This is a genomic window from Moraxella atlantae NBRC 14588 (genome assembly GCF_001591265.1).
In the GTDB taxonomy this organism is placed as follows: Bacteria; Pseudomonadota; Gammaproteobacteria; order Pseudomonadales; family Moraxellaceae; genus Faucicola; species Faucicola atlantae.
In genome coordinates this window covers 57672-140413 of record NZ_BCUL01000005.1, presented here as the reverse complement: position 1 = coordinate 140413, position 82742 = coordinate 57672, and the positions used below count along the sequence as shown (strand labels likewise).

75 protein-coding genes and 2 pseudogenes (1 of these 77 only partly in view) are annotated in these 82742 nt (G+C 48.9%); 37 read left to right on the top strand and 40 right to left on the bottom strand.

Annotated features, from left to right (window positions below; all coding sequences use genetic code 11):
* Positions 1–127 precede the first annotated feature (127 nt).
* Entirely contained in the window at positions 128–1387 is a 1260-nt protein-coding gene (locus MA2_RS04935) for a multidrug effflux MFS transporter (RefSeq protein WP_067057373.1), read from the top strand.
* A 21-nt stretch (positions 1388–1408) separates the two neighbouring features.
* Here the strand turns inward: MA2_RS04935 and MA2_RS04930 are convergent, their stop codons facing one another.
* The gene (locus MA2_RS04930; RefSeq protein ID WP_079351964.1) at positions 1409–2269 is read right to left on the bottom strand and encodes a DODA-type extradiol aromatic ring-opening family dioxygenase; all 861 of its coding nucleotides are present in this window, start codon (positions 2267–2269) and stop codon (positions 1409–1411) included.
* 66 nt (positions 2270–2335) lie between these two features.
* Positions 2336–2827, bottom strand: a complete 492-nt coding sequence (rlmH, locus tag MA2_RS04925) for a 23S rRNA (pseudouridine(1915)-N(3))-methyltransferase RlmH (RefSeq protein WP_067057369.1) — start codon at positions 2825–2827, stop codon at positions 2336–2338.
* A gap of 104 nt (positions 2828–2931) precedes the next feature.
* On the opposite strand from rlmH, the gene MA2_RS04920 reads away from it, so the two are divergent.
* The gene (locus MA2_RS04920; protein ID WP_067057366.1) at positions 2932–3621 is read left to right on the top strand and encodes a hypothetical protein; all 690 of its coding nucleotides are present in this window, start codon (positions 2932–2934) and stop codon (positions 3619–3621) included.
* 102 nt (positions 3622–3723) lie between these two features.
* Here MA2_RS04920 and clpX read toward each other — a convergent pair whose 3' ends face one another.
* The 8 genes and pseudogenes from clpX to MA2_RS04880 all read right to left on the bottom strand — a co-directional run bounded on the left by clpX (position 3724) and on the right by MA2_RS04880 (position 10897).
* Positions 3724–5007, bottom strand: coding sequence for an ATP-dependent protease ATP-binding subunit ClpX (clpX, locus tag MA2_RS04915; protein WP_067057363.1), 1284 nt, complete (start codon positions 5005–5007; stop codon positions 3724–3726).
* 50 nt (positions 5008–5057) lie between these two features.
* The gene (gene clpP, locus MA2_RS04910) at positions 5058–5747 is read right to left on the bottom strand and encodes an ATP-dependent Clp endopeptidase proteolytic subunit ClpP (RefSeq protein WP_067057439.1); all 690 of its coding nucleotides are present in this window, start codon (positions 5745–5747) and stop codon (positions 5058–5060) included.
* 189 nt (positions 5748–5936) lie between these two features.
* Positions 5937–7265, bottom strand: a complete 1329-nt coding sequence (gene tig, locus MA2_RS04905) for a trigger factor (RefSeq protein WP_067057360.1) — start codon at positions 7263–7265, stop codon at positions 5937–5939.
* A 307-nt stretch (positions 7266–7572) separates the two neighbouring features.
* Entirely contained in the window at positions 7573–8235 is a 663-nt protein-coding gene (gene rdgB, locus MA2_RS04900) for an RdgB/HAM1 family non-canonical purine NTP pyrophosphatase (RefSeq protein WP_067057356.1), read from the bottom strand.
* A gap of 39 nt (positions 8236–8274) precedes the next feature.
* Entirely contained in the window at positions 8275–9267 is a 993-nt protein-coding gene (locus MA2_RS04895; protein WP_067057353.1) for an HpcH/HpaI aldolase/citrate lyase family protein, read from the bottom strand.
* Positions 9268–9296: 29 nt separating this feature from the next.
* The gene (locus MA2_RS04890; RefSeq protein WP_143821780.1) at positions 9297–9554 is read right to left on the bottom strand and encodes a hypothetical protein; all 258 of its coding nucleotides are present in this window, start codon (positions 9552–9554) and stop codon (positions 9297–9299) included.
* Positions 9555–9669: 115 nt separating this feature from the next.
* Positions 9670–10212, bottom strand: a pseudogene (locus MA2_RS11325) (Ohr family peroxiredoxin); the annotation flags it as partial.
* A gap of 346 nt (positions 10213–10558) precedes the next feature.
* Positions 10559–10897: a P-II family nitrogen regulator gene (locus tag MA2_RS04880; RefSeq protein ID WP_067057346.1), complete on the bottom strand. Its 339-nt coding sequence runs from the start codon at positions 10895–10897 to the stop codon at positions 10559–10561.
* A 272-nt stretch (positions 10898–11169) separates the two neighbouring features.
* Between MA2_RS04880 and murD the strand changes: the two genes are divergently transcribed.
* Together murD and ftsW are read left to right on the top strand one after the other, a co-directional pair.
* On the top strand, positions 11170–12633 hold the full coding sequence (murD, locus tag MA2_RS04875) for a UDP-N-acetylmuramoyl-L-alanine--D-glutamate ligase (RefSeq protein ID WP_067057433.1): 1464 nt from the start codon (positions 11170–11172) through the stop codon (positions 12631–12633).
* Positions 12634–12745: 112 nt separating this feature from the next.
* Positions 12746–13906, top strand: coding sequence for a putative lipid II flippase FtsW (gene ftsW, locus MA2_RS04870; protein ID WP_172459208.1), 1161 nt, complete (start codon positions 12746–12748; stop codon positions 13904–13906).
* 27 nt (positions 13907–13933) lie between these two features.
* Here the strand turns inward: ftsW and gluQRS are convergent, their stop codons facing one another.
* The 4 genes from gluQRS to MA2_RS04850 form a co-directional block, all read right to left on the bottom strand.
* Entirely contained in the window at positions 13934–14893 is a 960-nt protein-coding gene (gene gluQRS, locus MA2_RS04865) for a tRNA glutamyl-Q(34) synthetase GluQRS (protein WP_067057343.1), read from the bottom strand.
* Positions 14886–15323 (bottom strand): RNA polymerase-binding protein DksA, encoded by a 438-nt coding sequence (gene dksA / locus MA2_RS04860; protein ID WP_067057340.1) that lies wholly within the window; start codon positions 15321–15323, stop codon positions 14886–14888. Before dksA ends, gluQRS begins: the two co-directional genes overlap by 8 nt.
* Before the next feature lie 350 nt (positions 15324–15673).
* Positions 15674–16516: a metallophosphoesterase gene (locus MA2_RS04855; RefSeq protein ID WP_067057334.1), complete on the bottom strand. Its 843-nt coding sequence runs from the start codon at positions 16514–16516 to the stop codon at positions 15674–15676.
* A 15-nt stretch (positions 16517–16531) separates the two neighbouring features.
* Positions 16532–17089 (bottom strand): transcriptional repressor, encoded by a 558-nt coding sequence (locus MA2_RS04850; protein ID WP_079351949.1) that lies wholly within the window; start codon positions 17087–17089, stop codon positions 16532–16534.
* A gap of 286 nt (positions 17090–17375) precedes the next feature.
* Between MA2_RS04850 and MA2_RS04845 the strand changes: the two genes are divergently transcribed.
* The 14 genes and pseudogenes from MA2_RS04845 to MA2_RS11200 all read left to right on the top strand — a co-directional run bounded on the left by MA2_RS04845 (position 17376) and on the right by MA2_RS11200 (position 30551).
* On the top strand, positions 17376–17816 hold the full coding sequence (locus MA2_RS04845) for an ATP synthase subunit I (protein WP_079351965.1): 441 nt from the start codon (positions 17376–17378) through the stop codon (positions 17814–17816).
* 529 nt (positions 17817–18345) lie between these two features.
* Positions 18346–19227 carry a F0F1 ATP synthase subunit A gene (gene atpB / locus MA2_RS04840; RefSeq protein ID WP_067057327.1) on the top strand — a complete coding sequence of 294 codons (882 nt, stop codon included), beginning with the start codon at positions 18346–18348 and terminating at the stop codon, positions 19225–19227.
* Positions 19228–19259: 32 nt separating this feature from the next.
* A complete protein-coding gene (atpE, locus tag MA2_RS04835; protein ID WP_067057324.1) occupies positions 19260–19505 on the top strand; it encodes a F0F1 ATP synthase subunit C in 246 nt (81 codons plus the stop codon).
* Between the two features lie 94 nt (positions 19506–19599).
* On the top strand, positions 19600–20070 hold the full coding sequence (locus MA2_RS04830; protein ID WP_067057321.1) for a F0F1 ATP synthase subunit B: 471 nt from the start codon (positions 19600–19602) through the stop codon (positions 20068–20070).
* 236 nt (positions 20071–20306) lie between these two features.
* Positions 20307–20954, top strand: a complete 648-nt coding sequence (locus MA2_RS04825; protein ID WP_067057318.1) for a F0F1 ATP synthase subunit delta — start codon at positions 20307–20309, stop codon at positions 20952–20954.
* Positions 20955–21066: 112 nt separating this feature from the next.
* Positions 21067–22611, top strand: coding sequence for a F0F1 ATP synthase subunit alpha (gene atpA, locus MA2_RS04820; protein WP_067057316.1), 1545 nt, complete (start codon positions 21067–21069; stop codon positions 22609–22611).
* Between the two features lie 123 nt (positions 22612–22734).
* Positions 22735–23613, top strand: coding sequence for a F0F1 ATP synthase subunit gamma (gene atpG / locus MA2_RS04815; protein ID WP_067057313.1), 879 nt, complete (start codon positions 22735–22737; stop codon positions 23611–23613).
* A gap of 66 nt (positions 23614–23679) precedes the next feature.
* Positions 23680–25080 (top strand): F0F1 ATP synthase subunit beta, encoded by a 1401-nt coding sequence (atpD, locus tag MA2_RS04810; protein ID WP_067057310.1) that lies wholly within the window; start codon positions 23680–23682, stop codon positions 25078–25080.
* A 70-nt stretch (positions 25081–25150) separates the two neighbouring features.
* Entirely contained in the window at positions 25151–25567 is a 417-nt protein-coding gene (locus MA2_RS04805) for a F0F1 ATP synthase subunit epsilon (protein ID WP_067057307.1), read from the top strand.
* 152 nt (positions 25568–25719) lie between these two features.
* Positions 25720–26131: pseudogene (locus MA2_RS04800) on the top strand (IS607 family transposase).
* Positions 26128–27285, top strand: coding sequence for an RNA-guided endonuclease InsQ/TnpB family protein (locus MA2_RS04795; RefSeq protein ID WP_067057305.1), 1158 nt, complete (start codon positions 26128–26130; stop codon positions 27283–27285). Before MA2_RS04800 ends, MA2_RS04795 begins: the two are co-directional and overlap by 4 nt.
* 402 nt (positions 27286–27687) lie before the next feature.
* Positions 27688–28395: a response regulator gene (locus tag MA2_RS04790; protein ID WP_067057302.1), complete on the top strand. Its 708-nt coding sequence runs from the start codon at positions 27688–27690 to the stop codon at positions 28393–28395.
* A 232-nt stretch (positions 28396–28627) separates the two neighbouring features.
* Positions 28628–30343 (top strand): ATP-binding protein, encoded by a 1716-nt coding sequence (locus MA2_RS04785; RefSeq protein WP_067057298.1) that lies wholly within the window; start codon positions 28628–28630, stop codon positions 30341–30343.
* Between the two features lie 34 nt (positions 30344–30377).
* The gene (locus MA2_RS11200; RefSeq protein ID WP_169795161.1) at positions 30378–30551 is read left to right on the top strand and encodes a hypothetical protein; all 174 of its coding nucleotides are present in this window, start codon (positions 30378–30380) and stop codon (positions 30549–30551) included.
* Positions 30552–30581: 30 nt separating this feature from the next.
* Here MA2_RS11200 and MA2_RS04780 read toward each other — a convergent pair whose 3' ends face one another.
* Both MA2_RS04780 and hisH read right to left on the bottom strand, forming a co-directional pair.
* Positions 30582–32000 carry an ATP-binding protein gene (locus tag MA2_RS04780; protein WP_245945351.1) on the bottom strand — a complete coding sequence of 473 codons (1419 nt, stop codon included), beginning with the start codon at positions 31998–32000 and terminating at the stop codon, positions 30582–30584.
* A 28-nt stretch (positions 32001–32028) separates the two neighbouring features.
* A complete protein-coding gene (hisH, locus tag MA2_RS04775) occupies positions 32029–32646 on the bottom strand; it encodes an imidazole glycerol phosphate synthase subunit HisH (protein WP_067057295.1) in 618 nt (205 codons plus the stop codon).
* A 208-nt stretch (positions 32647–32854) separates the two neighbouring features.
* On the opposite strand from hisH, the gene MA2_RS04770 reads away from it, so the two are divergent.
* The gene (locus MA2_RS04770) at positions 32855–33868 is read left to right on the top strand and encodes a DnaJ C-terminal domain-containing protein (RefSeq protein ID WP_067057292.1); all 1014 of its coding nucleotides are present in this window, start codon (positions 32855–32857) and stop codon (positions 33866–33868) included.
* 59 nt (positions 33869–33927) lie between these two features.
* On the top strand, positions 33928–34317 hold the full coding sequence (locus tag MA2_RS04765; protein WP_067057289.1) for a chaperone modulator CbpM: 390 nt from the start codon (positions 33928–33930) through the stop codon (positions 34315–34317).
* 88 nt (positions 34318–34405) lie between these two features.
* On the opposite strand, the gene MA2_RS04760 is transcribed toward MA2_RS04765, so the two are convergent.
* From MA2_RS04760 to lptF, 4 genes are all read right to left on the bottom strand, one after another.
* Positions 34406–35398 (bottom strand): DUF305 domain-containing protein, encoded by a 993-nt coding sequence (locus MA2_RS04760; RefSeq protein WP_067057286.1) that lies wholly within the window; start codon positions 35396–35398, stop codon positions 34406–34408.
* A 278-nt stretch (positions 35399–35676) separates the two neighbouring features.
* Positions 35677–36399 (bottom strand): DNA glycosylase, encoded by a 723-nt coding sequence (locus MA2_RS04755; RefSeq protein ID WP_067057283.1) that lies wholly within the window; start codon positions 36397–36399, stop codon positions 35677–35679.
* Positions 36400–36408: 9 nt separating this feature from the next.
* Positions 36409–37503, bottom strand: coding sequence for an LPS export ABC transporter permease LptG (lptG, locus tag MA2_RS04750; RefSeq protein ID WP_067057279.1), 1095 nt, complete (start codon positions 37501–37503; stop codon positions 36409–36411).
* Positions 37500–38624 carry an LPS export ABC transporter permease LptF gene (gene lptF, locus MA2_RS04745; RefSeq protein ID WP_067057276.1) on the bottom strand — a complete coding sequence of 375 codons (1125 nt, stop codon included), beginning with the start codon at positions 38622–38624 and terminating at the stop codon, positions 37500–37502. Before lptF ends, lptG begins: the two co-directional genes overlap by 4 nt.
* Before the next feature lie 374 nt (positions 38625–38998).
* Here lptF and MA2_RS04740 point away from each other — a divergent pair, with 374 nt between their 5' ends.
* Both MA2_RS04740 and sstT read left to right on the top strand, forming a co-directional pair.
* Positions 38999–40573 carry a leucyl aminopeptidase gene (locus tag MA2_RS04740; protein ID WP_079351951.1) on the top strand — a complete coding sequence of 525 codons (1575 nt, stop codon included), beginning with the start codon at positions 38999–39001 and terminating at the stop codon, positions 40571–40573.
* Positions 40574–40865: 292 nt separating this feature from the next.
* Positions 40866–42119, top strand: a complete 1254-nt coding sequence (sstT, locus tag MA2_RS04735) for a serine/threonine transporter SstT (RefSeq protein ID WP_067057273.1) — start codon at positions 40866–40868, stop codon at positions 42117–42119.
* An 82-nt stretch (positions 42120–42201) separates the two neighbouring features.
* Here sstT and MA2_RS04730 read toward each other — a convergent pair whose 3' ends face one another.
* The 3 genes from MA2_RS04730 to MA2_RS04720 form a co-directional block, all read right to left on the bottom strand.
* Positions 42202–42465, bottom strand: coding sequence for a hypothetical protein (locus MA2_RS04730; protein ID WP_067057270.1), 264 nt, complete (start codon positions 42463–42465; stop codon positions 42202–42204).
* Between the two features lie 262 nt (positions 42466–42727).
* Positions 42728–43222, bottom strand: coding sequence for a hypothetical protein (locus MA2_RS04725; RefSeq protein ID WP_067057267.1), 495 nt, complete (start codon positions 43220–43222; stop codon positions 42728–42730).
* Between the two features lie 283 nt (positions 43223–43505).
* The gene (locus MA2_RS04720) at positions 43506–44522 is read right to left on the bottom strand and encodes a putative bifunctional lysylphosphatidylglycerol flippase/synthetase (protein WP_067057419.1); all 1017 of its coding nucleotides are present in this window, start codon (positions 44520–44522) and stop codon (positions 43506–43508) included.
* A gap of 336 nt (positions 44523–44858) precedes the next feature.
* On the opposite strand from MA2_RS04720, the gene MA2_RS04715 reads away from it, so the two are divergent.
* From MA2_RS04715 to MA2_RS04700, 4 genes are all read left to right on the top strand, one after another.
* Positions 44859–45497, top strand: a complete 639-nt coding sequence (locus MA2_RS04715) for a YqiA/YcfP family alpha/beta fold hydrolase (RefSeq protein WP_067057265.1) — start codon at positions 44859–44861, stop codon at positions 45495–45497.
* A gap of 66 nt (positions 45498–45563) precedes the next feature.
* Positions 45564–47453: a DNA topoisomerase IV subunit B gene (gene parE, locus MA2_RS04710; RefSeq protein WP_067057262.1), complete on the top strand. Its 1890-nt coding sequence runs from the start codon at positions 45564–45566 to the stop codon at positions 47451–47453.
* Positions 47454–47687: 234 nt separating this feature from the next.
* Positions 47688–48329 carry a lysophospholipid acyltransferase family protein gene (locus MA2_RS04705; RefSeq protein WP_067057416.1) on the top strand — a complete coding sequence of 214 codons (642 nt, stop codon included), beginning with the start codon at positions 47688–47690 and terminating at the stop codon, positions 48327–48329.
* A 198-nt stretch (positions 48330–48527) separates the two neighbouring features.
* Positions 48528–48788 (top strand): type B 50S ribosomal protein L31, encoded by a 261-nt coding sequence (locus MA2_RS04700; RefSeq protein WP_067057259.1) that lies wholly within the window; start codon positions 48528–48530, stop codon positions 48786–48788.
* Positions 48789–49245: 457 nt separating this feature from the next.
* On the opposite strand, the gene minE is transcribed toward MA2_RS04700, so the two are convergent.
* The 4 genes from minE to yihG all read right to left on the bottom strand — a co-directional run bounded on the left by minE (position 49246) and on the right by yihG (position 52528).
* On the bottom strand, positions 49246–49521 hold the full coding sequence (gene minE / locus MA2_RS04695; protein WP_067057256.1) for a cell division topological specificity factor MinE: 276 nt from the start codon (positions 49519–49521) through the stop codon (positions 49246–49248).
* A 3-nt stretch (positions 49522–49524) separates the two neighbouring features.
* Positions 49525–50334: a septum site-determining protein MinD gene (gene minD, locus MA2_RS04690; RefSeq protein WP_067057413.1), complete on the bottom strand. Its 810-nt coding sequence runs from the start codon at positions 50332–50334 to the stop codon at positions 49525–49527.
* Positions 50335–50504: 170 nt separating this feature from the next.
* Entirely contained in the window at positions 50505–51320 is an 816-nt protein-coding gene (gene minC / locus MA2_RS04685; protein ID WP_079351952.1) for a septum site-determining protein MinC, read from the bottom strand.
* 203 nt (positions 51321–51523) lie between these two features.
* Positions 51524–52528 (bottom strand): 1-acylglycerol-3-phosphate O-acyltransferase, YihG family, encoded by a 1005-nt coding sequence (gene yihG / locus MA2_RS04680; protein ID WP_079351953.1) that lies wholly within the window; start codon positions 52526–52528, stop codon positions 51524–51526.
* Positions 52529–52869: 341 nt separating this feature from the next.
* Between yihG and MA2_RS04675 the strand changes: the two genes are divergently transcribed.
* The gene (locus MA2_RS04675; RefSeq protein WP_067057250.1) at positions 52870–53520 is read left to right on the top strand and encodes a YiaD family glycine zipper/OmpA-like lipoprotein; all 651 of its coding nucleotides are present in this window, start codon (positions 52870–52872) and stop codon (positions 53518–53520) included.
* Between the two features lie 61 nt (positions 53521–53581).
* On the opposite strand, the gene MA2_RS04670 is transcribed toward MA2_RS04675, so the two are convergent.
* Positions 53582–54358 (bottom strand): pseudouridine synthase, encoded by a 777-nt coding sequence (locus tag MA2_RS04670; RefSeq protein ID WP_079351954.1) that lies wholly within the window; start codon positions 54356–54358, stop codon positions 53582–53584.
* Between the two features lie 217 nt (positions 54359–54575).
* Between MA2_RS04670 and icd the strand changes: the two genes are divergently transcribed.
* The 4 genes from icd (at position 54576) to glyA (ending at position 59448) form a co-directional block, all read left to right on the top strand.
* Positions 54576–55835 (top strand): NADP-dependent isocitrate dehydrogenase, encoded by a 1260-nt coding sequence (gene icd, locus MA2_RS04665; RefSeq protein ID WP_067057247.1) that lies wholly within the window; start codon positions 54576–54578, stop codon positions 55833–55835.
* 114 nt (positions 55836–55949) lie between these two features.
* Entirely contained in the window at positions 55950–57128 is a 1179-nt protein-coding gene (locus MA2_RS04660) for a GNAT family N-acetyltransferase (RefSeq protein WP_067057244.1), read from the top strand.
* Positions 57129–57644, top strand: coding sequence for a chorismate--pyruvate lyase family protein (locus MA2_RS04655; RefSeq protein WP_067057241.1), 516 nt, complete (start codon positions 57129–57131; stop codon positions 57642–57644). It abuts the gene before it with no gap.
* Between the two features lie 535 nt (positions 57645–58179).
* Positions 58180–59448 carry a serine hydroxymethyltransferase gene (gene glyA / locus MA2_RS04650; RefSeq protein ID WP_067057239.1) on the top strand — a complete coding sequence of 423 codons (1269 nt, stop codon included), beginning with the start codon at positions 58180–58182 and terminating at the stop codon, positions 59446–59448.
* A gap of 116 nt (positions 59449–59564) precedes the next feature.
* On the opposite strand, the gene MA2_RS04645 is transcribed toward glyA, so the two are convergent.
* The 4 genes from MA2_RS04645 to MA2_RS04630 all read right to left on the bottom strand — a co-directional run bounded on the left by MA2_RS04645 (position 59565) and on the right by MA2_RS04630 (position 63105).
* Positions 59565–60005, bottom strand: coding sequence for a roadblock/LC7 domain-containing protein (locus tag MA2_RS04645; RefSeq protein ID WP_067057236.1), 441 nt, complete (start codon positions 60003–60005; stop codon positions 59565–59567).
* 56 nt (positions 60006–60061) lie between these two features.
* Positions 60062–60595 carry a GTP-binding protein gene (locus MA2_RS04640; RefSeq protein WP_067057231.1) on the bottom strand — a complete coding sequence of 178 codons (534 nt, stop codon included), beginning with the start codon at positions 60593–60595 and terminating at the stop codon, positions 60062–60064.
* A gap of 164 nt (positions 60596–60759) precedes the next feature.
* Entirely contained in the window at positions 60760–62163 is a 1404-nt protein-coding gene (locus tag MA2_RS04635; RefSeq protein WP_143821781.1) for a hypothetical protein, read from the bottom strand.
* 243 nt (positions 62164–62406) lie between these two features.
* Positions 62407–63105: a DUF4230 domain-containing protein gene (locus MA2_RS04630; protein ID WP_079351955.1), complete on the bottom strand. Its 699-nt coding sequence runs from the start codon at positions 63103–63105 to the stop codon at positions 62407–62409.
* Positions 63106–63457: 352 nt separating this feature from the next.
* Between MA2_RS04630 and MA2_RS04625 the strand changes: the two genes are divergently transcribed.
* Positions 63458–65230: a proline--tRNA ligase gene (locus MA2_RS04625; RefSeq protein WP_067057225.1), complete on the top strand. Its 1773-nt coding sequence runs from the start codon at positions 63458–63460 to the stop codon at positions 65228–65230.
* A 213-nt stretch (positions 65231–65443) separates the two neighbouring features.
* Positions 65444–67639 carry a carboxy terminal-processing peptidase gene (locus MA2_RS04620; protein WP_067057222.1) on the top strand — a complete coding sequence of 732 codons (2196 nt, stop codon included), beginning with the start codon at positions 65444–65446 and terminating at the stop codon, positions 67637–67639.
* Positions 67640–67946: 307 nt separating this feature from the next.
* Here the strand turns inward: MA2_RS04620 and MA2_RS04615 are convergent, their stop codons facing one another.
* Both MA2_RS04615 and MA2_RS04610 read right to left on the bottom strand, forming a co-directional pair.
* Positions 67947–68435, bottom strand: a complete 489-nt coding sequence (locus MA2_RS04615; RefSeq protein WP_067057219.1) for an FKBP-type peptidyl-prolyl cis-trans isomerase — start codon at positions 68433–68435, stop codon at positions 67947–67949.
* A 224-nt stretch (positions 68436–68659) separates the two neighbouring features.
* Positions 68660–69757: an AI-2E family transporter gene (locus MA2_RS04610; protein ID WP_245945349.1), complete on the bottom strand. Its 1098-nt coding sequence runs from the start codon at positions 69755–69757 to the stop codon at positions 68660–68662.
* Positions 69758–70087: 330 nt separating this feature from the next.
* Between MA2_RS04610 and MA2_RS04600 the strand changes: the two genes are divergently transcribed.
* Positions 70088–71668 carry a peptide chain release factor 3 gene (locus MA2_RS04600; protein WP_067057213.1) on the top strand — a complete coding sequence of 527 codons (1581 nt, stop codon included), beginning with the start codon at positions 70088–70090 and terminating at the stop codon, positions 71666–71668.
* A 95-nt stretch (positions 71669–71763) separates the two neighbouring features.
* On the opposite strand, the gene MA2_RS04595 is transcribed toward MA2_RS04600, so the two are convergent.
* The 3 genes from MA2_RS04595 to MA2_RS04585 form a co-directional block, all read right to left on the bottom strand.
* Positions 71764–72339: a TerD family protein gene (locus MA2_RS04595; protein ID WP_067057209.1), complete on the bottom strand. Its 576-nt coding sequence runs from the start codon at positions 72337–72339 to the stop codon at positions 71764–71766.
* A gap of 134 nt (positions 72340–72473) precedes the next feature.
* On the bottom strand, positions 72474–73688 hold the full coding sequence (locus tag MA2_RS04590; RefSeq protein ID WP_067057207.1) for a TerD family protein: 1215 nt from the start codon (positions 73686–73688) through the stop codon (positions 72474–72476).
* A 161-nt stretch (positions 73689–73849) separates the two neighbouring features.
* Complete coding sequence (locus tag MA2_RS04585) at positions 73850–75622, bottom strand: SulP family inorganic anion transporter (RefSeq protein ID WP_067057204.1); 1773 nt, start codon at positions 75620–75622, stop codon at positions 73850–73852.
* 188 nt (positions 75623–75810) lie between these two features.
* On the opposite strand from MA2_RS04585, the gene MA2_RS04580 reads away from it, so the two are divergent.
* On the top strand, positions 75811–76311 hold the full coding sequence (locus tag MA2_RS04580; RefSeq protein WP_067057400.1) for a pyridoxamine 5'-phosphate oxidase family protein: 501 nt from the start codon (positions 75811–75813) through the stop codon (positions 76309–76311).
* Between the two features lie 74 nt (positions 76312–76385).
* Here MA2_RS04580 and MA2_RS04575 read toward each other — a convergent pair whose 3' ends face one another.
* From MA2_RS04575 to thrS, 3 genes are all read right to left on the bottom strand, one after another.
* Entirely contained in the window at positions 76386–77642 is a 1257-nt protein-coding gene (locus tag MA2_RS04575) for a BaiN/RdsA family NAD(P)/FAD-dependent oxidoreductase (RefSeq protein WP_067057201.1), read from the bottom strand.
* Positions 77643–77819: 177 nt separating this feature from the next.
* A complete protein-coding gene (infC, locus tag MA2_RS04570) occupies positions 77820–78317 on the bottom strand; it encodes a translation initiation factor IF-3 (protein WP_172459207.1) in 498 nt (165 codons plus the stop codon).
* 29 nt (positions 78318–78346) lie between these two features.
* Complete coding sequence (gene thrS, locus MA2_RS04565) at positions 78347–80281, bottom strand: threonine--tRNA ligase (RefSeq protein ID WP_067057195.1); 1935 nt, start codon at positions 80279–80281, stop codon at positions 78347–78349.
* A gap of 316 nt (positions 80282–80597) precedes the next feature.
* Here thrS and MA2_RS04560 point away from each other — a divergent pair, with 316 nt between their 5' ends.
* Both MA2_RS04560 and MA2_RS04550 read left to right on the top strand, forming a co-directional pair.
* The gene (locus MA2_RS04560; RefSeq protein ID WP_079351956.1) at positions 80598–81725 is read left to right on the top strand and encodes a 5'-nucleotidase; all 1128 of its coding nucleotides are present in this window, start codon (positions 80598–80600) and stop codon (positions 81723–81725) included.
* Between the two features lie 411 nt (positions 81726–82136).
* Positions 82137–82742 carry the 5' portion of a 5-(carboxyamino)imidazole ribonucleotide synthase gene (locus tag MA2_RS04550; protein ID WP_079351957.1) on the top strand. Its footprint extends 585 nt past the window's final position, so 606 of the gene's 1191 nt are visible here — the first part of the coding sequence; its start codon is at positions 82137–82139; its stop codon lies off the right edge, out of view.

Below are 82742 nucleotides of genomic sequence, written 5' to 3'. Positions count from 1 at the left end.
TTAATTATATTAAAAAATAACTTGAACTGGCAAAGACGATAAAATACGTTACAATAGCTGCTTTTGGTTTAAGTGTACTTAAAAATATGCCTAGACCAAGTTTTGCCGATTTAGTGACCCATTTGCCATGTCTGTTCAGCCGTCAAACTCAACACCTAGCCAACCAACCGCCACGCCCGATCCCTCTGCGCCGTACCCAACGGTGTGGATTATCTTGCTGGGGCTGATAATTGCCGTCGGCCCACTGTCGATTGATATGTATCTACCTGCCTTGCCAACGATGGCGCAGGATTTTGGCGTGGTAACGCGATGGATTGCCAATTCGGTACCTGCGTATTTTATTGGTTTGGTGGTCGGGCAGTTGTTTTACGGGCCGCTGTCTGACCGCATTGGGCGTATTCGTCCGTTGTATGTCGGTACGGTGGTGTATGTGGTGGCGTGTGTGATTTGCGCGACAACCACCAGTGTGGCGGTGCTGTTTGCGGGGCGTACGCTGCAGGCGTTGGGTGCGTGCGTGGGCTCGGTGGTGGTTCGGGCGATGATTCGTGACTGCCTAAACCCTACACAGATGGCAAAGGCGTTTTCGTTGATGACGCTGGTGATGGGCATTGCGCCGATTCTTGCGCCGTCGCTGGGTAGTTTGCTGTTGCAGATCAGCAGTTGGCGAGCGATTTTTTGGTTTTTGGCAGGTTTTGGTGTGCTGTCGCTTATGCTGATTAAAGTATTTTTGCAAGAAACCCTACCGCCTGATCGCCGTCATGTGTTGCCACTGCGCCAAGTGTTGCGCCAGTATGTCGATTTGCTCAAGGACACGCGCTTTCGCTACCCTGCGCTTGGTGCAGGCTTGCTGATGGGCTCCATGTTTGTCTATATCAGTGCCGCGCCACAGTTGATGATGGAGGAGTACGGCGTTAGTGCGACACATTTTAGCTGGATTTTTGGCATGAATGCGGCAGGGTTTATTGGGCTGACACAGGTCAATCAATGGTTGGTTGGACGCGTTAAACTGGTGCAGTTGTTGCGCATTGGCGCGTTGGTGCAAGTAAGTGCAGCAGGCACGTTGATGACGCTTGGTTTGCTGTTTGGTACGCACGCATGGCTGTGGGCGGTGTTGGCGAGTATTTTTTGTTGTATCGCAGGGCTGGGATTGACGCAGCCGAATGCAGGCGCGATTGCGTTGGCGTTTCAAAAACACCGTGCAGGCATGGCAAGCGCGCTACAAGGTTCGCTCAATTTCATCGTTGGCGTTTTTGGCGGCTTGTTGCTCAATGTGTTCGCGCTTAATTCGGTGGCAAAGCTTGGCATGACGCTGTTTGCCTTGATGGCGGTAGGTACTTGGTTGGTGTGGCAGATTGATCAAGATTTGGATTTGCGCCACATTCGCTAAGATGCGTCAAATTTTTTGCATTCAATCAAACCGATAAATATCCATTGCCAGACTATAATGCGCAAAGCGTTCATGCACCACGCTCATGCGTTGCCCTGCACCTGCAGCAAAAAATAACGGCAACAAATGTTCGGGTGAGGCATGGTTGTACATTGCCAAAGGATGCGCCTGCCAGTCAAGCGCGCGCGGCATATCATAGCGTAGCTGCTCAACCAGCCACTGACGAAACGCCCACGCGTTGGGGTTAATTTGGCTGTCATCAGCAAAACGCACTTGCGACAAATTGTGTGTCACACTGCCCGAGCCAATGAGTAGCACCTGCTCGGCGCGTAGCGGGGCAAACAATGCGCCAAGCTGATAACACGCGTAGCTATCAAAATGTCGCGGCAATGACAGCGTCAACACGGGTATCTCGGCATTGGGATATACATGCACCAACGGCGCCCAAATCCCGTGATCGTATGCGCGTAGGCGATTGAGTGATACCGCTACCTGCCGCGCTTGCAACTGCTCGGCAAGCGCGTACGCTGCTTCAGGATAACCGTGGGCAGGGTAGTCGATAGCCGCCAACGCTTGCCCAAAACCGCTAAAATCGTGCCAAGTCGGTGGTAGCGGATTGGCATTTAGCTCTAACTGGCTGCTTTGCCAATGTGCTGATAGCATGACAATCAGCCGAGGTGTTGGCAAATTTTGCCCGATTTTTGCCAATGCTTGCGTGGTGGCGTTGCGCTCGATGGCAAGGCTTGGCGCACCATGCGACACAAACAGCGCAGGCAGCGTTGCCAATGGCTGCACAGGTTTAGGCAGCACATCGGCTAGCGTCAGCTTGGGCGCGGTTAGTGGGGTCGTGGGTGGTAAATAATCGGTAAATAACGTCGGCATAAGCAAATTGGGTAGCAGCACCTTAAAAAGTTAAAACGTGTTTGTTAGATGATGAATGTTAAAAACTTAAAAATAATCACCGCGATGATATGGATGGTTGTGCAAAATCGTCATCGCGCGGTACAACTGCTCCATGACCAACACCCGCACCAATGCGTGCGGCAAGGTCAAATTCGACAGTGACCAACACGCCTGCGCCTGTGCCAGTACATGCTTGGATAAACCGTCCGCACCGCCGATAACAAACGCCAAATCCTCACCATCTTGCATAGCCGTTTGTACGCGCTCGGCAAGCTGTTCGGTGCTCCAGTTTTTGCCACGTACATCAAGGCAAATCAAGCGTTCACGCGCGCTGTGATGGGCTTGCAAAATCAAACTGCCTTCGGTATTGGCGTATTTTTCGATTTCTGCCGCCGATGGCTGTTTACTGCGTTTTGCCGCCGCGATTTCGACCAATTCTGTCGGCAACATTGGCTGAATGCGCTTGTGATAATCGGCAAATCCTGTTTGTACCCACGCAGGCATTTTTTGCCCCACGGCGATGATTTTGGCTTTCATAAATCTTTGGCTTACCTCAGTCGGCGTGTCATCAAAAAATTGTCACAATGCAGCACAAAGCAATTTGCTACAATATCCTAATTTTATCATAAGCTGAGAACACCATGCGCCGATTGCCTCATTTATTGCACAAGTCTAAAACCAAACCAACCTCTGACGCACAAGACCGCCGCGTTCACTGTCCTTTTCACCACGGTGCACAGCACAACCACGCGCACCACGCAGCAACGCGCAACGATAGAACCAAGCACGACCAGCAACCGTATACCCACACCAAGCACGACCAGCAACCGTATACCCACACCAAGCACGCGGACAAAAAAAGCCACAACAAACCCAAAAAGCAAGCCACCAAGCGTTCGCGCCACCCGATTGCCAAAACCCTACTGGGTTTGACCGCGTTTGGTGTTGGCGCAGGTGTGGCGACCACAGCGGCTATGATTGGCGGTGCGGTGGCAGGTGTGCGCTATATCAAGCGGCAAATGCATGATCGCCGCGTGCCGTTGCGTGATTTTCGCGGCCTTGAGGCGACCAATTTGTACCGCGGACGCGCGCACCGTGACGCGCATAGCTTTACCTTAACCACACCGAGCAAAACCTATGCCCTTGATGATCCGATGGCGATTATTGACCATCTTGCGCGTGAGCAGGGTATTGACACACCGTTTTATGACATTGAGGTTTGCGTGTTTGCGCGCGTCAGTCGCAAAGGTAAATTCGGCTACTTGGGGCATTTGGATTATGAGCTGACGGTAGTTGGGCGACCTAAGGGCGATATCCAGCTAGTACGCTAAGCGGCGACCAACCAACATGGCTAACACGATCCAAACAACAAAGCGCGTCATGGTACGCGCTTTGATTATGCCAAAAAAAGTTACGGCAAACGCTGATCAGCGTTAAGCAATTTGTGGTGCGATGCCCTCATTGATGACCGCTTCATCAACTTGCACGGTTTTGCCAGCAGGTAGCGATGGCAATTCATACATCGTCTCAAGCAGCGCGTTTTCCACAATCGAGCGTAAGCCGCGCGCGCCTGTTTTGCGCTTGAGGGCTTGTTTGGCAATCGCTACCAACGCATCTTGGCTAAATTCAAGTTTAGCGTCTTCCATGGCAAACAGGTATTCATATTGCTTGGTCAAGGCGTTTTTGGGTTCGGTCAAAATCTGAATCAACGCTGCTTCGTCAAGCTCTTCGAGCGTGGCAAGCACAGGTAAACGTCCGATTAATTCGGGAATTAAGCCAAATTTGATCAAGTCCTCTGGCTCAACTTGGCGCAACAATTCGCCAACGTTTTTGCCGCTATCTTTGGTTTTGACATCGGCATTAAAGCCTATGCCTGTTTTTTCGGTACGCTGCTGGATGACGTTGTCTAAGCCTGCAAACGCTCCACCACAAATCACCAAGATATTGCTGGTATCCACCTGAATCATCTCTTGGTTGGGATGCTTACGCCCACCTTGTGGCGGAATGTTAGCAACTGTGCCTTCTATCAGCTTTAATAGGGCTTGTTGCACGCCTTCACCTGAAACGTCACGGGTGATCGATGGGTTTTCGCTTTTGCGGGTAATTTTGTCGATTTCATCGATATAAATAATGCCCGTTTGCGTGCGCTCAACGTCATAGTCTGCTGCTTGTAGCAGTTTTTGCACGATATTTTCAACATCTTCACCGACATAGCCTGCTTCGGTCAAGGTGGTGGCGTCTGCCATCGCAAACGGTACGTCCAATAGCCGCGCTAAGGTTTGTGCCAATAATGTCTTGCCCGAACCTGTTGGACCGATCAGCAAGATATTGCTCTTTGCCAACTCAACCATCGCGTCATCGCTGCCCGTTTTGCTGGCTTGGCTGTCTTGCTCGTGCATCTGCTGGGCAACTTTGAGGCGTTTGTAGTGGTTATAAACCGCTACCGCCAAGGTTTTTTTGGCTTTGTCCTGCCCGATGACATAGTCATCAAGATGGGCGCGGATTTCCTTTGGTGTGGGTAGTTTGCGTGTCAGCCACTCGTTATGACTTGCGTCATCGCTGCTGCCTATCGCTGCGTCTGCATCGCCAATCAAGTCTTGGCATAGATCGATACATTCATTACAGATATTGGCATCTTGCCCTGCGATGAGTTTGTTGACCTCGTCTTTGGATTTACCGCAAAATGAGCACAGCGGCGTGATATCTTTTTTTGCCATTTTAATTAACCTTTTACCCGATCGTATGTGAGAACTGCTAGATGACTGGCTTAAGCGTTGTCATTGCTAGCAGTATCGGGGCGTTTTTCAAGCACCTCATCGACCAAGCCGTAGGCTTTGGCTTCATGCGCGTCTAGCCAATAGTCGCGCTCCATGTCTAGGGCGATTTTCTCAATCGGCTGACCTGTGCGCTCGGCAAGGATTTTGTTTAAACGGGCGCGGATTTTGAGGATTTCACGCGCATTGATTTCGATATCACTGGCTTGACCTTGTGCACCACCCGATGGTTGGTGAATCATTACGCGTGAGTTGGCAAGGGCATAGCGTTTACCTTTGGCACCTGCCGCAAGCAAGAACGAACCCATGCTATACGCACCACCAAGACAGATGGTTGAAACGTCAGGCTGGATAAAGTTCATCGTGTCATACATCGCCATGCCTGCACTGACCGAACCGCCTGGTGAGTTGATATAAAGGCTGATGTCTTTTTCAGGGTTTTCGGCTTCCAAGAACAACAGCTGCGCGACAATCAAGTTTGCCATGTGGTCTTCAACCTGACCTGTCAAGAACACCACACGTTCACGCAACAGACGCGAATAAATATCAAACGAACGCTCACCACGTGAGGATTGCTCAATCACCATCGGCACCAGGGCAGCTTGCGGCTGGTGTAAGCCACGGGTCAGGGTGTTTTGCACTTGCGCGTTGGCAAATGGTGAATCCAAAAATTGCTCTAACATATAGTATCCTTGCGCTATCGCGTCATTTTTAGCCATCAATGAATGCAAAGGCTAAATCTTTAGATGTGATGATCAAAAATAACAAAAAGCCCTTACACGGTTTGCTACTGTATAAGGGCAATTTGGCAAAAAAACAAGCCGTCAATAGTGGTTTAGCCCATCAAAATATCGGCTAAACCGTGTATGGATTTATTGTTGTTGAGCAGCTGCCAACAAGTTTTGGTAGCTAACTTCTTCGTCTGTGACGTTGGCTTGCGCCAAGATAAAGTCAATCAACTGATCTTCTAATACCACCGCTTCGATATTGGCGCGTTCTTGCGCGTTGTTGGTGTAGTAGTCGATGACTTCATTGGGGTCTTCGTAGCTTTGTGCCATCTCATCGATGTAGGCAGTAACGCGTTCTGGGTCTGCCTTCATGTCATTGCTTTCAACAAGGCTTGTTACCATGATGCCAAGCTGTGCGGCACGGCGTGCTTGTTCTTCAAACAACTCGCTGGGCAACATATCTTCGCCAAAAATTTTGGGGTCTGCGCCAAATTGTTGGGCAAAACGCTGCACCATCATGTCACGCTGACGACCGATTTCTTGTTCTAACAAGGCTTGTGGTACTTCGATGTCATTTTTTTCAAGTAGCGCATCAAAGGTTGCTTCTTTGACTTGGTTACGCGCCGCAGCTTTGATTTCGCGCTGCATGTTGTTGCGCACGTCTTCTTTCAGCTTGTCTAGACCGCCTTCGGTCACGCCAAACACAGCAAAAAACTCGTCATTAAGTTCTGGCAACTGTGGGGTTTGCACGCTGGTGACGTGGATGTCAAACTGTGCTGCTTTGCCTGCTAGGTGCTCAGCTTGGTAGTCTTCGGGGAAGGTGACGTCGATGGTTTTGTCTTCGCCTGCTGTCATGCCAACGATGCCATCTTCAAACCCTGGAATCATGCGACCGCTACCCAACACCAAATCGACATCGTTCGCGCTGCCACCGTCAAACGTTTCGCCATCTACACGTCCAACAAAGTTAATTTTAACTTGGTCGCCTTGCTCGGCTGCACCGTCTTTTTCAACAAACGTTTTGCGTTGTTCGCGCAAGTTTTCGATCATCGTGTCGATATCAGCATCGCTGATTTGTGCGTTTTGGCGTGTGACGTTGATTTCATTTAAGCCTTGTACTTCCACACGCGGGAAAATCTCAACGGTGGCTTGATAGACCAAAAAGTCGTTTTCTAGTTTAACGTCATCGATGTTTGGCATACCAACTGCGCGGATGTTTTGCTCACGAATCGCGTCAAACACGGTATCACGGATGACATCGTTGATAACTTCTTGCTGAATACCTGCGCCATATTGAGCGCGGATGTGTGACACAGGCACCTTACCAGGACGAAAGCCGTCGATTTTGGCGGTTTTAGCAACTTGTTGAATACGCTTTTCAACACGGCTTTGGATGGTGCTGACGGGTACTTTGACCGTCATTTGGGTGGTTAAATTGGTTGGGTTGGTGGTGGTGACTTGTAACTCTGACATAACAATTGTCCTGTGAATGAAAGGATAAAACCGATAAAAACACGTGGTTAAAATCATGCTTAGCGCAAGGCGAGCACAATTACGCATACCGTTGGCTTATTTTTTTTAAGCATAAACCTAGACAGCATTGACACAAAAAATTCGTTGGTTAATTTTGATCGCTAAGCCAATCATGTAAACCGCTGGCTGACCGCACGTTAAAATCTAACCAAAAAGGGATATAGTATAAGCAAATCGTAGGCAAAGTGCAAAAAAGAATCAAGCAGCGTTTAACGCTGTTTAACCATGCAACATTTGTCAGTGGGCGTTACGCGTCGTTTTTAAGCTGGCTTAGCAGCTGCTGCAACGCCTGCGCGCGATGACTGACGCGGTTTTTTACAGCGCTGCCAAGTTCTGCCGCGGATTTGGCGTGTTCGGGCGACCAAAACAGTGGGTCATAACCAAAACCGTGCTCACCTTGGGGTGTGGGCAAAACCTGTCCCCGCCACAACCCTTGCGCGATCATCGGCAACGGGTCATCGGCGTGACGCACCAATGCCAACACGCAGACGAACTGGGCACGAATTGGGTTGTCATCACGATACGGCGCCAATTGCGCGAGCAGTTTTTGGTTATTGGCATGGTCTTTATCGGCGCGCGCACTGGCTTGTTGAAACGTTGGTGTGTCAGCGGCAAAACGTGCCGAATAAATACCAGGACTGCCGCCCAGTACATCAACGCACAGCCCAGAATCATCTGCCAAAGCAGGCAAGCCGCTGATGGCACTGGCATGCCGCGCCTTGATGAGCGCGTTTTCAATAAAACTTTTGCCATCTTCAATCGCATCATCAATGCCCAAATCAGCCTGCGCGATGACTTCAATGTCTAGCCCTGCTTGGGCAAACATATGACGCAATTCTGCCAGTTTGCCTGCGTTGTTGCTGGCTAAAACCAGCTGATTTTGTGGAAAAAGAAAAATAGGTAAGGTCATGGTGGGTTTACAAATTTTTAGGGGTTTTAAACGTCAAAATCAATCAATGGTATCATACACGGCGGCGCGTAACAGCACAGTTCGCGCCCATGCGGCATGGGTGGTAGGCTCAAGCATGGCGTTGTCTTGCCTAAACACCGCTTTGGTATTTTGGGTCAAAATCGCATTGGCATCGGCAACCGTACTGGCCTCAACGGCAAATGCGCGCTGCACGGCGGCGATTTGGCTTGGGTGAATCACGGTTTTGCCGACCAATCCAAGCGCGACATCGTGCTGTAATTCTTGTGCAAACAGTTCGGGTGTATCAAGATATTCAAACACAGGCGCCGTCAAATAAAAGCCATACGGCACAAAACAGCCGACCAACTGATCAATGAGTGTGCCAATCGGGGTGGCATAAATCGTGGTTTGGCGCGGACGACGCAGCCGCAAACACGCCAACAAATTATTACCGCCAATCCGCAATGCCAACACGCGCTCGGCAAATGCTTCGATAAATGCTTGCGCCAACTCATGGTTGTGATGGGGATTAAAAATCGGCGCAGTTTCTAGCGTCGGCATGACCAGCGGCGGCGTGTCGTTGCCATCAGCGTGTTGCTGCCAAGCCAGTCGCCAATCAGCAAGGCTCAGCATATCGATCTTGGGCAAGATGAACCCATCGATCAGCGCGATGCCTTGCCAAGTCGCCATCTGTGCCAACATCGTGGCATGACGGGGGCGGATAAATACCAATGGGCGATCAAAAGCCGTTGGCTGTGACACAGCATTGTCTAAATGCGCCGTGACTTGCGTTTGCCAGTCGGTCAGTAGTCGCTGCACATTGGCAAGCGCGTCATCAACATCGTGCTTACTGACCGCATCTGCCAGGCAAATGACAAGGCTTGTCACCTCAGGCAGCTGTTGGCGCGTGATCACCTGCCACAAATCGGCGCGCGTGGCAGACATATACAGGCTTGCGCCCAGTCGATACGGATTGATGGGCGGCTCGCCAAGTGGCAAAATGGCTTGATTGGGTAAGTTGATGAGCGTCATAGTCGTCAATGAAACGTTGAGAATAAAAATTAATCGTGTTTTGCGATGATGGGCACGGTTGGATACGGCGCAATCTGCGCGTCAATATGATAAGCACACCAGCAGGACACGGGGAATATCATTGATGGGTGGCGTGCTGCGGTTGTGATATTGGCGACGCGCTCGGCAGGCACGCTGTCAAGCAACAAAATAGCCTTATCGGGCAAAAAACGACCGCGCAAGGGTGCGTGACGGGTATCAAATGATGGCAGCATGCGGCTTAGGTTGTGATATCGGTGAACAAACATACGCCGCGCTAGTGTAGCAGATTTTTATGACAATTTGCGCAAGCAACGCCTCAGCACAACAAAAAAAACGCCCAACCTTGATTGAGCGTTTTGGGAAGATTTTTAATAAAATCTATTACAAATCAAAACTTTGCACTACATTGACGTGTAGGCGAACATCCACGTTACCGCGTGTGGCGTTAGAGTATGGGCAGACCTCATGCGCTTTTTCGATCAAGCGTTTGGCATCGTCCATGCTCAAGCCTTCAACGGTGATGGTGATGTCAATATCTAGACCAAACGCACCGCCAGCGGTTTGTCCAATACCCACCGCCACGCGGGTGCTTGACTTAGTGGGTTTGAGTCCTAGCGTTGGCGCAACGTGGTTTACCGCGCTGTCAAAACACGCTGCATAGCCCATAGCAAAAAGCTGCTCAGGGTTTGTGCCGACCTTGCCGCTGTCGTTTTGAAAGCCAACCAAATCAAAACCGATCGAGCCGTCATCGATTGCCGCCGCGCCAAGACTATGCGCCATCGTGCCCAAGATGTTTTTTTTGCGCACCATGCCAGCGTAAAACAACGCCAAGCCTGGTACTGTCATCATCAGCACCAACGCGGTAGAAATCAGCACCCACGCCGTATCGCCTGTGTCCAGTCTGAGCGTGCCCTCAGCGTGTGCCAACGACGTAGCGCCCAGCCACGACAATGCCACCAACGCACCGCCTATTTTGTCACGCGCGCGGTTGGCTAGTTGATACCACACAGTGATAACGTGAAAACCGCGCCTTTCTTGTTGCTCGCTTTAAAGTTGCTTCCTGCGCAGTTGCTACCTGCAAGATCGGCGCTAAACCGCTGACTGACTGACTGCTATACCACATCACCACCCCCTAGACTGTCCTTGAATAATTGATAAAATGGGGCAAACGTTATTGGTTAAATTTGTATACCGATGACGCTCCTTATACGGTGCTTAAAACTTGATACTCGGATTTAAAGTCCAATGAAGACAAAATGTGCGGCAAAAACTACAGCGCATCTGCGCCTGTTTCGCCCGTGCGAATACGAATGACTTGTTCTAAATTGGTGACAAAAATCTTACCATCACCGATTTTGCCAGTACTCGCAACGCGCATAATTGCCTCAATCGCCAACTCGACTAACTCATCGGTCACAGCGATTTCAAGCTTGATTTTGGGCAAAAAATCAACGACGTATTCTGCGCCGCGGTACAATTCGGTATGACCCTTTTGCCGCCCAAAACCTTTGACTTCGGTCACCGTCACGCCTTGCACGCCGATGTCGGACAATGCTTCGCGGACATCGTCAAGCTTAAACGGTTTTAAAATCGCGGTAATTAGCTTCATAGCATATTCCTAACTAGACTAATAGGGTTTTTGGTCAGTAGCATGCAAAAATCCTCGGGCAACGTGTGGCAGATTGGTGAATTTAAACAACAAGGTTAAGGTTTTGATGATATCTTAGTTTTTGCAAAAATGCTATGATAAGCACCAATGTCTATCGCTTTTTGTGTGCACTGCTCACCATTGCCAGTAAGGGCAAAACCGCCGATATCATGCTAGGCGATGATCGATATTTTTTTAAAAAATCCATCCAAATACCAAGTCAGTATCCAACCATGTCAAACACCACTGCCAACCCCTCCTATCAAGCTGCCAACTTTGAGCAACCAACTGATCTGCACGTCATCGTCGGCTTGGGCAAATCAGGGCTATCTGCACTCAACTATCTACACCAACGCGGCTATCGCGTTGCCGCCACTGATGGCGGACAGCCAAGCAACGCTCATGCCTTACCACAAGGTGTGATCACGCGGTTTGGTGGACTTGATGACGAATTGTTGGCGCAAGCGGCGCGGATCGTCATTAGCCCTGGTATTGACCCATTTTTGCCCATGTTTGATGTGCCGCGCAAAAATGGCGTGCCGATTGTCAGCGATATTCAGCTATTTCAAGCCGAATGCCAAGCACGGCAAATTCCCATCGTTGCCATCACAGGCTCAAACGGTAAAAGTACGGTCACCACGTTGGTTGGGCAGATGGCGCAAGATGCAGGGCTTGCCGTTGGGGTAGGCGGTAATCTGGGTACGCCAGCGTTGGATTTGTTGGCACAGCCGTTGGAGTTGGCGGTGCTTGAGCTTTCAAGTTTTCAGCTACAAACCGTCAGTGATTTGGGCGCGCAGGTCGCGACGATTTTAAACATCTCCCCCGATCATCTGGATCGCCATGGCGATATGCAGCACTACCAACAAGCCAAACAGCGTATTTTTGACGGTGCGCACGCTGCTGTGGTCAATCGTGATGACCCTGCCAGTATCGCCCTAACGCCCCATGACATCCCCACAATCAGCTTTGGCAGTGATCTGCCCAATCATCAAAGCCAATCTCAAAGCCAACCCGTTCATTATGGCTTGGCGCATGATGACAATGGCGAGATTTGGTTGGTTCGTGGGCAAACGCGTTTGCTGCATGAACGTGATTTGCCCATCAAAGGACAGCAAAATTTGCTCAATGCACTGGCGGCATTGGCGTTGGGCGAATTGGCAGGCTTGCCACTTGCCAGTATGCTAACGACGTTGCGCCAATTTGCAGGCTTGCCGCACCGTTGCCAGTACGTTGGGCAGATGGCAGGACTCAACTGCTACAATGACTCAAAAGGCACCAACATCGGCTCAACGATTGCCGCGGTGGTTGGGCTTGGCAAAGTCTATGCACCCAAAGGTAAAAAACTCGCGGTAATTTTGGGTGGACAGGGTAAAGGGCAGGATTTTGCCACTTTGGCGCAGCCGTTGGCAGATTATGCCAGCGTGGTGTATCTGATTGGTGAGGCAGCGCAACAAATCGGCGATGATTTACAACGTGCAGGGCTAAAAGTTACCACCGATATCAGCCGATCAAATGCGGCAGACGTGTTCATGGTACACAGCGGTACGCTTGCCCAAGCCGTTGCCGATGCCAAGGTTCATGCCGAGCAACTAGCCGAGCTTGGCGTGTTGCTATTGTCGCCTGCGTGCGCAAGTTTTGACCAATTTAGTGGGTATAGTGATCGCGGTGAGCAGTTTATCGCGCTGATCTCAGCCTAAATGGTCAAGCTAAACAGTCAAGCCTTAACATGTTAAACCGTAAAAATTTAACAATCATCAACGTGGTAAAGCAAGTGGGTGTAAGATGTTGGATGTAGGATTGGGCGAGGGCATGGATGCCGTGCGTAACCGAGTGGCACGACGGTGGCTGCCATCGTTGGGCGGGCTTTTGACCACGACGGTGGCGACCATCATGGTGATGAGTTTGTTGATGGTGGCATCGGCATCGATTCCTTTTGCCCACAATAAGCACTTGGGCGATTTTTACTTTTTTTATCATCAGCTGATGTATATGGGCATTGGGCTGGTACTTGGGGTTGGGGCGTATTATATTCCGCTGCGCCAGATGTTTCGCCTTGGTTTTATCATGTCAATACTGGGGCTATGCTTATTGGCGATTTTGTATACGTTGGCGTTTGGTTCGGTGATTAACGGTAGTCGGCGATGGATTGAGTTGGGTGGGGTGAATTTTCAGCCTGCCGAGCTTGCCAAGCTTGCCATGATTATGTTTACCGCAGATTACTTGGTGCGCCGTTCTGATGAGCTGCGCAACGAATGGCGTGGGTTTGTGCGTTTGACGCTGATTGCGGCGTTTTTGGCGTTGTTTATTATATTGCAGCCTGATTTTGGTTCGGTGGTAATTATCGCAGGCTGTACGGCGGCGATGACATTTGTCGGCGGCTTGCCGATCCGTCAGTTTTTTATCGTCATGGGGGCGATGTTTGTTGCGGCGGTGGTAGGTATTGTCAGCGAGGGTTATCGGCTCAAGCGTGCCATGTCGTTTATAGATCCGTTTGATGATTTGGCGGATTCAGATTATCAGCTGGGGCGCAGTATTGTGGCATTTGCGCGCGGTGAATGGTTTGGCGTGGGTTATGGCAATAGCGTACAAAAACTGTCGCACCTACCCGAGGCACATACTGACTTTTTGTTGGCGATTACAGGTGAGGAATTGGGCTTTGTTGGCGTGGCATTTTTGCTAAGCCTTGAGATTTTGCTGATCGTGCTGGTGATGACGGTAAGTTACCAAGCACTCAAACGGCGGCAAAGTCGGCTTAGTTATTTTGCGTTTGGCGTTGGCGTGTTGTTTTTTGGACAGATGTTTGTCAATGCGGGCATGACGATGGGGTTATTGCCTACTAAAGGCTTGACCATGCCGTTTTTTAGCTATGGTGGGTCATCAATGGTGATCAATCTGATCATTGTGGGTATATTGCTGCGTATTATTAAAGACAGCCCGAATATTGAGCGGTCGCAGTGTCGATATTATTGATATTTTAAACTAAAGATGAAATAAAGTTTATATTAAATCCGCTAACGGTGGGCAAGTAAGCGCCTGTTTGCCCGCCAACGGGCGGCTATCCCATTGTGCAACCGCCTGCGCCAGCATATGTTCGGGTTTATCACGCGCAACGGGTGCTTGTTGGAGCAGTTTTAACGCCAAAATCAATAATTGATCGGCAGGATAATGGCTGATCGGTTCTGCCAATGTTTGTTTAGACAGTTTTTGCCCATCGGCATTGACCACCAAGGGCAAATGGTAGTAATCACGCACCAATGGCAGATCAAGGTAGTCGGCAATCGCCAGTTGCGCCAGCGTCAAGGGCAAAATATCCAGTCCGCGTACGATTTGATTGACACCTTGCAGCGCGTCATCGACCACCACCGCCAGCATGTAATTCATCATACCCAAACACTTGGCATGAGGGGCGCGGCGACGCACCACGATGTCGCCATGCTCACGCTGCGGATTACCAACGATCACGCCTTGTAAATGGTCATAAAACACCATGGTGTAATTGGGCAAAATTAGTCGTACGGCGTGTTGGCGTGAACGCTTTGCATGTAGGCAGCAACGCGGATAACGCGTTTCGGGCAGATGGTGCGCGTGCTGAAACTCTCGGATCGATTTGCGGCTACAATCGCAGCCGTAACTTATACTGCGTAGCTTGCCATCTAGCAACGCATGATACGTCTGGGTATGTGCCGATTGGTAACGCACCTCACCATCCCAATGCAGCCCCAGACGCGTCAAATCACGCAAAATTTGCGCGCTGTATTCGTTGTGGCAGCGGTCAGTGTCCAAATCCTCGATGCGCACCAGCCATTGTCCGCCCACTTGTTTTGCTGCACAATAACTGGCAACGGCGGTCAGCAATGAGCCCAAATGCAGCGCACCTGTCGGCGATGGCGCAAAACGCCCAATCACGGGCGTTCGCGCTTTGGGTCTAGCAGGGCTGGTCAATGTAGGCTTAGGCATGTCCCCAAGCTTGTTTTTCCTTGATTTCAGACAAGGTTTTGCAGTCGATGCATTGCGTTGCCGTCGGACGCGCTTCTAATCGGCGCAAACCGATTTCTACCCCACAAGTTTGGCAAAAACCATAATCGCCGCTATTGATCTCTGTCAATGATTTGTCAATTTTACGAATCAGCTTGCGCTCACGGTCGCGCGTGCGCAACGCCAAGGCAAACTCTTCTTCTTGAGTTGCGCGGTCGTTGATATCGGGCATAGCGGTCGATTCGTCTTGGATATAGTTTTTGGTCGATTCAGCCTCTACCATTAGGCTGTTTTTCCATGCCAACAAAATCTTACGAAAATGCGCCAGCTGCGCATCGTTCATGTATTCTTCGCCGTCTTGGGCTTGATACGGTTCAAAAGTTACGTTGTATTCTGTGTTCGGCGTCGTCATGCCAAATTCCTTCATCTATGCGCAACACATGTCGCGCCAATTCCTTGTAAACACCACTTAGTACTTTTTACAAAGCAAGAACCAGTGATGATTTAAAAAATTCGCCTCAACATGGGGGCGATAAAAATAATTTTCAATCAACGCGCAAATTGAGCGGCGCCAGCTGTATCAAATTTGCACAAAATAATTATCTGACTGCCAAATAGCTATCCAACGCGACAGCTACCCATTGTCACAGGGCGGTAGCCTCACCCCAAGCAAAAACTGACAAAAAATGCCGCGCTATAGCCTAAAGTCGATAAGTGACAGCTTGATGACAACTACCGTGCCAATCTGACTAACTGACGTAGCTAGCCGACCACTACTTTTTTGGTGCCCGTTGCCAATGTACCGGTGTTTAATAATTTAATCCAGCGGTACTGTGGTGCGGTGATTTGCACGGCATAGTCAGCGGCAAACGGCGTAAACTGTACACTGGTTGCAGGGCAGCTATACATAGCAATGCCATGCGCTGAAACCTGCTGTGCTTGGTGCACATGGCCGACAAACACGGCACGAATACGCTGGGCAAATGGCGCGACAACTTGCCAAAATTGCTCGGCATTTTGCACACCTTGGCGGTCAATCCACGGCGTGCCCACTGCTAACATCGGATGATGGGCAAAAATCACACACGGGCGCGTGCTTTGTGGCAGTATATCGGCAAGCCATGCCAGCGTAGCATCATCCACAGCACCTGCCGTCTGACCTGCCACTGATGTATCGATAAACAACAAATCCCAATATGCGCTTTGCACCAATCGCCGTGACAGCAGCCGCGTATCTGCACCAATCGGCACACGCCGCCACTGCTCAAATGCCAAATGCGTGTCAAGCTCCAACGTCACATCATGATTGCCTGCAATTGCCGCCCATGGTCGCCCAAGTGTATCAAACTGGGCGAACAGCGCGTCAAAATTTGCCGTGCTGGGCTCTTGCCACAAATCCCCCGTTGCCAACAGCGCGTCATATTCCGTTTGCCCAAGTGCTGCCAGCACCGCCGCCAAGTGTTTGCTAGGATACACACCCGAAAATGCTGCGGTCGGGTCTGTCAATAAATGCAAGTCGCTGATTTGGACAAGGCTAAGATAATCTGCCGCGTGTTGAGGCAGTATGGTATCGGCATAAATTTGGGCAAGGTTAAAATTTGGCATATTTGACCACCAGTTTCAGCGTTGGCAATGAGCGCACAAGCCTGACAACTCAATCACACGCGTTTTAATAGAAAAATCCGCTTGTGCTGCCACTTTGCGCAACAACGTGTCGATCGGCACATCCGTTGAGGCTTCGCTAAATTCTTGCACCGTGCCGCATTGCTGACAAATCAAAAATGCCGCCGTGTGCTCCCCATCGGGCTGGCAGCAAGCAAAAAACGCTTTGGTTGAGCTGAGCTGATGAATCAAACCATGCGCCAACAAAAAATCCAAACTGCGATAAATCGTTGGCGGTGCCACGGGTTTATCGGTAACTGCTTGCAACTGCGCCAGCAGCTCATACGCCCCAATTGGCGCGCGCGTCTGCAAAATCAGCCGATACACCTGCTCACGCAGCGGTGTAAAGCGTACACCTGCCTGCTGACAGACCGTTCGCGCTTGCACCACGCGGGCATCAATTTGGGTGTCAGACAGAGGCGCGGTGCAGCGTTCAGCGCAGGCGGTTGGCGTGCACGCGTCATCATGCGGGTTTTTATCATGCGTCATCAAAACAGGTGAGTGTGGGGTAGGCATCGGTGGTATAAACCAAATATCAATTTCAAATATAGATTCAAAGACAAACTCAATCCAAACAACAAACTACCAAAACTTAAGTGACAAATACAGATATTGCTGTACGCATAACTTGCACCAACTATGCAGCGAACTAGACACCTCGTTACAGGTACATAGTTACAGGCACATAGTTACATCATTGTGCAAAAAAGCTTGACTAAATTGGCTATCATAGCCCAAAATCTGCCCAAATTCATCATTTTACAAAAAACCATTGTGCTGCCCCAAAGGCACTATGCTACCTATGACCCAACCTGCCAAACTCGCCCCAATCATCAACGTTGCTGCCGTCTTGCGCGCGCAGTTGTGGCTGTTATTGGCGCTGATTGTACTGGGTGCATTGGCAGATATGGCGCTTACTGGGTCACTGGTAGCAGAACCGACAAGTCCGTCTAGTTCTAACCAAACATGGCGCTATGCCAAAAACCTATTGGCAGGCGGCGGCGTGGCGTGGCTTGGGCAGTGGATTTTTGCCAAAATTGCGTGGCGACACACAGGCGCGCGCTTTCGCAAGCAAATTGTCCATCGGCTTTATTTGGCGCAAATGGTCAAATGGTTCGTCACCCTGCTTGGGTTTGCTGTGGTGTTTAGCCAACTGCGTCCATTAGCGGCGCTGTGGGTATTTGTTGGGTTTATTGCTTTACAAATCAATTATTTACGCCTAAGTCATCGCAGAACAATATAGCAACGCGGCTACAAACGCAGGCCTCATCAAACTTTTTACCGACCTATTTAGATGCCGACCTGTGGAGCAAGATCAGTTTTTGCCTGTAGGTTGCCACAAAAACGCATGATGACTCATAAGGTCAGCTTAAGGCGAAAAAAACACAAATATCGGTAATTTAAGGCTTTACAAAAAGCTAACAGTTAGCTAATATAGGGCGAATTTTAGATATACGGTTTATACAAATTTGCCCACAATAGCTACACGCAGCCAAAACTGGGGCAGCAGATACCGTAAATCACCCAATTTTGATGGGCATACTTTGGTTCCATCGGTTTTATGCGATAACGCTTGATCAATATTGCCTAATTGCGTACAGCAAGTCTTAGGTCAAGCTATCCCCAACCATTACACCCGATTTTGGTGTCGCGTGGGCGACGGTTGGCGTACGCATAAGCGTTTTTGCCTTTTGCAAGTTTTACCCTGTTGGGGTTAGGGCGGTTGCCCGCAAGATTTAGTCGCATTGGTTTTGGTATAAGAAGTTTACACTATGGCAGCAAGCGAACACGCGCACGAGCTCACCAGCAACGAATATATCCAGCACCATTTAACTAACTGGACGTTTGGGCATCACCCGACAGAAGGTTGGATGGTGGCGCACACCCAGCAGCAAGCCGCTGAGATGGGCTTTAATGCGATCCACTTGGATTCTATGTTGTGGTCGATCGGGCTTGGCGTGTTGTTCTGTGGGCTATTTTATACAGTTGCCAAACGTGCTACTGCTGGTGTACCAGGTAAATTACAAGCCTTTATTGAGATGATCGTTGAGTTTGTCGATAGTAACGTGCGCGATGCGTACCACGGCAAATCAAAATTGGTTGCACCTTTGGCATTGACGATTTTTGTGTGGATTTTTTTGATGAACTTGATGGACTTGATTCCCATCGATTTCATCCCTGTGCTAGCGCAAAAAATTGGCGCTGCCATGGGACACGACCCACACCACGTCTATATGAAAATTGTGCCAAGTACTGATCCAAACGTGACTTTGGGTATGTCATTTTCGGTGTTGGCATTGATCATTTATTTTGCCATCAAAGAAAAAGGTGTTGGCGGCTTTATTGGGGATTTGACTTTACACCCATTTAGTGCAAGCAATCCGGTTGCCAAAGCTTTGCTGATCCCTGTGAATTTTATCCTAGAGTTTGTTACCTTATTGGCTAAGCCAATTTCGTTGGGCTTGCGACTGTTTGGTAACATGTATGCTGGGGAATTGATTTTTGTGTTGATTGCGCTGATGCCGTTTTGGATTCAATGGGCGTTATCAGTACCTTGGGCGATTTTCCATATCTTAGTTATTACCTTGCAAGCGTTCGTGTTCATGATGCTAACCATTGTTTATCTTAGCCTTGCATCACAAACTGAACATTAATTTTCATCGTCATTGTAATTGAGGATCTTTCCATGAATCCAGAAGTAGCTAGTATGACCGTTCTTGCCGTCGCTTTGTTGATCGGTTTGGGTGCATTGAGCACAGGTATTGGATTTGCGATTTTGGGCGGTAAGTTTTTGGAGAGCGTAGCGCGTCAGCCTGAGCTTGGTTCACAGCTACAAACCCGTATGTTCATCGTGGCAGGTCTTTTGGACGCCGTGCCGATGATCGGTGTGGGTATTGCGATGTTGCTATTGTTTGCTAACCCAATCCGCTAAGAAGTTAATGTATCAAAGGCATCGGTAGGCAGATGCCATAGCAATGCTTACCGATACCAACTAATTAACTTCGTTTTTGTGGAGGAAGGGTGACGTGAATATCAATGCAACCTTATTAGGACAAGCGATTGCGTTTGCTTTGTTCGTCATGTTTTGCATGAAGTTCGTGTGGCCGCCTTTGGCAAACGCCATCGCCGAGCGTCAGCGCAAAATCGAAGAAGGCTTGAGTGCCGCTGAGCGAGCTAAGGCAGATCTTGCCTCAGCAGGTCAGACCGCTGAGCAAGAAATTGCCGCGGCTAAAGCTAAAGCTGCACAGCTAATCGACCAAGCCAATCGTAGTGCCAACCAAATGCTTGAGGACGCGCGCGTTCAAGCAGCCGCTGAAGGTGAGCGTATTCGCCAACAAGCCCATGATGCGGTTGATCAAGAAATCAACAAAGCGCGTGAAGACTTGCGTAAGCAAGTAGCAGAGCTTGCCGTGTTGGGCGCGCAAAAGATTTTGCAGCAACAGGTTGATCCTGCGGCGCATGCTAAAATGCTAGATGAATTGGCAGCTCAACTATAATTTAAGCAATTAAATTAGCAAACTTAAAGTAGCCGTATCCACCCATCAAGGCATCTTGAGTCGGGTTAAAACCTTAAGTGCTGGTTTATGGTTTAAAGAATAAACTTGATAACTGGCACTTAAACAATAACAATGTTTCACCTTTAACGTTTCGTATTGCCCAAACTTGTGCTAGCAAGTTATTCTAAACCGTTTTTGGCGGTTGTGCGAATGGGCAAGTTAGTAGTGAGGATATCATGGCAGATGCATCTACGTTAGCCAGACCCTATGCCAAAGCGGCGTTTGACTATGCCAAAGAGCAACACGTGGTGGCAGATTGGCAAAGCTACTTAGCGGTGCTGCGTGCCATCGTATCAGATGCGGCGATGGCTGAGGTGATTCACGATCCAACCACAGATGTAGCAGCAAAGGTTAAGCTATTGGGTGATTTGTATCAGCAAATCGCGCAGCGCAATGACAATGTGTTTCAAACATTAGATGCAGCGCTAAGCGGTGATGCCTCAAACGAAGCAATAAACGCTCAATCTGCTCCAGTGCCTGCTTCTAGCGATACAGCACTTTCACCAGCATTTGGTAATTTTTTGCAACAGCTTGCCGAACATGAACGCTTAAGCCTACTACCAAATATCGCCGAGCTTTTTGATGAGCTCAAGGCCGATGATGCTGAGGAAATTCATGCGTATGTAACTTCAGCCTATCCTTTGACAGCTGAGCAACAAGCGCTGATCGAATCGCGCTTGCGCCGTAATGCTGGACAGGTGGTGCTGCATGTATCAGTAGATCCAGCGCTGATTGGTGGTGCGATCATCAAAATTGGTGATAAAGTCGTCGATGATTCGGTACGCGGTAAACTGCAACAATTAAAACTTCAGCTAACCGCTTAAGTGTAGGCTTTGCAATCAGCAACCAATTTAGTTGATTGAGCAAACATGCGCTAACGACCGACTACCTAACGATATTGGTGCGTTTATAAGTACAATTTAAGGAAACAGTGCAATGCAACAATTGAATCCAGCGGAAATCAGTAATCTGATTAAGCAGCGTATTCAAGACCTAAACGCAGGTGCGACCGCCAAAAATGAAGGCACCATTGTCAAGGTGTCTGATGGTATCGTACAGATTCATGGACTTGAAGATGCCATGTATGGTGAGATGATTGAGTTTGAAGGCGGTGTCTATGGCATGGCACTAAACCTTGAACAAGACTCAGTCGGCGCGGTTGTGCTAGGTGAATACCTTGATTTACAAGAAGGTCAAAAAGCCTATTGCACAGGTCGTATTTTAGAGGTACCTGTTGGCCCTGAATTGTTGGGTCGCGTGGTTGATGCTTTGGGTAACCCGATTGATGGCAAAGGTCCTATCAATGCTAAGCTTACCGACAAAGTCGAAAAAATCGCCCCAGGCGTTATTGATCGTCAATCGGTTGATGAGCCTGTTATGACAGGCTATAAAGCCGTTGACACCATGATTCCAATCGGACGTGGACAGCGTGAGCTGATCATTGGTGACCGCCAAACTGGTAAAACTGCCTTGGCAATCGATGCCATCATCGCGCAAAAATCATCAGGCATTAAGTGTATCTACGTTGCGATTGGGCAAAAACGCTCAACTATTGCCAACGTGGTGCGTAAGCTTGAGCAAACAGGTGCGATGGAATATACCACGGTGGTAGTCGCTTCAGCATCAGAACCTGCAGCCCTGCAATATATTGCGCCATACTCTGGTTGTACTATGGGCGAATACTTTCGTGATCGCGGTCAAGATGCCTTGATTGTTTATGATGATTTGTCAAAACAAGCGGTTGCGTATCGTCAAATTTCATTGCTATTGCGCCGTCCACCAGGACGTGAGGCCTACCCAGGGGACGTATTTTATTTACACTCACGCCTGCTTGAACGCGCATCACGCGTAAACGCTGATTATGTAGAACGCTTTACCCATGGTGAAGTTAAAGGTAAAACCGGTTCATTGACCGCTTTGCCAATCATCGAAACGCAGGCAGGTGACGTATCAGCATTCGTGCCGACCAACGTGATTTCGATCACCGACGGGCAGATTTTCTTGGAATCAAGCTTATTTAACTCAGGCATCCGTCCTGCAGTCAACGCAGGTATTTCGGTATCTCGGGTGGGTGGTGCTGCACAAACCAAAATCATCAAAAAGCTGTCAGGCGGTATCCGTACGGCATTGGCACAATATCGTGAATTGGCGGCGTTTGCGCAATTTGCGTCAGATTTGGATGATGCCACTCGCAAGCAACTTGACCATGGTCAGCGTGTCACTGAGTTAATGAAACAGGGACAGTATGCGCCGATGTCAATCGCAGAGCAAGCAGCAGTCATCTTTGCCTCAAACGAAGGTTATCTTGCCGATGTGCCTGTAGAAAAAATTGGTACGTTTGAAGCAGGTTTATTGCGTTACCTACGTGATAACTATGGCACGTTTATGGATGAAATCGATCAAACGGCCAACTACAATGATGATATTGCCAATCAATTTAGACAAGCGATTGAATCATACAAGCAAAACCATGCATATTAATTGATTTACTTAATCCATTGGGCTGCAGCTGGTAATCACTGGCTGCAGCCTTATAAGCCACCTGAAATATCGTAGTAATTTGAATGTGGCGAAACACCAGTAATTGGGCGATATGGACAACCTATGGCAAGTTTAAAAGAAATTCGGGCAAAAGTTGCCAGTATCAAAAGCACGCAAAAAATCACGCGTGCCATGCAGATGGTAGCGGCAAGTAAGATGCGCCGCGCACAAGAGCGCATGCAGTTAGGTCGCCCATATAGCGACAATATGCGCCGTGTGGTTGCTCACTTGGTTAAAGCATCGCCAGAGTATAAGCATCCATATTTGGTACCACGTGCTGTACGCCGTGTTGGCTACGTTGTGGTGACTTCTGATCGTGGTCTGGCAGGCGGTTTGAACATTAACTTGTTTAAAAAACTCATGGAGCACGTCAAACAACAAAACAGCCAATCGGTTGAAACGCGCTTTGTTGTTTTGGGTCAAAAAGGCGTGAGCTTTTTCAAAACCTTTGGTGGTACAGTCAGTGCTGCACTAACAGGCTATGGTGATAACCCAAGCTTTGAAGACCTTAGCGCACCTGTGCAGACTATGCTAGAGGATTATAACCAAGGCGAAATTGATGAGATTTATTTGGTTTATAACCAATTTATCAATGCCATGACCCAACGTCCGCTTGTGCAGCAACTGGTACCAATTGCTGATACTGCCTTTCAAGACGATGACTTACAAAGCCGCAGCTATAGCTGGGACTATATCTATGAGCCTAGCCCACAAGAGTTGCTAGATATCTTAATGCAGCGTTATATTGAGGCAATTGTTCACCAAGGTGTGGTAGAAAATATTGCCTCAGAACAATCGGCGCGTATGGTTGCGATGAAGGCTGCGACGGATAACGCAGGTAATCTGATTAAAGACTTGCAGTTGGTGTACAACAAGCTTCGTCAAGCAGCCATTACTCGCGAGATTTCTGAGATCGTTGGTGGTGCAGCAGCGGTATCTTAATCGCTAAGTTTTGTCGGCTGATTCAACACTTAAATAGACTGAATTTAAAAATACTGGGAGAGACCAATGAGTCAAGGTCGTATTATACAGATTATCGGTGCGGTGATTGACGTAGAGTTTGACCGTCATGACGTACCAAAAGTGTATGACGCGCTCAAAGTCGATAACTCGGAAACCACGCTTGAAGTACAGCAGCAGCTTGGTGATGGCGTTGTACGTACGATTGCCATGGGTTCTACCGAGGGTCTAAAGCGCAACATGAGTGTGACCAACACAGGTGCACCTATTTCTGTGCCTGTTGGTAAAGGTACGTTGGGTCGTATTATGGACGTACTGGGTCGCCCGATTGATGAGGCTGGCCCTGTTGAGCACGATGCGTTGTGGTCAATCCACCGTGAAGCACCGAGCTATGACGAGCAAGCCAACAGCACCGAACTGCTAGAAACAGGTATCAAGGTTATTGACTTGCTGTGCCCATTCGCTAAAGGTGGTAAAGTTGGTTTGTTTGGTGGTGCAGGTGTTGGTAAGACCGTTAATATGATGGAGCTGATCAACAACATCGCTAAAGCCCACTCAGGTTTGTCTGTGTTTGCTGGGGTTGGTGAGCGCACGCGTGAAGGGAATGACTTTTACCATGAAATGAAAGACTCAAACGTCTTGGACAAAGTTGCCATGGTATATGGTCAGATGAATGAGCCACCTGGAAACCGTCTGCGCGTTGCCCTAACGGGTTTGACCATGGCAGAATATTTCCGTGATGAAAAAGATGAAAACGGCAAAGGTCGTGACGTGTTGTTGTTCATTGACAACATTTATCGTTATACCTTGGCAGGTACTGAGGTATCGGCACTACTGGGTCGTATGCCATCGGCGGTAGGCTACCAGCCAACCTTGGCAGAAGAGATGGGGGTGCTACAAGAGCGTATTACTTCAACCCAATCAGGCTCAATCACCTCAGTACAAGCGGTGTATGTACCTGCCGATGACTTGACTGACCCATCACCTGCAACAACGTTTGCCCACTTGGATGCAACCGTCGTTTTGAGCCGTGATATTGCCTCACAAGGTATTTACCCTGCGGTTGATCCGCTAGATTCAACCTCTCGTCAGCTTGACCCACAAGTGATTGGTGAAGAACACTATAGTGTGGCACGTGGCGTGCAAATGGTATTGCAACGCTTTAAAGAGCTCAAAGATATCATCGCGATTTTGGGTATGGATGAGTTGTCTGAAGAAGACAAGTTGGTCGTGTACCGTGCGCGTAAAATCCAACGCTTCTTGTCACAGCCTTTCCATGTGGCAGAAGTCTTTACAGGTGCACCTGGTAAGTACGTACCGATTCGTGAAACCATCCAAAGCTTCAAAGCGATTTTAAATGGTGACTATGACGACTTCCCTGAGCAAGCCTTTTATATGAAAGGTGGTATTGATGAAGTTGTTGCAGCTGCTGAAAAATTACGCGGCTAAACGGTTGTCAGAAAAATCGAAGGCGTTGTCATCGGCTCAGATGACCAACGTCATTCAATAAGGAGAAAAGATGGCAACCTTGCAATGTAATGTCGTGAGTGCGAAAGAAACGATTTACTCAGGTGACATCAATATGCTAGTTGCAGCAGGTATTGAAGGTGAAATCGGTATCTTGCCAGGGCATATACCATTTATTACCTTGCTAAAACCTGGTACGCTGCAGATCACTGAGCCAAACGGCGAGATTGAGACAGTTTATGTTTCAGGTGGTATTTTAGAGGTGCAGCCAAATATCGTCACTGTCTTGGCAGATACTGCGATTCGCGCCAAAGATTTGGATGAAGCCAAGATCAAAGAAGCACGTCGGCAAGCACAAGAATTGCTGCAAAACCAAAAAGCCAACGTGGATACCACAGCTGCTTTGATGGCGTTAGCAGAATCGCTCGCTCAGCTACAAACGCTGCAAAAAATTCGCAATCGTGCTTAGTTGTTTATAGCTGCGGTTTTACAATTAAGCATTTAAAAAACGGTGGTCGATATAGGCTGCCGTTTTTTTGCGCTATATTGAGGGTAGTATTTGCGTTATGGGTTACTAACTATTTCTTGGAATCTACCTAAATCTATGCAATAATACCTATTATGAATAGATTAATAAGTATCAATCAAGCTTCACAGCAGTTAGGCGTGTCTATCTCAACCTTGCGCAGATGGGACGAAACAGGCGTACTTGTCGCAGAACGCACCCCAAAAGGGCATAGACGTTACGACATCAGCAAAATCAACCCTAACTTACTACACGGCATAGGCGATAAAGACCGCAAAACCATAGCTTATGCTCGTGTATCAAGCCACGACCAAACTTGTTTTTGCCCTATGTGAAGTAAGAAACGTAGAAATCATCATTATCAATCAACGCGAAAACCTATCCTTTGAAGAGGAACTCACCCAAGACGTACTCGAAATTATCACCGTATTTTCAGCACGGCTTTACGGCTCACGCAGTAAGAAAAACAAACAACTACTCGAAGCCGTCAAAGAGGTTTTAGAATGACCGTCATTCGTGGACACATTATTCGACTTAACCCAACAGACAAACAAGCCACCTACTTTGCTAAAGCTTGCGGTGTCGCTCGCCTTGCCTATAACTGGGCGTTGGCAGAATGGCAAACCCAATATCAAGCAGACAAGGCTTACCGTGATGATTGTTTAGCAAAAGGCATTGAAATTGACATCACCAAACTAAACAAACCATCACAAGGCAGCTTGCGTAAACAGCTTAACGCCACCAAACGCACCCAATTTCCCTTTATGTTAGAAGTTACCAAATGTAGCCCACAGCTTGCCATCATGCAACTCGGGGACGCATTCAAACGCTTTTTTAAAGGGGAAGCTAAATACCCACAATTTCGCAAAAAAGGCGTAAACGATAGATTTAGCCTATCCAACGACCAATTTCGTATTGATGGAAAACGCATTAAAATCCCTAATCTTGGTTGGGTCAAAATGTCGGAAAATCTTAGGTTTGACGGCAAGATACTATCAGCGAAAATCTTTAAAAAAGGTGGTGAGTGGTTTGTATCAATAGCCGTTGAATTAAGCCAAGCTATTACACTAAAACCGAAAACTGGTAAATCTGTTGGTATTGATTTAGGCGTTAAAGATTTACTTGTATTATCCAATGGTATCAAGGTGCAAGCCCCAAAACCCCTTAAAACACAGCTTACCAAACTAAGACGACTAAACAAACAACTGAGCCGTAAACAAAAAGGTAGTAACAATCGTGCCAAAGCGAAAACCAAGCTATCACGATTACACGCCAAAATCAGCAACATACGCCAAGACTTTAGTCACAAACTCACCACACAGCTTGTTAAAGGCTATGATGTGATTTGCATTGAAAATCTGAATGTCAAAGGCATGGTGCAAAACCGTAAATTAAGCCGAGCCATTAGCGATTTAGGTTTTTACGAGTTTAAACGCCAACTGATTTACAAGGCAAACCAATGGGGCAAAGTCGTTAAAGAAGTGGATAGATTTTATCCGTCAAGCAAAACCTGCTCAAATTGCGGTTTTGTTATGGCTAAAGCGGATTTAACCTTAGCTATTCGCAACTGGCAATGCCCTAGCTGTCATACCCAACATGACCGTGACATAAACGCCAGTATCAATATTTTAAACAATGCAACAAAAGTTTTAACTGTCTAGGCAGTTAATTGGCGGTGAGTTCCACCGTGTCAGTCTATGGAGTTGATGTAAGACTTTAGCCCAATGGCAGCAAGCTAACAACGGTGAAGTAGAAAGAAAACGCTAATTTTGCCATTTGGTTGATTTAGGTAGGTTTTTCGGAACGGTTATATGCCCTAGCCTCCACCAAGATTTGTACAGTCCGCCACTTAGCAAACGCCGTGTAAGCGTGGCATGATTTGGTTACGTTTTGCTACTAGTCAAAGCTCAACTTTTTGGTTACATTAAACACCAATACCTTACGATTAGCCGATTGTAGTTTACACGTTAAAGCGTATTTATAACAACGGAAAACTTTGTATCTTTACAAGCTTACCTAGCCAAATAGGTAATATACTTTGTAGGAATTTTGGGAGATTTGATATGGTAGAAGAAGAATCTATACCACGCGTACTGATTGTTGAAGATGATGAGCGTTTGGCGACTTTGACGCAAGACTATTTGCGCAAAAATGGCTTGGATGTGGCGATTGAAACCGATGGTAACCGTGCCATCCGTCGTATTGTCAGCGAGCAGCCAGATATGGTGGTGCTTGATGTCATGCTACCAGGTAGTGATGGCTTGACTGTATGCCGTGAGGTACGCTCACAATTTCATAACCCGATTTTGATGCTAACCGCACGCACCGATGATATGGATCAGGTGCTTGGGCTTGAGATGGGCGCGGACGATTATGTCGCAAAACCCGTGCAGCCACGCGTGTTGTTGGCACGGATTCGCGCATTGCTGCGCCGTTCTGAAACCACGCCAAGCGATGAGGTGCCCCAACGCCTAGAATTTGGTGATTTGATCATCGATAACGGTGGTCGTTCGGTCACACTCAATGATGAACTGGTTGATTTTACCAGTGCAGAATATGACCTGTTGTGGCTTTTGGCATCTAATGCAGGGCGCATCTTGTCACGTGAGGATATTTTTGAGCGTTTGCGCGGTATTGAATACGATGGGCAAGATCGTTCGATTGATGTGCGTATTTCGCGTATTCGTCCAAAGATCGGCGATGATCCTGAAAACCCAAAACGCATCAAAACCGTACGCAGCAAAGGCTATTTGTTCGTTAAAGAAAATTAATCGGATTGCCCAGTTTTAACGTTTTTAGACTGACTATTTTTAGACTTGTTGTTTAAAGTACCCGCAATTTGCGGGTATTTTTATTTTATGTCAAGCTAAGCTGACAAATTTGTGTTGGTAATCGCTAAATTTTGGGTGATAATAACACAATTTAATCAGTAGCCTATCGGCTGCTTTGCCAAGTTTTTACAATGTTGTTATAACATCTGCCAATAGGGCGCGTTTTTACGTTATGTCGTTACTCTCTTCGCTCAATCAGTCGATTTTTTTGCGCATTTACGCAGGTTTGCTGCTGGTGTGTTTGCTGGTGGTGCTATTTGCTCAGTTGCTGATCAATGTGATTAACGGTGAGCGTGTACAAAATTATCGTGAAAATATGGCGACAGCGGCGATGTATTTGGTTGATGCAGGCTTGGCACATCAGCCGACTGCCAACGGCAAGGTACAATGGCTGGCGGATGCCAGTGCCTTGCTTGATACGCCAATTGCAATACAGCCTGCCAACCAAATCGATTTTACGGCAACCGAGAGCCGCCGTCTGCAAAAACAGCAAGCGGTGGTACGTTTTGATCGTCAGCAGAATGTCGCGCAATTGTATTACCAAGTCAGCGACTCAGCGACAGGCAAACAGGACAATTCTGCGATCATTCATGTGCAGGTCGATAAGCTGGCAGAACAACAGATTAAGGGCGTGGCAGTGCTGCTGCTTGATGATTTGTCGTTTTATCCGACGTTGGCAGAAAAACAGCAGCGGTTGGCAGCGTTGCAAAAGTTTTTTCCATTTCGTTTGACATTGACTTCACTTGATGCACTGACGTTGGACGCTGAGCAAAAAGCGCGCCTATATCGCAAAGATATTGTGATCATGTTCCGCGATAACACCAGTGTGGAGCATTCGGCGTTGCGCGTACTGGCACCGACCGAGCTGCCGAATGTGGTGGTGGATATGGGGCCGATCGCGCTGTTTAATTGGTTTCCGCTCAATTTGATTATCAGTATCATTTTGGTCAGTATGTTTTTGATTAGCCTTGGGGTGTACGCGCTGATTTTTCCGCTTGAGCGCAAGTTACAACTGATTCAAGCAGGTATCACTAAGGTACGCGAGGGGAAACTTGATACCCAAGTCAAGGTGCTTGGCGAGGACGAAGTCGCACATTTGGCATCGACGTTTAACAGTATGACCCAGCATATTCGGCGTTTGATCGAGTCCCAACGTGAGCTGACGCGCGCGGTATCGCATGAGCTGCGCACGCCTGTGGCGCGGATTCGGTTTGCTGTTGATATGCTGGCGGACACGGACGATGAAGAATCGCGTATGATGCAGCGTGATTATATCGACCAAGACATTGAAGCGTTGAATGGCTTGATTGATGAGATTTTGACCTATGCCAAACTTGAGGAAGGCTCACCCAAGATGGATTGGGAGTCGATACAGCTTGCTGATTTGGTTGCGCAAATTGTGCGCGAAACCAACGCCTTGGGCAAGCCTGTTGAGGTGGTTATGGGCGATATTGACAAAAAAGCAGTGGCGGTGGCAGATCGTCGCTATTTGCATCGCGTGCTACAAAACTTGGCAGGCAATGCCACGCGCTATGCAGAAAGCAAAATTATTGTCAGTGCAGGCGTGAATAAAACCGAAGCCTTTATCAGTGTCGAAGATGATGGGCAAGGTATTCCCGAAAAAGACCGTGAAAAGGTATTCATACCGTTTGCTCGTCTCGATGACAGCCGCACACGCGCATCGGGCGGTTATGGTTTAGGCTTGTCGATTGTATCGCGCATTGCGTTTTGGTTTAATGGTAAAATGTCGGTGGATGAAAGTCCAACACTTGGCGGTGCGCGTTTTATTATGACATGGCCAATCAAGCCGCTATCGGGCAGTATCGTTGCCGATGAATTAACCCAAAAAGGCGCGGAAGAAAAATACGTCCAGCAGCGCGGTTCGTAAAGATTTTAGACAATAACAACTTGGGAAAATAACGATGCGCTATGTGTTTATTGCGTTATTGTTGGCAAATATTGCCCTGTTTGGCTATTACAGTTTTTTGCGTAAGCCCAATCTAAATGCAGCTGTCACACCGCCGACGGCTTTAACCAACCCTGTTAGCGTGACCAATGTTAGTGATGAGTTGCCGCCGCTGATTGGTAAAAAATAACTAGCTAAGCCATACGCACGATATGTCTGGCTAGGATGCGCTTGGCTCAACAATGGCAATCACCACGCGCACCAGCAAACCGCGATTGGGCAATGTGGTATCGGTTTGGTTGCGCGCAATTACCACGCCGTTGTGTAAATGCGCAATGCGGCTGACAATCGCCAGCCCCAAGCCACTACCTTGGGTGGTACGCGCAGTTTCGCCGCGCTCAAACGGCTGCATGATGCGCTCTAACTGGTCTTCTGCCACGCCATCGCCCTCGTCACTGACTGCAATCAACAAATAGCGTGTGCTTGCGCCCAATTCGGCAAGCTTATCAGATGGCACAATATCCAATAAATTGTCGGCAGTGATCATCTTGGCGGCAACGTGAATTGGCGGCTTGCCATAGCGATTGGCATTATTGACCAAATTGACAATCAACCGCTTGATGGACAGCGGACGCAGCAGCAATTCAGGCAAATCCTCGCCAATCTCAATGACAAACGGCAAAGGCGCAAACTGTACGGCAATTTCTTTGACAATGGCATGAATATCGGTCGGGCGCACCGCCTCATCAGAGCCATCTTTCATAAATGAAATAAACTGCTCTAAAATCGCATCCATGTCCTCGATATCATACACCAAGCCTTCCTTCAAAAATTCATCAGGCAGCAGCTCAGCGGTCAAGCGCATCCGCGTCAATGGCGTGCGTAAGTCATGCGAAATCCCTGCTAGCATGAGGTTGCGCTCGTTTTGGGTTTGGCGCAGGGTATGAAACAGCCGATTAAACGCGACATTGACTTGCCGAATTTCGCTTGAGCCATGCTGCGTGGGCAAGTCACGTGCTTGCCCAAGCTGAATGTAATCGGTGGCAACTCTTTGTAGGCGTTTGAGCGGTCGGTTAAGCTGGCGCACCAAAAACAAAATCGTCAATAGCGTCAGTAGCGGAATACCCAGCACAAAAATGCCAATCGTCAGTGGGCTGTATTGGGCATAAAAACGCACGGGTTCTTGCAGCCAAAATTCAGGATGCGCACTGTCTTGCACATACAGCATAGGTATGGGCTTGAATTTAAAATACACCACGGCAGGTCGCCCCAAAGAGTCTTGCACCTGCTGCGCCATGGTTTCGGTAAAAAATCCGACCAAACGTTTGTTGGTGATATCGGGAAACTCACGCGCGTCAGTGATAATGTCGATGTAGGCATTGTCAAGCAGCCACTGACGCACGGCGGGTTGATCGCCCCAGTCGCGCTCAGCTTTATCAAGTAGCTGTAGCTGATTGGCGATATTCGCCGCATGGTTGCGCAATTCGGGCAAATACAGACTGCGCCAAAAAAACCACAATGACAAACTGACACTGAGGGTCACCATCAGCATCACCAGCAATGTGGTCTGCCAAGTGTGGCTATAACCGCGAAAGCCGTATTGCCCACGACGAGATAAAGCATTGGGTTGGCGCATCATGATGGTGCTTGACTAGGCTCAATAAAGATCAAATTTGCCATTCGACAAAATTTTGCAGCAGTTGCAAGCCTGCTGTGTGGCTTTTTTCGGGATGAAATTGGGTGGCAAACAAATTGTCTTTGAGAATACTGGCGCAAAACTCATGCCCATACTGACAACGCGCGGCAACCAGTGCATCATCTTGTGGCACGCAATAATAGCTATGCACATAATAAAAATGCGTATTAGGGGCGATACCGCGCCAAATTGGGTGGCTGCTATCCATGCCATAGGTGGTATTCCAGCCCATGTGCGGCACCTTGATGCCTTGGGTGGGCACAAACTGGCGCACATCGCCTGCCAAAATGCCAAGCCCTGCCACACCGCCATTTTCTGCCGAATGCTCAAACAACGCCTGCATACCCACACAAATTGCCATCACAGGCTTATTAAACACCGCTTGACGCACCGCATCGCTGACCCCTGTGGCGTGCATCTCTGCCATACAGTCCTTCATCGCGCCCACACCGGGAAACACGATTTTGTCACTACGTGCAATCACTGCAGCATCTCGGGTAATTTCAACATCCGCCCCAACCCGTGTCAAGGCTTTGGCGACTGAGTGCAAATTGCCCATGCCATAATCGAGTAGCGCGATTGTTGTCATTGTTTAGCCCCATGCGTTAGCCAATACAAAAAATGTTAAAAAAATAATGCAAAATTCTGACGATTTTTGCGCAAAACTTTTGAAAATGCTCAAGCTTGCCATTATATCGTATCTGGTCTAGATTGATAGGGCTAGATGGCGAAAATACGTGCCTACGGCTCAATCCTCAACGATTTTTATGCAAGCAAATTAAATACAAGGATACACGATGGCGGAAAAAAATTATTACGAGATCTTGGGCGTGGACAAAAAAGCCAGTGAAGCGGATATCAAAAAAGCCTACCGCAAACTGGTGCGCCAATACCACCCCGATGTCAGCGATGATCCCAACGCTGATGCCAAAATGGGCGAAATCAATAACGCCTATGAAACACTCAAAGATGCCGAAAAGCGGCAGCAATATGACATGATGCTAGAAAACCCCTTTGCAGGCGCAGGCTTTGGGCAAGGTGGGTTTGCGCGAGGTGGTATGGGCGGACAAGCACCGAACATGTCTGCTGAGGACATCGACGAGATTTTGCGCCAGTTTGGTGGCGGTATGGGCGGTGGTCGTGCAGGCAGGGCAGGCTTTGGGCAAGCAGGCGGTGGCTTTCGCTTTGATGACTTGTTCTCAAGCTTTGGCGGCAGTGGTGGCATGGGTGGCGCAGGTTTTGGCGGACCAACCAACAGCAAGGGCGAAGACCAACACGCTGAGTTATCGGTGGATTTAAGCGCAAGCTATCACGGTGACACCCAAAAAATCACCTTGAATTTGCCTGTACAAACCGCGCAAGGGCGTGAGTACCAAAGCAAAACCATTGAAGTCAAAATTCCCAAAGGCATTGCCGAAGGGCAGCAAATCCGCCTTGCCAAACAAGGGCTACCCAGTGCATATGGCGGTGAGGCAGGCGATTTGTACCTAAAAATCAAGTTTGCCCATGCCGATAATATCCGCGTTGAGGGTAAAGACGTGTTCCAGACCGTTGATATTGCACCGTGGGAAGCCGCGTTGGGCAGCGCGATTACTGTCAATACCCCTGCTGGCAAGGTTAGCGTCAATGTACCAAAAAATAGCCGCTCGGGCAGCAACCTGCGCCTAAAAGGTAAGGGTATCCCTGCTAAAGCGGCAGGCGACTTGTTCTTGACGCTCAACATCGTGCTGCCGCCCACCGATACTGATGCGCAAAAGGTGGCATGGCAGACGCTCAAGGCACAATTTGCTGATTTTGTGCCAACACGCTAATGCGGATCGGCTAGATATCAAAAAAAACGCAAAGAATACACCGATAAGGCAAAATAACCATGACCAATCAACACGAATATTCAGATGATCTGACAGACCTGCATGACGATTTACGCTTGACACTTGAGCAGCTTGGCGCGGCAACACCGTATGGCAGCGACTGGGTTTTGGCATTGCTTGATGAAGCGGTGATCACCCCGTTTGATGCCATCACTCCCGTGAGTGGTACAGACGCGCTAAGCTTTGGCAGCGTACAGCTTTCGCGTGTGCGTCGTGCGGCACGTTTGCGCCGTGATTTTGATGCCAGCCCACAGGCAATTGGCTTAATTTTAACTTTGCTTGATGAGTTGAACGCTTTGCGGCAATACAAACGCCAAAGCTTAGGCGGCGCATTTAGCGCGCAGGTAGTGACGTTTCATACTGTCGATGACGACTCACGCCAAAGATAACACCAAAGATTTTTAACAGCTAAAAATAAGCGCAAGTTTGGCCAAAACTTGCGCTTATTATTTTTGCACTGGTTATTGTGTAGATGGGTTAAAAACCTGCATGGGTCTGTGTCCATAGCGGTGCGTCATTGGAGGCAAAACTGGTCGAGGCGATATCAGAGGATACGCGCGCCGTTTGGTCGGCTATTGGTGTCCAATTACGCAGTGTGTTGATCTCAGCCTGTTGGGTTTCAATCGTGCGGTCGGCAAACTGGCGAATTTTGTCGTCTTTGCCGTATTTGAGCTCGATTTGGGCCATTGCCATCGCGCCTTTGTGGTGCGGAATCATGGCTTGCCGAAATGCCTCATCGGGGTCATCGATGGCACTGGCGGTCAGCATTTGTTGGTACATTTGCTTAAGGCTCTCGGTGTAGCTGGGTTCTTTGGCAAGTGTGGCAGGCATGGTGGTGGGTTTGCCTGTGTTGACATTGTGCGCCAGCCAGTTTTGCAGCCAACGGATTTCATTACTACGGGTAAACAATGAATCCTCTGCTAGCTTACGCAGCTGTTCGTCGCGCCCATATTTGAGCTCGATTTGCGCCAGTTGTAGCGCGGCATTTTGGTGAGCAAGCATCGACTGGACAAATGCCACATCCGCATTGTCGGTTTGCATGCCTTGGCTCATCGCATCAAGCATGGCGTTGGTGGCGGCGATGGTCTCGGCGCGGTGCCCCATCGGTGCAATGACGGTCACGGTTTGGCTATCGGGCGTGTCCCCGACACTGACATGCACAGGAATTGCCACCGCATTGGATATACTGGTAACCATCGTTAGGGTGTCAGGCTGCGCGCTGTCAATCACAGGCAGGTTGGCGATGTCGCTTAGATTTTGCAATGTGACGACTTCAGGCGGTGCTGATCTGGCAAGCGTTGTACCAAGTGTGTCTGCGTTGTTATTGACGCTATTTGCCATCACATTGGTGGCAGATTGGGCAGATTGTGGTGCTTGTCCACAGCCCACCAACAACACACAGCCGAGCACCACACCGCCAAACAACGCCAAGCAAAGTAGGGCACGTGTGTTAGGTCGTTGAGTCGGCATCAAAACGCCACCTCGAGGCAAAGGGTTTGGCAGGATTAAAATTGCCATAGCTCTATCATATCCAGTTTGCGCGTTGGGGTTAGCGGCAGGACAGTGCCAAAAGTCAGCACAATTTTTATCCAAGCTAAATGCCACCAAATACGCGCCAAAGGTTTGATTTTGTTAGGTTGTTAGTATAAGTCACGTTGCTGCACGCTGCCATAGCGATTGTGTGACTAATTTTGCGCAATTCTACAATATTGGTTTTCTAGCTAGACTTTTGTTGGGTTTTTAAAGTGCTAGGTGGTGTTGTCTTTGACTGAATCATGGCTGGCAACGTCTGCATGTGGTGCAATCAGCGTGCCCAGACCTGTTTGTAAAAACGCAGTGCGATACGCAGCGACTTTTTTATCGAGGCTTAGCGGATAAGCGCGTGATGATGAGGGCAGTCGCCAAATGCCCAGCTTGCGCCCAAATAGCGTAAGCGTGATGTGTTGGTTGGTTTTAAGCAGTTTAAGCGGTTTGGCAGTTGGGTCAAAATCGGGTGAAGTGGGATCGGCGCGTTCGGCGTTGATGACATCAAACAATACCTCACACGCTTTACCGCCTGTCAGCAGTAGCCAGCGTACGTTGGGCAGATCTGCCAGTACGGCGCGTAAATCTACACGCTCGACCACAGTCAAATGCGCGTCTGACGCGTTGCCATGCTCGCGAATTGCCGTTTTGACGGTTGGGCATTCACCGATTTTTGCTGTTTTTAAAAACGCCTTAATTTTATCCGCGTCAAACCGCTTGTCCTGCCCTGCGCGAAAATACTCACCGTCGCCAAAAAACACCCGCCCCATGATGCGCCACATGTCATTATAAAAATTGGGATAATGAAACGCCATGCCCCATTTGTCGGGTGTGGGTGGCAAAGTGCCCATCATCAAAACTTGGGTATCAAAAAAGGCAAACACACCAAACGGGTGTTGCTCAATGGGGTGAGTGGTAGGGGCGGGGGGTGGCGTGCTATTTTTCATGGTGTCGGGTTAAATCTTTTTATGCAATAAATACCAGCCCAACGCAGCGCTTAACACAATCGGAAGTGCGACCATCAGCGGTGGCGGTAGTGACGTACTGAGACTCACAAAGCCTGCCAAGTCCTGTAAGTAATTAAACATCAAACCAAACAGCAGTGCGACAACGATACGATAGCCCAAACTTTGGTTGCGCAGCGAGCCAAACACGAACGAACACGCAACAAGCACCAATGACAGCACGGCAAACGGTGATAGCAGTTTTTGCCAAAACGCGACTTCGTGCGGCAGCGAGCGCTGCTGTTGGCGTTGCATCAATGTGCGGTGTTGCCACAGCGCAGACAGCGACATGTCATCGGGGCTTTGGGTAAGTAGATAAATTGAACTTGGCACAATTGGCAAACTGGCAGGCAATTCACCAACGCTGCGCTGCTGACTGGTGCCATCGGCAGCAATGGTGAGGGTTTGGACATCGTAAAGCCGCCACGGCTGCGCGGTTTGGTTGGTCGATGATAACTGGGAGGTGGGTGCAGCAGGTTGATATACACCGCGCTCGGCATGTAGCATTTGGCGTACTTCACCTTGTTTGCCAAGTGTCCACTGGCGGACATCGCGCACCTCACCATCGACATTCGCATAACCAATCGCCAACAGCGTGTTGCCGTATTTTTGCCAATAGCCATTGACGCTGGTAATATCGGCGATTTTGTGGTTGCGTGCTTGGCGGGCAAGGTTGTTGGTGGTCGGCAAGACAAACTGGCTGAGCGCAAGCGACAGCAAAACAAACATCAACGCAGACTGCATAACCCAGCCGACGATGCGCAGACGGCTCAGCCCTGCTGCTTGCATGACGGTCAATTCGCTGTGATTTGCCAATAGACCCAAGCCAATCACCGCGCCAATGAGCACACCAAACGGCATATAGTTTTGTAACGCCTCGGGGGCGGAATACGCAATATAGCGCAGCGCGTCGAGGTAGCTGTAGTCGGCATTGATTTTATCCAACTGTGCCAAATAATCAAACATCAATTTGAGCAGCAGCAAGCCAACCACCGCCGCCATCATCGCCAACAAAGCATGACGCTGTACATAACGTGCGATAATCATGCTCCCCCCTGATTGTCTAGGTGGTGGTTGCGCCGTACTCGTCGGCGTGCACGCAGGCGTGTAGCCAGAGTGGACTGTGCATTAAGATACAAGGTGGCAAGCAGCAACGCCGCCAACAGCCAAGCATACGCCCAAACCGAGACCTTTTGTTTGCTGACGGCAGTTTTTAGCGAAATAATGGCAATCGCGCAACTGGCAAATATCAGCACGGCAGGTAGCAAGCGCAGCCAACGCCCTTGACGCGGATTGACCTGTGCCAATGGCATGGCAAGTAAGGCAGCAATCAGCATCAGCCATGGCAGGCTAACGCGGTAGCCCAATTCAGCTTGCGCGGCAGACTCAGTGCGTGCGCGCCACAGTTTGCCAATGGTTTGGGATTCGACATTTTGCGGCGTGACTTTGTCGATATTGGGTTTTTGTAAGCTGATACGATAGCGCGCAAAACTGGCTTGATTGTAGCGTGCGCTATCGGCAGACAACATATAACGTTTGCCTGCGTACAAATCAAGCAGCGTCATCGGGTCATCTTCACGTGTTGGCACTTGCAGCGCACGTTCCGCGGTGATGACATCGGTGCGCCCATCATCGCGTGTGTTGAGCACATATAAGCCACGCAGCTCGCGCTTGTCGCGATCAAATGCTTCCACATACAAATGATAATCGCCACTACTGATAAAGGTTTGCGGACGAATCAGATCCAGCGCACTTGCCAGCGACTGCTTGTGCCACACCTGCTCGCTGTGACGTACCCCCCACGGCTTTGCCCAAATGCTCACCCCTGCCTCAAGGGCAAATAACGCGCTCACCAATGGTAGCAGCAACGCCAACACGCGCCCACGGTCTATTCCGCTAGCAAACAGCACGCTCATCTCTTGGTCAATGTACATCCGCCCAAGTACCAGCATCAAGGCAACAAAAAACGCCAACGGTAAAATCAGCTCAACAAACGTCGGCAAATTGTAGCCAATGATGGTAAACAATAGCCCAATATCCAGCCGTCCTTGCGCTGCCATACCAAAATAGCGAATCAACCGTCCGCTGAGCATGAGCACCAGCAAAAAGCCGAGCACCACCAGCGTATTGGTGGCAACTTGCTGGGTGATATAGCGTCGTAAAATCACTCAGCGCACCTTGATTATTGCGTTGATTATTGCATTCATAAAAATGGTCGTTATTTGCTTAACAAGCACTCATAAGCATTCACATCAACACGCAACCGCTGCTAGAGTTGGGCTAGTAGTTCTAATGCACGTGATGACAAAGCCGTATCATAGCATGTTTTAGCCTGCTTAAACGAATAGCGACGCTGGTTAAGCGCACGGATAGGCACAAATATTGTGCAAAAATGTGTCAAGCGCACCATTTGGCAATGGTTACCCAGATTTGTTACCCAGATTGTGGTTGGTTAAATGCCCAAGTGCCCCCACATTGATGCTAAACTTGTATTGTAACCATACCTATTTTTGTAACCACATCATCATATAAGGTCAAAACAATGGCATTTACACCACTCAACCTTAGCGTACAAAACCTTAACGTACAAAGCTTTGACGCAATAGACAATAGCGACCACACTGCCTTTGCCGCCAATGTTGTGCTGATCGATGAGCACCAACAACCACTGGCTGACTTACCAGATACACTGGCTAATCGTGTGCAAACCTTGCTGAACAACACCGCGTTTGACGGCAAACTGGCAAGCACGATTGCCAGTTTTGAGCCTGCACCGTTGGTATTGGTGGGTATCGGTAAGCGCGACAAATTGGGCGGTAATGCCGTGCAAAAACTTGCTAAAACCGTGTATAGCAGCCTGAGCAAATACACCACCCATGCGCGCGTTTGGTTGGGTGATGGGCTAGATAGCGTCGTGTTTGGCCAGTTTGCTCTGGCATTGGCGAATGCGGCGTATCAGTTTACCGATTACTTGAGCCAAGCAAAATCTACAGCCGAACACACCAACGAAAAAGGCAGCACAGCTGACGCACCGCGCCTAACGCACATTGAACTACTGCTCAAAACTGACACCATCGCCACCTACCAAAACGTGCTTGACTTTAATGTAGCTTTGCACCATGGACAAAGCTTAGCGCGTGACTTGGGCAATATGCCGCCAAATGACTGTAACCCTGCCTACTTTGTCCAACAGGCACAAGCCCTTGCCAAACAATATTCCGATGTGTTGCAAGTCAAGGTTATTGGTGAGCGCGAAATGGCAGAGTTGGGCATGAATTGCTTTTTGGCAGTCAGCAATGGCTCAACCCAAGAAGGGCAGTTGGTGCTGCTTGAATATCGCGGCGCGCCCGATGAAGCGGCGGTCAAAGCACCGTCAGATGTCTTTGATCAAGCACCGTTTGCTTTGGTTGGCAAAGGCATCACCTTTGATAGCGGCGGTATCTCGATCAAACCTGGGCTTGGCATGGGTGAGATGAAATTTGACATGAGCGGTGCTGGCAGCGTGCTGGGTACGATGGCAGCACTGTGCCAAGCACGTTTGCCCATCAACGTCGTCGGCGCGTTGGCGTGCGCCGAAAACATGCCATCAGGGCAAGCCACACGCCCTGGCGATATTGTGCGTGCCATGGATGGTACCAGTGTCGAGATTTTGAATACAGATGCCGAGGGGCGTTTGGTGTTGTGTGACAGCCTGCTTTACGTGCAGCGTTATCAGCCGCGCGTCATCATCGATGTGGCGACTTTGACGGGTGCGTGTATCGTCGCGCTGGGGCATATCCGCAGCGGCTTATACAGCAACGATGAGGATGTGATTTTTGACCTTGAGCAAGCCAGCCAAGAGGCACACGACCGCGTTTGGCACATGCCACTGGATGACGATTATCAAGAACAGCTCAAATCTAAATTTGCTGATGTGCAAAACATCGGTGGCGCACCTGCAGGTTCGGTAACAGCGGCGTGCTTCTTGGCACGATTTGTCGAAAATGTACCATGGGCGCACCTTGATGTTGCAGGCACAGCCTGGCAAACAGGTAAAGAAGCCGCCAGTACTGGACGACCTGTGCCGTTGTTGATGCATTATCTCAACCGCCAAGTTAAGCTTGCACAGGCTAATTAACCCAGTTAGCCGCCTTTGTTATCAAATGTGTTATAAAACGCGTGTTGGCCACAAGGCAAACACGCGTTTTTTATTGCCCAGAAGTTTAAAACCCAGCCCAATATTCCCAACAGTTTTCTTGTTCATGCGTAAAAATTTGTCGAAATTTAGTAGCTATTTTCTGATGAAATATGCTAATTTGTCGCATAAATTGACGGCATAATAGTGCCAAACAAAGGTTTGCCAAAACGCGTCGTATTTGTCGGTAAACGGCTGATTAAAACTTTAGGTGAAAACAAGGATTTAGGGTGTTATGAGAGGATTTGTGCAGGCGTATCAACGCATCGGTTTGGTACCGCTGATTGTGATTGGGTTGGTGCTTGGCGTCATCATCGGCAGCCTTGCCAACCCAACGATGTTGGGAATTTTGCCGATGAGCGCAGCAAAATTTATCAGCATGTTTGGCACGTTGTTTGTCGGCGCGCTCAAGGCGATCGCGCCGCTGCTGGTGTTTGTGTTGGTGATTGATGCAATTTGCCAACACCAATCAGGCACACAGGTCAATGTGCGTAGCACGTTGGTGCTGTACATTGCAGGTACATTTTTGGCAGCACTCACTGCCGTGATCGCAAGCCGACTATTCCCCACCACATTGACCTTGGCAGAAGCCAACATTGAACAGGCGCCACCAGCAAATTTAGCAGAGGTTTTGACCACACTGCTTGGCAATGCGGTGACCAACCCGATCAGCTCGATCGCCTCGGCAAACTATATCGGGGTGTTGGTGTGGGCGGTTTTGATTGGCTTGGCGTTGCGTCGCGCCAATACCGCTACCAAAACTATCATCAGCGATGTGGCACAAGCGGTGTCTGAGGTGGTGCGCTGGGTGATTTGGTTTGCACCGTTTGGGGTATTGGGCCTTGTGACCCAAACCATCGCTGAAACGGGTCTGGGCGCGCTGTTTAGCTATGGACGATTACTTACGGTGTTGGTAGGCAGTATGTTGTTTATTGCCTTGGTGGTCAATCCGCTGATTGTCTTTGCTAAAACGCGGCAAAATCCCTATCCATTGGTTTTTACGTGTATCAAAGAAAGCGCGATCACCGCATTTTTTACACGCAGTTCTGCGGCTAATATCCCTGTTAATATGGCATTGGCAGAGCGTTTGGGGCTGCACAAAGACACGTATTCTGTCACCATTCCTTTGGGTGCGACCATCAACATGGCAGGCGCGGCGATTACCATCAATGTGATGACATTGGCAGCGGCGCATACGATGGGTGTGCATGTGGATTTTGTGTCCGCATTGTTGTTGTCGATTTTAGCAACATTGAGCGCGGCAGGCGCATCGGGTGTGGCAGGCGGTTCATTGTTGTTGATTCCGCTGGCGTGCAGCTTCTTTAATATTCCTGATACCATCGCCATGCAAGTGGTTGGTATCGGGTTTATCATCGGAGTGGTACAAGATTCGGTAGAAACCGCGCTCAACTCTTCAACCGATGTGCTATTCACCGCAGCAGCCGATCCCAAATATGCTTATCGTAGCCGCATCATCAGCAGTCACTGATTGCAAACGCAAACAGCAAACAACAAAAAAGGGCGACGTGATTGCCCTTTTTATCGATCATTTGAAAAATCAAAGCACACGCTTAGCGTGACACGCTGCGATCTTCATTAACCTTTAGCTCAGCAGGAATGTCAATATTGACTTCATTTGCCATATAACCGCTGTTGGTGCTAGACTTAGCGGTCTTTTTGGTGGTTGTTTTGGCTGATGCCTTGGTGGTGGTGCGTTGCTGGGTGGTTTTGGCTTTAGGGGTAGCCTTTTTGTTGGCAGTGGTGGCTGCTTGTGCATTCATACCCAAACCTGCAACCGCCAATGCGATGATGGCTGCTGTTGAAAGTGCTTTCATGTTGATTCCTTAAAAATAATAAAAATCAGTAAATTATATCTTTAACAAGCAACAGGTAGCCATTAAACCCATGCCATCAAATTGCTTGGACTGATTGGCATAAGATAATAAAAAAAGGCATTATTAGCAATGCCTTTTTGGTACTTCTTTAAGGTTTATACCAACTAGATACCAATTGGTAACTTTTTAAAATGTCTGGCTATTAAATTTTGACTTTTAGATAAGCTACCAATCTAGCAGTATTGTCCTGATACACAAATTATTATGGATTTACAACAACAGGCACAGTTTGTACATCAACAGGAACTGTGGTTGTGGTAGTGCGTTGGATAGTGTTTGGTGCTACCACACGGTCGGTAGTGACTTGGCTAGCAGGTGCACGTTGCACGACTTGACGCACAGGCACAACAGCAGGCGGTACCACAGTTACTTTAGGTTGTGGCGTTAGCGCAGGGGTGGTGGCATATGGGCGTTGGTCACGGCTTGTGTTTTCATTAATCTTGATATCTGCTGGGATATTTGGATTAATTTCGCTTGTCATCGGCTGAACAGTGCGTGGTGCAGCGCGGCGTGTGGTTTTTTTAGCCACAGGTTTTTTAGCAGTATGACGCACTGCTTTTTTATTAGTAGCTTTTTTGACAGGGGTGCAAGTACATTTTTTGGCTGTAGAGGTGCGCTTAGCAGTAGCCGCTTGCGCAGGTGCTGCTAGACCAAGGCTTACCACCAACGCGGTTAGCGCGAATGAAATGCGTTTCATAAAATTCTCCTAAAATAAATGATGGCTGTTGTCTTAACCAGCGATGTCATTGTAATCTAATTGCTTAAGCGATCAGGCTAATGACTGACTTACTAAATTTAATGTGAGTCACAAGCCCATTACTGAGTCAGACAGATTGCCGAGCGGCAATTGGTTGAAGGTAATTTAGCACAATTGGGTCGGCTTTATGTGTGTCATATATCAGCAGAAACGTTATAAAAGGTAAAAAACGTAACATTTAGGCAAGTTGGCAATAACAAACTTAAGAAAAAATCAATTTTTGTCAAGTCTTATGCCGTGACTGCGCCTGTGTACCAGTCGAGTGTTTGTTTTGTGTTAGCAAATACCCCTCATAGCCGAGCAATAAGCCCAACGCCACCAAAAACGGTACAATATAATACAGCAGCCGAAACACCAACAATACCGCCAACATTTGGGTTTTATCAACCTGCGGCAACGCGCTGATCATAGTGACTTCAAACACGCCTAAACCACCAGGTACATGGCTTAAGATACCCAACGCCAGCGACTGAATCAGCGCCGAAAACGTTACCCAGTAACTGACGGTAAAATCTGTCGGTAATAACAAATACAGCACCAACGCAACCGTGCTTAAATCCAAAAACGCCAAAAAAATCTGCTGTAAAATCACTTTGGCAGGCGGCAAAACAAACCGCCAACTACCGATACGTGCCTGCTTGCCCGTGCGCCCTGCATACACAATCGCACCCACAATTGCCGCTAACAGCACCGCACCCATGCCGCGAATATACAGCGCATTATCAAAAATACCCAATGACTGATCCAGCGCACCCAACAACCGCAGGGTAATCTCAGGGTGAGTCATCAGCGAAATACCAATCAGCGTACTGACCCCAAACGTAAACGCCATTGATACCAACCACACAATATTGGCAATCTCATTGTTGCTCAAGCCATAGCGATTGTAATGCCGATAGCGAATACCGCCTGCTGTCAGCAGATTCATCCCAATGGTGTGGCTAATGGCATACGCGGTGAACGAGATCAGCGCCGCCTTGGGATAGCGAATTAGCTTGTCGCGCCCCAACTGCATCAGCGCGATAGTATCGTACAGCGTCAGCACAATATAGCCAAACGCTACCACCAAAAACGCCAACACCAAATGCGTGTTGGGAATTTGGCTCATCGCGGTGACAATATCTGCCCAGCTAATGGTGCGCGTCAAATCGATCAAAGCCCGAATTGCCATGACAAAAATCAGCAGCGCAATGCCTGTTAAGGCAAATTTCCACAAATAATTGAGCGCGCGCGACTGCATAATCATTGCCTCTTAATGGCGAAAGTTTTTGGGCAAAAGTTGAACAAATACTGGACAAAAGCAAGTGATACGCCAAACTTATCAAATGATGACATAAGGCAAAAATTACTAGCCAAATTTTAAACAAATTCACAAAAAAATGTGTAAAACCGTGCAAAAAAGTGTAAATTTTCGCCCAGTTTTTGTGCCAATTTTCAAAGTATATTGACCGTGCGACATGAAATGACGCATAGTATGCCAACAAATATCGGCAAGCATGGCTATTTTGCTGCGGCGGTGCTAACATAAGCTGTTATCAATCCGCAAAAATTTTAAAAAAAACTTGGAAAGTTTATCATGCAACTGGTATATATTCACGGACTTGACAGCAATGCCAATGCCGCCAAAGGCACGCAACTAAAACAATTTTGCGCCGAATACTTCCCACACATAAATGTCGTGTGCCCTGATCTGAATGTCGCGCCTACCGAGGCAATCAAACGCTTACAAGCCATCATCGCCGATGACCCCGATACGGGTTTGGTGGGCAGCTCATTGGGCGGTTTTTATGCCACTATCGTCAGTAATTTGACAGGTAAACGCGCTGTGCTGATTAACCCAAGCACCAATGTTGGCGAGAGTCTCAAGCGTTTTTTTCCCGACAATTTTGCCAGCCTACCTGCTGATTATGTTGGTCACACCACGCCTGATGGTTGGGCGATTACCAAAGCGCAGGTGCAATGGCTGATTGAGCACCGCCCCGAACGTGCCACTTATCCCGACAAGATTTTATTGCTTGTCAAAACAGGAGATGAGCTCTTGGATTATCGTGAGGCGGTGGAATATTTTAGTCAAAATTTGCCTGAGCAAAACGGACAAAGTCATATCATCATCGAGGCGGGCGGCGACCATCGTATGAGCGATTTTGCCAGTAAATGCGCGCAGGTGATACAGTTTTTGTTTGGCTTACCTGTACTTGCCTCTAGCGTAAAATGAGTGAAGAATACATAAATTTATTTATTTTTATATTTTTAAATTGGCTTTGGATAAGCAAGGAATACTGTGACGCAATACACCAGTCAATCGCTTGAAGTGCTTGAGGGCTTAGACCCTGTCCGTCGTCGCCCTGGTATGTACACTGATACCACACGCCCAAATCACTTGGCGCAAGAAGTTATCGACAACGCCGTTGATGAGGCACTGGCAGGACACGCCAAAAACATCATGGTGACGCTGCATACTGATGGTTCGTTGTCGGTCGAGGATGACGGGCGCGGTATGCCGACCGATATTCATCCTGAATTTAACCAGTCGGGTATTGAGCTGATTTTGACGCGGCTGCACGCAGGTGGCAAGTTTAGCACCGATAACTACCAAGTATCGGGCGGTTTGCACGGTGTGGGGATCTCCGTGGTTAATGCTTTGTCAACAAAGGTTGAGGTCACTGTATGGCGTGATGGACAGACATATAGCATGCAGTTTGCCAATGGCGAACCTGTCGCGCCGCTGGCAGTCACACCGAGCCAAAATAAGCGCAAACGTGGCACCCGTGTGCAGTTTTGGGTCGATGCGCGTTATTTTGACAGCGCCAAATTCAATACCAAAGCACTCAAACAAAACCTAAAAGCCAAAGCCGTGTTGGCAGCAGGTTTGTCCGTGCAATTTATCAATCAAATTGACGGCGACAACGAAACATGGCAGTTTAGTGATGGCTTGGCGCAATACTTGAGCGAACAGTTAGCCGACACTGAAACCACGCCTACACCGCCGTATGTGTTCGGTTATCAAGCCAAAGCCGATGAACGTGCAAGCCTTGATGTCGCGCTGTGTTGGTTGATCGAAGGCGGCACACCCGTGCAAGAAAGCTACGTTAATCTTATCCCCACTGCACAAGGCGGTACCCACGTCAATGGGCTGCGTACAGGGCTGCTTGAGGCGTTGCGTGAATTTTGCGAGCTGCATAACCTGTTGCCGCGTCAAGTTAAGCTTAGCGCGGATGACGTTTGGGACGGCGTGTGTTTTATTTTGTCGCTAAAATGGGTTGAACCGCAATTTTCGGGGCAGACCAAAGAGCGCCTATCCAGCCGTGAGGCAGCCGCTACGGTGCAAACCTTGATTAAAGATGGCTTTAGCCTATGGCTGAATCAAAACCCCGATACCGCACGCCAAATTGCCGAATTGGCGATTGCCAAGGCAGGCAAGCGGCTAAAATCTGCCAAAAAAGTTGAGCGCAAAAAAATCACCCAAGGCCCAGCACTACCAGGAAAATTGGCGGATTGTCGCGGAGATTTGCGCGATGGTGCAGAGCTATTTTTGGTAGAAGGCGATTCGGCAGGCGGTTCGGCAAAGCAGGCGCGTGATCGCCATTTTCAAGCCATCATGCCACTGCGTGGTAAGATCTTAAACACGTGGGAAGTATCGCCCGATGTTGTGCTGGGTAGTCAAGAAATTCACGACATTGCCATTGCCATCGGTGTTGATCCCGACAGCGATGACCTAAGCGAACTGCGCTATGACAAGATTTGTATCTTAGCCGATGCCGACTCTGATGGCCTGCATATCGCGACCTTGTTGTGCGCGTTGTTTGTCAAACATTTTCGTGCATTGGTTGAGGCGGGGCATTTGTTTGTCGCCATGCCGCCGCTGTATCGCGTTGATATCGGCAAAGAGGTGCAATATGCCTTGGATGATGATGAGCTCAACCAGATTTTGCGCCGCGTTCCTGCCAACAAAAAAGCCCAAATCACACGTTTTAAAGGCTTGGGCGAGATGACCAGCGAGCAGCTGCGCGAAACCACCATGCACCCCGACACACGGCGATTGGTGCAGCTATCGTTAGATGATCCTGACTTTACCAGCAGCGTGATGGATATGTTATTGGCAAAAAAACGCGCTGGCGATCGCAAACTGTGGTTGGAGCAAAAAGGTGATTTGGCCCAGCTGTCAAGTTAGCCCAAAGGTAGCAGATCGCTAATAGTCAAATTGCGCCGCATGGGGTGTGATGGGTGCGCGCTTTGGCGGACAGATCAATTACAAAAATAGTGCACAATAGTTAGCGATTGGTTGGATTTTATCCTTACAATAATGCCAGACACAACATGGCAAGCCAAACCATTATCTAATCAGTCATTATCTGACAAGTCACCATCTAATCAGGTATTACTCAAACCGACACAAGGACGCGTCATGCCCAATTACAACCACTTAACCCCGATTGACCTGTACCACTACGGCGACAACGTGCCACGGCGCAACAATCCCGTATCATCACGGGCGGCAAAAAAGTTTTTGGATGCCGTCGGTTGGCAAATAGTTGGTGAAATCCCGAATATCAAAAAATGCGTTTTGCTTGCCGTACCGCACACCTCCAACATCGACGGTATTTACGCCATTGCCACCTTGTTGGCGTTGGATATTGACATTAGTATAATGGGCAAAAAACAATTATTTGCCGTGCCTGTGCTTGGCAAATTTTTACGCTGGTCGGGTGTGGTCGCAATTGACCGTGAAAAAAAGGGCTCAACCTTGCAAGCCACCATCGATCAATTCAACCAACGCGAGCAGTTTTGGTTGGCATTAGCACCCGAAGGCACACGCAGCTACGTTGAACGCTTACGCACGGGATTTTATCATATCGCCATGGGCGCAGGCGTGCCGATGTTACCCGTCGCGATGGATTACCCCACCAAGCAGGTGCGCTTTATGCCGCTGTTTTACCCTACGGGCGATATTGACGCGGATATGCCCAAAATTTTAGACTACTATGAAGGCGTAAAACCGCGTGATTTTGCCAAAATGGCGCAGCCGTTGCAGGATTTACATAAATAACTCAAGGGTTTGCACAAACAATCCTTCAGCAAATAAACCACCAGTCACGCGCTAACTTCTTGTGTTAGCGTTTGATAAGCTTTATAATAGCGGCTTTATTTTATCTATCCTCTGTGTTGGCTTTAATCGTGGCGCGTTTGGCATTGGGCTGACGTTTGCCATGCAGTCCAATCGGCAGAGCAAACCAAGGAAACCGCCATGCGTGCTGACATCCATCCAGATTACCACGACGTTTTGTTTCATGACACCAACGCCGATGTGTACTTTTTGACCCGCTCAACCATCAAGCCAAAAGCAACTCGTGAATACGAAGGTAAAGAGTATCCTTACGTTGCACTTGACGTATCTAGCGCGTCACATCCATTCTACACAGGCGAACAACGCAAAACCCAAAACGAAGGTCGTGTTGCAAGCTTCAACAAGCGCTTTGGCGCGTTTGCTAATCGCGGTAAAAAATAAGCTTGTCGCTTATTACATAAAAAAAAGCCTTTCCATTGTGAAAGGCTTTTTTATCATTCGTTGCCGTAAAACCACCGACTTCAGGCGGTGGATATAAGGCAATTGTTAAATGCGATGAGTTTTGCTATACTCATCTCACTATATTCAATGTCTTACATTCCACAGTTAAGTTAAGACTAAATTGCGAGTACGCAGTAACTTAACTGGTAAGACGTTTCCAAACACACACTTAAGCTAATTCGTGTCTATGACAATCCTAACGGTAGGATTAGCTTAAAATGAGAACCTAAGATGTACGGTGTGTCGTACGGGCGGTTGCCATTGTCTTAGGTTTGCGGTGGGGCTTCACCGTCTTGCAGAAGGAATCCCCTCACTTTAGGGAGGGGAGGAAGTCAATGGCAAAATAAACAAGCCCTTTTAAAAAAGGGGCTTGTTAGATCATCATCCAAACCAGCTATCAACGCCGCTCAGGTAGGTTGATGTTCATCTCAAGCACTTCCATATTGGCTTCGGTGTGGTGGTTGATATTGACATCATCCACCTGTACGCCTGTTACGTAAGTATTGACCACGGCCAAAATCTCACGTTTCATTTTTTCAATGCGTTCTGGCGTGAGGCGATTGTGTAAGCGGTTTTCACTGGCAACGATGACTTTAAGCCGCTCTGCTGCCATGTTAGCGCTGCTTGATTTTTGCTCACCGCCAAATAGGCTACTCCAAAATCCTTTTTTCATCGTTTAGCCTCCAAACCAACGTTGTAGGAAGCTTTTTTTCTTGACATCGATGTGGCGATAGGGACGCTCTTCGCCCAAAAACCGCGCCACCATGTCATCATAGCATTGCCCAGCGACAGAATTTTTGTCCAAAATCACAGGCTCGCCTTGGTTAGATGCTTCAAGCACGCTGTTGCTCTCAGGGATCACCGCGATCAATGGCACTTTTAGGATGTCATTAGAAATGCTGTTGATATCCATCATCTCACCACGTTCGGCGCGTTCGGCGTTGTAGCGGTTGATGACTAGATGCTCACGCACCGAGCTGCCTTGCTCGACTTTTTTGGTACGGCTTTGCAAAATACCGATGATGCGGTCAGAGTCACGCACCGAAGAGATCTCAGGGTTGGTGACGATCAGGGCCTCATCGGCATGATACATGGCAAGCTGCGCGCCGCGCTCAATACCTGCAGGCGAGTCACAAATGATAAAATCAAATTGCTTGGTCAGCTCTTCCATGACTTCTGCCACACCTTCGTCAGTCAGCGCGTCTTTGTCACGCGTTTGGCTGGCAGGCAAAATAAACAAATTGGGTAGGGCTTTGTCCTTAACCAAGGCTTGCGACAGACGCGCGTTGCCCGAGATGACATCGACAAAGTCATACACAATACGGTTTTCACAGCCCATGATCAAATCAAGGTTACGCAAGCCCACGTCAAAGTCAATTACCACGGTTTTGTAACCGCGTAACGCCAATCCCGTGGCAAAAGACGCGCTGGTTGTGGTTTTGCCCACACCCCCTTTACCAGACGTTACCACAACAATTTTTGCCACTTGGCACACTCCTAACGATTTATTACAGTTGCTTGTACTCAGCGTTTGATGGCTAGCTGGATAAAGATTCATCCAGTTTTTGCCAAAAAACGGTTAAATTAGATTAGTTTAGCACAAATTTTATGACAAAAATAAGTCTATCAATCAAAAAGATTGTGCCAAAAATGGCATCAAGGGTTCATCAAGTTAAACACCAAGCCAACAGGCTCTTGATAGCTAACGATCACCGCTTGGTTGAGGTATTCGGCAGGGATATTTTCTTTTAGGCAATACGTACCTGCCACTGATACCAACGACGGATTAAAGCGCAAGCAAAAAATCTTGGCGTTCATGTCACCCGTTGCGCCTGCCACCAAGCGTCCTTCGCCCTTGCCGTACACATGCAAATTACAATCGGTAATCGCCTCTGCACCTGCATTGACGCTTTCGGTCAAAATTAAATCTCCGCCTAAATGCGACAAGCTTTGCCCTGAGCGCAAAATTTGCCGATGTAGCCGTGGTTTGAACGCTGCTTGTGGTGACAAAACGGGTTCTGCGTCATCAGCATCGGGCAGGCTGGTGGATTGGCTCGGCGCACTGGCAGAGGTGGTAGGTGCAGTAGCCTGAATAGGTTGCTCGGACGCAGTAGGGACAGCGGTTTTGGTCACCGCTCGCCCGTCAATGCGCTTGCCATCGGCAGGAAAAATTGCCAAATTTAGTGCACGCGCTTGTTCATCTAATACACCTGTGATCATGCCAATCGGTTGCAAGCCTAGCTCCCACAAGCCTTGTTGTAGTGCGGCTAAATCCAACACCTCTTGACATGCCAACACCACGGGCATACCGTCTTTGGGTAAGCGAGTAAATTTGTCGGCAACTTGTGCCAAAATTGCAGGCACATCCTCACCGCTGATAGACAAGCGCATAAAATTTAACATGCGCCCTGTCAGGCGTACGCTAGTGGGTGAATTTGTGGTGGGTTCTGAGGTAGTTAGGTTAGCTGACATGGTCGTTCTTGGTTGTATTTGATAGGTTCGTGTTTGACTGGGTTGTGTTTGGTTAGATGGGTAGCGTTTGGCTCGCTGTGTAGATCGACAAATTGCTTAAATCAATAAACAAAGGTTTATGTTAGCAAGGTTTGTGCCAAACAACAACACAGTATAGCGTTTGGCGTGAGCAAAAATTTGCTGCTGTGCCTGTTGCCCAAAAACTATTGGGCAAAATCCGCTAGCATTTGCTCAATACGTACATCTTTTTGTTGCCAAATGTTATCCAACCAGTCAAACATTGCCTGTTTGGTTGCCACGTCATCATTGAACTTGCCTGCAATCAGATTGTTCAGCAACTCACGCGGCAAATCAACAAACCGCATATCCACACCCAGTTGGCGAATGTTGCCCTGCCACAAGTCACGGTACAGCGGTACACCATCGGGATAGACGATGGTAACATCCAAAATCCCGTCTAACTGCTCACCGAGTGCCGCCAATGCCAACGCTAAGCCACCTGCTTTGGGTTTGAGCAAATGTGCATATGGCGACTGCTGCGCGTCACGTTTTTGTTGGGTAAAGCGCGTCCCTTCAACGAAATTGAGTAAAGTAAACGGCTTGTTGGCAAGCTGTTGGCAGGCACGGCGCGCTTCTTCAATATCGCGGTTTTTGAGAGTGGGGTTTTTGGCAATTTCTTCTTTAGAATAGCGTTTCATCATCGGAAAATCCAAAAAATAAAACGCCTGCCCAACAATCGGAATATACAGCAATTCATGCTTGGCAAAAAAGCGCGTCAGCGGTAGGCGGTCTTGCCCGATGTACTGAATCACCGAAGTATCGACCCATGATTGGTGGTTGCACAGCAAAATATAACGCCCCGTTGGTGACAAATTGGCAGGCAGATTGACGCGTAAATCAATATTGGGTAACAAGTGGTTAATCAAATAATTGTTGGTGGTAATCCAATGTTCGGCGATATTTAGCACGGTTTTGTCAGCGCGTGGATTGCCTGTCAAGGTTTTAAGCGCACCTGCTGCCAACAACGGTGCACCAAATAGCAAAGAATTGCCTAAAATCGTGCCTGTCGTCGCGCCAAAGGTTGCCGCTTGCCCAAGCACAGACGATTGATCGCGTAATTTGGCAAGTCGGCGATAAATCGGATTGGGGTGTGGATTGGTTGGGGTTTTCTTTAAGGTGTGATTGAAGGTGTGATTGCGTGGTGTCATGGGGTTGCCCAATATTGTGTCAGATCAAATCCTAGGTTAAATGTGGTAAGCACAATGAATTTGCTGGTCGGCTTTTTTAGTCTATCATAGCGCAAATTTGACACAATACGCATGAAAATTTGGTTAAAAACGGCTGAGGTCTTGCGATTTAACCAGATTTCATGGATTTTTAAATAGTAAAAAAGTTAAACAACGTCTTACAGCAATCTGACAATTTATTACATAGAACTGATGATTTTACGGCATAATAAATCCAACTGTTTTAGCTAACTCAATCTAGCGAACGATTATGCAATAATTTGGCGTATCACACGCCTGACAATCAATTTTTGGAGAACACAATGCGTAAACAACTTTTGACAGCAGGTTTAGCATCAGCAATTTTGGTCACAGGATGTGCCACTGACCCAAACACTGGGCAACAATCGATGAATAAGACGGCAACTGGTGGCTTGTTGGGTGCGGCAGCAGGTGCTGCGATTTCAAAAGCGACAGGGGGCGACAAAACAGGTCGTGATGCGGCGATTGGTGCGGTATTGGGTTCAGGTATTGGCTATTACATGGAGCAGCAAGAAGCCAAGCTACGCCAACAAACAGCAGGTACAGGTATCACGGTAACACGCGATCCAAATACCAACAACATCAACATGGTAATGCCAGAAGCAATTACCTTTAATAAAGCACAATCAAACATCATGCCACAGTTTTATAACACACTGGATAAAGTGGCAGGCACCTTGGCAGAGTATAACCGCACCACAGTAACCGTAAAAGGTCACGCTTCAGCAGAAGGTAACCCAAGTTTCAACCAACAGCTATCACAAAACCGTGCAAACGCGGTAGCACAATACCTGGCGCAGCGCGGTGTGGCAAGTAACCGTATTCAAGCCGTCGGCTACGGTATCAGCCAACCAATCGCTGATAACTCAACCGAAGCAGGTCGTATGCAAAACCGCCGCGTAGAAATCACCATCAACGCACCACAAAATTAATTGTAGGATTCAGTGCATTTAACACATATAGTTTAATGATTGAATAATCAAAAGCCTCAGCCTAACGCTGAGGCTTTTTGTTGTGGTGTGTTTGGTATGATTTGTTTTTATTGGATCTATTGTGACTTGGTCTACCCGTGTGGGGTTTGCGTGCGTTAGATAGCTGTTTATATAATTGAAGTGGAACCAACGATGCCTGCCATCCCAAGCTTTGTAGCATCGCATTGCTTAACTTTACGTCACGTTGCGCGCCTATCGCCAAGCCCTCAACACTAAAGCCACTTGATGCCACACGCACCAAGCGCAAGCACGGTAACCCGACATGCGCGGTCATACGACGAACTTGCCGATTTTTGCCTTCAAAAATCGTGATTGCAAGCCAACTGGTGATACGGCGATAAGCAATTTGTGGTGGTGCTTGCCACAGCTGGGTAGCGATATTGGCAGCGTCAAGGCGTTCAACGTACGCAGGCAAAGTCATGCCGTCTTTGAGCAGTACGCCTGCTTGCAACGCTGCAATTTGCTCGTCAGTCGCCATGCCGTCAAGCTGCACCCAATAAGTCTTGCCGTGTTGTTTGGTTATGCCTTTGGCTTGTAGCACGGCAGGTGGTGCGGTCAGTAGCTCGTTGAGTTGCCCATCATTGGTCAGCAGTAGCAAGCCCTCAGAGGTCGCATCCAAACGCCCTGCCACACGCAGGCTTTTGTCGTGGATATAATCGGCAAGCGTGGCAAAGTTATTGTTGCCATCCGCACGAAATTGGCTTAATACCCCAAATGGCTTGTTAAATAGCACCAATTTGGGCACAGATAAATCGGCTGGTTTTTGGGTCAGTGGCATGGGTACTCAATGGCAAAAATTTAGCTAAATGATTATGGTATTTATTTAGTAAATACCTTAGATGATTTTATTTTCTAGAAAAATTGTGGTGTCAGTACAGGCTTGTGTAGAATATCGCCAATTCATTTTGCCCAAATTTAGCGGTTTTATCTTTATATTTTTAAATTTTGCGATTATTTCAGCAGATTTTTGCAATTAAATCAAGGAGTTCATCCCTATGTCATACGATAAGGTCATCGTCCCACGTGACGGCGAAAAAATTACCGTCAATGCTGATTTGTCATTAAACGTACCTGACCGTCCGATTATTCCATTTATCGAAGGCGACGGCATTGGGGTGGATATCACACCTGTAATGATTAAAGTGGTCAATGCAGCGGTAGAAAAAGCCTACAATGGCAAGCGCTCAATCGAGTGGATGGAAACCTACTGCGGCGAAAAAGCTGCAAAAGTCTATGACGGCGACTATTTTCCTGCCGAGACTTTAGAAGTACTAAAAGACTACGTCATCAGTATTAAAGGCCCTTTGACCACGCCTGTGGGTGGCGGTTTTCGCTCATTAAACGTTGCGCTACGCCAAGAGCTTGATTTGTACGTGTGTGTGCGTCCTGTACGTTGGTTTAAAGGTGTGCCAAGCCCTGTGCAGCACCCAGAATTGACCAACATGGTGATCTTCCGCGAAAACTCAGAAGATATTTATGCAGGGATCGAGTGGAAAGCCAACAGCCCAGAGGCCATCAAGGTTATTAAATTCTTGCAAGAAGAAATGGGTGTCAGCAAAATCCGCTTCCCCGACAACTGCGGTATCGGTGTCAAACCTGTTTCAAAAGAAGGTACCCAGCGCTTGGTACGCAAAGCGATCCAGTACGCGATCGACAATGATTTGCCAAACGTGACATTGGTGCACAAAGGTAACATCATGAAGTTCACCGAAGGTGCGTTCAAAGAGTGGGGCTATGAGCTGGCGGCTGAGCGTTTTGGCGCAGAGCTATTAGACGGTGGCCCATGGATGACCTTGAAGAACCCAAAAACTGGCAAAGACATCGTGATCAAAGACGTGATTGCCGATGCGTTCTTGCAACAAATCTTGATGCGTCCAGCAGACTATTCAGTCATCGCAACGTTGAACTTGAACGGTGATTACATTTCTGACGCGCTGGCAGCAGAAGTGGGTGGTATCGGTATCGCACCAGGTGCTAACATCGGTGGTTCGGTGGCGGTGTATGAAGCGACTCACGGTACCGCACCAAAATATGCTGGTCAAGACAAGGTAAACCCTGGTTCTATCATCTTGTCGGCTGAAATGATGCTGCGTGATATGGGATGGACAGAAGCAGCAGACTTGATCATCAAAGGTATCTCTGGCGCGATTGAAAACAAAACGGTCACCTATGACTTTGAACGCTTGATGCCAGATGCAGTTTTGCTTAGCTGTTCACAGTTTGGTCAAGCGATCATCAAGCACATGAATGACTAATAATCGCTGATTTGAATTGATTTTTAGACAAAGCCCTCAATCATAGATTGGGGGTTTTTGCTATTTAATACAGGTAAAAATAAGCAGTAAAAAATACGGGCAATACGAACGACCATGTGGAATGTTGAATTTTATACCGATTTTAGTTGGCAGCATAAAGCCGTGTGGCAAACGCCTGACACGCCATTTATGCAGTTGGCGTTTTGGCAAGCCATGACCGATAGCGGCGCGATTGGAGCAGAGGCAGGTTGGTTGCCGCTGTATGCTGCGGCATCGCGTGCAGGACAACTGGTTGCGGTGATGCCAGTGTTTATCAAAGATCATCACCAAGGGGAATACGTGTTTGACCATGCGTGGGCAGAGGCGTATCTGCGCTATGGTGCAGAATATTATCCGCGATTGGTAACCAGTGTACCCTACACGCCTGTGACAGGGCAGCGCGTTTGGCTGGCAAGCGGTGAGGTATTAGATGTAGCCTTGTGGCAAGTATTGAGCCAAGCGATCGCCCATTTGGCAGAGCAGGTATCCGCGTCAAGTTGGCATGGCTTGTTTGTGCCTGCAACCATGCGGCAGGTGACAAAAGAGGCTGATAGCGATGTCATCACGCGGCTGGGCTGTCAGTTTATGTGGCATAACCTTGATGGCGATGGGCAGCCGTTTGCCGATTTTGCAGGATTTTTGGCGACACTGACCGCCAAACGCCGCAAAACAATTCGTGTTGAGCGCGACAAAGTTGCCAAGCAGAATCTGGTATGTCGGCGTAAATTGGGCGCAGATATCACGGCAGCGGATTGGCAAGCGTTTTATCAGTGCTATGCTATGACGTATTTGGTGCGCGGTCGCCAGCCGTATTTGACGTTGGATTTTTTTCAGCAAATTGCCGAGAGCCAAGCTGCGCATTTAATGCTGGCACAAGCCTTGGATGCTTCGGGCGACATCGTGGCAAGCAGTCTGTTTTGGTATGATGCACACACGCTGTATGGGCGTTATTGGGGCAGCCTTGCTGATTATGACAGTCTGCATTTTGAGCTGTGTTATTATCAAGGTATTGAATTTGCCATCGCGCAGGGTTTGACGCGCTTTGATCCTGGCACGCAAGGTGAGCACAAGCTGATACGTGGCTTTGCGCCAACGCTGACGCACTCGTTGCACCATGTTTACGACGCGCGTTTTGCCACGCCGATTCGGCAGTTTTGTGCACAAGAGGCGCAAGCGGTGCAGGCGTATTATGCTGACGCGCTGACTGCCTTGCCATTTAACGCCGATTATCTGGCAAAACGAGGATTGGGCTAAATGTGGCAAGCAGACCCACAAGATCGGCGTTGTCGGCAGCAAGCAGGTGTATTGGCAGATTGGTTGGCGGCCGATGGTTCTTTGACCGCGCGGTTAGAGGCGTTGTCGGGCAATCGATTGTTGGTGCTACCAACGTTTGAGGGGCGGATAACGCTTAACGTGGCAGACAAACGCGCTCTTGGCTTGCCACCACGTGCACAATCAGCGTGGCTGCGTGAAGCGACGCTGATGGGGCAAGTGGGCGATGACGGTACGGCGCAAGCATGGGTGGCAGCGCGATCAGTGTTTCCGTTTGCCAGTTTAACCAAAGACGCGCGTAAGCTGATGCGGCTTGGTGGTACGCCGATAGGCTATGTGATGTTTGGGCGCGGCGGTGCGGTGTTGGCAAAACGCTGGCTGACGCACACGCCACAAGGCTGGCAGCGCAGCAGCGTGTATGACTGGCAAGGGCGGCGCGTGCTGATTGGCGAAACTTTTTTGCCAGCGTTTGCAGATTTTTTGGCGGCAAATGCTTAGCTGTTTGGATGGTTTTTTGACTTCACCCAATTGATGGATAAAATTCGCCCAATCAGCCGATTTATGCTAGGCGTCAATCGGTGATTCATGCTAAACTTTGAGGCGGATTTTTTTTAATTGATGTGCGCTGAGCCAGCCTCAAGGGTGGGTGTGGTCAGCAATGATTTATCATTCGTTGCCGTAAACCTGCGACTTCAGGCGGTGGATATAAGGCAATTGTTAAATGCGATGAGTTTTGCTATACTCATCTCACTATATTCAATGTCTTACATTCCACAGTTAAGTTAAGACTAAATTGCGAGTACGCAGTAACTTAACTGGTAAGACGTTTCCAAACACACACTTAAGCTAATTCGTGTCTATGACAATCCTAACGGTAGGATTAGCTTAAAATAAGAACCTAAGATGTACGGTGTGTCGTACGGGCGGTTGCCATTGTCTTAGGTTTGCGGTGGGGCTTCACCGTCTTGCAGAAGGAATCCCCTCACTTTAGGGAGGGGAGGAAGTCAATAGCTATTGTCAAAAGGGTGCTACCATGTTTAAGGCTATCACGATTCACGAGTTTGACCCTGAGCTTGCTGCGGCGATGGACGCAGAAGCCAAGCGTCAAGAAGATCACATCGAGCTGATTGCGTCAGAAAACTACTGCTCACCAGCGGTCATGGAAGCGCAAGGCAGCCAGCTAACCAACAAATATGCCGAAGGCTATCCTGGCAAACGCTATTATGGCGGCTGTGAACACGTCGATGTCGTTGAGCAGTTGGCGATTGACCGTGCCAAAGAATTGTTTGGCGCAGACTACGCCAACGTGCAGCCACACGCAGGCAGCCAAGCCAACAGCGCGGTATTTTTGGCGCTATTGCAAGCAGGTGATACTGTAATGGGCATGAGCCTTGCTGATGGTGGACACTTGACCCATGGCGCGCATGTCAATTTTTCTGGCATCAATTATAACGCGGTGCAATACGGCATCGACAAAACCACAGGTCAAATTGACTATGACGAAGTGGCACGCCTTGCGCAAGAACACAAGCCCAAAATGATTATCGCAGGTTTCTCAGCCTACAGCCAAGTGGTTGATTGGCAAAAATTCCGTGAAATTGCCGATAGTGTGGGCGCATACCTGATGGTGGATATGGCGCACGTTGCAGGTTTGGTTGCGGCAGGCGTGTACCCAAGCCCCGTGCAAATCGCCGATGTCACCACCACCACCACCCACAAAACCTTGCGTGGTCCACGCTCAGGCTTGATTTTGGCGAAAGCCAACCCTGAGATTGAGAAAAAACTTAACTCTGCTGTCTTCCCTGGTAACCAAGGCGGCCCGTTGATGCACGCCATTGCCGCCAAGGCGATTTGTTTTAAAGAAGCGTTGTCTGATGATTTTAAAACGTATCAACGCCAAGTGGTTGCCAATGCCAAAGCGATGGCAGAAGTCATCAATCAACGCGGTTATGACATCGTGTCTGGCGGTACCGAAAACCATTTGATGCTCATCAGCCTAATCAAACAAGGGATCACAGGCAAAGAAGCTGACAAATGGCTGGGTGATGCCTACATCACCGTCAACAAAAACGCGGTGCCCAATGACCCTAAATCACCGTTTGTGACCTCAGGCATTCGTATCGGTACCCCTGCGGTGACCACACGCGGATTTGGTGAAAATGAAGTGCGTGATTTGGCAAACTGGATTTGTGATGTGTTAGACAGCCGTGGCGATGAAGCGACCATCCATGCGGTGCGCGAAAAAGTCAAAGCAGTCTGCGCCAAATTCCCTGTTTATGAATACGCCAGTGGCGTGAACTAAAATGATAGCGCGCAAGCAAAAACCGCTGTTGATGGGCAGCGGTTTTTTTGTATGCAATAAAAAACCGCCTTTGTTGTGGCGGTTTGCTGTTGTGCCTCAAACTGGCATAAAAAAACTTAAGCTTTGGTGTTGTATTGTGCGTCTAATTCAACCAACTGTTTGACAGTTTTGTTGAGTCCGTGCATCAGCTGACCGAGCAAAACTTGCTGTTTGGTCAGCAAAATTACAATCATTGGTTGGTTGGCATTGGGTACCGCGCTAATCATAATTTTGCCATTTTCAGCATCCAAAATCACCGAGCGACAGCCGATTAGGTGTGCTTCGGTGACCAAGGCTTGCACCAGTGCCAAAATTGAGCTACCGACAGCAGATAATTTACCACCGTCATAGTTTTGTTGGAACAGTGAAACTACCTCAAAACCGTCGGTAGATGCCAACAATACACCGTCTAAACCATTGGTGCTGACCAACAAATCTTGTAACGCATCTTTGGCCAAAGACAAAAAACGCTCGTTGGGTTTGACGCGGTTTTCCATGTTAAAAATATTATCGCTCATACGCTAGTTTCCATCAATTTTTTAAATTCAAATAATACGATTGCGACTTGGCAAGTCTATGCCATTTCAGATAGCTCAAGCGATGCAATGATGGTATCAACCAGCAACAAGACATCTTCACGCTTACGCATATCGACAGGAAAGATAGGTAGATTTTTTTGGTGCTCTGCCAACCAGTCGCGGTAAATGGCAAAATCGCGCTCTGGCGCTTTATCCACTTGGCTGACACCTACCACAATGCGCCCATGATAAATCTTGCTAAAGGTATCTAAATAATTTGCCAAATCGGCAACTGGATCGGCGGCTGAATGATCAATCAGCAAGATAATACCTAACGCGCCTTGCGATAGGATTGGCCAAATAAAGTTGAACCGCTCTTGTCCTGGTGTGCCGTATAGCCCGATGCTCGCACCGCCTTCTAGGGTCAGCTCGCCGTAGTCCATACCAACGGTTGTCAAGGCTTTGGCATTGGTTTGTAGATCGGTATTTTTGGCTTCGGTTGAGACGACGGGGATGTCTGATAGGCTGGCAATCGCCTGTGTTTTGCCTGCGCCCATCGGTCCGCTAAATACGATTTTAAGGCGTTGCATGAGGGTTTCCTAATCAAAAGCGGCGCAGCCAAGCAACTTATACGCCGTGAAAGATGATAAAAGCTTGCGTTATGATACACCAAATCTAAGCAAAAACGTAAAGATTTGTTGCCAAATTTCGCGAGAATTAATGTTGCGTGACAGAACTTTATCCCAACAATCGGTTATAGACCAAGTTTGCGCCGTAAACGTGACAAAAAGCCGCCCATATTGCCTTTGGGCAGATCCGCCCCAGTACTGCTAGCAGTCTGCACGTCTGACTGATTGGTAAGACTTGATTGACTCACCGTCGGGGTGGGTGATGTGATTGGCGCAGCAGCGGCTGATGTTGGGCTTGATGGTTGGGTGGCAACGGTTGGGGGTGCGGCTACATGGATGGCTTGCGCGGAAGGTTCAGCAGAAGCAAGCGTATGATTTGCTAGTGCTTGATAGACATGATCCTGCAGCACACCTGCAGCGAGCAGACCTGCCCATGTACTGCATGCGGTAGCAACATCTATGTTGGCAAACTGTGCGGCTTGGGTGGGGCTGAGGGCTTGCCGCTCCCAAATCGCCTGTAGCAATAGGCGGTCATGGCGTTGGTTATCGGCTTGCGGCTTGACCCAACTGCTAAGCGTGCTGGTGGGTAGGCTGTCTATCACAGGGGCAAGCAGTTCGGCATGGGTTGACGCCTGCTGCCACAGCCATTGCACCATGTCGTGTGCGTACGGTTTGGCTTCATTGGGTAAGGTGACGATGGTGGCTAGCTGCCAATCGCTATTCACAGTGAACGCCAAATGATCAGGTGTGATATAAATTTTTTGATGTTTGGGTGAAAAATACACCATCGCTTGCCCATCAAGGTTTTGAATAACCCAAATTTTATCTTGCGCTTTGCGGCGGTCATGTAACTGACAGATCAGCTGAATAAAGGCGCGCCGCTGACTGGCGTCGGCTGTTACATGCGCCACAGAGGGGTACGTGGATGCAGGGCTGCTGGCGTTTGTGCTAGCGGTTACACTGGGTGCCGGGCTGATGGGCTGCGCGCTAGCACTGGCGGCACCAGCGCGGCTTTGTAAAACCTCATCCAACGTGCGTGGCTGAGCGGCTTTGCCAGTAGGCTGCGTGGTGGCTTGTGTGGTGGTCTGTGCGGTACTGCTAGACAGTGGCACGCTGTTGGCTGAGCTTACTGTGGGCTGATTTTTTGGTACGGCTTGTGGATTGCCGCCAAGGCTTGCAATGTGCGCGTACAGCCAGCCGCTTAATTCATTGACTTCTTTGAGCGGCAGCACTAAGGTATCGCCTGCAATGCTGCCTTGTCCATTGGCAGCCCGATCGACATACAGCGCGGCAGTGTCGGTTTTGCTGTGTAACAATTTCACCACGCTATCGGCATGGCGAAATTCATTGTTGATCACAAACAAATCAATATTGGGAGAATTTGCCGACACCCATTCTAAATCCGCTTCAAGGCGCAGAATCACGCGCAAATAGCCTTTGAGCATGACTTGGTCTGCCGAGCGGATGCCGACCAGTGCAATGCGCAATACCTTTTTGATCGATGAATCATCAGCGGCATTCATGGGCATAGTCGTCTCTCCATTTTTGGCAATTTTTGGTGGTCAATGAAAATTTGTGGTCGATCAAGTGAGCAACAGCAACAAGCAAAAAATAGCAAACGCAAGATGATAAATCCTAGCAAGATTGTAGCAATTTTCTAATCAATCAGCCAATCATTGCGCCTGCTAAACACTGCCGTTTGTCGCTAATTTTTGTTCAAATTTTGTCAAACTTGTTGAACACATTGAGGTTTTTGCTAAGTTCGCCAACAATTAGCTGGCGCAGGCTTTGGGTGGCACGGTATTAACAATCACATTTAAATCAGCTAAAGCAAACAGCGATTGCACTTGTTTTTGCGCGTTGTCTGTCGCCAGTTTTAAGATATCGGCGCGGCATGCCGACGACAATACTTGACGCTTGCCAACAGTCTGCGCTTGGGCAAACAGCTGTGGGTCAGCACTAAACATATTAAATAGCCCTGTGTTGATGTCATACACCTCGATGTTGTCAAGATACGTTTCAAGCACCTGCGCAGGCGGCAAAGTGATGGTGACGTTTCGGGTTTCAGGCTCAACTTGCACGTTGGTCGGGGTCAATTGGCTTAAATCAATACCTGCTTGTACGCGTCCATGTGCAACAAACAACGCCTTTTGATGGTCTTGCCACAGCGCATACCAGTTGCCTTCTTTTTGACTGGTGATGACGGTATCAACGTTGTAGACCACGGTTTGTAAGCGGTTGAGCGTTTGAATTTTGCTAATGACTCCCTCGCGGCTGATGGTTTCCACTGGAGCAGGTTGTGAATGACGCCAATACAATGCCAAGCCACCCAGCAAAGACAAAGCGATCAGCGTCAAGAGCAATAAAGATAACCATCGCCCAAACGTTGAGGCAGGCTTGACACGAACCACAGGTGTGGCAGGCTCTGTGGTGGGGCGTGGATCAGTTGGCGGCGTTGAAGTAGGTTGCATACAGTCTCCGTATGGCGTGAGTTTTTTAAAGATGCAGGCAAAATAAAATCAAGGCAAAACCAATAAAGCAAAAAGATTAAGCAAAATTATAAATGTTAGTAAGTATCAGATACAGTAACGACAAGGCGTGTAAAGCAAAATTTAGCGATATTTTACACAACCGCAACCGATCGCCCGACTTACTCACACACAAGGCAGTAAAAACTGCTACAATACGCGGCAAATCATCGTGCGATGGCATATGGCTAGGTTTGATAATTTTTTAAGCGTCCAAACCTGAGCCACTGCCTGCAGTTTTTGATGATCAACAATCAATTTTTACTTGTTATTTGTTAAATATTCAAGGTGACCCATGCGCGCCAGCCAATTTACCTTTGCTACCCTCAAAGAAATCCCTAGCGATGCCGATATCGTATCAAGCCAGCTGATGATTCGTGCAGGCTTGATTCGCAAATTGGCATCGGGGCTGTACACATGGCTGCCGATGGGCTTGCGCACGCTCAAAAAAGTGCAAACCATCATCCGTGAAGAAATGGACGCAGCAGGCGCGCAAGAGCTATTGATGCCTGTCACCCAGCCTGCCGAGCTGTGGCAAGAATCGGGACGGTTTGGCGCGTATGGCCCAGAATTGCTGCGTTTTCAAGACCGCCACCAGCGCGATTTTGTTTTAGGCCCTACCCATGAGGAAGTCATCACGGATATCGCGCGCGCCTTGCTCAAAAGCTACAAACAGCTACCTGTGAATTATTACCAAATCCAAACCAAATTCCGCGATGAAATCCGCCCACGTTTTGGCGTGATGCGCTCGCGTGAATTTATCATGAAAGATGCGTATTCGTTTCATGTCAATCCCGATTCGTTGCAACAAACCTATGATGTGATGTATCGCGCATATAGCAATATTTTTACGCGCTTGGGGCTGGATTTTCGCGCTGTACAAGCCGATACTGGCGCGATCGGCGGTTCTGCGTCCCATGAATTTCAAGTACTGGCAAGTAGCGGTGAAGATGATATCGTCTTTTCAGACACGTCGGATTTTGCCGCCAATATTGAGCTTGCCGAAGCCGTGACCGTGGATGCCGATCAACGCGCTTTGGATCGTATTGAATTCGGTCAAGGCACGCAAAGCAAGCAAGACGTTGCCACCCCCGATATGCCGACCTGTGAGCAAGTGGCCGCCCACCTCGATATTCCGCTAAGCCAAACTGTCAAAACCTTGATTGTAGAAGGTGAGCCTACTGAGGACGGCGTGCCAACGTTGGTTGCGTTGGTGCTACGCGGTGATCACACGCTAAATGAGGTCAAAGCCGAAAAATTGCCACAAGTCAAACTACCTTTGACCATGGCAAGCGAAGCGGCAATGGCAGCAGCAGGACTACACAAAGGCTATATCGGCGTGTTTGACTTGCCCATGCCTGTCATCGTAGATCGCAGCGCGGCGGTGCTATCAGACTTTGTCAGCGGTGCCAATCGGGCAGGATTTCATGCCACAGGCGTAAACTGGCAACGCGATGCCGAGGTTGCCGCTGTAGCAGATATTCGTAACGTCGTTGAGGGCGATCCATCCCCCGACGGGCAAGGCACGTTGCGCATCCGCCGCGGTATCGAGGTTGGGCATATTTTCCAACTTGGTGACAAATACAGCCGCGCGCTGAATGTCACCGTCACTGGCGAAGACGGCAAGCCGGTTACGCCGTTGATGGGCTGTTATGGCATTGGCGTGACGCGCATTGTGGCAGCAGCGATTGAACAAAACCACGATGAACGCGGTATTATTTGGAATATCAGCACAACAGGTGAGAGTATTGCGCCATTTGACGTGGTGATCGTGCCGATGATCAAGGGCAAATTCAAAGACGCAGCACAAGACTCTGCCATGAAGCTGGGCGAACAGCTGTATGCAACCCTACAAGCGCGTGGCGCGGATGTGCTACTTGATGATCGCGACGAGCGCGCAGGCGTGAAGTTTGCTGACTTAGAATTGGTCGGTATTCCGCATCGTGTGGTTATTTCTGACAAAAATATTCACGATGACCCTGCACAAACCCTGTACGAGTACGTCAATCGCCGTGATGGTGAAAAACAGCTGCTCACACTGACGCAATTGTTAGAAAAATTGGTATAAATTTAGCTTAAAATAAATTTAAAATATATCGTTTAAATCTCAGCAACAATTTACGGAATTTGTTTACAGCTTTCTTATAGTCAATCGGCGGCTGGCATGGCACAATGTCAAGCTAGACTGACTGACGATTGGGCGCGATGTCCAAACGTTTTTTCCATAAATTGCGCACTATTTTAACCCAAGTTTAGTTATCCATTGGGTGACGGATTTTTCATGCACTACAAACAACTGACCGCAAGCCTGCTGACACTGATTTTAGGCGGCAGTGTCTTGTTGCAAAGCTACCACAGCGCGACCGCCGCGCAAGACCCCCAAAGCGTCAGCGCACAAGCACCCACCAGCGAGCAGCGTCAAGTCACGCGCGATATTGCCGCACGCTTAGACCGCAGCCACTATTTGGACAAACATCTGACTACCGCCACAGGAAAGGAGATTTTAACCAATTATTATGAGGCGCTTGACCCCAACCACAGCCTGTTTTTACAAACCGATATTGATGAATTTAACCAAAAATATGGCAATCAGTTTGCCGATATGCTCAAGCGTGGCGACCTCAACGCCGCGTTTGAAATTTATGACCGCTATCTAAAACGCGCCAATCAATACTATGATTATGCGCAAAAATTCTTGCAAACGCCGGTCAATCTTAAGCGCACTGACAGCGTGGTGATTGACCGCGAAAAATTGCCGTATTTTGCCGATGCCGATGCCCAGCGCACGTTTTGGCAGCAGCAGCTGACCTATCAGCTGATTGGGCTGACGCTCAGCCAAGAAGAAGAAAAAGCCAAAGACCAGTTTTTTACCGCCAACGCAGGGCAATATGATGCCGCTGATTTGGTAAAAAATGAAACACGCACACCCAGCCAAATTCTTGCCAATCGTGTCAAACGCCAACAAGGGCAAATGGCGCGGCGCAATACCGACCAGCGTGTGGAGTCGCTACTTAATGCCGCCATGGCGGCGTATGATCCACACAGCAGCTACTTTGCACCCACACAAGCCACCGAAATACAAATTCAAAACAGCCTTGAGTTGGTCGGTATTGGCGTGTCGATTCAGCCGGATCGCAAAAATCCCGATTACACGCGCATCATGAGTTTGGTTGATGGTGGACCTGCTGCACGTTCTGGGCAAATTAAACCGAATGATTTAATCATCGGCGTTGCCTCAGAAGGCACCAACATGGTCGATACCGTGGGTTGGTCTACCCGTGAAATTGTCAATCTGATTCGCGGTAAAAAAGGCTCAACCGTGACCATTCGCGTCAAGTCACAAAACGCACCCGATAGCGCGGCGCGTAACGTAAGCTTGGTGCGCGATGTCATCAAACAAGACGACACGGGCGTGACCCAACGTGTGGTAACGGTGAATGATAAAAACGGTACGCCCAAACGCATTGGGGTGCTTGAGATTCCAAGTTTTTATTTAAATTACAAAGCACGTCGCGCAGGCGAGAGCTACCGCAGCGTAGGCGTGGATACCGAAAACGCGCTCAATGCCCTCAACGCACAGAACATCGACGGACTGGTGGTGGATTTACGCGACAATCCAGGCGGTTCACTCGATGAAGTCTCCAAGATGATTGGTATGTTTATCAAATCTGGCCCTACGGTGCAGATTCGCGACAACCGCGGCAACGTGCAAGTTTATGAAGATGAAGACGGTGGCAGCCAAGTATACGCCGGTCCTATGGTGGTGCTGATTAATGGCGGCTCAGCGTCGGCAAGTGAGATTTTTGCCGCAGCGATGCAAGACTATGGGCGCGCACTGGTGATTGGTAGCACAACGACAGGTAAAGGCTCGGCACAAATTCAGCTCGATAACTTGCCGCTTGGCTCGGCAACCTTGACCCAGCGCAAGTTTTATCGCGTCACAGGCGGCAGTACGCAAAATAAAGGCGTGGTGCCTGATGTGTCACTGGTTAATATCTACGAAGGGCTAGATTTTGGCGAGCGTTACATGAAAAATCCACTTAAATGGGATACCATCCGCGCCGTACCATTTATGCCTGCAGGCAACTACAGCAGCGATACGGTGCAAGCCTTGGCACAAGCATCAAAACAACGCCAAGCGCGTGACCCACAATTTGTGTATCTAGCAAAACTCAACGCCATTCGCAATGAAGAAGATGACAAAAAACCTGTTAAGCTCAACATTGATGATCGCCGCGCGTACCGCTTGCACCTTGAGCAAGAAACCTTAGCCGCAGAAAACCAACGTCGCGTCGCAACAGGGCAAACACCTTACCGCGATTGGGCAGCCTACCAAGCCGCGCAAGATGCCGAGCTTGAAGCGCGTAGCCGTATGAAGCAAGCCGAGCGACCCAAGTTGCCTGAGAGTGAAGCGTTTATCCAAGAAGCAGCGCGTGTGATGCTTGATAGTTTGACACAACCCAAGACAAGCCATTAATATTGTAAGCCATAGCGTACAAACATTGACGCTGTGGCGGCTATCCAAGCTGCGTGTGTTTTGTCATAATGCATTTAACGGCAGCAGTCACCAGAACCAAATGGCTCAAATGGCTGAACTCAAGGATTGAGATAGGGATAATATGCCGCCAAAGGAATGCTTGTCAGGATGACAAGGCAAGGAAGATCGCATAAGGACACAATGGGCAGGATGCTCACAAGTTGTTAAAGCGGTAAAGAGTAACAAAAAAACCCATCGCACGATGGGTTTTTTATTGTCATGGGCTTATAGTGCCGTGGCTTGACGATCAGTGATGATGACCGCCTACACCGTGCGCGTGACCATGCGCCAACTCTTCTTCGCTGGCATCGCGAATATCAACCACTTCAACGTCAAAATGCAAGTTTTTGCCTGCCAGTGGGTGATTGGCATCAACGATAACGACATCGGGCTGTACGTCGCGCACAGTGACCAAAATGATGTCGCCATCTTCAGTTTCTGATTGAAATTGCATGCCAGGTTCGATGTCGTCCACGCCTTCAAAATTGGCACGTGGTACTTCTTGCACCGCTGCGTCATCGTATTCACCATACGCATCAGCAGGGGCGACGCTTGCGGTGAATTTGTCACCCACATTTTTGCCCAATAGCTGATTTTCAAGACCAGGGATGATGTTTTGGTGACCGTGCAAGTAAGTCAATGGTTGCTCAGAGCTTGATTGGTCGATGATGTTACCGTCGTCATCTTTTAGGGTGTAATGAAATTGCACTACGCTGTTATTGCCAATTTGTGCCATAATCTTATCCTTAAATCTATAAATAACAATACAATATTAAAATCCGCGTATAGCTTGCGTCATTTTAATCCAATCACTTCAACAAACCCTTGCCTACGCCAAAACGTTAGTAGAATTATAGCGTGAGTAAGGTTTGATTGTGGCTATTTCACCACAAAGCTGTGTAACAATATAGCGTAACAGTATAGCGCGATTGTGTTTTATGCCTCAAACACTATGAACCATCACAACCAACCACGGTGTAAAAGCACGCGCTTGATTTGGGCATAAATGACAGGCGCGGCAACCAAACCTGCAATACCAAACGTTGCCTCAAACAGCAGCATCATAATGAGCAATTCCCACGCCGCGGCATGGATGCGATGCCCGATGATTTGCGCGTTTAAAAAATACTCAAGCTTATGAATACTGACCAACCACGCTAGCGAGGCCAGGCTGACGCCCAAACCATGCGTGAGGCTCAGCAGCACAATAATGACATTGGACACCAAATTGCCAACCACAGGAATCAACCCACAGGCAAAGGTAATCAGCACCACCGTCCATGCCATCGGCAGCGGATGCCCGACCAATGGCAAAATACCCAACAGATAAACCGCCGTGAGGAAGGTGTTAATCGTGGAGATTTTGACCTGAGCAAAAAACACATCGCCAAACACTTGTGTCAGCTCATCAAACTGACCGCGCGCATAACTGACAATGGGTGGCAAAGGCGCGCGCGGATGCGGCGTGATTTGTACCGCCATCATCGAGCCGATGATCATGCCGATCAGCACATAGCCCAAACCGCGTAAGGTATGAATGCCTGCCAGTTGCAGCTGCGGCGCGTAGGTTTTGACCATTGCCAACAGCTGTGTTTGCAGCATACTCACCGAGCTTGGCACGTGACGCGCGACATCATCGGGCAGCATGCGGTGCAACTGGTCAAGCACCAGCGTGATTTGCTCAACCAATTTGCCAAATACATCGACGCTCATTTTTTCTGCCACCCAATCGCCTGTTAAAATCACCAGTACGACCGTAACCAGTAACCAACCTGACAGCGCCAACCATTCGGCAAGCTGATGGGTTTGAAAACCGCGCCAATTTGGGCGCAGATACGCCATTTGTTTGCGTAGCCAGTTGGCGATGCTACGCGTCAAAGCATACGCAATCAGTGCAGAAAACAGCACCAACGTCAGATGCAGCAGCAGCACAGGTAGCCACATCACCACCACACCGCCAATGGCAAGCAAAAAGGTTTTGATGTCGGGTATGGGCTTGCTTGCGAGTCTGGTGGGTACAGGTGCGCTGGGTGTATCGGTGGGAGTAAAATCAGACATCAGATGTAACAAACTAAGCAGGATATTTTTAAGCAGACAAGTAAAGTTAATAAAAATATTGTAGAGTAAGCGATTTTTGAATGCTACTGAAGTTTGGTGGCATTTTGTCACGTTGTCTTAGCACGCTGTTGCTGGTTGAATTTTTTAGGTATTTTAAACAATAATCAAAACAATTATGTAAGCTAAAATTATGTAAGCTAAAATAAAGCAAGCCAAAATAAAACCCAAGAACATGAAAATCGCCAAATTTGGCAAAATCGGCTACAATAGCGGTTTTGATTTGCCGCGTGTTGGCACGTTTATCCATTGATATTAGCCGAGAAGCCGCCCATGAGTTTAGCCAGCGAAGTCGCCAAACGGCGCACGTTTGCCATCATCAGCCACCCCGATGCGGGTAAAACCACCATGACCGAAAAGCTTTTGCTGTGGGGGCGTGCCATTCAGACCGCAGGCGAGGTCAAAAGCCGCAAAACCGACAAACACGCCACCTCGGATTGGATGAGCATGGAGCAAGAGCGCGGTATCTCGATCACCACTTCAGTCATGCAATTTCCGTATGCCGAGCACATGATTAACCTGCTTGATACCCCTGGGCACGCGGACTTTAGTGAGGACACTTATCGCACCTTGACCGCTGTCGACAGTGCACTGATGGTCATTGATGGCGCAAAAGGCGTCGAGGAGCGTACCATCAAGCTAATGGAAGTCTGCCGTATGCGCGACACGCCGATTATCTCATTTGTCAATAAACTTGACCGTGAAATCCGCGACCCATTGGCATTGCTTGATGAAATCGAGGACGTGCTCAAAATCCGCTGCGTGCCTTTGACGTGGCCGATTGGCATGGGGCAGGATTTTGTCGGTGTATATCATTTGGGCGAGGATAAAACCTATATCTACCAAAAAGGCTTTGGCACACAACTGATTGAAATTGAACAGCGCGACGGCTACGACTATCCCGATATACGCCAAAAAATTGGTGACATCGCGTTTCGTGAGTTTGAAGAAAGCCTTGAGCTTGCTCAAATGGCGTATGAGGACTGGGACAGCGCGGCGTTTTTACGCGGTGAGCAAACACCTGTGTTGTTTGGCACGGCATTGGGTAATTTTGGTGTAAACATGGTGCTTGATACGTTGGTCGCGCACGCGCCTGCGCCCAAAGACCACGCCACTACCCAGCGTATCGTGCATGCTGATGAAGAAAAATTCTCAGGTTTTGTGTTTAAAATTCAAGCCAACATGGATCCCAAACACCGCGACCGCATTGCCTTTATGCGCGTGTGTTCGGGCAAGTACGAAAAAGGCATGAAAATGAACCATGTACGTATTGGCAAAGACGTACGCATTGCCGATGCTCTGACGTTTTTGGCAGGTGACCGCGAGGCATTGGAGGAGGCTTATGCAGGCGACATCATCGGGCTGCACAATCATGGCACGATACAGATTGGCGATAGCTTTACCGAAGGTGAGGTATTAAACTTCACGGGCATTCCGCATTTTGCGCCTGAGCTATTTCGCCGCGTGATCTTAAAAGATCCGCTCAAATCCAAACAGCTACAAAAAGGCTTGCAACAACTATCTGAGGAAGGCGCGACCCAAGTGTTTATGCCACAAATCAACAATGATTTAATTTTAGGCGCGGTTGGCGTGCTGCAATTTGAAGTCGTTGCCCATCGCCTTGCCGAAGAATACAAGGTGCAATGCACGTTTGAGCCTGTATCCATTGCCACCGTACGCTGGGTGCATTGTGACGATACCAATGAGTTTAACAAGTTTAAGAAAAAAGCCCACGATCAGTTATCGGTAGATGGTGGCGGCTACTTGACCTACCTTGCGCCAAGCCGCGTCAATCTGCAACTGATGCAAGAGCGTTATCCTGACATCATCTTTTCGGCAACACGCGAGCATTGATAACACAGCGCACAAAAACGGCTTTGGTCAAGCAACCAAAGCCGTTTTGTTATGCGCTTAAAAAAGCTAGGTTAAAAAGCCAAACGCAAAACTGCTTAAATCTGAATACCGTACTGCGTACACATCGCTGCCAAGCCGCCAGCGTAGCCTTGCCCCACAGCGCGGAATTTCCACTCGCCATTATAGCGATATACCTCACCAAAGACCATCGCGGTTTCAACCGAATAATCTTCTGCCAAATCAAAGCGTACCACCTCTGCGCCTGTGTCTTCATTGACCAGACGAATAAAGGCGTTTTGTACTTGTCCAAAGTTTTGGTTGCGAACTTGCGCGTCATGAATGGTCACGGTGATGGCGATTTTGTCCACATCGGCAGGCACTTGGGTGAGGTTTACCTTGATGACCTCGTCATCGCCTTCGCCTACACCGCTGCGGTTATCGCCTGTGTGCTCGACCGCGCCCTCAGGTGAGCGCAACTGGTTGTAAAAAATAAAGTCGTGGTCACCGCGTACCTTGCCATTTGTGCCCAACAAAAATGCGCTAGCGTCCAAATCAAACTCTGCACCTGAGGTCACGCGCTCATCCCAGCCCAAGCCAATCAACAAGCGGCTTAATGACGGGTCAGTTTTTGACAATGATAAGTTACCGCCTTTATTTAATGAAATTGCCATGTTTGGATCCTTATTAAAATTAACGTTTTAGTTTTTGAAATTTAAAAACAGCTCATTAGCAAGCTGCATAAATTTACTTTACCACAGTCTTTGCTCCATTAAAGCAGGTTTTTGTAACTTGTTATTTTTACACCTTATTTGCGCCCACGCGTCCAGTTAAAGTTCCAACCAAACTGCTGATCCATGGATTTATGCCCATCAAAATATTGATTGACACGCTCAACTTGGATGCTGCCGTTTTGGTTGATCAACCGGGCGATCGCGCACATACCTAGGTGATTGGTGCCTTCAGTCAAATGGGTTTCAATCAGCGGTTGGTCGGGAATGTGCAAGGTCGCCACGCCATCGGTCTGCGCCCAGTTGGGCACACCTTCGTAGATAAAGGCATAAATCAGCACCTCGCGGATTTGCTGCCAATAACGCCCGTTGATATCAAGCCACTCGCCGCTGGCAGATGCGCCCGTGCGGTCATCGGCGCGCAAACGTACAAATGGCGCGGCGTCGAGGTTGCCAAACGTGTCACCCAAGGCTTGAATAACGTATTTGTTACCATTTTGTAAGGCGACAAACGCGCCCAAATCCAAATCGATACCGCCCGATGACCTACCAAACAGCTGGCTGAGCGTGCCACGGCTGGGCATCGCGGCGCGTTGGTTCCAGTTGAGGTTGATGGCGATATCACCAAAGTTATCGCGCTTACTGAGGTTGATGCTGGCTTGCTGTTTGGTTAAGGTCACCTTGCTAAGATTCAGCGTGCTTTTGGGTGCAGGTGGTGGGGTGGGGGTTGTAGAGGTTGTGGGGGCAGGCGATGTTTGGCTAAGCGTTTGTGGCGTGGGCGCAGGTGGTGGTGTGTCGTCGGCAATTTCCACGCCATAATATTCCGACAATGGCTTGAGCCCACCATCAAAACCTTGCGCGACAAAGCGCAATTTCCATGCCCACTGCCGACGGTACAATTCTGCCAAAATCAGTGCTTTTTCGCTGCGCCCTGTGGTGGTGACGCGGCATTGTGCTAGCGGTGTGCTGCCATCAAAGACAGTCAATTCAATATCGCCCAATGCCGACAGCGCGCGGTCACTAGAAAATGCCAAAGCGATTTTGTCAATTGCAGCTGGTTGGCTGGGCAAATCCACGTCAAACGCACAATCGGTTTCATGCCCCGTGTAGCGCACGCGTCCGTCATCACTTTGGGTTTGCCCATAAAAAATCATATCGCCATCGCCACGCACCTTGCCATTTGCCGCCAGTCGATACGCCGCGCAATCAATCGGTGATTGGCTGACCACACGCAGGCGTAAATTTGTTGTCGGTACCGTGGTGTTTGCACCTGCTACTAAAACTTGGCTCATGATATAATCCTTATATATGCTTTTGATAAATCTTAGCAAAAATTTTTAGCAAGTTTTTGGCGGTTTGTCTGTGGCAAAATGGTAGCATATGGTGATGTCGCTGTGGTAGCTGTTTGGGAAGCACCTGTTGATTAAAAAGCACCTGTTTAAAACGCTGTGGTTTAGCGCAGCGTTTGATCCCCCAGCGCGCTGTCTAACGCGACCAAGGTATCCACCGCCTGTTGGGTGCTCAAAAACACCTGCCCTGACAAATTTTGGATCACAGGCGTGTTGGCAATCACGTCCATGACAGGGCCTTTGACTTCAGAAAAATTGAGCGAAATATTGCGCGCAAGCAACGCTTGCCCCAGCTCAACTAGCATCTCTTGGGCGGTCAAATCAATGTGATTGACTGCCGATAGCATCAGCACGACATGACGGCAAGCAGGATGCGCGTGCACCACCGTTTGGATAAATTGGCGCACCGATTCAGCATTGCCATAAAATAAGCTTTCATCAATGCGAATCACCAATACATCGGCGTGCTGGGCGACGTGATGACGCTCGATGTTGCGAAAATGCCCCGTATCTCCAACCTGCCCAACAATCGCCATGTGTGGATGGCTAGATTGCCAAATCAGCCCCGCAAACGACACCAAAATACCGATCACCAACCCGATATTTAGCCCAAACAACAGCACACCAACCAATGCCACCGCAAACGCCAACGCATCCAAGCGATCACGCTGCCGTGCTTGCCAAAACGTTGCCAAATCCACCATGCTGATAATGGACACCATGATCGTCGCGCCAAGCACTGCATACGGCAACGGTGCAAGATAGGGCGCAAGCCACACCAACGCCAACACCATCACCGCTACCGACAATACACTGGCAAGCGGTGATTGTGCGCCTGCATCGACATTCACCGCCGTGCGCGAAAACCCACCAACCACCGTAAAGCTTTGCGTCACGCTGCCTGCAATATTTGCCAGCCCCAGTCCCAACAACTCGCGGTTTGCGTCATACGGCTCATGGCGCACGCGCGCAAAATTGCCTGCCACCGCATCACTTGACACAAAACCAATCAACGCCATCAACGCCGCCGCAGGCAACAGCGCAATCAGCTGCCCAAGCGGCAAACCTGTCAGCGGTAGCAAAATATGCGGTAAGCCTTGCGGAATATGCGCCACCGTCGCCACGCCGTGCGCAGCCAAATGCCCCAGCGCACTGACCAAAATCGCCAACACCATCACCACCAATGGCAGCACACGCGTCACAATCGACAGCGTTTTATCCGACACTTGACCCCCAAACCAGCGCGTCAAATAATAGCGATTGACAACTAACACCCCAAACGTCACCGCACCGACCAGCAGCGTCGGCACGTGCAGTGCGCCAAGATGGATAAAAAAACTCTCACCCATCGCCAACAGCGTATTGCCCGTGGTATGAATCCCCGTGACAAACTTAATTTGCCCCAAAAAAATCAACAACGCCGCGCCGCTGATAAACCCTGCCGTCACCCCACGGCTGATAAACTGAGTAATCCAACCTAGCCGAAACACATGCGCAAGCGTCAATAGCCCACCTGTCAGCAGCGCAAGCCAACTTGCCAATCGTGCATAATCCGCAGGTGGCAGAGCGCCGTATGGCTGCAACGCCTGCGCCGTCATAATTGCCGTAATCGCCACTGGCCCCACCGCATTGACCGCGCTTGCCCCAACCCACGCATACACCAACACAGGCACCACCGCGCTATACAGCCCATACACAGGCGGTAGCCCTGCCAACATGGCATAGCCCAAACTTTGCGGAATTACCACCACACCTACCACCAGCCCTGCCAACACATCTTGCGCCAACATTGACTTGCGATAATCACGCACCCACGCAGGCACACCCAAGACATTGTGCCCAGCATTTTTGGATGGCCGAAAAAATCCACCGTACATGTAGACCCTCGCAAAATACTTGACTGCTATAGCACCCAAACAGTCAATGAGAATTATTTACAAAATTCGACTGGTAAAAATTTGCCACTATTTTATATTAAAGCACATGCGCTAAATGAATGACGCTATCGTTCATTGAGCCCCGATTGATATTCCACCCCAAAATTTTAGGCAAAAAGGAAGCCACCATGACCCAAACACCACAACAACATTTTGACGCGGTTGCCAGCATCATGCAAGACGTTAAGTTTGCCATGCTAACCACCATCACCGCCGAAGGGCATCTACACGCCTGTCCGATGACCACCAACCACATCAACTTACCTGCCCGTGAGATTTGGTTTATCGGCGATAAAACCACCGAGACCGTCAAAGACATTCAAAACAACGCGCAAGTGAACCTCAGCTACACCAGTAAAGACCACAAAGATTATGTGTCTATCAATGGTCATGCTGAGTTGGTCGATGACGCGGACAAACTCGATGAACTATGGTCGCCTATGTACAGCGCGTTTTTTGAACATGGCAAAGAAGATGTCAACGTGCAGTTGATCAAAGTCGTGCCCAATGGCGCAGAGTACTGGCTGAGCGGCAGTGACGTGGTGAATTTTTTTAAAATGACCGCCGCTGCCGTAACAGGCGGTAAAATCGCTGACAGTTTGGGCGAGAACAGCGCGTTTAGCTTTTAATTTGCGCCACCCAAATTGACAAAAAAACCGCTGGCAAATCGTCAGCGGTTTTTTTTAATCAAAATACGGCAAGCTTAAACCACTTGCCCAGCGACAAAGCCTGATGACCACGCCCATTGAAAATTATAACCCCCGAGCCAGCCTGTCACATCAAGCACTTCACCGATAAAATACAAATTTGGTTGCAGCTGGCTTTGCATAGTTTTAGACGCAATGCGATCGGTTGCCACACCACCGCGTGTGACTTCTGCCGTGCGATAACCTTCTGTGCCTGAGGGCAAAATTTGCCAACCGTTGAGCGTATCGCCAAGTGTCATCAAGCGCTGGTCTTTGATATCCCCCAAGCGCGTATCGGCGATATCCGCCCACAGCAAGTTTTGCAACGTCGCCAACAGCTTTTTGGGCAAAGCAGGGCGGATGGCATCGGGCAACACATTGCGTAGCAAAGCCGTGGGTTGGCGTTGCTTGCGCGTCAGTAGCCAGTCGGTGGCATCAAGCTGCGGCAATAAATCAAGCGTGATCGGCTCACCAAGTTGCCAGTAATTGGACAGCTGCAACATAGCAGGCCCAGACAAACCGCGATGGGTAAACAGCATGGCCAAATCAAACGCCGCGTGGGCATTGCTTGCTGTCACCTGCACACCAGTACCTGCCAAACTGGCAAACGCCGCACCCAACTGGTCGGTAAAAGTAAACGGCACCAAGCCTGCTGATGTCGGCACGATGTCATGCCCAAACTGCGTTGCCACTTGATAGCCAAAGCCTGTCGCCCCCATCGTCGGTATCGACAAACCACCCGTGGCAATCACCAACGATTGGCAATGCAAGGTTTGCGGCGTTGGGTTCACTCGGTAGGTGGCGGTTGTGGTGCGTTTATCGGCAACAGGCGCGACGCTGATGGCAAAGCTGTCATCAGCATTGGTTTGAATGTCTTGAACCTCACGGCGCAGCGCGATGGTCACACCATGGGCGTGGCATATATCCAATAAAAGCTGCAATATATCCTGCGCGCTATTTACACAAAACAGCTGCCCGTGGTCACGCTCATGATACGCCACGCCATACGCCTCAACCAAAGCAATAAAGTCCCATTGTGTGTACTGCGCCAAGGCGGATTTACAAAAGTGCGGATTTTGGCTCAAATAATTGTTGGCATCAATCGACAGATTGGTAAAATTACAGCGTCCACCACCGCTCATCAGGATTTTTTTGCCTGCCTTATTGGCATGGTCAAGCACCAACACACGCCGCCCACGTTGGGCAGCGGTCAGCGCGCACATCAGCCCCGACGCGCCTGCCCCAATGATGATCACGTCATAATCTGTCGTCATGGCTGCTGATTTTCCTGTTGCTCGTGGTGGTGGTTGTGTGCATAGGTCAAACCCACTGTGACCAACTCAAAAACAACAGCGTCAATGATCGCATTGACGCTGTTAAAGTTAATATGCTAAGCCTTTACGCTGGCAGTATCTGGCAGTATATATATTGCAGATCTACCAGCCAAGCCATTATTTTTTGCGTGTTGGGCCTAGTAGCATACCGATTTGGCGACCTTCTAGCTTAGGTGGCTGCTCAACGTTTGCCACCCCTTCGGTATCGGTGATGATGCGCTCAAGCTGTTGCAGACCAATCTGTTGGTGCGCCATCTCACGCCCACGAAAGCGAATGGTGACTTTAACCTTGTCTTGGTCTTCCAAAAACTCAACGATTTTACGCAGCTTGACCTGATAGTCGGCTTCTTCAGTACCAGGGCGCAGCTTGATTTCTTTAAGCTGAGTTTGCTTTTGGTTCTTTTTGGCTTCCTTGGCTTTTTGTTTTTGGTCGTACAGGTGCTTTTTGTAGTCCATGATCTTGACCACAGGGGGCTCGGCATCGGGGACAATCTCGACCAAATCTAGCTCAGCCTCACGCGCGGCTTGTAGGGCAGTGCGGATATCGACCACGCCCATCTGCTCGCCATCGGCTTTGACCAGCCGCACCTCTTTGGCGCGAATCTCTTCGTTAATTTCTAAACGATTTGAACTCTTAATGACACTTACTCCTGTGTGGGTTGGGTAGGTAGCCGCCCTTTTTGGGCGACAGCTTGTTGTACTAAGTCAATAAACGCATCCACACTCATGGTGCCAAGGTTTGCGCCCTCGCGTGTGCGAACATTGACTTGGTTGCTCTCAATTTCTTTATCGCCGAGCACCAGCATATAAGGGATACGCTCAAGGGTGCGCTCACGGATTTTAAAGCCGATTTTTTCGTTACGTAAATCGGTGATAACGCGTAAGCCTGCGCGCTTGAGCTGATCGGCAATCGCTTGGCATGCTTCGGCTTGTTTGTCGGTGATGTTCATCACCACCACTTGATGTGGTGACAACCATGCTGGCATCCAACCTGCATAATGCTCGATCAACATACCGATGAAACGCTCAAATGAGCCCAAAATCGCGCGGTGCAGCATCACGGGCACATCACGCTCGCCTTGTTCGTTGATATATTCGGCGTCTAAGCGTGAAGGTAGATTAAAATCTAACTGTAGTGTGCCGCATTGCCACACGCGACCCAAACAGTCTTTGAGGCTAAACTCGATTTTAGGGCCATAAAACGCGCCTTCACCAGGTTGTAGCTCCCAATCAAGCCCTGCATGATCCAATGCATCGGCAAGGTCTTTTTCTGCCAAATCCCACAGCGCGTCGTCACCAACGCGTTTTTCGGGGCGTGTTGAGAGCTTCATTTGCACATCGGTGAAGCCAAAATCTTCATACACTTTTAAGGTTAAGGCAATAAAATCTGCCGCTTCTTGTTTGATTTGGGCATGGGTACAAAAGATGTGTGCGTCATCTTGCACAAAACCGCGCACGCGCATGATACCGTGCAATGAACCTGATGGCTCGTTGCGATGGCACGAACCAAACTCCGCTAGGCGCAACGGCAAGTCACGATATGATTTTAAACCTTGGTTAAACACTTGCACATGACAAGGGCAGTTCATCGGCTTGATGGCATAGTCACGGCTTTCGCTTGCGGTGGTGAACATGTTATCGGCATAGTTTGCCCAATGCCCTGATTTTTCCCACAGGCTGCGATCCACGATTTGTGGGGTTTTGATTTCCAAATAGCCGTTGTCACGCTGCACTTGGCGCATGTACTGCTCAAGCACTTGGTAAATCGTCCAGCCTTTGGGATGCCAAAATACCATACCAGGGGCTTGTTCTTGCAAGTGGAACAAATCCAACGCTTTACCGATTTTGCGGTGGTCGCGTTTTTCGGCTTCTTCGATGCGCTGAATATAGGCGGCAAGCTGTTTTTTATCTGCCCATGCTGTGCCATAAATGCGCTGTAGCTGTTCGTTTTTGGCATCACCGCGCCAGTACGCGCCGCTCATTTTGGTGAGTTTAAACGCTTTTAAAAAGCGTGTATTTGGCACGTGTGGTCCGCGGCACATATCGATATATTCTTGATGGTAATACAAGCCCATGGCTTTTTCATCGGGCATGTCATCAATCAAGCGCAATTTATACGTCTCACCGCGGTCTTGAAAAACCTTAATGACCTCATCACGTGGGGTCATTTTTTTGATGACATCGTAATCTTGGTTGATCAGCTCAACCATGCGCTGCTCAATCGCCGCCATATCTTCGGGGGTAAAGGGGCGTTCGCTGTAAATGTCGTAATAAAAACCGTCCTCGATGACAGGACCGATGACCATTTTGACATCAGGATACAGCTGCTTGACCGCATGCCCAAGCAAATGCGCGGTAGAGTGGCGAATAATCTCGACACCCTCGGGGTCTTTAGGCGTGATGATCTGCACATCGGCGTCTTCGGTGATCGGGTCGCTGGCATCCACCAGTTTGCCGTTCACGCGCCCTGCCACAGTGGCTTTGGCAAGCCCTGCGCCAATGCTTTCGGCAACCTGCATGACGGTGGTTGCGCCGTCAAATTGTTTGATATCGCCACTGGGTAAGCGAATTGCGACCATAGCCCTTCCTTAATTCGTTGCGCGTCTTGCTTGGTATTACGAACGATCATGCGCGCTTAAATGGGGTAGTATAGCAGATTTTTCTAGGCTTTCACAATTGCGCGCTGGCGTTAAGCGGGCAAATTTGTGTGATTTTTTGGCTAAAACGATAGTCGTTGTGGCGTTGTGGCGTTGTGGCAAGGTGATTGGTGAGCAAAAATCGTTGGGTGCAAGTACAGTCACGATGACATAACAAAAGCGGTCTGAATTTTGTGTTGGTATTCTTTATAATGACTTATTTGACCCATTATATACACAACATGATTAAACGTTTATTATGCCTGTTGATTTGTCTAATACCTTGATTGTTGCTGTGTCAGCGACCGCGCTGTTTGATTTGACCGAATCTGAGGCGTTTTTTGAGCAAGCGCGCGCCGATGACCCGACAACCGCAGTGGAAAAATTTCGCCAATATATGATAGCGCGTGAGCATATGCCGCTCAAAACAGGCTCGGGCTATCCACTAATTCGCGCACTGCTCAACCTCAATCGTTATCAGCCACAGACCGAAACGCTTGACGCGGTGATACAGCCGCTGGTTGAGGTGGTGATTATGTCAAAAAACAGTCCCGATACGGGCATTCAGGTACTCAATGCTTTGCGCGCGCATGGTTTGCCGATTAGCCGTTCGGCGTTTACGTCGGGCATGGGGGTGGCAGATTATGTGGCGGATTTTAATGTTGATTTGTTTTTGACCACCAACCACGCCGACGCGCAGCAAGTCACCGACGCAGGCGTGTGTGCGTGTGCGATTTTGGACGCACCACCGATTGATATGGCAGCGCTGGACACCGATCAGTTACGCATTGCGTTTGATGGCGACGCGGTGCTGTTTGATGAGGCAGGCGAGCTGCTGTCGCGTACCGAGGGGTTGCAGGCGTTTCATGATTTTGAAGATCGCATGAGTGACGTGCCGATGAACAAAGGCCCGTATGCCGATTTTTTGATCAAGCTGTCGCAGCTACAACGCCGCTTGCCCACGTCATTGCCAACACCGCCCATTCAGATTGCTTTGGTGACCGCGCGTAACGCACCTGCCGATGTCCGCGCCATCAAGACTTTGCGCGAATGGGGGGTGAATGTGGATTTGGCGTTTTTCCTGGGTGGGCTAGAAAAAACCGCCGTGCTCAAAACCTTTGCACCGCATATTTTCTTTGATGATTCGATTCACAATTACGACGCTGCCAAAACTGTCGTGCCGTCGGGATTGGTGCCGTATCGCAGCGAGTCGCAGTTATTTGCCGCGATTCAAAACGATGATGGACACACGCTGATGCCGCCGCATATCAGCCTGCCTGTACGCAAACCAAAGTCAAAAACAGCCAAGGCGCAACCATCTACTGCACAGACTAAAACCGTAACAGACGTTAGTAAAATGACCCATAATACTAGCAATATTTTGTAAGGTCGCACAAATGAGCCAAATCGTGCCTTGGGAACATAGAACCAAAACCATTTAGCAGCTGATGCAAGAGCTGCAAAGTTTTGCAGACCAAAATTTGCTGGTTGTCGTCACTGATGATGCGGGCGCGACTTTTCACACAGTTAATTTTCACACAGTTAAATTGGTAGGCAAAGGATTTGTTCCTTGTGAAAATGATCCATGAAAATAATCCAAACGCTGACAAAATCGTGTATTGCGCCTTGCATATTTAGCTGATTCAAATCGATGCAGTGCAATGAATACGCTTGAAAAACCTATCCATGTCACGCGGTTGATTTTGCTATAATAGCAGCTTTTTAACAGCGTTGGCGTGTTGTGCATGAATCCAACCACACGCGCCAACTTGCCCCAGTTAGCCACGGAGACGCGCCTATGCCAACCCGCCAACCATCCGATGACGTGACCCAACATGCAGCCGACACAATCAACGATAACGATGCGGTGAATTTTGCCCATTATCCCATCAAAACCATCGGGATTTTGGGCGGCGGACAGCTTGGACTGATGTTGGCGCAAGCCGCATTGCCGCTTGGGCTGCGCTGTGTATTTTTAGAAGACGCGCCATTTGCGCCTGCGCGTCTATTGGGCAAGGTCTATAGCACTGAGCAGTTTGAAGATTTTGCCCACGCCGCAGATGTGTATACCTTAGAGTTTGAAAATACGCCTGTTTGCTCAGCGCGATTATTGGCGCAAACCTCCGCATTGTATCCACCGCCCGACGCATTGGCAGTGGCACAAGACCGTCTCAAAGAAAAAGCGTTGTTTAATCAACTAGATATCCCAACTGTGCCGTATCAGCAAGTCAGCAATCAAGCCGATTTGCACACCGCGTGTGAAGCATTGGGCATGCCATTGGTGCTTAAAACCAGTCATGGTGGCTATGATGGCAAAGGGCAATTTGTCGTACAGACGCTTGCCGATATCGACGCGGCATGGGCAGAACTTGGCGACGCGGTAAACGACGCACCGCTGATTGCC

What these genes read in the sequence shown, in the direction of transcription:
- atpE (WP_067057324.1), top strand. Translation starts at nt 19,260, where the DNA reads ATGAATCCAGAAGTAGCTAGTATGACCGTTCTTGCCGTCGCTTTGTTG.
- MA2_RS04590 (WP_067057207.1), bottom strand. Translation starts at nt 73,688, where the DNA reads ATGAGCCAAGTTTTAGTAGCAGGTGCAAACACCACGGTACCGACAACA.
- MA2_RS04740 (WP_079351951.1), top strand. Translation starts at nt 38,999, where the DNA reads ATGGCATTTACACCACTCAACCTTAGCGTACAAAACCTTAACGTACAA.
- MA2_RS04630 (WP_079351955.1), bottom strand. Translation starts at nt 63,105, where the DNA reads ATGCAACCTACTTCAACGCCGCCAACTGATCCACGCCCCACCACAGAG.
- MA2_RS04640 (WP_067057231.1), bottom strand. Translation starts at nt 60,595, where the DNA reads ATGCAACGCCTTAAAATCGTATTTAGCGGACCGATGGGCGCAGGCAAA.
- hisH (WP_067057295.1), bottom strand. Translation starts at nt 32,646, where the DNA reads ATGACAACAATCGCGCTACTCGATTATGGCATGGGCAATTTGCACTCA.
- MA2_RS11200 (WP_169795161.1), top strand. Translation starts at nt 30,378, where the DNA reads ATGCGCTATGTGTTTATTGCGTTATTGTTGGCAAATATTGCCCTGTTT.
- MA2_RS04730 (WP_067057270.1), bottom strand. Translation starts at nt 42,465, where the DNA reads ATGAAAGCACTTTCAACAGCAGCCATCATCGCATTGGCGGTTGCAGGT.
- MA2_RS04655 (WP_067057241.1), top strand. Translation starts at nt 57,129, where the DNA reads ATGTGGCAAGCAGACCCACAAGATCGGCGTTGTCGGCAGCAAGCAGGT.
- MA2_RS04930 (WP_079351964.1), bottom strand. Translation starts at nt 2,269, where the DNA reads ATGCCGACGTTATTTACCGATTATTTACCACCCACGACCCCACTAACC.
- MA2_RS04700 (WP_067057259.1), top strand. Translation starts at nt 48,528, where the DNA reads ATGCGTGCTGACATCCATCCAGATTACCACGACGTTTTGTTTCATGAC.
- yihG (WP_079351953.1), bottom strand. Translation starts at nt 52,528, where the DNA reads ATGACACCACGCAATCACACCTTCAATCACACCTTAAAGAAAACCCCA.
- MA2_RS04725 (WP_067057267.1), bottom strand. Translation starts at nt 43,222, where the DNA reads ATGAAACGCATTTCATTCGCGCTAACCGCGTTGGTGGTAAGCCTTGGT.
- MA2_RS04845 (WP_079351965.1), top strand. Translation starts at nt 17,376, where the DNA reads ATGACCCAACCTGCCAAACTCGCCCCAATCATCAACGTTGCTGCCGTC.
- MA2_RS04660 (WP_067057244.1), top strand. Translation starts at nt 55,950, where the DNA reads ATGTGGAATGTTGAATTTTATACCGATTTTAGTTGGCAGCATAAAGCC.
- MA2_RS04855 (WP_067057334.1), bottom strand. Translation starts at nt 16,516, where the DNA reads ATGCCAAATTTTAACCTTGCCCAAATTTATGCCGATACCATACTGCCT.
- MA2_RS04920 (WP_067057366.1), top strand. Translation starts at nt 2,932, where the DNA reads ATGCGCCGATTGCCTCATTTATTGCACAAGTCTAAAACCAAACCAACC.
- MA2_RS04785 (WP_067057298.1), top strand. Translation starts at nt 28,628, where the DNA reads ATGTCGTTACTCTCTTCGCTCAATCAGTCGATTTTTTTGCGCATTTAC.
- atpG (WP_067057313.1), top strand. Translation starts at nt 22,735, where the DNA reads ATGGCAAGTTTAAAAGAAATTCGGGCAAAAGTTGCCAGTATCAAAAGC.
- MA2_RS04720 (WP_067057419.1), bottom strand. Translation starts at nt 44,522, where the DNA reads ATGCAGTCGCGCGCGCTCAATTATTTGTGGAAATTTGCCTTAACAGGC.
- MA2_RS04610 (WP_245945349.1), bottom strand. Translation starts at nt 69,757, where the DNA reads ATGTCTGATTTTACTCCCACCGATACACCCAGCGCACCTGTACCCACC.
- MA2_RS04755 (WP_067057283.1), bottom strand. Translation starts at nt 36,399, where the DNA reads ATGAAAAATAGCACGCCACCCCCCGCCCCTACCACTCACCCCATTGAG.
- MA2_RS04880 (WP_067057346.1), bottom strand. Translation starts at nt 10,897, where the DNA reads ATGAAGCTAATTACCGCGATTTTAAAACCGTTTAAGCTTGACGATGTC.
- MA2_RS04585 (WP_067057204.1), bottom strand. Translation starts at nt 75,622, where the DNA reads ATGTACGGTGGATTTTTTCGGCCATCCAAAAATGCTGGGCACAATGTC.
- MA2_RS04790 (WP_067057302.1), top strand. Translation starts at nt 27,688, where the DNA reads ATGGTAGAAGAAGAATCTATACCACGCGTACTGATTGTTGAAGATGAT.
- minE (WP_067057256.1), bottom strand. Translation starts at nt 49,521, where the DNA reads ATGAAAAAAGGATTTTGGAGTAGCCTATTTGGCGGTGAGCAAAAATCA.
- MA2_RS04705 (WP_067057416.1), top strand. Translation starts at nt 47,688, where the DNA reads ATGCCCAATTACAACCACTTAACCCCGATTGACCTGTACCACTACGGC.
- MA2_RS04765 (WP_067057289.1), top strand. Translation starts at nt 33,928, where the DNA reads ATGACCAATCAACACGAATATTCAGATGATCTGACAGACCTGCATGAC.
- dksA (WP_067057340.1), bottom strand. Translation starts at nt 15,323, where the DNA reads ATGACGACGCCGAACACAGAATACAACGTAACTTTTGAACCGTATCAA.
- icd (WP_067057247.1), top strand. Translation starts at nt 54,576, where the DNA reads ATGTCATACGATAAGGTCATCGTCCCACGTGACGGCGAAAAAATTACC.
- MA2_RS04770 (WP_067057292.1), top strand. Translation starts at nt 32,855, where the DNA reads ATGGCGGAAAAAAATTATTACGAGATCTTGGGCGTGGACAAAAAAGCC.
- MA2_RS04715 (WP_067057265.1), top strand. Translation starts at nt 44,859, where the DNA reads ATGCAACTGGTATATATTCACGGACTTGACAGCAATGCCAATGCCGCC.
- MA2_RS04595 (WP_067057209.1), bottom strand. Translation starts at nt 72,339, where the DNA reads ATGGCAATTTCATTAAATAAAGGCGGTAACTTATCATTGTCAAAAACT.
- atpB (WP_067057327.1), top strand. Translation starts at nt 18,346, where the DNA reads ATGGCAGCAAGCGAACACGCGCACGAGCTCACCAGCAACGAATATATC.
- minC (WP_079351952.1), bottom strand. Translation starts at nt 51,320, where the DNA reads ATGTCAGCTAACCTAACTACCTCAGAACCCACCACAAATTCACCCACT.
- MA2_RS04935 (WP_067057373.1), top strand. Translation starts at nt 128, where the DNA reads ATGTCTGTTCAGCCGTCAAACTCAACACCTAGCCAACCAACCGCCACG.
- MA2_RS04560 (WP_079351956.1), top strand. Translation starts at nt 80,598, where the DNA reads ATGCCTGTTGATTTGTCTAATACCTTGATTGTTGCTGTGTCAGCGACC.
- gluQRS (WP_067057343.1), bottom strand. Translation starts at nt 14,893, where the DNA reads ATGCCTAAGCCTACATTGACCAGCCCTGCTAGACCCAAAGCGCGAACG.
- lptG (WP_067057279.1), bottom strand. Translation starts at nt 37,503, where the DNA reads ATGATTATCGCACGTTATGTACAGCGTCATGCTTTGTTGGCGATGATG.
- MA2_RS04805 (WP_067057307.1), top strand. Translation starts at nt 25,151, where the DNA reads ATGGCAACCTTGCAATGTAATGTCGTGAGTGCGAAAGAAACGATTTAC.
- MA2_RS04620 (WP_067057222.1), top strand. Translation starts at nt 65,444, where the DNA reads ATGCACTACAAACAACTGACCGCAAGCCTGCTGACACTGATTTTAGGC.
- MA2_RS04580 (WP_067057400.1), top strand. Translation starts at nt 75,811, where the DNA reads ATGACCCAAACACCACAACAACATTTTGACGCGGTTGCCAGCATCATG.
- MA2_RS04600 (WP_067057213.1), top strand. Translation starts at nt 70,088, where the DNA reads ATGAGTTTAGCCAGCGAAGTCGCCAAACGGCGCACGTTTGCCATCATC.
- MA2_RS04795 (WP_067057305.1), top strand. Translation starts at nt 26,128, where the DNA reads ATGACCGTCATTCGTGGACACATTATTCGACTTAACCCAACAGACAAA.
- MA2_RS04760 (WP_067057286.1), bottom strand. Translation starts at nt 35,398, where the DNA reads ATGCCGACTCAACGACCTAACACACGTGCCCTACTTTGCTTGGCGTTG.
- tig (WP_067057360.1), bottom strand. Translation starts at nt 7,265, where the DNA reads ATGTCAGAGTTACAAGTCACCACCACCAACCCAACCAATTTAACCACC.
- thrS (WP_067057195.1), bottom strand. Translation starts at nt 80,281, where the DNA reads ATGGTCGCAATTCGCTTACCCAGTGGCGATATCAAACAATTTGACGGC.
- clpP (WP_067057439.1), bottom strand. Translation starts at nt 5,747, where the DNA reads ATGTTAGAGCAATTTTTGGATTCACCATTTGCCAACGCGCAAGTGCAA.
- MA2_RS04670 (WP_079351954.1), bottom strand. Translation starts at nt 54,358, where the DNA reads ATGCCACTGACCCAAAAACCAGCCGATTTATCTGTGCCCAAATTGGTG.
- MA2_RS04625 (WP_067057225.1), top strand. Translation starts at nt 63,458, where the DNA reads ATGCGCGCCAGCCAATTTACCTTTGCTACCCTCAAAGAAATCCCTAGC.
- MA2_RS04890 (WP_143821780.1), bottom strand. Translation starts at nt 9,554, where the DNA reads ATGTTTGTTCACCGATATCACAACCTAAGCCGCATGCTGCCATCATTT.
- MA2_RS04895 (WP_067057353.1), bottom strand. Translation starts at nt 9,267, where the DNA reads ATGACGCTCATCAACTTACCCAATCAAGCCATTTTGCCACTTGGCGAG.
- MA2_RS04575 (WP_067057201.1), bottom strand. Translation starts at nt 77,642, where the DNA reads ATGACGACAGATTATGACGTGATCATCATTGGGGCAGGCGCGTCGGGG.
- MA2_RS04825 (WP_067057318.1), top strand. Translation starts at nt 20,307, where the DNA reads ATGGCAGATGCATCTACGTTAGCCAGACCCTATGCCAAAGCGGCGTTT.
- sstT (WP_067057273.1), top strand. Translation starts at nt 40,866, where the DNA reads ATGAGAGGATTTGTGCAGGCGTATCAACGCATCGGTTTGGTACCGCTG.
- MA2_RS04780 (WP_245945351.1), bottom strand. Translation starts at nt 32,000, where the DNA reads ATGATGCGCCAACCCAATGCTTTATCTCGTCGTGGGCAATACGGCTTT.
- MA2_RS04615 (WP_067057219.1), bottom strand. Translation starts at nt 68,435, where the DNA reads ATGGCACAAATTGGCAATAACAGCGTAGTGCAATTTCATTACACCCTA.
- MA2_RS04850 (WP_079351949.1), bottom strand. Translation starts at nt 17,089, where the DNA reads ATGCCTACCCCACACTCACCTGTTTTGATGACGCATGATAAAAACCCG.
- glyA (WP_067057239.1), top strand. Translation starts at nt 58,180, where the DNA reads ATGTTTAAGGCTATCACGATTCACGAGTTTGACCCTGAGCTTGCTGCG.
- atpD (WP_067057310.1), top strand. Translation starts at nt 23,680, where the DNA reads ATGAGTCAAGGTCGTATTATACAGATTATCGGTGCGGTGATTGACGTA.
- MA2_RS04635 (WP_143821781.1), bottom strand. Translation starts at nt 62,163, where the DNA reads ATGCCCATGAATGCCGCTGATGATTCATCGATCAAAAAGGTATTGCGC.
- murD (WP_067057433.1), top strand. Translation starts at nt 11,170, where the DNA reads ATGTCAAACACCACTGCCAACCCCTCCTATCAAGCTGCCAACTTTGAG.
- MA2_RS04675 (WP_067057250.1), top strand. Translation starts at nt 52,870, where the DNA reads ATGCGTAAACAACTTTTGACAGCAGGTTTAGCATCAGCAATTTTGGTC.
- clpX (WP_067057363.1), bottom strand. Translation starts at nt 5,007, where the DNA reads ATGGCAAAAAAAGATATCACGCCGCTGTGCTCATTTTGCGGTAAATCC.
- ftsW (WP_172459208.1), top strand. Translation starts at nt 12,746, where the DNA reads ATGGATGCCGTGCGTAACCGAGTGGCACGACGGTGGCTGCCATCGTTG.
- MA2_RS04645 (WP_067057236.1), bottom strand. Translation starts at nt 60,005, where the DNA reads ATGAGCGATAATATTTTTAACATGGAAAACCGCGTCAAACCCAACGAG.
- atpA (WP_067057316.1), top strand. Translation starts at nt 21,067, where the DNA reads ATGCAACAATTGAATCCAGCGGAAATCAGTAATCTGATTAAGCAGCGT.
- rlmH (WP_067057369.1), bottom strand. Translation starts at nt 2,827, where the DNA reads ATGAAAGCCAAAATCATCGCCGTGGGGCAAAAAATGCCTGCGTGGGTA.
- rdgB (WP_067057356.1), bottom strand. Translation starts at nt 8,235, where the DNA reads ATGACCTTACCTATTTTTCTTTTTCCACAAAATCAGCTGGTTTTAGCC.